Source organism: Salipaludibacillus sp. HK11, assembly GCF_047795645.1.
GTDB lineage: Bacteria > Bacillota > Bacilli > Bacillales > Salisediminibacteriaceae > Salipaludibacillus.
In genome coordinates this window covers 57,672-173,014 of the sequence record NZ_CP181045.1, presented here as the reverse complement: position 1 = coordinate 173,014, position 115,343 = coordinate 57,672, and the positions used below count along the sequence as shown (strand labels likewise).

General features: G+C 37.3%; 123 protein-coding genes, 1 tRNA gene and 1 riboswitch (2 of these 125 cut by a window edge). Of the genes, 28 read left to right on the top strand and 96 right to left on the bottom strand.

Going from position 1 to position 115,343, the window contains the following annotated elements:
* Positions 1-685, top strand: partial view of a glycosyltransferase gene (locus ACM26V_RS01080; RefSeq protein ID WP_416149620.1) — the 3' portion only. 422 nt of this gene lie to the left of the window's left edge; 685 of the gene's 1,107 nt are visible here — the last part of the coding sequence; its start codon lies off the left edge, out of view; its stop codon occupies positions 683-685.
* Positions 682-2,163 (top strand): phytoene desaturase family protein, encoded by a 1,482-nt coding sequence (locus ACM26V_RS01075; RefSeq protein ID WP_416149619.1) that lies wholly within the window; start codon positions 682-684, stop codon positions 2,161-2,163. Before ACM26V_RS01080 ends, ACM26V_RS01075 begins: the two co-directional genes overlap by 4 nt.
* A 186-nt stretch (positions 2,164-2,349) precedes the next feature.
* On the opposite strand, the gene ACM26V_RS01070 is transcribed toward ACM26V_RS01075, so the two are convergent.
* Genes ACM26V_RS01070 through ACM26V_RS01060 form a run of 3 tightly spaced genes read right to left on the bottom strand, consistent with a single transcriptional unit; the run spans position 2,350 to position 6,177 of the window.
* Positions 2,350-3,186 (bottom strand): phytoene/squalene synthase family protein, encoded by an 837-nt coding sequence (locus ACM26V_RS01070; RefSeq protein ID WP_416149618.1) that lies wholly within the window; start codon positions 3,184-3,186, stop codon positions 2,350-2,352.
* A gap of 22 nt (positions 3,187-3,208) precedes the next feature.
* On the bottom strand, positions 3,209-4,672 hold the full coding sequence (locus tag ACM26V_RS01065) for a phytoene desaturase family protein (RefSeq protein ID WP_416149617.1): 1,464 nt from the start codon (positions 4,670-4,672) through the stop codon (positions 3,209-3,211).
* Positions 4,669-6,177, bottom strand: a complete 1,509-nt coding sequence (locus ACM26V_RS01060) for a phytoene desaturase family protein (RefSeq protein ID WP_416149616.1) — start codon at positions 6,175-6,177, stop codon at positions 4,669-4,671. The genes ACM26V_RS01065 and ACM26V_RS01060 overlap by 4 nt, the downstream gene beginning before the upstream one ends.
* Before the next feature lie 218 nt (positions 6,178-6,395).
* On the opposite strand from ACM26V_RS01060, the gene ACM26V_RS01055 reads away from it, so the two are divergent.
* Both ACM26V_RS01055 and ACM26V_RS01050 read left to right on the top strand, forming a co-directional pair.
* Positions 6,396-6,674, top strand: a complete 279-nt coding sequence (locus tag ACM26V_RS01055; RefSeq protein ID WP_416149615.1) for a ubiquitin-like small modifier protein 1 — start codon at positions 6,396-6,398, stop codon at positions 6,672-6,674.
* Positions 6,675-6,682: 8 nt separating this feature from the next.
* Positions 6,683-6,964, top strand: coding sequence for a hypothetical protein (locus ACM26V_RS01050; protein WP_416149614.1), 282 nt, complete (start codon positions 6,683-6,685; stop codon positions 6,962-6,964).
* 187 nt (positions 6,965-7,151) lie between these two features.
* Here the strand turns inward: ACM26V_RS01050 and ACM26V_RS01045 are convergent, their stop codons facing one another.
* From ACM26V_RS01045 to hmpA, 3 genes are all read right to left on the bottom strand, one after another.
* Positions 7,152-8,099 carry an alpha/beta hydrolase gene (locus ACM26V_RS01045; protein WP_416149613.1) on the bottom strand — a complete coding sequence of 316 codons (948 nt, stop codon included), beginning with the start codon at positions 8,097-8,099 and terminating at the stop codon, positions 7,152-7,154.
* 151 nt (positions 8,100-8,250) lie between these two features.
* Positions 8,251-8,451, bottom strand: a complete 201-nt coding sequence (locus ACM26V_RS01040) for a hypothetical protein (RefSeq protein WP_416149612.1) — start codon at positions 8,449-8,451, stop codon at positions 8,251-8,253.
* Between the two features lie 146 nt (positions 8,452-8,597).
* Positions 8,598-9,833 (bottom strand): NO-inducible flavohemoprotein, encoded by a 1,236-nt coding sequence (gene hmpA / locus ACM26V_RS01035; RefSeq protein ID WP_416149611.1) that lies wholly within the window; start codon positions 9,831-9,833, stop codon positions 8,598-8,600.
* Positions 9,834-10,070: 237 nt separating this feature from the next.
* On the opposite strand from hmpA, the gene ACM26V_RS01030 reads away from it, so the two are divergent.
* Positions 10,071-10,508, top strand: a complete 438-nt coding sequence (locus ACM26V_RS01030) for an RrF2 family transcriptional regulator (protein ID WP_416149610.1) — start codon at positions 10,071-10,073, stop codon at positions 10,506-10,508.
* 84 nt (positions 10,509-10,592) lie between these two features.
* Here ACM26V_RS01030 and ACM26V_RS01025 read toward each other — a convergent pair whose 3' ends face one another.
* The 5 genes from ACM26V_RS01025 to ACM26V_RS01005 form a co-directional block, all read right to left on the bottom strand.
* Positions 10,593-10,946 (bottom strand): putative zinc-binding protein, encoded by a 354-nt coding sequence (locus tag ACM26V_RS01025; protein WP_416151759.1) that lies wholly within the window; start codon positions 10,944-10,946, stop codon positions 10,593-10,595.
* Between the two features lie 213 nt (positions 10,947-11,159).
* The gene (locus ACM26V_RS01020) at positions 11,160-11,705 is read right to left on the bottom strand and encodes an NADPH-dependent FMN reductase (RefSeq protein ID WP_416149609.1); all 546 of its coding nucleotides are present in this window, start codon (positions 11,703-11,705) and stop codon (positions 11,160-11,162) included.
* Positions 11,706-12,144: 439 nt separating this feature from the next.
* The gene (locus ACM26V_RS01015; protein ID WP_416149608.1) at positions 12,145-12,870 is read right to left on the bottom strand and encodes a class D sortase; all 726 of its coding nucleotides are present in this window, start codon (positions 12,868-12,870) and stop codon (positions 12,145-12,147) included.
* 24 nt (positions 12,871-12,894) lie between these two features.
* Positions 12,895-14,598: a choice-of-anchor L domain-containing protein gene (locus tag ACM26V_RS01010; RefSeq protein ID WP_416149607.1), complete on the bottom strand. Its 1,704-nt coding sequence runs from the start codon at positions 14,596-14,598 to the stop codon at positions 12,895-12,897.
* Between the two features lie 307 nt (positions 14,599-14,905).
* The gene (locus ACM26V_RS01005) at positions 14,906-15,913 is read right to left on the bottom strand and encodes a DUF3231 family protein (protein ID WP_416149606.1); all 1,008 of its coding nucleotides are present in this window, start codon (positions 15,911-15,913) and stop codon (positions 14,906-14,908) included.
* 338 nt (positions 15,914-16,251) lie between these two features.
* Here ACM26V_RS01005 and ACM26V_RS01000 point away from each other — a divergent pair, with 338 nt between their 5' ends.
* Both ACM26V_RS01000 and ACM26V_RS00995 read left to right on the top strand, forming a co-directional pair.
* On the top strand, positions 16,252-17,088 hold the full coding sequence (locus ACM26V_RS01000; protein WP_416149605.1) for a YihY/virulence factor BrkB family protein: 837 nt from the start codon (positions 16,252-16,254) through the stop codon (positions 17,086-17,088).
* A gap of 34 nt (positions 17,089-17,122) precedes the next feature.
* Entirely contained in the window at positions 17,123-17,845 is a 723-nt protein-coding gene (locus tag ACM26V_RS00995) for a polyphosphate kinase 2 family protein (RefSeq protein ID WP_416149604.1), read from the top strand.
* 223 nt (positions 17,846-18,068) lie between these two features.
* Here ACM26V_RS00995 and ACM26V_RS00990 read toward each other — a convergent pair whose 3' ends face one another.
* The 5 genes from ACM26V_RS00990 to ACM26V_RS00970 form a co-directional block, all read right to left on the bottom strand.
* A complete protein-coding gene (locus tag ACM26V_RS00990) occupies positions 18,069-19,889 on the bottom strand; it encodes an aldehyde ferredoxin oxidoreductase family protein (protein WP_416149603.1) in 1,821 nt (606 codons plus the stop codon).
* Between the two features lie 201 nt (positions 19,890-20,090).
* Entirely contained in the window at positions 20,091-21,941 is a 1,851-nt protein-coding gene (gene asnB / locus ACM26V_RS00985; RefSeq protein WP_416149602.1) for an asparagine synthase (glutamine-hydrolyzing), read from the bottom strand.
* A 274-nt stretch (positions 21,942-22,215) separates the two neighbouring features.
* Positions 22,216-22,686 carry a low molecular weight protein-tyrosine-phosphatase gene (locus ACM26V_RS00980; RefSeq protein ID WP_416149601.1) on the bottom strand — a complete coding sequence of 157 codons (471 nt, stop codon included), beginning with the start codon at positions 22,684-22,686 and terminating at the stop codon, positions 22,216-22,218.
* Between the two features lie 97 nt (positions 22,687-22,783).
* Entirely contained in the window at positions 22,784-23,071 is a 288-nt protein-coding gene (locus ACM26V_RS00975) for a hypothetical protein (RefSeq protein ID WP_416149600.1), read from the bottom strand.
* A gap of 252 nt (positions 23,072-23,323) precedes the next feature.
* Positions 23,324-24,121, bottom strand: a complete 798-nt coding sequence (locus ACM26V_RS00970) for an SDR family NAD(P)-dependent oxidoreductase (protein ID WP_416149599.1) — start codon at positions 24,119-24,121, stop codon at positions 23,324-23,326.
* Between the two features lie 212 nt (positions 24,122-24,333).
* Between ACM26V_RS00970 and proC the strand changes: the two genes are divergently transcribed.
* The 6 genes from proC to cbpB all read left to right on the top strand — a co-directional run bounded on the left by proC (position 24,334) and on the right by cbpB (position 29,976).
* The gene (proC, locus tag ACM26V_RS00965) at positions 24,334-25,185 is read left to right on the top strand and encodes a pyrroline-5-carboxylate reductase (RefSeq protein ID WP_416149598.1); all 852 of its coding nucleotides are present in this window, start codon (positions 24,334-24,336) and stop codon (positions 25,183-25,185) included.
* Between the two features lie 181 nt (positions 25,186-25,366).
* The gene (locus ACM26V_RS00960; protein ID WP_416149597.1) at positions 25,367-26,680 is read left to right on the top strand and encodes a phytoene desaturase family protein; all 1,314 of its coding nucleotides are present in this window, start codon (positions 25,367-25,369) and stop codon (positions 26,678-26,680) included.
* A gap of 131 nt (positions 26,681-26,811) precedes the next feature.
* Positions 26,812-27,627: an ion transporter gene (locus ACM26V_RS00955; RefSeq protein WP_416149596.1), complete on the top strand. Its 816-nt coding sequence runs from the start codon at positions 26,812-26,814 to the stop codon at positions 27,625-27,627.
* 146 nt (positions 27,628-27,773) lie between these two features.
* On the top strand, positions 27,774-28,073 hold the full coding sequence (locus ACM26V_RS00950; RefSeq protein ID WP_416149595.1) for a MerR family transcriptional regulator: 300 nt from the start codon (positions 27,774-27,776) through the stop codon (positions 28,071-28,073).
* A gap of 92 nt (positions 28,074-28,165) precedes the next feature.
* The gene (locus ACM26V_RS00945) at positions 28,166-28,993 is read left to right on the top strand and encodes a divergent polysaccharide deacetylase family protein (protein WP_416149594.1); all 828 of its coding nucleotides are present in this window, start codon (positions 28,166-28,168) and stop codon (positions 28,991-28,993) included.
* A gap of 527 nt (positions 28,994-29,520) precedes the next feature.
* The gene (gene cbpB, locus ACM26V_RS00940) at positions 29,521-29,976 is read left to right on the top strand and encodes a cyclic-di-AMP-binding protein CbpB (protein WP_416149593.1); all 456 of its coding nucleotides are present in this window, start codon (positions 29,521-29,523) and stop codon (positions 29,974-29,976) included.
* Between the two features lie 122 nt (positions 29,977-30,098).
* On the opposite strand, the gene ACM26V_RS00935 is transcribed toward cbpB, so the two are convergent.
* A complete protein-coding gene (locus ACM26V_RS00935) occupies positions 30,099-30,530 on the bottom strand; it encodes an SRPBCC family protein (protein ID WP_416149592.1) in 432 nt (143 codons plus the stop codon).
* A 226-nt stretch (positions 30,531-30,756) separates the two neighbouring features.
* On the opposite strand from ACM26V_RS00935, the gene ACM26V_RS00930 reads away from it, so the two are divergent.
* Positions 30,757-31,014, top strand: a complete 258-nt coding sequence (locus ACM26V_RS00930) for a hypothetical protein (protein WP_416149591.1) — start codon at positions 30,757-30,759, stop codon at positions 31,012-31,014.
* A gap of 448 nt (positions 31,015-31,462) precedes the next feature.
* On the opposite strand, the gene ACM26V_RS00925 is transcribed toward ACM26V_RS00930, so the two are convergent.
* The 6 genes from ACM26V_RS00925 to ACM26V_RS00900 all read right to left on the bottom strand — a co-directional run bounded on the left by ACM26V_RS00925 (position 31,463) and on the right by ACM26V_RS00900 (position 38,551).
* On the bottom strand, positions 31,463-31,903 hold the full coding sequence (locus ACM26V_RS00925; protein ID WP_416149590.1) for a YaaR family protein: 441 nt from the start codon (positions 31,901-31,903) through the stop codon (positions 31,463-31,465).
* A 129-nt stretch (positions 31,904-32,032) separates the two neighbouring features.
* The gene (locus ACM26V_RS00920; protein ID WP_416149589.1) at positions 32,033-33,451 is read right to left on the bottom strand and encodes a flagellin; all 1,419 of its coding nucleotides are present in this window, start codon (positions 33,449-33,451) and stop codon (positions 32,033-32,035) included.
* 17 nt (positions 33,452-33,468) lie between these two features.
* Positions 33,469-33,933, bottom strand: coding sequence for a flagellar export chaperone FliS (gene fliS, locus ACM26V_RS00915; protein ID WP_416149588.1), 465 nt, complete (start codon positions 33,931-33,933; stop codon positions 33,469-33,471).
* Positions 33,934-33,982: 49 nt separating this feature from the next.
* Complete coding sequence (locus tag ACM26V_RS00910) at positions 33,983-34,282, bottom strand: EscU/YscU/HrcU family type III secretion system export apparatus switch protein (RefSeq protein WP_416149587.1); 300 nt, start codon at positions 34,280-34,282, stop codon at positions 33,983-33,985.
* A complete protein-coding gene (locus tag ACM26V_RS00905; RefSeq protein WP_416149586.1) occupies positions 34,279-36,954 on the bottom strand; it encodes a hypothetical protein in 2,676 nt (891 codons plus the stop codon). Before ACM26V_RS00905 ends, ACM26V_RS00910 begins: the two co-directional genes overlap by 4 nt.
* Before the next feature lie 328 nt (positions 36,955-37,282).
* On the bottom strand, positions 37,283-38,551 hold the full coding sequence (locus ACM26V_RS00900; RefSeq protein ID WP_416149585.1) for a DNA polymerase IV: 1,269 nt from the start codon (positions 38,549-38,551) through the stop codon (positions 37,283-37,285).
* Positions 38,552-38,756: 205 nt separating this feature from the next.
* Between ACM26V_RS00900 and ACM26V_RS00895 the strand changes: the two genes are divergently transcribed.
* Positions 38,757-38,960, top strand: a complete 204-nt coding sequence (locus tag ACM26V_RS00895) for a hypothetical protein (protein ID WP_416149584.1) — start codon at positions 38,757-38,759, stop codon at positions 38,958-38,960.
* 202 nt (positions 38,961-39,162) lie between these two features.
* Here ACM26V_RS00895 and ACM26V_RS00890 read toward each other — a convergent pair whose 3' ends face one another.
* From ACM26V_RS00890 to ACM26V_RS00880, 3 genes are all read right to left on the bottom strand, one after another.
* Entirely contained in the window at positions 39,163-40,284 is a 1,122-nt protein-coding gene (locus tag ACM26V_RS00890) for a M20/M25/M40 family metallo-hydrolase (RefSeq protein ID WP_416149583.1), read from the bottom strand.
* Positions 40,285-40,375: 91 nt separating this feature from the next.
* Entirely contained in the window at positions 40,376-40,804 is a 429-nt protein-coding gene (locus ACM26V_RS00885) for a cobalamin B12-binding domain-containing protein (RefSeq protein ID WP_416149582.1), read from the bottom strand.
* A 1-nt stretch (position 40,805) separates the two neighbouring features.
* Positions 40,806-42,464, bottom strand: coding sequence for an acyl-CoA mutase large subunit family protein (locus ACM26V_RS00880; RefSeq protein ID WP_416149581.1), 1,659 nt, complete (start codon positions 42,462-42,464; stop codon positions 40,806-40,808).
* 268 nt (positions 42,465-42,732) lie between these two features.
* Here ACM26V_RS00880 and prli42 point away from each other — a divergent pair, with 268 nt between their 5' ends.
* Positions 42,733-42,819 (top strand): stressosome-associated protein Prli42, encoded by an 87-nt coding sequence (gene prli42, locus ACM26V_RS00875; RefSeq protein ID WP_416151758.1) that lies wholly within the window; start codon positions 42,733-42,735, stop codon positions 42,817-42,819.
* 53 nt (positions 42,820-42,872) lie between these two features.
* Here prli42 and ACM26V_RS00870 read toward each other — a convergent pair whose 3' ends face one another.
* The 14 genes from ACM26V_RS00870 to ACM26V_RS00805 form a co-directional block, all read right to left on the bottom strand.
* Positions 42,873-43,382, bottom strand: coding sequence for a L,D-transpeptidase (locus ACM26V_RS00870; RefSeq protein WP_416149580.1), 510 nt, complete (start codon positions 43,380-43,382; stop codon positions 42,873-42,875).
* A 50-nt stretch (positions 43,383-43,432) separates the two neighbouring features.
* Positions 43,433-44,404: an aromatic acid exporter family protein gene (locus tag ACM26V_RS00865; protein WP_416151757.1), complete on the bottom strand. Its 972-nt coding sequence runs from the start codon at positions 44,402-44,404 to the stop codon at positions 43,433-43,435.
* A 290-nt stretch (positions 44,405-44,694) separates the two neighbouring features.
* Positions 44,695-44,769: transfer RNA gene (locus tag ACM26V_RS00860), tRNA-Arg, on the bottom strand.
* Positions 44,770-44,849: 80 nt separating this feature from the next.
* Positions 44,850-45,209: a hypothetical protein gene (locus ACM26V_RS00855; RefSeq protein WP_416149579.1), complete on the bottom strand. Its 360-nt coding sequence runs from the start codon at positions 45,207-45,209 to the stop codon at positions 44,850-44,852.
* A gap of 120 nt (positions 45,210-45,329) precedes the next feature.
* Positions 45,330-45,743 (bottom strand): BrxA/BrxB family bacilliredoxin, encoded by a 414-nt coding sequence (locus ACM26V_RS00850; protein WP_416151756.1) that lies wholly within the window; start codon positions 45,741-45,743, stop codon positions 45,330-45,332.
* A 128-nt stretch (positions 45,744-45,871) separates the two neighbouring features.
* A complete protein-coding gene (locus tag ACM26V_RS00845; protein ID WP_416149578.1) occupies positions 45,872-47,125 on the bottom strand; it encodes a metal ABC transporter solute-binding protein, Zn/Mn family in 1,254 nt (417 codons plus the stop codon).
* 102 nt (positions 47,126-47,227) lie between these two features.
* Positions 47,228-47,686 (bottom strand): hypothetical protein, encoded by a 459-nt coding sequence (locus ACM26V_RS00840; protein WP_416149577.1) that lies wholly within the window; start codon positions 47,684-47,686, stop codon positions 47,228-47,230.
* Positions 47,687-47,886: 200 nt separating this feature from the next.
* A complete protein-coding gene (locus ACM26V_RS00835; RefSeq protein ID WP_416149576.1) occupies positions 47,887-49,143 on the bottom strand; it encodes a dihydrolipoamide acetyltransferase family protein in 1,257 nt (418 codons plus the stop codon).
* 295 nt (positions 49,144-49,438) lie between these two features.
* Positions 49,439-50,422: an alpha-ketoacid dehydrogenase subunit beta gene (locus tag ACM26V_RS00830; RefSeq protein ID WP_416149575.1), complete on the bottom strand. Its 984-nt coding sequence runs from the start codon at positions 50,420-50,422 to the stop codon at positions 49,439-49,441.
* Positions 50,423-50,426: 4 nt separating this feature from the next.
* Positions 50,427-51,437, bottom strand: a complete 1,011-nt coding sequence (locus ACM26V_RS00825; protein ID WP_416149574.1) for a thiamine pyrophosphate-dependent dehydrogenase E1 component subunit alpha — start codon at positions 51,435-51,437, stop codon at positions 50,427-50,429.
* Positions 51,438-51,502: 65 nt separating this feature from the next.
* Positions 51,503-52,927, bottom strand: a complete 1,425-nt coding sequence (gene lpdA, locus ACM26V_RS00820) for a dihydrolipoyl dehydrogenase (RefSeq protein ID WP_416149573.1) — start codon at positions 52,925-52,927, stop codon at positions 51,503-51,505.
* Positions 52,928-52,978: 51 nt separating this feature from the next.
* A complete protein-coding gene (gene buk / locus ACM26V_RS00815) occupies positions 52,979-54,061 on the bottom strand; it encodes a butyrate kinase (RefSeq protein WP_416149572.1) in 1,083 nt (360 codons plus the stop codon).
* Between the two features lie 112 nt (positions 54,062-54,173).
* Complete coding sequence (locus tag ACM26V_RS00810; RefSeq protein ID WP_416151755.1) at positions 54,174-55,277, bottom strand: Leu/Phe/Val dehydrogenase; 1,104 nt, start codon at positions 55,275-55,277, stop codon at positions 54,174-54,176.
* Between the two features lie 15 nt (positions 55,278-55,292).
* Positions 55,293-56,243, bottom strand: coding sequence for a bifunctional enoyl-CoA hydratase/phosphate acetyltransferase (locus tag ACM26V_RS00805; protein ID WP_416149571.1), 951 nt, complete (start codon positions 56,241-56,243; stop codon positions 55,293-55,295).
* A 409-nt stretch (positions 56,244-56,652) separates the two neighbouring features.
* Between ACM26V_RS00805 and ACM26V_RS00800 the strand changes: the two genes are divergently transcribed.
* The gene (locus tag ACM26V_RS00800) at positions 56,653-56,895 is read left to right on the top strand and encodes a DUF2627 domain-containing protein (protein WP_416149570.1); all 243 of its coding nucleotides are present in this window, start codon (positions 56,653-56,655) and stop codon (positions 56,893-56,895) included.
* A gap of 163 nt (positions 56,896-57,058) precedes the next feature.
* Here ACM26V_RS00800 and spo0A read toward each other — a convergent pair whose 3' ends face one another.
* From spo0A to ACM26V_RS00655, 29 genes are all read right to left on the bottom strand, one after another.
* Complete coding sequence (gene spo0A, locus ACM26V_RS00795) at positions 57,059-57,853, bottom strand: sporulation transcription factor Spo0A (protein ID WP_416149569.1); 795 nt, start codon at positions 57,851-57,853, stop codon at positions 57,059-57,061.
* A gap of 301 nt (positions 57,854-58,154) precedes the next feature.
* Positions 58,155-59,441, bottom strand: coding sequence for a SpoIVB peptidase (spoIVB, locus tag ACM26V_RS00790; protein WP_416149568.1), 1,287 nt, complete (start codon positions 59,439-59,441; stop codon positions 58,155-58,157).
* 131 nt (positions 59,442-59,572) lie between these two features.
* Entirely contained in the window at positions 59,573-61,300 is a 1,728-nt protein-coding gene (recN, locus tag ACM26V_RS00785) for a DNA repair protein RecN (RefSeq protein ID WP_416149567.1), read from the bottom strand.
* Positions 61,301-61,330: 30 nt separating this feature from the next.
* Positions 61,331-61,780: a transcriptional regulator AhrC/ArgR gene (ahrC, locus tag ACM26V_RS00780; protein WP_416149566.1), complete on the bottom strand. Its 450-nt coding sequence runs from the start codon at positions 61,778-61,780 to the stop codon at positions 61,331-61,333.
* 250 nt (positions 61,781-62,030) lie between these two features.
* A complete protein-coding gene (locus tag ACM26V_RS00775) occupies positions 62,031-62,846 on the bottom strand; it encodes a TlyA family RNA methyltransferase (protein WP_416149565.1) in 816 nt (271 codons plus the stop codon).
* A 3-nt stretch (positions 62,847-62,849) separates the two neighbouring features.
* Positions 62,850-64,739, bottom strand: coding sequence for a 1-deoxy-D-xylulose-5-phosphate synthase (gene dxs / locus ACM26V_RS00770; protein ID WP_416149564.1), 1,890 nt, complete (start codon positions 64,737-64,739; stop codon positions 62,850-62,852).
* A gap of 9 nt (positions 64,740-64,748) precedes the next feature.
* Positions 64,749-65,363 (bottom strand): hypothetical protein, encoded by a 615-nt coding sequence (locus ACM26V_RS00765; protein WP_416149563.1) that lies wholly within the window; start codon positions 65,361-65,363, stop codon positions 64,749-64,751.
* A 755-nt stretch (positions 65,364-66,118) separates the two neighbouring features.
* Positions 66,119-67,009, bottom strand: coding sequence for a polyprenyl synthetase family protein (locus ACM26V_RS00760; protein ID WP_416149562.1), 891 nt, complete (start codon positions 67,007-67,009; stop codon positions 66,119-66,121).
* Positions 67,010-67,011: 2 nt separating this feature from the next.
* Entirely contained in the window at positions 67,012-67,254 is a 243-nt protein-coding gene (locus ACM26V_RS00755; RefSeq protein ID WP_416149561.1) for an exodeoxyribonuclease VII small subunit, read from the bottom strand.
* A 10-nt stretch (positions 67,255-67,264) separates the two neighbouring features.
* Positions 67,265-68,614: an exodeoxyribonuclease VII large subunit gene (gene xseA / locus ACM26V_RS00750; protein WP_416149560.1), complete on the bottom strand. Its 1,350-nt coding sequence runs from the start codon at positions 68,612-68,614 to the stop codon at positions 67,265-67,267.
* Between the two features lie 12 nt (positions 68,615-68,626).
* Positions 68,627-69,478, bottom strand: coding sequence for a bifunctional methylenetetrahydrofolate dehydrogenase/methenyltetrahydrofolate cyclohydrolase FolD (gene folD / locus ACM26V_RS00745; RefSeq protein ID WP_416149559.1), 852 nt, complete (start codon positions 69,476-69,478; stop codon positions 68,627-68,629).
* 118 nt (positions 69,479-69,596) lie between these two features.
* Entirely contained in the window at positions 69,597-69,995 is a 399-nt protein-coding gene (nusB, locus tag ACM26V_RS00740; protein WP_416149558.1) for a transcription antitermination factor NusB, read from the bottom strand.
* Positions 69,996-70,332: 337 nt separating this feature from the next.
* Positions 70,333-70,749 carry an Asp23/Gls24 family envelope stress response protein gene (locus tag ACM26V_RS00735; protein WP_416149557.1) on the bottom strand — a complete coding sequence of 139 codons (417 nt, stop codon included), beginning with the start codon at positions 70,747-70,749 and terminating at the stop codon, positions 70,333-70,335.
* Positions 70,750-70,770: 21 nt separating this feature from the next.
* On the bottom strand, positions 70,771-72,129 hold the full coding sequence (gene accC, locus ACM26V_RS00730; protein ID WP_416149556.1) for an acetyl-CoA carboxylase biotin carboxylase subunit: 1,359 nt from the start codon (positions 72,127-72,129) through the stop codon (positions 70,771-70,773).
* Positions 72,130-72,142: 13 nt separating this feature from the next.
* Positions 72,143-72,655, bottom strand: a complete 513-nt coding sequence (gene accB, locus ACM26V_RS00725; protein WP_416149555.1) for an acetyl-CoA carboxylase biotin carboxyl carrier protein — start codon at positions 72,653-72,655, stop codon at positions 72,143-72,145.
* Between the two features lie 260 nt (positions 72,656-72,915).
* Positions 72,916-73,266 carry a hypothetical protein gene (locus ACM26V_RS00720; RefSeq protein ID WP_416149554.1) on the bottom strand — a complete coding sequence of 117 codons (351 nt, stop codon included), beginning with the start codon at positions 73,264-73,266 and terminating at the stop codon, positions 72,916-72,918.
* A 623-nt stretch (positions 73,267-73,889) separates the two neighbouring features.
* On the bottom strand, positions 73,890-74,459 hold the full coding sequence (locus tag ACM26V_RS00715; RefSeq protein ID WP_416151754.1) for a SpoIIIAH-like family protein: 570 nt from the start codon (positions 74,457-74,459) through the stop codon (positions 73,890-73,892).
* Positions 74,460-74,491: 32 nt separating this feature from the next.
* Positions 74,492-75,163, bottom strand: coding sequence for a stage III sporulation protein AG (gene spoIIIAG / locus ACM26V_RS00710; protein ID WP_416149553.1), 672 nt, complete (start codon positions 75,161-75,163; stop codon positions 74,492-74,494).
* The gene (gene spoIIIAF / locus ACM26V_RS00705; RefSeq protein WP_416149552.1) at positions 75,156-75,800 is read right to left on the bottom strand and encodes a stage III sporulation protein AF; all 645 of its coding nucleotides are present in this window, start codon (positions 75,798-75,800) and stop codon (positions 75,156-75,158) included. Before spoIIIAF ends, spoIIIAG begins: the two co-directional genes overlap by 8 nt.
* 23 nt (positions 75,801-75,823) lie before the next feature.
* A complete protein-coding gene (spoIIIAE, locus tag ACM26V_RS00700; RefSeq protein WP_416149551.1) occupies positions 75,824-77,017 on the bottom strand; it encodes a stage III sporulation protein AE in 1,194 nt (397 codons plus the stop codon).
* Positions 77,017-77,421, bottom strand: coding sequence for a stage III sporulation protein AD (gene spoIIIAD, locus ACM26V_RS00695; RefSeq protein WP_416149550.1), 405 nt, complete (start codon positions 77,419-77,421; stop codon positions 77,017-77,019). The genes spoIIIAE and spoIIIAD overlap by 1 nt, the downstream gene beginning before the upstream one ends.
* 15 nt (positions 77,422-77,436) lie before the next feature.
* A complete protein-coding gene (spoIIIAC, locus tag ACM26V_RS00690) occupies positions 77,437-77,643 on the bottom strand; it encodes a stage III sporulation protein AC (protein ID WP_416149549.1) in 207 nt (68 codons plus the stop codon).
* Positions 77,644-77,671: 28 nt separating this feature from the next.
* Positions 77,672-78,184 (bottom strand): stage III sporulation protein SpoIIIAB, encoded by a 513-nt coding sequence (gene spoIIIAB / locus ACM26V_RS00685; protein ID WP_416149548.1) that lies wholly within the window; start codon positions 78,182-78,184, stop codon positions 77,672-77,674.
* Positions 78,181-79,119 (bottom strand): stage III sporulation protein AA, encoded by a 939-nt coding sequence (gene spoIIIAA / locus ACM26V_RS00680; protein WP_416149547.1) that lies wholly within the window; start codon positions 79,117-79,119, stop codon positions 78,181-78,183. Before spoIIIAA ends, spoIIIAB begins: the two co-directional genes overlap by 4 nt.
* A 357-nt stretch (positions 79,120-79,476) precedes the next feature.
* Positions 79,477-79,884: a hypothetical protein gene (locus ACM26V_RS00675; protein WP_416149546.1), complete on the bottom strand. Its 408-nt coding sequence runs from the start codon at positions 79,882-79,884 to the stop codon at positions 79,477-79,479.
* A 167-nt stretch (positions 79,885-80,051) separates the two neighbouring features.
* Complete coding sequence (gene efp, locus ACM26V_RS00670) at positions 80,052-80,609, bottom strand: elongation factor P (RefSeq protein ID WP_416149545.1); 558 nt, start codon at positions 80,607-80,609, stop codon at positions 80,052-80,054.
* 35 nt (positions 80,610-80,644) lie between these two features.
* Positions 80,645-81,712: a M24 family metallopeptidase gene (locus ACM26V_RS00665; protein WP_416149544.1), complete on the bottom strand. Its 1,068-nt coding sequence runs from the start codon at positions 81,710-81,712 to the stop codon at positions 80,645-80,647.
* A gap of 2 nt (positions 81,713-81,714) precedes the next feature.
* A complete protein-coding gene (gene aroQ, locus ACM26V_RS00660) occupies positions 81,715-82,143 on the bottom strand; it encodes a type II 3-dehydroquinate dehydratase (RefSeq protein ID WP_416149543.1) in 429 nt (142 codons plus the stop codon).
* Positions 82,144-82,302: 159 nt separating this feature from the next.
* Entirely contained in the window at positions 82,303-82,809 is a 507-nt protein-coding gene (locus ACM26V_RS00655) for a YqhR family membrane protein (protein ID WP_416151753.1), read from the bottom strand.
* Between the two features lie 331 nt (positions 82,810-83,140).
* Between ACM26V_RS00655 and ACM26V_RS00650 the strand changes: the two genes are divergently transcribed.
* Together ACM26V_RS00650 and ACM26V_RS00645 are read left to right on the top strand one after the other, a co-directional pair.
* A complete protein-coding gene (locus ACM26V_RS00650) occupies positions 83,141-83,524 on the top strand; it encodes an SA1362 family protein (protein ID WP_416149542.1) in 384 nt (127 codons plus the stop codon).
* Between the two features lie 77 nt (positions 83,525-83,601).
* Positions 83,602-84,408 carry a hypothetical protein gene (locus ACM26V_RS00645; RefSeq protein ID WP_416149541.1) on the top strand — a complete coding sequence of 269 codons (807 nt, stop codon included), beginning with the start codon at positions 83,602-83,604 and terminating at the stop codon, positions 84,406-84,408.
* A gap of 266 nt (positions 84,409-84,674) precedes the next feature.
* Here ACM26V_RS00645 and ACM26V_RS00640 read toward each other — a convergent pair whose 3' ends face one another.
* On the bottom strand, positions 84,675-85,565 hold the full coding sequence (locus ACM26V_RS00640) for a patatin-like phospholipase family protein (RefSeq protein WP_416149540.1): 891 nt from the start codon (positions 85,563-85,565) through the stop codon (positions 84,675-84,677).
* A gap of 51 nt (positions 85,566-85,616) precedes the next feature.
* Here ACM26V_RS00640 and ACM26V_RS00635 point away from each other — a divergent pair, with 51 nt between their 5' ends.
* Complete coding sequence (locus ACM26V_RS00635; RefSeq protein ID WP_416149539.1) at positions 85,617-85,799, top strand: hypothetical protein; 183 nt, start codon at positions 85,617-85,619, stop codon at positions 85,797-85,799.
* A gap of 611 nt (positions 85,800-86,410) precedes the next feature.
* Here ACM26V_RS00635 and ACM26V_RS00630 read toward each other — a convergent pair.
* The 4 genes from ACM26V_RS00630 to ACM26V_RS00615 form a co-directional block, all read right to left on the bottom strand.
* Entirely contained in the window at positions 86,411-86,779 is a 369-nt protein-coding gene (locus ACM26V_RS00630) for a hypothetical protein (RefSeq protein WP_416149538.1), read from the bottom strand.
* 717 nt (positions 86,780-87,496) lie between these two features.
* Positions 87,497-87,925 (bottom strand): transcriptional regulator MntR, encoded by a 429-nt coding sequence (gene mntR, locus ACM26V_RS00625; RefSeq protein ID WP_416149537.1) that lies wholly within the window; start codon positions 87,923-87,925, stop codon positions 87,497-87,499.
* Between the two features lie 158 nt (positions 87,926-88,083).
* Positions 88,084-90,639, bottom strand: a complete 2,556-nt coding sequence (locus ACM26V_RS00620) for a vitamin B12-dependent ribonucleotide reductase (protein WP_416151752.1) — start codon at positions 90,637-90,639, stop codon at positions 88,084-88,086.
* Between the two features lie 513 nt (positions 90,640-91,152).
* Positions 91,153-91,932 (bottom strand): biotin/lipoate A/B protein ligase family protein, encoded by a 780-nt coding sequence (locus ACM26V_RS00615; protein ID WP_416151751.1) that lies wholly within the window; start codon positions 91,930-91,932, stop codon positions 91,153-91,155.
* Positions 91,933-92,173: 241 nt separating this feature from the next.
* Between ACM26V_RS00615 and ACM26V_RS00610 the strand changes: the two genes are divergently transcribed.
* Positions 92,174-92,548 carry a rhodanese-like domain-containing protein gene (locus ACM26V_RS00610; RefSeq protein ID WP_416149536.1) on the top strand — a complete coding sequence of 125 codons (375 nt, stop codon included), beginning with the start codon at positions 92,174-92,176 and terminating at the stop codon, positions 92,546-92,548.
* A gap of 198 nt (positions 92,549-92,746) precedes the next feature.
* Here the strand turns inward: ACM26V_RS00610 and gcvPB are convergent, their stop codons facing one another.
* The 3 genes from gcvPB to gcvT are packed head-to-tail and all read right to left on the bottom strand — an operon-like array spanning position 92,747 to position 96,668.
* Positions 92,747-94,213: an aminomethyl-transferring glycine dehydrogenase subunit GcvPB gene (gene gcvPB, locus ACM26V_RS00605; RefSeq protein ID WP_416149535.1), complete on the bottom strand. Its 1,467-nt coding sequence runs from the start codon at positions 94,211-94,213 to the stop codon at positions 92,747-92,749.
* Positions 94,210-95,556, bottom strand: coding sequence for an aminomethyl-transferring glycine dehydrogenase subunit GcvPA (gcvPA, locus tag ACM26V_RS00600; RefSeq protein WP_416151750.1), 1,347 nt, complete (start codon positions 95,554-95,556; stop codon positions 94,210-94,212). The genes gcvPB and gcvPA overlap by 4 nt, the downstream gene beginning before the upstream one ends.
* A gap of 14 nt (positions 95,557-95,570) precedes the next feature.
* Positions 95,571-96,668, bottom strand: a complete 1,098-nt coding sequence (gene gcvT / locus ACM26V_RS00595; RefSeq protein WP_416149534.1) for a glycine cleavage system aminomethyltransferase GcvT — start codon at positions 96,666-96,668, stop codon at positions 95,571-95,573.
* A 260-nt stretch (positions 96,669-96,928) separates the two neighbouring features.
* Positions 96,929-97,036, bottom strand: a riboswitch (glycine riboswitch).
* A 174-nt stretch (positions 97,037-97,210) separates the two neighbouring features.
* On the opposite strand from gcvT, the gene ACM26V_RS00590 reads away from it, so the two are divergent.
* Together ACM26V_RS00590 and ACM26V_RS00585 are read left to right on the top strand one after the other, a co-directional pair.
* The gene (locus ACM26V_RS00590; RefSeq protein WP_416149533.1) at positions 97,211-98,887 is read left to right on the top strand and encodes a DEAD/DEAH box helicase; all 1,677 of its coding nucleotides are present in this window, start codon (positions 97,211-97,213) and stop codon (positions 98,885-98,887) included.
* Positions 98,874-99,677: a YqhG family protein gene (locus ACM26V_RS00585; protein WP_416149532.1), complete on the top strand. Its 804-nt coding sequence runs from the start codon at positions 98,874-98,876 to the stop codon at positions 99,675-99,677. The genes ACM26V_RS00590 and ACM26V_RS00585 overlap by 14 nt, the downstream gene beginning before the upstream one ends.
* A 22-nt stretch (positions 99,678-99,699) precedes the next feature.
* Here ACM26V_RS00585 and ACM26V_RS00580 read toward each other — a convergent pair whose 3' ends face one another.
* From ACM26V_RS00580 to ACM26V_RS00535, 10 genes are all read right to left on the bottom strand, one after another.
* On the bottom strand, positions 99,700-99,885 hold the full coding sequence (locus ACM26V_RS00580) for a YqzE family protein (protein ID WP_416149531.1): 186 nt from the start codon (positions 99,883-99,885) through the stop codon (positions 99,700-99,702).
* Positions 99,886-99,946: 61 nt separating this feature from the next.
* On the bottom strand, positions 99,947-100,453 hold the full coding sequence (locus ACM26V_RS00575; RefSeq protein WP_416149530.1) for a shikimate kinase: 507 nt from the start codon (positions 100,451-100,453) through the stop codon (positions 99,947-99,949).
* On the bottom strand, positions 100,444-100,830 hold the full coding sequence (comGG, locus tag ACM26V_RS00570) for a competence type IV pilus minor pilin ComGG (protein WP_416149529.1): 387 nt from the start codon (positions 100,828-100,830) through the stop codon (positions 100,444-100,446). The genes ACM26V_RS00575 and comGG overlap by 10 nt, the downstream gene beginning before the upstream one ends.
* On the bottom strand, positions 100,827-101,324 hold the full coding sequence (comGF, locus tag ACM26V_RS00565) for a competence type IV pilus minor pilin ComGF (RefSeq protein WP_416149528.1): 498 nt from the start codon (positions 101,322-101,324) through the stop codon (positions 100,827-100,829). Before comGF ends, comGG begins: the two co-directional genes overlap by 4 nt.
* Positions 101,287-101,574 carry a hypothetical protein gene (locus ACM26V_RS00560; RefSeq protein ID WP_416149527.1) on the bottom strand — a complete coding sequence of 96 codons (288 nt, stop codon included), beginning with the start codon at positions 101,572-101,574 and terminating at the stop codon, positions 101,287-101,289. The genes comGF and ACM26V_RS00560 overlap by 38 nt, the downstream gene beginning before the upstream one ends.
* Positions 101,575-101,611: 37 nt before the next feature.
* A complete protein-coding gene (gene comGD, locus ACM26V_RS00555) occupies positions 101,612-102,064 on the bottom strand; it encodes a competence type IV pilus minor pilin ComGD (protein WP_416149526.1) in 453 nt (150 codons plus the stop codon).
* A 2-nt stretch (positions 102,065-102,066) separates the two neighbouring features.
* Entirely contained in the window at positions 102,067-102,330 is a 264-nt protein-coding gene (gene comGC, locus ACM26V_RS00550) for a competence type IV pilus major pilin ComGC (RefSeq protein WP_416149525.1), read from the bottom strand.
* A gap of 165 nt (positions 102,331-102,495) precedes the next feature.
* A complete protein-coding gene (locus ACM26V_RS00545) occupies positions 102,496-102,942 on the bottom strand; it encodes a hypothetical protein (RefSeq protein ID WP_416149524.1) in 447 nt (148 codons plus the stop codon).
* Complete coding sequence (locus ACM26V_RS00540) at positions 102,942-103,151, bottom strand: hypothetical protein (RefSeq protein ID WP_416149523.1); 210 nt, start codon at positions 103,149-103,151, stop codon at positions 102,942-102,944. Before ACM26V_RS00540 ends, ACM26V_RS00545 begins: the two co-directional genes overlap by 1 nt.
* Complete coding sequence (locus ACM26V_RS00535) at positions 103,117-103,968, bottom strand: ParM/StbA family protein (protein ID WP_416149522.1); 852 nt, start codon at positions 103,966-103,968, stop codon at positions 103,117-103,119. Before ACM26V_RS00535 ends, ACM26V_RS00540 begins: the two co-directional genes overlap by 35 nt.
* A gap of 198 nt (positions 103,969-104,166) precedes the next feature.
* Here ACM26V_RS00535 and ACM26V_RS00530 point away from each other — a divergent pair, with 198 nt between their 5' ends.
* The 5 genes from ACM26V_RS00530 to ACM26V_RS00510 all read left to right on the top strand — a co-directional run bounded on the left by ACM26V_RS00530 (position 104,167) and on the right by ACM26V_RS00510 (position 106,049).
* Positions 104,167-104,349 carry a helix-turn-helix transcriptional regulator gene (locus ACM26V_RS00530; RefSeq protein ID WP_416149521.1) on the top strand — a complete coding sequence of 61 codons (183 nt, stop codon included), beginning with the start codon at positions 104,167-104,169 and terminating at the stop codon, positions 104,347-104,349.
* Complete coding sequence (locus ACM26V_RS00525) at positions 104,346-104,546, top strand: hypothetical protein (RefSeq protein WP_416149520.1); 201 nt, start codon at positions 104,346-104,348, stop codon at positions 104,544-104,546. The genes ACM26V_RS00530 and ACM26V_RS00525 overlap by 4 nt, the downstream gene beginning before the upstream one ends.
* A gap of 428 nt (positions 104,547-104,974) precedes the next feature.
* Positions 104,975-105,229: a hypothetical protein gene (locus tag ACM26V_RS00520; protein ID WP_416149519.1), complete on the top strand. Its 255-nt coding sequence runs from the start codon at positions 104,975-104,977 to the stop codon at positions 105,227-105,229.
* 15 nt (positions 105,230-105,244) lie between these two features.
* Positions 105,245-105,466: a hypothetical protein gene (locus ACM26V_RS00515; RefSeq protein WP_416149518.1), complete on the top strand. Its 222-nt coding sequence runs from the start codon at positions 105,245-105,247 to the stop codon at positions 105,464-105,466.
* Positions 105,467-105,845: 379 nt separating this feature from the next.
* The gene (locus tag ACM26V_RS00510; RefSeq protein ID WP_416149517.1) at positions 105,846-106,049 is read left to right on the top strand and encodes a hypothetical protein; all 204 of its coding nucleotides are present in this window, start codon (positions 105,846-105,848) and stop codon (positions 106,047-106,049) included.
* Positions 106,050-106,114: 65 nt separating this feature from the next.
* Here ACM26V_RS00510 and ACM26V_RS00505 read toward each other — a convergent pair whose 3' ends face one another.
* From ACM26V_RS00505 to ACM26V_RS00465, 9 genes are all read right to left on the bottom strand, one after another.
* Complete coding sequence (locus ACM26V_RS00505; protein ID WP_416149516.1) at positions 106,115-107,218, bottom strand: N-acetylmuramoyl-L-alanine amidase; 1,104 nt, start codon at positions 107,216-107,218, stop codon at positions 106,115-106,117.
* A 55-nt stretch (positions 107,219-107,273) separates the two neighbouring features.
* A complete protein-coding gene (locus ACM26V_RS00500) occupies positions 107,274-107,543 on the bottom strand; it encodes a phage holin (RefSeq protein WP_416149515.1) in 270 nt (89 codons plus the stop codon).
* 18 nt (positions 107,544-107,561) lie between these two features.
* Positions 107,562-107,840 carry a hypothetical protein gene (locus ACM26V_RS00495; protein ID WP_416149514.1) on the bottom strand — a complete coding sequence of 93 codons (279 nt, stop codon included), beginning with the start codon at positions 107,838-107,840 and terminating at the stop codon, positions 107,562-107,564.
* Between the two features lie 169 nt (positions 107,841-108,009).
* The gene (gene xerA, locus ACM26V_RS00490; protein WP_416149513.1) at positions 108,010-109,002 is read right to left on the bottom strand and encodes a site-specific tyrosine recombinase/integron integrase; all 993 of its coding nucleotides are present in this window, start codon (positions 109,000-109,002) and stop codon (positions 108,010-108,012) included.
* Positions 109,003-109,244: 242 nt separating this feature from the next.
* Entirely contained in the window at positions 109,245-110,795 is a 1,551-nt protein-coding gene (locus tag ACM26V_RS00485; protein ID WP_416149512.1) for a right-handed parallel beta-helix repeat-containing protein, read from the bottom strand.
* Positions 110,764-110,895 (bottom strand): hypothetical protein, encoded by a 132-nt coding sequence (locus ACM26V_RS00480; protein WP_416149511.1) that lies wholly within the window; start codon positions 110,893-110,895, stop codon positions 110,764-110,766. The genes ACM26V_RS00485 and ACM26V_RS00480 overlap by 32 nt, the downstream gene beginning before the upstream one ends.
* Positions 110,885-112,510 carry a phage tail spike protein gene (locus ACM26V_RS00475; RefSeq protein WP_416149510.1) on the bottom strand — a complete coding sequence of 542 codons (1,626 nt, stop codon included), beginning with the start codon at positions 112,508-112,510 and terminating at the stop codon, positions 110,885-110,887. Before ACM26V_RS00475 ends, ACM26V_RS00480 begins: the two co-directional genes overlap by 11 nt.
* Positions 112,510-113,223: a phage tail protein gene (locus tag ACM26V_RS00470; RefSeq protein WP_416149509.1), complete on the bottom strand. Its 714-nt coding sequence runs from the start codon at positions 113,221-113,223 to the stop codon at positions 112,510-112,512. The genes ACM26V_RS00475 and ACM26V_RS00470 overlap by 1 nt, the downstream gene beginning before the upstream one ends.
* A protein-coding gene (locus ACM26V_RS00465; RefSeq protein ID WP_416149508.1) for a hypothetical protein crosses the window boundary here: on the bottom strand, positions 113,223-115,343 show its 3' portion. It continues 6 nt past the right edge of the window; 2,121 of the gene's 2,127 nt are visible here — the last part of the coding sequence; its start codon lies beyond the right edge, outside the window; it ends in the stop codon at positions 113,223-113,225. Before ACM26V_RS00465 ends, ACM26V_RS00470 begins: the two co-directional genes overlap by 1 nt.

Here is a 115,343-nt window from a genome sequence, read left to right as displayed (position 1 = left end):
ACGAAGCTTACATGCTTTTTCGGATAAAACAGGGCTAGTCACTGGATTTCCACGTTATCCTTTAAAAAGCTTCCTTGGTCATCTACTTGTCCCAATGCAACATTTTGTTGTCTACTTACACTTACCGATTGTTTTAGCCAATTTAACGAAATGGCCTGCTGCAACAGCAGCTCACGGGGCATATATGATGTTTGAGCGTGAAGCTTACTTGAAAATGGGTGGACACGAAACTGTAAAACAGTCATTAGTCGAGGATATTCATATTACGAGAGAAATGAAGAAGAACGGATTTTTCGTCAAGCTCATCAACAATACGAATACAGTTACATGCTACATGTATGAGACAAATAAAGAAGTGTGGCAAGGTTTTTCCAAGAATTTATTCCCAGGAATCGGGCGTAACCCTTTTCTAGTAAGTATTCTAATCATTTTTTACACAATTTTATTTCTCTTTCCGTTACCGCTAGCCATCTATGGAGTAATCATTGCACAATTCTCCTTACTAGTTCCACTTATACTGACGATGACAGTTAAATTCGTCATTGACATGATGACACGACAAAAATGGTGGCTATTTATTGGGACTCCTCTTTCTGTCGCGCTAATGATGATTTTAATGGTTTACTCGATGTATTTAAGTATGACGAAACGTGGATTTACGTGGAAAGGAAGAATATATCAATGAAAAAACAAAAGCAAGCAGTCATAATCGGTGGTGGGTTAGCAGGGTTATCAGCTGCAATCCGCCTTCAATCTGATGGCTTTCAAACAACGATATTAGAAAAAAATGATACTATCGGGGGAAAATTACATGAAGTTACACTTGGAACACACCGATTTGATTTCGGACCGAATACAATTACGATGCCCGAAGTCTTTCAATCAGTCATTAGACATGTCGGCGAAAACCCAGATGACTATTTTCAATTCATTCGATTAGAAAAACATACGAAAAATGTTTTCGCTGATGGATCTCACCTGTTTTTTTCTTCTAATAAAGATAGAATGATCGAAGAATTAAGCCACTTTGACGTTTATGCAGCTGAGAATTATTCAAATTATTTAAAAGAAGTGAAAAAACTATTTGAATTATCCAATCGACATTTTTTTCACCGTACTTTTTCTTCTTGGAAAGACTATTTATCCATTCCACTTGCAAAAGCGATGCTATCTGCTAGACCTTTAGAAACTCTTGATCAGTTTCATCGACGATTTTTCAAAGATGAGCGGGTCATTCGAGCATTTAATCGCTACGCGACTTATATTGGCTCTTCTCCTTACACAGCTCCTGCGACATTTGGGTTAATCGGTCATTTAGAAATGGGGGATGGAGTTTACTTCACAAAAGGTGGCAACGCGCAGATTGCCGATGGGTTCAAACGAGTAGCTGAAAAATTAGGTGTCAATATTCGCTGTAACGAAGAAGTGATCAAAGGTCACACAAAAAACCATAAACTTGTCTCCGTGGAAACAGCTAATGAAGAGCGTTATCATGGTGATGTATTTGTGTTGAACGGAGATTTACTTACGCAATATCCGAGGTTAATTGATGAGCAGGACAGACCTTCATTCTCAAATAAAAAATCTACCAGTTTTGAAGCATCTATTTCTGCTTTTGTTGTCATGGCTGCAACATCTGAGCGGTTTGATCTGCATCATCACCAAGTCTTTTTCGGTGATGATGTTCGTGAGGAATTTGATGATATTTTTCAAAAAGGGATTTATGGGAGTGATCCAACGATTTATCTATGTACATCATCAAAAACGGATGCTTCATTATCACCTGATGGAGACAACCTATTTATTTTAGTCAATGCTCCACCATTAAAACAGGGTACAAATCATGAGTTTGATCGATTCGCAATGGAACAACGGATCTATCAACGACTAGAAGAAAAATGCCTGCCGATTAGGTCGAAATTAATACAGTCAAAGGTAGTCGACCCGCAAATAATGGCAGAACGCTATTATGCTTACCGTGGAGCGCTTTATGGCGTCGCATCAAACAAAAAGAAAGATACATTTCTTAGACCTTTCAACCGCTCACAAGATTTAAGTAATTTATTTTTCGCTGGAGGAAGTACACATCCTGGAGGCGGATCTCCAATGGTCGTTTTAAGTGGTCAAAATGTTGCCAAACGAATAGTTAAGGAGTACAGATAGGTTTATATTGCGGAGGGGTTGTCGGAAAGATTGCACTAGACAGTCTATGAACAAAACTAGAGTTCATTGCTGAATAATAGACTGTCTATGCACAAATTTCATCGTTTTATACTGAGATTAGAATCATTTTAACGGATACGCTGCTCGAAGGATGCCATGACTTTTTCCTACCTGATCTAAATGCCATCAATTTTCAATTGCACTTAGTATTTCTCGCTTCTCTTCGCTTGATACTACTGCTCGTTTATGAAAGACATCATAATGATTTACTCTAACAGAGTTTAATATTCCTTTGTAAAAATGTGCAGCAGCTTTCACTGGCATTCTAGCATTTATAGGGTATAGGTTCACACATTCAAGCGCATCTTCATAATAAGTTTCTGCTTGCGTAGCCAAATCTTCCCAAAGAAGAATAAATGCATCATTTACCTGTCTACTTGAAAGCATCGTTTCCGTGTACCCATGTTTTCTCATCAAGTCATGAGGTAAGTAAATCCGATTTCGATCAAAATCTTCCCCAATATCTCGTAATATATTCGTTAGTTGCATTGCATAACCTAAGGAAATAGCACTCTCTTTTAATTGAGCTTGATTCATTGGCGATAATATCGGTAACAACATTAACCCAACCGTACTAGCTACGTGATACGAATAATCAAGCAATTCTTTGACTGTTTCATAGCGATTTTTCCTCAAATCCATCTCTTGACCCGAGATCATTTCATAAAAAGGGGCAAGATCAAAGTTAAATTGTTTAAATGAGTCATCTAACGCAATCCAAAGAAATGAAGGTTCAGGCAGTTCACCTTGTGCAAATATATCCAACTGATTTTTAAACATTTGTAGTTCATATTGTGGATTCATCCCTTCATCCACAATATCGTCTGCTTGTCGGCAAAAAGCATAAACTGACCAAACTGCTTGTCGCTTCTTCTTTGGTAAATGATGAAATGCTTTAGCAAATGTTTTTGAATGATACTCTATGACATTCCTACATTGGATATAAGCGTCATTAACTAACATTGTCTCCCCCTTTTCTAGTCCACTATATCGTTTCACTTTGTTTATAGTGACTCTGATCTTCCTCATCTAAAAACTGAGATAAGTTTTTTGCACCCTGCATCACAATTGGAATACCTCCGCCTGGATGAATAGAAGCTCCGACAGCATACACATTTTCATAGTTGAATGGCTTGACCTGTGGACGAAACACGCCTGACTGAAACAACGTCGGTGCGATTCCAAAACTGCCTCCTTCAAACAATCCTTCTCGTCTCGATTCATAGGGAGTTCGAATTTGCTTCCAAATTATTTTTGCATCTAAGTCTGGTTCTAAACGTTGCTTTAATTCATTTAGCATTTGTTCCGCTAACGCTATATATTCACTTCTTATGATTTCTTTGGCCGTCGGAACAGGAATCAACATATACGCCACGCTTTTTCCTGCTGGAGCCAAAGTATTATCAATTAAGGAAGGATGAAACAAGTAAAAGGATGGATCTTTCGGCAATTTCTTATCAACCAAAATCTCTTCCATTTGTTGATCTAAACTTTCCCCCATAAAAAACTGATGAACGTGATTCGTATTTAATTTGCCTTCAAGTCCAAGATAGATAAGCAAACATCCAGAAGAAGGAGTATACTTTCGACTTGGTTTTTTAGTAATTAGTTTCTCAGCAATAGGAAAATCACCATTTAAAATAAAGCGATCGAACGAATACTTCTTGCCTTTTACGATAAGAGATGTTGCTCTTGAACTTTCAAGATTGATATCGTCTACATTTGCACCGTAGTTTATCACAATACCTCGATTTTTTAATTCTTCCGTTAAGATATCAACGAGGTGAGCATAACCACCTTTTAAATACCAAATACCATGCTCGTGCTCACTGAATGAGACGAGCGAATAAATTGCTGGTGTTTGTTCTGGAGCACCGCCAATATATAACGTTTGTAAAGAAAAAGCTTCTTGCAACTTCTTTTCACCAAAATATTTTTGCGTTTGTTTTTTCGCTGTTTGATAAGCTTTAAGTTTCACTAATGTTTTAATATTTTTTTGAGTCCAAAACGATCGTTTTTGCACAAATGTTTCGTCTAGAAAGGCCACCTTGCCTTTTTCGAACCTGCTAGCCATATCATTCATATAATTAGAAAAATGTTCACTCTCGCCTGGAAAGTGTGTCTCAATTTCTTGTTTTTGTTTATCCGGATCACTCCATTTAATAAACGAAGTCCCGTCACGATAATGAAGAGGATACATCGGATCTATTTGCACCATATCAATCTTGTCTAGGTCGACATTCACCTCTTGTAATATATCTCGAATCATTTCTGGTAAAAGAATTATTGTAGGTCCTTCATCGATTTTAAAGCCATCTTGTCCGACAAAAGCTAACCGACCACCGAGGCGTTGTTCTCGTTCAAATATCGTCACATTTTCACCTTTTTGATTCAAGTATAGCGCCGTGATCATGCCACCAACCCCGCCGCCGATGATCGCTGTCTTCATATCTTCACTTCCTCTTTACTATACTTTTTTGTTAGAAGGTTAGCTGTTATTCGCGCTGACTCAAAAATGGTTGGTAATCCACTCCCTGGGTGTGTTCCTCCTCCGACGAGCCATAACCGGTCAATTTCCGCTAACTTATTATGGGGTCTGAAATACATCATTTGTCCTAAATTGTGTGCAAGATTAAATGTTGCACCTTTATAGACGTGCTTGTTTTGTTCCCAGTCTAACGGAGTTAGTACTTCTTCAACTTCCATCTTGCTTTTTATATCTTTTATTCCCGTTTTTTTCTCAACTTGACTTAAAATTAAGTCTTTAAAAGGACCTTTTTCCTTTTCCCAATCGATTGCACTAAAGTTATTTGGAACCGGTGCTAAAATATATAAGGCTGATTTTCCCTTTGGAGCTAAAGTCGGGTCTGTTATCGACGCATTTTGCACATAGATTGAAGGATCTTCTGATAACAATTTCGTTTTACTTATTTCCTCAACATTTCGCTTGTAATCATCCGAAAATAATATCGTATGATGATCTAAATCAACTGGTTGATTAATACCCGCGTATATCATAAACGTCGAACAAGAATATTTTTTCTTTGCGAGTTTCACATTCTTAAATTTTCGTCTGTTATCATCATCGATAAGTTGACTCATCCCTTGGGCAAAATCTGCATTCATAATGACATCATCTGCTTCCACTAACTCCCCGTCATCCAACTCCAGACCAGTAACTGCACGATGATCATCAAGAAGTAGTTTCTTAACACCCACTCCTGTATGTATTTCTCCACCATGTTCTTTAACGACTTTAGCCATCGATTTCGTCACCTGATTCAATCCACCAATCGGATGGTACACACCATACTCATGTTCCATAAAGGATAGGATACTAAAAGCACCTGGGCAATCCCATGGTGACATCCCTAGATATTTTGATTGAAACGTAAAAGAAATTTTTAATCTATCATCATCAAAATACTTTGACAAGACGTCGTATAAAGATTTCCCTAGTTCCAACTGAGGCAAGGCTTTTAAACTTCTTAAGCGAAGATAGTCAAATAAAGATGCATGATTATTTTGCAATATTGGCGTTAGCGCATTTAACTTTTTCCGAGTATCATTCATAAATCTATGGTAACTTTCACCATTTCCTGGAAAATGTGTTTCTATTTCCTTTATCATTTTTTCGGGGTCTCTCGAAGCTCTAACTGTCATCTCATCAAAAGATAACGAATACATTGGATCTAATTCTTTCATAGTCATATAATCCGATAATTTTCGTCCAGAAGCTTCAAATACTTCTTCTAAAATATGAGGCATACTCATAAATGTGGGTCCTAAATCAAATGTATATCCATTTTTTGTAAACGAGGACGTTCGTCCACCTACGTATGACTGTTTTTCGAATACTTGAACTTGAAATCCTTTAACAGAAAGCAACATTGCAGCAGCTAAACCACCAGGACCTGCACCGATAATAGCAATTTTTCTCTGTTTTTGAGTCATCTTACTCACTCCTCTTTTTTTCGCATAACTGGTATAAAAGAACTATTCCCCGGCAATGAAGGAAATAAACAAAACTTCTACAATTATTATACAATACTCCTATTATGAATTACTAATATTTGAATTGCATTTAAAATACATCTGTTTCAGATAAATTCATAGTTCAGATTGTCATTTAAAGCGCTTCCGGTCATAATGAAGATATGAGGTGATGACGTATGAAGGAGATTAAAGTTTTTGCTACATTCAGAGAAATATGTGACGGGAAAACAATTCAAGTTCCATATGAAGAAGGTAGATTTATAGGCGAAATATTAGATGACGTTATTAGCCAATTTCCTGAAATGGAAGAGGAACTATTCACTCCCGAAAGACGCGTAAAACAACATGTACATGTTTTCATTAATGGCCGAAATATCATTCATCTCGATGGCTTGGAGTCAGAAGTGAAACCAGAAGATCAACTAGCATTATTTCCTCCCGTGGCAGGAGGTTGAGTTGACCTATGAATAAAATTGAGAAATTAGAAATTCGTGGAATCAAACGAGGAGACCTGATCGCTTACTTAATCGACTTAGGCGGAGAATACTTTTCTGATTGCCGCGACGGAAAGAAAGTGAAAATTGGCAATCAAGATTGGCAGTGTGACTTGTCGGAAGAAGAAACATATACATTTATGCATTCTGAAATCCCTAAAGTTTACCTTACGTTTCAATCGGAAAATCAACCAGTATTAGTTGAAGTGATAAGAAAATTTCGGTTAAAAAGCTTTAGAGCTGGTGGATAACACTATCGACCTTCAAAAAAGTAAAATAAGGCATAGAGGTATTCTCTATGCCTTTGCTTGCGTATATTATCAGAGTCAAACTAGCGAAAAAGCTATCCACGGTTAGTTAATAGCTTTTAATCTAGTCAGGTCAGATCACATCTTGTCTCCCCTACCTTACTAACACTTCACTAATACCACCAAGTTTTTAATCGATAGTCTCATCTATAAAACCTTCTAACCTTTCTTGATATTCCTCCGTTGCTACAGTATAGGCTTTTACATGTCCAACATCTGGAACTAGCCATAATGTTTTTTCCCCACCGGCTGCTTGATAAATTTCATCGGCCATCGACGCAGGAACTAGCTCATCCGCTTCACCATGAATGAGGAGTAATGGTAGGGTATTTTTTGTAACTTGATCTACTGCAGATGCTTCAGAAAAACCAAAACCTGATCGTACTTTTGTAAGTCCACTTGTTATCTCGATAAGAGGAAAGGACGGCAAATTATAAATATGTTGCAATTGATACGTCAAAATTCCCTTCGCTGACGTATACCCACTATCTGCAATGATGCCCATCACTTCAGGTGGAAGTTCTTCACCACTCGTCATCAATACGGATGATGCTCCCATCGAAACGCCATGAAGTAAAAGTTTATTGCTTCTTTTCTCATCAATTAGCATTTGACTCCACTGTATGATGTCAAGACGTTCGTGCCAACCATACCCGATATAATCGCCTTCACTTTCTCCGTGACCGCGAGCATCAGGAATTAAAATATCAAACCCTTGATCATAATAAAACTGAACATATTCTTCCATACCTTCTCTATCACTACGAAAACCATGTGCAAGGATCACCGCTTTACCGGTCTTGTTTTCATTTTCGAGAAAGTATCCTTCCAATAAAAGACCATCATAGGATGTTAACTCTATCGTTTCATACGTTTGCTGAGCATTCCATTCAACAGCAGTATCAATAATTTTAACATTTTCTTCATCTACCATGACTGGGATAGCATCCTCTTCCTTATGTAACTCAACTTCCGTACCCCTTTTTACGGCTTCACCGTAAAAGTAATCTGCTGCGAAAACTAAAGCAACAACGATGAAAATTAGTAAACTACTGATAAAAATAATAAACTTCCTCACAAATTTCTCCCCGATCTATTTAAGGCTATTAATATATATCCTAAATTCTCATTATTACATAGAATCGCCATTAGTGGGAAGTAAGAATGATGGAGTGATAATTAAAAAAGGTATGATGAAGTTCGTATTGAAAGAAATGGGAAGTTTATTATTAAAAGTACACAAAATAAACCACTGTAAAAATTACTGCTGGAACAAAAGTTACAACGTAAATAATTGATAAGTTCTTTAAATGTTTTTTCGTTTTTTTTTCATATTGATCGTCTTTAGGATTGATGCCAACCATTATTGTCGCTATTAATGCAATAATACAAATTACCACCGCAACAATTAAATACGGAGTCATGTTCATTGATTTTACCCGCCTTTCCACAATATGATGCAAGAATATGACACAGAATTTGATTTTTAATATCCCCTGAAAAACTGGAACAAAACAATTACCATTTAGTTCCAGTCGCTGCCAATTCACTCATTGCTCATTAGATTGCAATTTAATTAGTCTAACTGTCCTGCAGGTCCAAAAAATTCAAAATGAAAGTTTTCCTCGGGAATATTCCAATCTATCAATGCCTGTTTAACAGTTCTCATAAATGGTAGTGGACCACAGAAATAAAAAATTGCATCATTATTTTGCAGAATTGATTTTAACCAATTCAGATCGATATATCCTTCTTTATGAAATTGATGATTAGACCTGTCTTCATCAGTTGGTTTTTCATAGCAAACGTAATAATTCACATTCTCATTATTGTTAGCCAGATGTTTGACATGATCGTGCATCGCATGAAATTGACTATTAATTGCCGCATGAATAAACGTAACATTACGTTCAGGTTGCTTATCTACCAAAGTATTTAACATGCTAATCATCGGAGTCAGTCCCACACCACCGCTAAGTAACACAACGGGTTTTGATAGATTCAAATCTAATACAAAATCTCCTGCTGGTGCTGTTATTTCTACAACATCACCTTCATTTACGTGATCATGTAAATAATTCGATACCATTCCATCTGGAATATCACCCCTTGCCGTTTCCCTCTTTGTACTTATTCGATAATAACCTCGTTCAGGTGCATCCGATAAACTATACTGGCGAATTTGAGTATGTTCCTCTCCATTAACAGTGCAACGAATACTAATATATTGACCTGGAATGAAGTTCGCTATTTCTTTTCCATCTTTTGATTTCAAATAGAAGGACGTAATCACATCACTTTCTCTCACTTTGTTTGTGACGATAAACTCTCTAAAACCATCCCAACCACCTTTTTGGGCTGATGCTTCTTCATACATCTCTTTTTCCACTTGAATAAATACAGCTGCTATAACAGCGTAGGCTTTTCCCCATGCGTAAATAATGTCATCCGTTGCAGCATCACCTAGGACTTCTTTAATTGCTAATAATAAGTACTTTCCTACAATTGGATATTGCTCAGGCTTAATTTGCAAACTTCTATGTTTATGAGCTATTTGTTTCACTACAGGGATGATCGCCTCTAAATTATCAATATATTGTGCTGCTGCATAAATGGTATTTGCTAATGCTTTAGGTTGGCTTCCTTGCTTCTGATTTGTCTGGTTAAAAACATTTAATAGTTCAGGATGATCTTCAAACATCTTTTTATAAAAGTTTTTCGTAATCGCTTCACCATGTTCAGCTAATACTGGGACTGTGGATTTCACAATTTTAATTGATTTAGCATCTAATTGCTCCGTAACTGGTCTCATATAAAAACACTCCTTTTTTAATGTAAATACAGTGTTAAACATGTATTTTAAATACATGTTATATTATAGATGCATTCCAGTACTAAAAGCAATATATAAAATACATGTTTATGGAACTTTTTGATAATTTACTAGTAAATTATCAAACGAAATAGTATTTCGCCAGTCTAAACTTATGTTATAGTAAATTTAAATAGTTCTTAGGTTGGTTATAATATTAAGAGAAGGAGAATGGATATGGAATTAACTACTTATACAGACTACACGTTACGTGTCCTTATTTATTTAGGCATTCAACCTGAACACAAACGGTCAAACATAAAAGAGATTTCTAATTTATACAACATATCTTTTAATCATTTAAGTAAAGTTGTATATGAACTTGGCAAGTTAGGAATTATTAAAACAACTCGGGGGCGTAATGGGGGAATTACGCTCGTTAAAAACCCTACAGAAATAAATATTGGTTCATTGGTACGTCATACAGAGAGTCCGATTAATATGGTTGAATGTTTTGATGAAGAAAATAATATGTGTAGAATAAGTTCAGGTTGTCGTTTAAAAGGAGTTCTGAAAGAGGCCCTTGAAGCGTACTTGCAAGTGCTAGATTCGTATACTTTAAATGATGTCATAGGTAACAAAGAAAATTTACAAGATCTTCTTATTAAAAATTAGTAGCACGTTCAGGAGATCGAATGAAAATAAGAAAACGACTACCTTTAGGATAGTCGTTACCTAGTCGACTTTACATAAATTAGTTTAAATCTGTTCTAAAATCTGCTTATATGCAGTCGTGTAATGGTTGGTATTTGGATCTTCCCCAATGATTTTTGGTACGTCAAAATCAGACAGTACAAAATGATGCTCCGGTTCAACTTGATGCCTCGCTAAACAACTTTTGCTACAAGACAAGGCGCAACCATCTATCGCAATAATCTCCCTCCCCGATTTTGCCGTTCTGACAAGTGGTTTGACATCACCTCCGACCCCAGCAATGCAAGACATCTCGGCAATTTTTTCTCGGTCCATTTTTATAGCTATCATATTAGCGGTTTGTGCTGCCGAGGAACAACCAGAACATGAATAGACAAGAGGCAAATCATTTTTCTTAATCATTATGTTCTCCTTCCTACTCGTTTGAATTAAAGTGGTTACCCATATCTTCAAAAACGTTATACTCATTTTAAACGATGGAAACACGAAAAGCTGTGCGATAAATCACCAATCAATAAAATATTTTCTTCCAGTAACGATTTATTAACTTTTAATAGACAGAAAAAGCCATCCAGCTTTTTTACAAGATGGATGGCTTTTCACCATTATTTATTAACTACGAACTGATTTTAATGCAGTAGACCAATTATTAACTTGATCTAACATTCCGTTCACATTTTCAAGATGTAACTCAGCGGGTTTGAAATCAGTACCATTTTCAAAGTCTGTAAACAAAGATAATGTTGGATGAACACGAACATCTGCCACTTGTACTTCACCTAAAATTCCTCTTAGATGCTCAACTGCACGAGCACCACCAGTGGATCCATAGCTTACAAATCCAGCAGCTTTATTGTTCCATTGTGGACCTGCTGTATCAATTGCATTTTTCAATGCTCCGGAAATACTATGGTTGTATTCTTGAACGATAAATACAAATCCGTCTAAGCTATCAAGTTTGTCATGCCATTGTTTAATTCCTGGCTCTTCGCCGCTCGTTGTAAAAACAAATGGTAAATCGAAGTCTGCAATATCCACGATTTCATAGTTTGCATCTCCTCGACCATCAGCAATTCCTTTAACCCATTCTCCTACTTGTGGACTTACTCTTCCTTGTCGTGTACTTCCTAAAATAATCCCAATGTTTAATTTTGTCATTGTTTGTTCCTCCTCCGTTTTTGTGTGACCAAATATTTTCTTTATTAAACTCATCTCTTGACACCTTCTCTTTCTTTTCTATGATGGATTTTCCCCACTAGAAAAGAATATTTTTTTACGCTGTTTCTTGTTTAGAGAATGCAATCAAATAAATAATCTGCTTTTATCTCTAATATAGATATTACCATACAATATATTACGAATTCAAGATATTTAACTTTATTTTTGTAAGTTGTTTATTTTTTTATATAAAACACACATGTTATTTTCCTAAAACTGTTGAATTAGCCTACATAGTAGCTTTTGAATCACCGGATGCATAAATAAGACCATTTGACGTGCATAGATCATACACTCCAAATGGTCTACCCTTTCAAATATTCTTACACTTACTAGCAGGCTGTCCTTCTTCAAGAAACAGTCTACCTTACCCGGTCTCTTAACCGATACTTTCACCATTTGCTTCGATTAATTTCCCTGTTAATATATACCGTTCTGGCGCTGCTCCAATGAAATCAAATGGATAACAAGTAACCAACGTGAGTATTGGCTCATCATAAGGGACAATAACCGTTCGATCATCTTCATCGACAATACGTTCTTCAAAGATTTCATAAACAAAATATCCTGCTTGCGTCTCAATTTCAATTTGATCACCAGCACCCACTTGCCCAAGTGATTGGAAAACAGTATCACGGTGCCCAGCTAGAACTGTGTTGTCATTTTCACCTGGTAAGACACTACCGATAAAATGACCAACACCACGATCTAATTCATCATCATCTGATCCGTGAATGATCGGCAATTCTCTATTTAACTTTGGTATATATATTTTGCCAATAACTTCTCCACGTTCAGGTCGTTTTTCATAGATTGGAAGAAAACCATCTTCTTGAGCAGCTTTACTATTAACTAGATTCTCTTCCTTCTTACTATAACTTTTACGATCTCGTTGACTTTTTTTTTCTTCTACATCTTCTTGAAAAAGATCGTCAATCTCAAGGTTGTCCTGATTGCTTAATTCAATTTTTTCATTCCATTCGTCTAAAGATTCCTCTACATTACTTGCGCCTAAATAAATATGAGAAGCTGATGAAATGATAACGATGAGCGAGACAAAGAAAATGCTTGCTATTATCCAGTTAATTTTTGGATTTTTTGTCACTATTTTCTCCTCACTTTTCTTATTTTAATTAATTTGCAACCTTTTTCTCATTCGATGCACCATGACAATTCCAGAAACAAAAAATGTTAAGGTACTTAGAACTAAAACGTTATACCACGGACTAGACGTCACAGGTAGTTTCCCACCGACAACAGTTTCAGGCTCTCGCTCACCTTTTTCTTCTTTTTTGCCATTCTGTTGCTTTTCAACTACTACTACTTCTTCTATCTTTTCATAACATTCAAGGTCATGTGTAGCACTAGCAAATTTAAAGCTATAAGTATTTTCTCCAGAGTCACCATTTTCTTCATTCTCTACTTCTCCATTTTCCTCGGAATCACCATTCTCTCCGTTATCTTCTTCTCCGTTTTCCTCAGAGTCACCATTCTCTCCGTTATCTTCTTCTCCGTTTCCTACGGAGTCAACAATCTCTTCGTTCTCTTCTTTTCCGTTTTCCTCAGAGTCACCATTCTCTCCGTTATCTTCTTCTCCGTTTCCTACGGAGTCAACAATCTCTTCGTTATCTTCTTCTCCGTTTTCCTCAGAGTCACCATTCTCTCCGTTATCTTCTTCTCCGTATTCACTATCAGCTAAAAGTACAGCTTTTTCATTTTCAGCGTTTTTCTCTTTGCTTACAGGTTTCGCTACAATTTCCGAAAATGGGAACTCAAGATGAATCGTATCTCCCAAATCAGTAGAAGTAGTAATCATCGTTTCGCCTGGTTCAGCGACAGTCATTCCTATCGCATCTTCAGAATTAAGACCCCATTTCACTTCAATATCTTCATCATTAGGGTTGTTAATTACCCATCCATAGACTCCTTTTTCTTCTGTACATACAGGTTCAATGGTCAAATCCTCATCCGCAACTGTACAATCACCTGATAGACATTCTCCAAACGGAAACGTCGGTGGGGCCTTTTGGTCTGTAAAACTTCCCGCTCTAATAAATACATTCGAATCATATTGTCTGTCAACTACATCCGCTATCGCCATTTTAATAGTATTCACCTCTCCTGCAGCAACTTCTGCTTCAACAGTAAGAACTACAGTAAGCCCGTCCATCTCAGTGTTAATTGTTGCTGGACCGGGATCTGATCGCGAGTTATTTCTGAAGTATTCAGGATTTGAAGCATCTGTCCCGTACGGATTACCTCCATTAACATTGTTAATGGAAACAGGAATATCTGTTCCAGGAATCAATGCTTCGTTTTCTCCATTTATATAAAAACCAAAAACATCATTAAAATTAGAGTTAACATATTGATTATATTCATCAGATGCAAATACATATTCAAAGGTTATATAATCAGTCTGAGGTATAAATTCGAATTCAAGAACTGTAGCATCTAAAGTGTTCCCAGGAATTAATTCATCTAGATCAGGATCCCCATCTAAACCTGTTGTATATGAGATTGAATTGGATGTATTCGGCCCGACGACATTATGTACGGAACCAGTGCTCAAAATAACACCCTGATCAAAGCCAATAATGCCATCACCTCCCGTAAAATAACCTGCTGATTCTTCGACATTAATTAGATTGATATCAACAACCTCAACACTACCACCTAGTAAACTCTCAACCAATTGTTCAGCATTAACTTCAGCCATGTCTGTCACAATAAGTCCATTTTCTTCAGAACTTGCTGCCATTGGTATCGCTAGTGTTAACACAAGTAAAAAGATCAAAGCCCCTACAGTTTTCCATTTCTTTTTAAACAACATATACTCTTCCTCCTATTTGGTTTTTTGTACTCTAATTAAGACTAGCACCGTGGTAAAAACTAGAGTACTATACTAACGTATACGTTTTTGGATTTGATTAACAAAATGTCTAAATACATGATAATCCTTTATTTTTCGACAAAACTAGATCAATTTGGACTACTACTTTAATGAATAAAAAATTGCTCGATAAACGAAAAAAGACTAACCAATATTGCTATACATATTGGTTAGTCTTTCACAGTTCTATATTTTCGTACAACGACACTTTAATAATGACATCGAGCAGATCCTCTTCCATTTACTATTACTTTTTTACTAACTCATCCCGATCCAATGAACGTGGTGGTTCTTCCATCCACCCGTGTTTAATCAAAATTCTAGCGCCCTCATCAGCATATTTCATAATTTCCACACTTAGCCTCGTGTACATAAGGCCAATATCCCTTCTTGGACTCATCGCTAGGCTACTTCCATAGTATCCAATACTAACGGCAATTAAGACTGTAGTGTAATACATCATTTTCCTATCAGAAAACGTATAGGACGTTGAATCTGTCACTTCTGCCCCCAGCATCGTTGGACATGGTAGATCATTGTCTTTTAAAAGATCCCCAAAAATTTCACAATGTTTTTCCGCAATTTTTTTGCCTTTCACAATATAATCAACGACATCCTTATTTTCTGCAACCTGACTATATCCAATCATCGTCGCTGCCCCTAAAGCATTTCTTTTAAAATTTGTATATAAGTTTGTAATTTCTGTACTGATTAGAGGTCTTTTATCTGTGAAAAAGCCAGCAAGGAAACTTTTATCCTCCACATAATCAATATTCTCAGGTATTGAAAGATTTGGGGATTTAACATACAGTCCCTTTGCTAATAATAATTCATTCGATTTCTTAATTATTTCATCCGATTCACTTAGACAATTACTAAAAAAAGTATATACATCTTCTCTAAGTGCTGTAGACAAAGCTACACTATATGCATTCAGGCCCATTCTCCCAAATTCATTAACAGAATTTAAAGCATATTCGTCAGAAAACAATCGAGGCGCATCGACATCGACATCTTCGTCTAATTTGAATCCATGCGGGATAGGAAAATTTTCTTTATTGAATATCTCTATTAATTTTTCAATATGTGACTGTGAAATATTCAAAACATCTTGTAACAGGGTTTTAATTTCTTCATCTTCAACAATATTAAGTTCATGGACTAAATGACAAATGCCCCCACTATCATTCATATATGTCGTCCACAAATGACTAATTTCAGCAGATGACAATTTAATAACTTCTTCCGCATTCATAAAATACTCCTTTCTGTATGTACTTAATATATGTTCCTTAATATGTCCAGAATAACCCTGTATTATGAATTCAAATTACATATATGTATAAGAATATATCTTGAACGCATCATCGAAAAGAATATTTCTGATTGTTCTCTAAACGAGTTTCTTGTATTAGTTAAGTTATCGTTTTACTCACAATTTTTTCCTTATTCCTGTTATAATCATTACAACAAAGTGTCGTTATTAGAAGTCACTTTCATTTTTTAGGACTTATCTTACATAAACTACTTCCACTATTACAGTATGTCTAAATAAAATTCATTTAATAATATTAAATTTCTGGGGTGGTTTTAATGAAAAAGTTGGTCTGGTATCTAAAAGAATTAATGAAGGAATTCTCAAAGGATAATGTCCCCCTCCTGGCGGCAGCACAAGCATATTATTATTTGTTGTCTTTAATTCCTTTACTTATTTTACTATTAGCGATTCTTCCTTATTTAAACATTAATACAGACACCGCTATTCAGGCAATTGAAGCGATCATGCCCGGAGAGTTAGGAGAAATTTTCCAAGAACAAATAGTCAGTATACTTACGGTGCCTCAAGGTGGACTTCTGACGGTGGGTATCATAGCCACTATTTGGACAGCATCAAATGGAATGAATGCGTTCATTAAAGCACAAAATGAAGCCTACAATGTAACAGAAATACGATCTTTTTGGAAAGCTCGATTAGTATCAACCGGTTTGACTCTCGGTTTGATTGTTGCGATGATTATCGCATTAATACTTCCAGTATTCGGAAATGCAATTATTGCATTTGTTGATTCTATCGTTACACTCCCAGAAGAAACGGAAATCCTTTTCCAGATTCTTCGCTGGACCGTGAGTATTGTGATCATAGCTACGGTGGTTGCATCGCTTTATTATATTGCACCTAATATAAAAATTCCATTTAAATATGCCTTGCCTGGCGCCGCATTTACTACGATTGCATGGCAACTGATGTCTTTAGGCTTTTCTATATACATTAGTAATTTCGCCAGTTATTCCGAGACATACGGAAGTCTTGGTGGCGTTGTTATCTTAATGGTCTGGTTCTTCCTTATTGGAAACATTCTTGTTATTGGTGCAGAAATCAACGCCATCCATTACCGTGCAAAAAAAGGTTCAACTCCCGGTCAAGATTAAAGAAAATCCAATAATAAACTAAGAGGTGATGCCAGTGAGTAAGCTATTAGAATCCGTTGATTTATCAAAGAGAATTGAGTCAAAATCAGAATATAAGAAGAGGTTGAAGAAAGCGCAGAAGGAGTTATTATATTTACAACAAAACATTTTCGAGAAAGAAATTCCTTGTGTATTTGTGTTTGAAGGGTGGGATGCTGCAGGTAAAGGTGGTGCCATTAAAAGAATAACGAGAAAAATTGATCCACGTGGTTTTCAAGTTCATCCGATCGGTGCTCCGACATCTGAAGAACATGACTATCATTATTTGCACCGTTTTTGGAACCGTCTCCCTGCTAAAGGTCAAATTGCTTTGTTTGATCGTTCTTGGTACGGAAGAGTTTTAGTCGAAAGAGTCGAAGGGTTTGCGTCTAATGAAGAATGGTTGCGAGCCTATGATGAAATAAACCAGTTTGAAAAGCTATTACATGATGATGGGCATATCATTCATAAATTTTGGTTCCACATTAGTAAAGATGAGCAATATGAACGTTTTATTGAACGTCAAGAGCATTATCTAAAGCAATGGAAACTGACAGATGATGATTGGCGAAACCGTGAGAAGTGGGATCAGTATGAAGTTGCAGTGGAAGACATGTTACAAAAAACATCTATCCCCCATGCTCCATGGACGATCATAGAAGGAAATGACAAAAGGTATGCCCGTGTCAAAACACAAAACACAATGATAGACACGATAAAATCTCATTTACAAAAATGATGCATATAATGGCACATAGTGTTTTCAGGTCTTTCTCAAAGATCTTTTATAGCTATTCGCTTTATTTTGAGTCGAAAAGTGAAAAACGAATTTCCCTGTTTTTATCACCTCAATCCCTTACAAAAGTGCCCTCTCTGCAAGTTTCACGAGCAGAGAGGTCTTTTATCCATTGTGTCTAGTTAATATATCTAATCCGAAGCAAAAAGAAAATTCTATCCCTCTCCTACGCACCAACAGTTGAAATATTTAACTCTTTTAATTTCTCTGGTGGAACGACGCCGTCTTCCCAACCACGAACCTGATAGTATTCAATCAGCATTTCTGGTAGATGAGAAACAGATCCTTTTGAGTTTCCACCTGCTTTTTCATTCAAGAAACGCTCGGGTAGGCTATCATCTTTACCAACAAACCCAGCCTTGTTGTTGAAATACCGTTCTATATTGTAGACACGCTCACCAATTTTCATGATGTCATCGGCATTCAGTTCAATGCCTACAACTGCGGTATATTGCTCCGCATATAGATCAGCATTTTCTGAAAACGCGGAGAATTTACAAAGATCTAATGAATCAGAAAAAGCATGAAGGTCTTGGAATGTTTTCAACAATCCTCCTTTGCCTTCTACAGCTAATCGATCGACTGGTTCTGGAAGTCCTGCAATCTCTGCTGATACCGAATAACCTCTTAAATGACAGGCGCCTCGATTACTTGTAGCATATCCTAACCCAATTCCTTGAATTCCACGTGGATCATACGCTGGAATCGATTGGTTTTTAGAAACCATCGCTAATTCACCATTTCCAAAGGCAACAGCAGCACGCCCTGGACCTTCTGCAAGAATATCACCAATTCCTTTTCGGTGAATGATTTTTTCAATCCACTCTATCATCGTATCGACATCGCCCCAGTCCAAACGCTCTGTAATAAGCCCTTTCTCATATGCTTCCATTGCGACAGAGAAGCAATGACCGAGTTCAATCGTATCAATACCATATTCGTTACAGCGATCTATCATAAAGGCGACCGCTTCTTTGTTCCCTGATCCACAGTTTGGCCCTAGTGCCCACGCGGATTCAAACTCAAAGCTTTCCACTTTCACCTTATATTTACCTTCTGTCACTTCTACTTCCTTTTTACAGGCCACAGGACATGCATGGCAAGTCGGTTCACCAACAAGCATTTCCGTTCGAACTGTTTCTCCGCTCACTGCTTCAGCATGTTCAGAGACAGTTGTTTGCGAGTTATTCGTTGGTAGTGCACCTGACTCATTAATAATGTTCATTAGCACGTTTGTACCGTAAACAGATAAACCACCTTTATTAGGTGCAGTCAACGCCCCTTCGTTAAGCGCTTTCAAACCAGCTTTTACAGCAGTTTTATATTTATCAGGAAGTGCGGGTTGTGGCATATTCCCTCGTTGTGTTGCTTTAATGACAATTGCTTTGAGATTTTTTGATCCTGCTACAGCACCAGTTCCACCTCTGCCTGCTGCTCGATCATCTTCATTCATCCAACCAGCATAACGGATCAGATTTTCTCCACCTTGTCCAATCGACATCACACTCGTATCTTTCTCACCATATAGATCTTCCAATGCTTTGATGGTAGGCCGTACGCCTTTTCCCCATAATGAACTAGCATCTTTTAATTCTGCTTTTCCATCTTCAACATACAAATATACAGGCTTGTCACTTTTTCCAGTGAAAATTAAGTTATCAAAGCCTGCCCATTTCAACCTTGCTGCTGTCCAACCACCCATGTGAGAATCAGTAACTGTTCCTGTTAATGGTGACCTGGTAACTGTACATAAACGGCCGCTCATATGAATTCTTGTACCAGTCAAAGGTCCTGTCATTACTGCAAGAATGTTTTCCGGTGAAAAAGGCTCAACATCGTAAACTCCATTGTCTACCATGTACTTGACGCCTAATCCCCTTGCACCAACATAGTTGCGCAAATCTTCTTCATTCAACTGGCGATATTCAACTGTACCTTTTGACAAATCAACCCAGGCTTCGTGGTTCCTATAGCCTCCTAGATTCATGAATATACCTCCCCGTTTCGAATTTTACTACAATATATTACATTCGAGAATGGAGATAGAAATTCCTCTATTTTGAAAGTATTTATATTATATTTTTGTAGTATTTAGCAAAACCAGGGAGGTATCCTACGCGACATAACAAGATACGAATTTTTCATGCATTAATCGCGTAGAACGTTAACACTCCCATGAACATTACTATTAAACTGGTAACCGTACATTGTAATCTGTCATCCACATATCAAGCTGAAGCAAGTAAGCAATTAGTTGCGGTCCCGTCATTAGTTGCCCAAAATAAGGCGTTTTAAATGATTCTCCTTCTGTCTCAACCAAAGTTTTTATTTGGTGATAATCCAGCACATCAAACAGTGGGGAGTCTTTTTTATCGACCCTATCTTTCAACGCTGATGTCACCAATTTTCGATAAGTGGGGTGGTGTGTTTTAGGGTAAGGACTTTTCTTTCGATACAGAATATCATCTGGCAGAAGACCTTCTAATGCTTTCCTTAAGATACCTTTCTCTCGCCCGCCTAACATCTTCATCTCCCAAGGGATGTTCCACACATACTCTACTAATCGATGATCAGCAAATGGTACTCGCACTTCTAAACTTTTCCCCATGCTCATGCGATCTTTTCTATCTAAAAGTGTCGGCATAAACCACACCATGTTTGCATAAAACATGCTTCTCCTTTTGGCATCGATTCCTGTTTCTCCTTCTAATTGTGGTACCTCACGTAAGGTTTCCGCATACCGAAACTTGGCATACTCCTTCAATCCTAGTCGGTTCCTCCATTTAACCTGAAGCAAATTTTCTCTTTCACCAACTGAATTCATCCAAGGAAACAGGTCACTGTTTAGCTTCTTTTCATCATGAAACCATGGATATCCACCAAATATTTCATCTGCGCATTCACCTGAAAGGCCAACTGTCGCTTGATTTCGAACTTCTCCACAAAACCACAGTAACGAGGAATCAATATCGGCCATGCCTGGTAAGTCTCTAGCTTTCATTGCATCTCGCAGTAAAAAGGCCAATTGTTCTTGATCTATCACTGCACGATGGTGGTCAGTACCCAAAGTCTCAGACATTACTTTTACCCAAGGAGCATCTTCATTTGGTTGAAATTTATTTTTCTTAAAATACTTCGAATTATCTTCGTAATCAATTGAAAAGGTTTTTAAAGGACCTTCTCCTTTTTCTTCGAAATAAGCTGCAGCAAATCTTGTTATTGCACTAGAATCAAGCCCACCTGATAAAAACGTACAGATAGGAACATCAGCAACAAGCTGTCGTTGCACGGAATCTTTTAAGAGCTCTCGAACATTGGTTGCTGTCTCTTCAATCGAATCATAGTGTGGGAGGCTTTTCACTTGCCAATATCGACGCATGTCTACTTGGTTCTTGGATATCCGCATCCAATGAGCAGCTTTCAACTCCTCCATCCCTTTAAATATGCCGTGACCAGGTGTGCGAGAAGGACTAAGTGCTAGAAGTTCTTGTAAACCCTCATCCTCCAGTTCTCGCTTAACTGCTGGGTGTGCAAGAATCGCTTTTATTTCTGAACTGAATAACCATCCTTCGTCTAAACGATAGAGAAATAATGGCTTAACTCCTAAACGATCTCTTGCTAAAAATAGTTGGTCACTTTGCCCATCCCAAATAGCAAAGGAAAAAATACCATTAAATTTTTCCACACACCCCTCACGCCAACATATATAGGACATTAACAATACTTCCGTGTCGGAATGGGACTGAAATGTATAACCAAGTGATTGAAGTTCTTTACGCAAATCTTCTGTGTTGTACAACTCGCCATTATAACAAATTGTATACTTATGTTGCCCTACAACACGCGTCATTGGTTGCCCTCCACCTTTTGGATCAACAACAGTCAATCTTGTATGACCAAAAACCACGTGGTCATTGGTCCACGTAGTCTGAGCATCTGGCCCTCTTTTCGCCAAGGTATTTGCCATCTTATTTACTATTTTTTCAGATTTTGGATTCATCATTACTTTATAATCAATCCATCCTGTTATTCCACACACAACTCATCCCTCATTTCCATGATTCAAGCAATGTCGATTTGCTTTTTACCATGTTATTCAACTAGGGATGTCCCATATACAAGTAATTTTAATTTAGTCATTTGATCGGAGTACTATATTTATTGTATTACTGAATAAAGATATTCCTCTCTTGTAGATATATTAATTCTTGATAACAAAACGACTAAATCAATATGATTTAGTCGTTTTGTGGTACTGTTCGAATTTCTATCGCAAGATAAGTGGATGGTTTCTCAACACTCATAGCAATGATTTAGATGTTTTTCTGTTCTCTTATGTAACTTAGTAATTTTTCACACCCTACATCAACTAAATCATATACTTCAACAAAATTTCCTGTAAAGTATGGGTCTGGCACGTCCTCCGTTTTCACATCAGGAACAAAATCTAATAAACGATGAATTTCTCCGGATGGTTTTTCGTTTTTAAGACGATGAAGGTTTCCTAAATTTGATGCATCCATAGCAATTATGTAATCGAAGTTCTCCAAATCGGTCTTCTCTACTTGTCTCGCTGATAATTGTTCGTGATCAACATGATATTTCTCCAAAATTTCTATCGTTCCCTCATGTGGGCGTTTCCCCACGTGCCAATTTCCCGTTCCTGCAGAATCGACTTCGACCTGATCGGTCAAACCTGCTTTCGTTATTCTATCGCGAAAAATCGCCTCTGCCATTGGTGATCGGCATATATTTCCTAAACAAACAAATAAAACGTTAATCAAAACAGTTCTCCCCTTTTTTTAACTCGTTACCGTTATTATAGACTAGAAATCAACAAAGAAAAACCTCTTGATTTAACCAAGAGGTTTTAGTTCTATATTATTGTAGAAGTTCGCTATGGTTTAAGCGGATATCTTTAACTATTGCTTCAATGGTAGGAAATGTTTCGTCTACTAAATAGGTTTTTACATTTTTTAATGACACGGATGATTCTGGATCACCACGCAAAATTTGAACTCGCTCTTCTGGGTCACATTCAATTTCTTCTACGTTTTGACCTTCACAATGACAATCAACATTATCAAAGCGCTCATACACTACAAAAGTACTCTCATTTGTCTCTTCCGTCAACAGTTCTCTTGTCTCTACTAAGTCTTTTACGATCATCGTAAAAACTTCCTCTCTTTTAATGGTATTCTTATTAAAAACAAATGCATAACTAATCTGAATTACAATTATAAGTATACACTAATTCCATCACTTTTCTGTAAATCCTATGTGAACATTCCGTTACATTCCTATAATTTTATTGAAGAATAATCCTGTTATATCAAGGTTTTTACCTAACTTCGTATATGACGATATAATATAGGCCTTACATTCACAAGAAAATTATATTCTAAGTCAAAAATAACTTTATTATTTTTGACTTAGTTGTTTTCCTGCTATTTTTTCGACGATAATTGGAAAGACTTGATACAACGTTGCGCTTATCCCCATCCATAACGGTAAATTCAACTCTCTTTTCGGCTTTCTAATCAACCTTACAATTTTCTTAGCGACGACATCAGCTTCAAGCATCATTTTTGCCATTCTTTTTTCATATTGACCAGTTTCATCTGCAATCGCGAAAAACTCCGTACGAATCGGACCTGGATTAACTACACTAATATGTATCGGGTCATTATGAAACTCCAACCTCAGACCATTTGCAAAACCTAATACCGCATGCTTCGTTGCTGCATATACACTCGCCTTTGCAGTAGCAATTTTTGCCGCTTGGGAAGCAACAAAGATGATGTGACCAGATCGATCTTTTATCATATAAGGAAGCACTTCTTTTGTACAAGCAATCGTACCAAGAACATTCACTTGAAACATCGCTTCAGCCTCTTCCATCGAAGCATCAATCACATAATCAAACACCCCAAATCCTGCATTATTAATCAGTGTCGTAATCTGCCCATACTCTTTGTAAATCGTTTCAAACGTATCTTTCACTTCTTTTAAGTCAGTAACATCCATTCGATAGTATGGTGCCTCTACACCTGTGTTGTTACAAATTTGCTCGGATATCTCTTTTAGTTTTTCTATTGAACGAGCTAACAAAATTGGTGTTGCCCCTTTTTCAGCAACCTCCAAAGCCATTTCTCTCCCAATCCCGCTTGATGCCCCTGTAATAACTACTCGTTCCTTCGTCCATATTGTTCTTGACATAAAGAAACACCCTTTCTTTATCAAAATTATGATATCTTCATTATATATCGTTAGCCATTATATCGTCCAAGGCCCCCTAATTAATACAGTTGACAATTTCCATATCCACGCTCATACTGGTAGAAATTTCAACATCAAATGTAAGATTGGCAGAGTCACTTTATAAGACTCTCTATTTTCTTAGTCATTATCAATGAAAAGGTGGGAAAACAATGAATATGAACGTAACAATGATTGGTGCAGGTTCTATGGCTGAAGCTTTAATCACTGGCTGGTTAAAAAGTAAAAAGCTCCTCCCTGAAAATATTATGGTAACAAACCATAGCAATGACCTTCGGTTGCAAGAGCTTGTTAACACATTTGGTGTTCAAACTTCACGCGACCAACAGACCTTAACTGAACACGCCCACCTGTTTATTCTTGCCTGCAAACCTAAAGACTGGGAAAGTGCACTACATAGATTTAAAGATACGATTGAAAAAAATGTCCCACTAGTTTCAGTGATGGCTGGTGTCACAACAGAAAGCATGGAAAACTATTTCCCATCTATTGATGTCCCTGTTATCCGTACAATTCCAAATACTTCTGCAATTGTTAATGCGTCAATGACCCCTTTCGCAATCGGAAAATGGGTCACCCAAACACAAAGAAACATCATCGAGCAACTTTTTCAATTAGTTGGTGAAACTGCAGAAGTTCCTGAAGAACAAATGGATGCGATGACTGCTTTGACTGGTACAGGACCGGCTTATATTTATTATTTAATGGAATCAATGGAAATCGCTGCAGGCAAAATTGGCATAGAAAAACATTTAGCACGGGATTTAGTTGCGCAAACATTACTCGGAGCAAGCGTCCGAGTGCAAAAGAAAGAATTATCTCCAGCAATGCTTTATCAACAAATCATGAGTCCTGGTGGGACAACAGAAGCAGGTTTTGAAGTACTGCAAGAGCAAGGGCTACAAAAAACGATGATTGAATGTATTCAACGAGCTCACGAACGTTCAAAGGAGTTAGGTGAGAGCACTGGAATTGTCAAAACCAATAGAAACACGAATGCGTAATCTTCGTTTATTCCTCTCTAATATACGAGAAAGAATTAGAGGGAGAGTTCCGCTCTCGCCTCAATCTCCCCCTTTTAAAGCACTCCATTGTAAGATATAATTGATAACATCATAACTACAGTGAATACTAACCGAATGATAAACTTAGAAGAGTGTTTTACATACATAGGAGGTATCATCAATGAAAACGAATCAATACGATGTTGTCGTCGTTGGAGGTGGATTGGCTGGCCTGTCATCCGCGGCGTATTTAGCACATCAGGGCAAGAAAGTTGTACTCCTTGAAAGAGGTAAACTTGGAGGACGTGCGATGACGATACAACTAAAAGGGTATCAATTCAACTTTGGCGCCCATGCCATCTATGCTAGGGACACCTCTTATTTAACAAAAATAGAAGAAGAGCTAAACCTTGATATACAATGGGAAGACTACACCCAACTTAAAGCAAAATATGATATGGGGGAAGATACTTCTGTTATCCCAACCAATGTTGGCGGATTATTACAAACGAAATTACTTAAAGGTATGGATAAATTTAGATTTGCCTATCATATGTTATTTACAACTCTTGGATTTGAAAAAGGTGACCCCAATTTATCTATTCAAGAATGGATTGACCTTCGAAAAATCAGTCCCGCAGTAAGAGAAATGATGTTGAACTTAGCAACATCTAACTTTTTTTCTGGAGACCCTAATAGCATTCCATCTGATGTTTTTTTTAGTTATTACAAAAGATTATTCAGAACAAGCATCCCTGTTAGCTTTATTCAAGGCGGATGGAAAGTATTAATTGACGAATTAAAACGTGTCATCAAAGAAAATGGCGGAGAAATTATTGAAAAGACAAAAGTTTCAGCTATTGTAACAGACAAAAATCTCGTGTCTCAAGTCCAAACGAAAAAGCACTCTTTTTCTGCGAATCAATTTATCTTTGCGATTCCGCCCGAAGAACTGCAAAAGTTATTTCTAGAATCTCCAATCAAAGCTGATTTAGATCGTTATACAGATTACGAACCTACATATGTCATGTTTTATGATATTGGCCTAAAAAAACGGATTGAGTCTGACTACACATATATTTTTGACAGAGATCGACAAATTTTCATAACCGATATTTCCTACTACGACATGGAAGCAGCACCTCCAGGAGGACAATTGCTTCAAGCAGTAGGTTATCTACGTCAAGATGAAATCAATGATCCAGATGCTCATGAAAGAATTATCTTGCGGATGGAACAGTTCTACGATAAACACTTTGACGGTTGGCGAAAACAGTTGAGCATTCCTAGAGCATCGAAGAAACCAGTTTTACAAGCTGTTCGGTGGTCGATGAACCAACGAGGCTTACCAACTCATTTCGCAAAATTACCGAATGCCTATTTTGCAGGTGATTGGTGCCAAGGCACAGGACAATTATCTGAGTTATCATTTTCAAGTGCATATGAGGTATCACAAAAAATCTTATTAAATGATAAAGCAACGAATGGAGCCTGACGAAATTTGAGGCTGTCCTAGCTATAATGAGGGCAGTCTCTTTCATTTGGTAGTCGAAAAGATAGAATCTTGCACAATAAATGATCTGTTTGCAATTAACTCAATCTCAAATATCGTTGGAGGTATTTACTTTGCGAAAACAAAAAAATCTACCAGTTTGGAAACAAAAACTAGGTCAATTAGTCGAGAGTCGTTGGTTTACTAGTTCGATTATTATATTAATCATGATTAATGCCATCATCGTTGGTATGGAGACTTATCCTAATCTTTATTCGGAATACACATCCTTTTTTTGGACAACAGATAAAATCTTACTTTGGATTTTCACTGTTGAAATTGCACTTAGGCTGTTAGCTGCACCAACTATTAGAGATTTTTTCAAAAATTCTTGGAATTGGTTTGATTTCATTATCGTAGCAGCGGGTCATATTTTCATGGGCGCCCATTTCGTCACCGTGTTACGTATTTTAAGAGTACTACGAGTTTTCCGTGCGATATCTGTTATCCCTTCTTTGCGTAAACTTGTTGACGCTTTGGTTATGACAATTCCTGCATTAGGAAACATTATGCTGCTAATGAGTATTATTTTTTATATATTTGCGGTTATTGGAACTATGCTATTCCAACAAGTCTCACCGGAATACTTTGGGAACCTCCAACTTTCGTTATTAACTCTCTTTCAAGTTGTTACACTTGAGTCTTGGGCTAGTGAAGTGATGCGGCCAATATTTCATATCCTTCCATGGTCATGGATATATTTCGTCGCCTTTGTGTTGGTAGGTACGTTTGTTGTATTTAACCTTTTCATCGGTGTTATTGTCAATAATGTCGACAAAGCAGATTCTGCTGAAGATGAAGTGGAAAATACCCATGAAGAAGTAGTTGAACTTCGAAAAGAGGTACAGGAGTTGAAACAATTAATTGAAAAAAAGCTTATTGACAACTAAAACGGCGACATAGAAGTGAATAATCACTATACTAAGCAAACGTAATGAAAACCTCTTTGTGTTAGATAATCTCACAAAAACCCTAACTTTTTTTTCGTTCCATGATATAGTATGGAAAAAGAAGTTGAAGAAGGAAGGGGTTTCGTTTGACAACTACTTACAAAGATAAAAAAGTGATTAGTATCGGTATAGCAAGTGAGTTAACAGGCTTGTCAGAACGTCAAATACGATATTATGAAGAACGTAAATTGATTTATCCTGAAAGAAGCAAAGGTGGTACTAGAAAATATTCGTTTGCTGATGTTGAAAGATTAGTAGATATAGCAAACAAAATGGAAGACGGTATGCAAACTTTTGAGATTCGTAAGGAAGAAATGAAAAAATCAGATGTACGTGATAAAATGCTTCGTGGTCAGTTAAATGCAGCCTTTAAAATGCGAAAATAATGAAACCACCGAATTTTTCGGTGGTTTTTTTCATGGATTTAATTTTTATTCGCATACTAAGGATACATTTGATTAAGAAGGAGGAAAAAAATATGCTCAATCGATCCCAAATTTACAGAAGCACGTTTGTCATGTTTATGACTTTTATTTACTTGGTCGCCTTTGTTTTTGATCCTTCCGTTAAAGCTTCAAACACTCTAGAACCAGAGCGAAACGTAGCGATTATTATTGATGATTTCGGTGGTGTTGGTAAAGGGACAGAGGCGTTTTTAGACAGCAACATTCCAATCACCGTTGCGATAATGCCTTTCTTGGAGCAGTCAACTAATATTGCTAACACAGCAAATGATCGAGGATTTGAAGTGATCATTCACCTTCCTATGGAGCCGAAAAAAGGTAAGAAATCATGGCTTGGTCCAAAACCAATCACAGCTGATTTAAGTCTTGATGAAGTTCGCAATCGCGTAGAAGAAGCGATTGAAAATGTTCCACATGCTAAAGGAATTAATCAGCACATGGGATCTAAAATTGTCGAGAATGAAGAAATAATTACAACAATTCTCGAAGTAGCGAAAGATCATAATCTTTATTTCGTGGATAGTGGGACAAATCCCAATTCCTGTATAACATCAGTGGCAGAAAAGCTCGGGGTCCCATCAGCCAATAGAGATCTATTCCTTGATAATACGCTTTCTTCTAAAGGGCATGTGTATGAAATGGCGATCAAATTAGCCGATTTGGCTGACAAAGATCAAACTGTCATTGGAATTGGTCATGTTGGCATTTATGGATTAGATACTTTTCAAGCTATTAAAAAAGCTCAATCCTATTATATAAAAAATAATATTAAAATCGTACCTTCATCACAGATCATAAAATCAGAAATAGACAAAAACCCTGAAAATTTTTGGTTAGACTAAGTGTAAGTCGAGGCTGTATGAACAGCCTCCTTTCTTATATCACAATACTTTTTTATATGTAGGAATTTTATCTGAAAGGCAACACCTTTGCTGGGTACCTGTTCACTTGGAGTGTATAGCATTTATATCCTTGCTTTTTTCGTAACTGGAAAGTCTGACTTGAAATTGGCCTTTTTCTTCCCCACTGTAGAGAATCCAAGTCATTCCAAGAAGAAGAGGTGATCATTTCTTGTTTAAAAAAATAACAATTTCCTGATAAATACTTTTCACAAAAATACTGTACCGTCTGTTTACTATGCATACGGATCAACTCCTTTTTATCAGTATGTCTATTAGTAAAGTGGATTAAACAATGAAACAAGCACAACACCAAAAAGGGACATAAAATATCTTGAAAGCGATAACAATAATTTGACATTTCTCTGTACTACCGCTAACATTATAAGAGGGAGTATTATATGGTTTGAAACATCATCGTTCGTGAAAATAGGTGAAGGTCAAATCTAATAAAGAAAGTGTGCATAATAATGCCTAATTTACAAGATTCCGATGTATTAAATCGCTCGATTAGCTCTTTTTTAATTCCTGCTGAACGCGTCGCTCATGTTCAGCCAGATAACAACTTAGAGCATACTTTACTCGTATTAGTTAAGTCAGGGTATACGGCTATCCCAGTTCTTGATATGTCGTATAGGTTAAAAGGATTAATAAGTAAAGCTCAGATACTCGATTCCATTCTTGGGCTCGAAAGAATTGAACTAGAAAAACTAGGTGAATGGAAAGTACTAGAACTCATGACTACTGATTTCGCATGCGTAGATGATGAAACACCGTTTGAAAGAGTATTATCTTTATCTATCAACCATCCTTTTGTATGTATTGAAAACAAACAAGGGGCTTTTATGGGTATTATTCCCCGTAGTAAAATTTTAGCTTACCTTAATGGATATTTTCACGATAAACGAAAAAAATCACGTGCTTAATCTAAATTAGAACAACCTGAGTGCATTTTTTGCACTCGTTTTTTTATTTGATTTATTTTAGTAAAATTGAAAAGACAAAACTGCTCAGCACGCTAAATTGGCAACTTAATAAGCCGTACCCTTCATCCCAATTTCTTTTTTAACTGCTTTTTTCGATCCGCAAACATCCCTTTTAAAACAAGGTTTGCTATAAAAGGTGGCACGTACGCTTCGTACTCGACACGATCGATCATACGGGTTTCGTCATTCGTGATTTTTTTGAATGCATGTACATGTTTCCAAGACTTAAATGGAAATGGTAACTGCTCTGCCTCATCCATAAAATAAGCCTCATCTACCACTTTTGTTATCTTGCCCTTCCACTCCAGTTTGATGAAAATGAAATCAAGCTGTAAGTGAACAATTGCCCCTTCGAAAACATTGATGTCTCCCAAAATATTAATCTTCGGAAACGCTGTAATCGCTGCTAAATTCTCGTTCGTTTGAAAAAAAGACCAAACATCCGAAATTGGTTGTTGAATTTCTGTTTTATAATAAAACGTATGGCGAAACATAAGATCATCCTTTCCATCGTATTCTATCTATTTTATGATAGGGATAACTACTACACAACTAATCCCACTTATCTATATAACAACACGAGACCAGAAAGGAGCTTGATTGTTAGCTGTAGTGCCAATCAAACAAGCTAAAGTGATGAAATCTGGAAAGTAGAAAATAGAAGACAAAACGCAACGTGACCATTGGGAACATTATACATTGATGGTAGGTGGTAGCGCATTGTATTTAGCTAGCTTTTTCTTTCATTTCTTGCCTACGCTTCAAGAAGTTATCTTATCTAGGTACAAACAAGTCATAGACCGATCGACTGGACATGAAGAAGACCAATATATTTACAGTTTGAAAATTGATCGCGAAACGCTGTACTCACTAAACACAAAACGGATTCATCCGATTGCTGCCTTTAATCAATTTCAACCGAGACTAAACGCTACGAAAACGTATATATTCAAGGAAATTGAACCATATCAGAATTAGTTAGGATAGCTTCGTCACTTTTGTTATGGTGATTTCTAGGGAAGGGCATGGTATTTCTTTGTTCTTTCCCTTCAGCGTGTGGCTCTCTCGTAAAGGGAACACTGATTCTTTGTTCCTTCCCTTCAGCATGTGGCTCTCTCGTAAAGGGAACGCTGATTCTTTGTTCCTTCCCTTCAGACTGTGGCTCTCTCGTGAAGGGAACGCTGATTCTTTGTTCCTTCCTTTCAGACTGTGGCTCTCTCGAAAAAGGCACGGTAATTTCTCTTTTCTTACCTTCATCCTGTCGACCTCTCGTGAAGGGGACGCTACTCCTTCATTCCTTCCATTTATCCTGAGTCACTCTCGTGAAAGGCACTGTAATCATTTAATTCTTCCATGCTATCGAAACCACAACAAGTCATATTACGAAATAAAAACCTCACCAAGGCAGTTAGCCTAGTAAGGTTTTTTAAGCGTAAATGTTGACTAGTAAACCGCGGATTTCTCCGACCATGTTAAGTATGTCTAGTCCTTTTTTCTGATCTTTGATGACGGCATCTGTTAAATCAAGGAGCTTTCGATCTACCTCACGGACGATCTTGTATACTTTCGTTCGACCTCGGCGGTTGAAGCCTTTTCGTTCCTCTAAGCTAAGGCCTAACTTCACCGCGTCATCCATGAATTCTTTGACTAGCCCTTTATACTTGCGAAGCTCATCAACTGTGCGAGATTCAGACAAGGTTTTCCCTTGGTCGTCTATCTTTTGCATCAGTTGACCTAGACGTTCATATTGCACATTGTCTCTTCCGTGTTTCATAATCTCTTGAAACGATACTTTCGCTTCTGTACCACTAGCATTTTTTTGATTCAGTTTATTCATGCCGGTTCGCCCTACTTTTTGTACATCCATCAGAGGTCCTCCATTTCGTGCAATATTCTCATTTCATTATAGTGAATTCACTAAAAAAATGATAGAGACGATTTCATTCAATTCAAAAGAAAATGAAAGGCCATTGAGCGACCTTTCATCATATTATCATTATTGAAGGAGCTGTAGTACGCCCTGCGGCAATTGGTTCGCTTGTGCGAGCATTGCTGTAGCTGACTGGTTTAAAATGTTGTTACGAGTAAACTCCGTCATTTCAAGCGCCATATCGGCATCACGAATACGAGACTCCGCACTCGTTAAGTTCTCGTGCGTCACTTGTAGGTTATTAATTGTGTGCTCCATACGGTTTTGGACCGCCCCCATTTTTGAACGGGCATCCGAAAGTGTATTAATTGCTTTGTCCAATCTAAAAATTGTGTCGTTAGCACCTGCATTTGTTGTTACATCAATATTATCAATCCCTAAAGTAACGACATCCATACGAGGAATATCAATCATCACATCTTGGTTGGTATTTGGACCAATTTGAAATGCTAATGCATTGTTAGTTACACGGAAGGTTTCTTCACCTTCACTAATGTTTGCATTAAACTGGTATTCAATCCCCCCGTGTTTGAATACGCCATTTGAAGAGGTTAGCGTTTGTGTTGTTCGAATTCTGTCACCATCTGTATCTGAGCCTTTGTAAAGCGTCACATCTGCTTCTGCTTCAAGCTCAACTTTAACTGTACCATTACCACTTATGACTGTAGCATCTATTTGTAATCCTCCAACTAAAAGAGTTTCTTCACCGCCTTCACCAACATCCGCAACATTGGTTCCAACGCTCAAACCATCCGGATCTAGGACTTCAATTCTTGCACTACCCGGTGTTGGTGGTGTTCCTGGTGTTCCTGCCTCATATTCTCTAATTAAAATCGTATATTCCCCAAATTTTATATCACTAGAACCAGGCAAACCAAAATTGGCCAAACTCACGTCATCTTGGTTGTTTCCAATTCCAGCGGCCGTTTGTGTAACATTGATTGATTGAACGACATCCTCTAATTCGACTGTATAGTCTCCTGTTCCAATGTTGGCATCAAGTACTTTCGGAAATCCATTAATTCCAGTTGTTCCCATAGCGTTATCAAAACTTGTCAACACCGCACTGCTACCATCAAGTAACTTCCGTGTGTTAAACTCTGTTTTCTCAGAAATGCTATCAATTTCTAACTTCAGTTGATCAATTTCTTTTTGGATCTGCTCTCGGTCTTCTGTAGTATTTGTATCATTTGCTGCTTGAACAGCTAACTCTCTCATACGTTGAAGCATTGAATGAGTTTCTTGCATCGCACCTTCGGATGTTTGCATTAATGAGATGCCATCCATCGCATTTCTTTCTGCCATTTTCAAACCACGAATTTGTGAGCGCATTTTTTCAGATATGGCTAATCCTGCAGCATCATCTGAAGCACGGTTAATACGTAAGCCTGATGATAGTTTTTCCAAGTTTTTAGCCGTAGCATTCTGATTTTGATTTAGGTTTCGGTACGCGTTTAGTGCTTGAATATTATTATTAATTTTCATAAGTAAAACTCCCCTTTTTATTCAAACATGATATTTTTTTCATATGCATTCGCTTTTTGTTTCATTGCTTTCGGCTGTTTATCACTATTTTTCTTTTGCGCTGTATTCCAAGATGTTGCTATTAGTTCAACATTTTTTATTACTTCGTCAACGATAGTTGGATCCTTTTCGTAATTTGCTTGTACAACACGATCAGCGAGATAATTGTAAAGAGAATCTAGTTGGTCTGCTACGATACCTGCTTCATAATTTATTCCTACACCTAAACGATGAAGAATGTCATTTGCTTTTTGCAGCTTTTGATTTGCAACCATCAGATCTTTTGTTTCCATCGCTTGTTTGGCTAATTCCAAATTGTCTAAACATGCTTCATACAGTAAGGCAGTGATTTCCTGCGGTGTTTTTTTATGTAGTGCTTCGTTTGATATCATTTTGTCTGTCACCTCCACTGAAAACATTGCTACATCCGTGTATGTTTTCAACCGCTCATCCTTGTTTCTAATCGTATTATCGGCTTGCCGGCTCCAAATGTTAATAATTTCTTTCGATTTCTTCTATCAATAATAAGATTTCAGCAATGACAGCATATAGCTGTGGAGGAATGTTCTCTCCAAGATCCATGTCGATCAGGTTCTCAAGTAACATTTGATCTTCTTCCATATGAATGTGATTTTCTTTAGCCAATTCCATGATTCGTTCCGCAATGTAACCTTTACCAGAAGCGATCACTCTTGGCTCTTCCCCTTTTTCTTCATCATACCGAATCACAGCAGCGGAGGGGCCGTTAATTTTTCTACGATTTACTTGGTTAAAATGCTTTGAAATTATCATATTTTATAATCAAACCCTTCCTCCGTCATGATTGGTAAAATCGCTAACTTCTCCTTTTCATCCACTTTTTCAGTTTCATTGTTTGAATCAGAATCTGATTTTGCCACTGTCATTGGTGCAACTTTTAACCTGTTAACGTTATAGCCGACTTCATGTAGCTGATCAATGTATTTTTGACCTAATGGTTCGACAGTTTCAGCGAAACCTTCCGTGTCATTCTTCAGAGTTACATTTAATGAACGCTCGGTTACATTTAGGGTAATTCCAAGTGGCCCAAGACTTTTCGTATCAATATGAAAATAAAGATTACAGTTTTCCCAATCAAGTGATTCTTGTTCATTCTTAGAATTGACGAAAACTTGTAGGTTTTCACTTTCCCCTTTGATCATTAGTGGAATTTGAAATAAATGCATTTGGCTTTGTTGTGTGTCGTTTCTATTTAGCAACTGATTTCCTGTCATGTTTTGTAACGCTTGTTGCGATTGTTGTTGTCCTTTAGCGCCTTCGTCTTCCCCACGAGCCATTTGCATCAAAATAGATTTTAAGTTTCGCTGTTGTGCTTCGGTTGGCATGTCTTTACCAGCTGCAAAAATTTGTGCAAGTTCAGACTCACGATTTAAGCCAATTCCTCTTAATCCTTCAAAAACTTGACGACCAGACCCATCTTGGTGAAGCATCGTTCGTGATGTTTGTTCCATTTGTTGTGATAAACGATGAACAGGTGTTTTAGGTTCACTCCATTGTTTCTCTTCTGAGATAACATGTTGTACTCGTTGATTCGATGGTTGAAAATTCATTTGATTCATCGTTTGTTGAACTTGTCGGACGATTTGTCTTGCCTCTGAATGTTTGCCTTGTACAAGCATTCTCTTTGCATCAGCAAGTTGACTACTTGCTCCAAGTAATTTCCGCTCTGTTTTCATATCAGCAAACAGCATAAAGTCACTCTTCATAATAGCCCGGTCCATTTGCTTGATGACATTATCAAGCATTGGTTTCGTTTGCTTAACTGCATTTTGTTTAAATTGTTGGATCATTATTTCAATCCGATTTAGCTGTTTAGATGAGTCCCTCTGAAACGCTTTAAATTCATCTGTAGCTTGGGCAAGACGTTCCGTCACTTCCGTAATCAAAATATTTTTGGAGGCTAAACCGGTCGCTTGAACGATCTCATTTCGAACATATTCTTGCATCTCTGCCTTAGACTGAGAAATTTGTGGGTTTTCAGACGAGCTAGACACCATTTTTTCCACTTGACTGAGTGCATCCATCACCGTTTGCCGAGCTTTTAACTCTCTTCCTGAATCAACTTGAGACATCGCTTGAGTTAATGCTCTATCTAGTGTTTCTGCAACAGGGCGAGATAGTTGGTGCTGATCCATCTCATTTCGAATCGCTTCAACTGCTGTTGTTAAATTAGGTTGATCTTGAACGGCGGTTGACCAGGCTTGAACGATCGCACTAGTTGCTACTTGGGTTACTTGAGCTTGAGAAGGGGATTGAATTGTATTCCCCCCTTGCTGGGACCCAATTTGAGTTTGGCTAAGTTGTTGCGATAATTGTTGGATTCTTCCAGATGCAGCTTCTCTTCCTGACTGAGCTTGGACTTGAATCATTTCCCTTAAGGATTGGTTTACCATTTGCCGCGCTTCACCGTCTCCGGTTCGTTGAACCACTTGTTGCACGTTCTCAATTGACTGTCGTAAGTTCTGACCTGTTTGAAGTGCACTCCTAACTTGATCTACAGCACGAAGAAGTGGCTCTCGACCTGCTGAGTCTACCCTTACAGGTACTGGTATCGGACGCTCTCCACGGATCGTTGTTTCTCTTCCAGACTCAACTCTCTCTCCACGTTCGGCTGACCTTAACGCTTCCGTCAACTCTCTTCTCACTTCTCTATCTCCCAATCGATTGATTTGCTCTCTTACTTGTAGCACTTGTTCTCTTACGTCTCGACCGCTGCCTGCGTCCGTTCGGATCTGTTCAATCGCCCGGCTTATGTCTGCCCTCGTTGGTACAGCACGCTCCGACGTTCTTATTTGTTCGGCTCGTTCTCCCCGGGGCACAGCTTCTCTTCCGGTTTCTGTACGTGGAACATCTCGAGCAATTTCTTTTACTTGATCGGATAATTTGGTCCCATGTAACGCCTCATGAACAGCGCGAATCTGGTTTCCAGTTGGTTCTAATCGCTTTTGTGCCATGACGTTTACCGTTTGTGTTCGCTGGCTCTCCGTCCCACGGCCTGACTCTAGAAATCTATTTAAATCATTCACTGTTTCTCTCGTAAGTGGTACACCGCGGTCCATCATTCGTTGAGTCGCCTGGCGCAACTCATTACTAGGTTGACGATGACCCAAGTCTCTTAACACTCGCTCTGCTGACTGGCCTTCTCTCCCACTAGCCCCGCCATTCCTCTGCTGTGACTCACCGCGAATTTCGCGAACTCGCACACCTTCAGCAGACCTTTCCTGTACTTGAACGCTAACACGATCGCGATCTGGTACTTTCCCCTCAAATGTTGCTTTTACTTCTTGTCCACGAACTGAAATTATTGCTTCTCGATCGGAAATACGTGATTCTATTCGAGCTCTATATACTTCGCCCTCTTTCATTTGTAGAGGGCGTTCGTTCGTTTTAGATTGAACATTTACTTGTTGCCCTTGAATTTCCATGGGTAAAAATCTCCTCCCATTCATGCTATTATCTACTTTATCGGCTCGAACGAGGTAAATGTTGAGGGTGAAACGATAGTCTAAACGATGGATATGAATTTGTTATTATTGTTGCTATCCGTTCACCTCTGTTTTGCTACTTCCTATTGCCGATTGCGCAATATCCTGTGAAAAATAAACCTATTTTCCATAATATAGATGATGAAATTAACTCACATAACTCCACAAAAAAACATATCCCTATTGAAAAGGACATGGTAAGAAATTTATTCTCATATTTATAAACCAAAACAGTAGTTTTGCTTAAATATATAAAGCCTTTAAGCGACTACTCTTCATCAAACAATCCATCTCGAAGAAAATCTTTTTCGAGACTCGTTCCCCTACTTTTCTTATCCCGCAATTGATCGCTACGATCAGCCTCGCTCAGTTGAGTTCCTTTCAATACGGCGTTTTCCCCATACTTGTTTCGCAACTGATCAACGATGCCACTCAGTCGATATTCTTTATCATCTTTTTCATAAGAGAATAAATCTAATTGCTTGTAAGCATGACCCTTTTCCACTAATTCCATCCCTGTTACCCCTAAAAGTCGAACAGGTTCACCATTCCAATACTTTTCCCAAAGTCGCCAACTTGCCTCAAAAATATCATGATGGGTATTTATTGGTGATTCTAATTTACTTGATCTAGTTATCGTTTTTCGATCATGATAGCGAATTGTCAATTGGATATTCCCTGCATATACATCTTTTTTTCTCAACCTTCGTCCCACTGAATCAGATAAGTTCATAAGTACTTTCCTAACACGTTCCGTCCTTATCGTATCTTCAGGTAAAGTTGTCGAGTTGCCTATGCTTTTAAACTCATTGACTGCATCAGGATCTACTAGACGTAAATCAATCCCGTTGGCCCGTTCATGAATTTTAATACCACTTACTCCTAATTTCCGATGTAAGAGATCACGGGAGGCATTTGCCACATCTCCAATTGTATATATACCAATTTTCTCAAGTTTTTCAGCTGTTTTTCCACCAATCCCGTGCATTTCAACGCATTTCATTGGCCACAATATATTTGAAATCTCCCGCTTTCGTAAAACGGTAATTCCCATTGGTTTTTTCATATCGCTCGCCATTTTTGCCAAAAACTTATTTGGAGCCACACCAATACTGGAAGGTAAGTTCAATTCTTTTTTTATCCTATTTTGAATGTGACTCGCTAATTGAAGAGGTGGAAAATCTATCTTCACATTTGTTACATCCATGTATCCTTCATCAATTGATACAGGTTCAACGAGCGGAGTATACTCATATAATAATTGAAACATTTGCGTAGAAGCTAGTCGATACCGATCAAAATTTGGTTCCCTTACGACTAAATCAGGACAAGCCTTTTTCGCCTCCCAAAGAGGCATCGGCGGTTTCACTCCTCTTGCACGTGCTTCATAACTCGCTGTCACTACAATGCCGCGACGTTCTTTGGCATTACCTGCAATCGCAAGAGGTTTCCCTAAAAGTTTAGGGTCATATGCAGCCTCTACCGACGCATAAAAACTGTTCATATCGACGTGAAAGATTATTCGGGATTTTCCCATGCCAAACACCCTCTAATAAATCCTTTTCTTTTATCATGACTGTTTTTCATCTTAAAATCTATCTTTTGACCAAGATAAAATAAAAAAGTCATTATATATCATATAAGTAGACATTTTTTTCATGATTTAACACAAGTCAAAAAATACATAATATTTGTAAAATATGATATGATAGAAATTAATTAAATGGAAAGGCGGTCAAAAAATGACGCAAATTGTCCGAGAATACGCCACTCCTAACCACCACTTTATTCTATTAATTGTTGTCAAAGTTTTGACTGATTATGCAAAGAACGAATGGCCATCACCAACGATTGAACAACTATCATATAAAACAGGTTATTCAGAAGAAAGTATTCTTGAATCTATGGAATTTGGAACGCCAGCGCGTGCCAGTCTGCTCCAATAGCAGACTGAAGTGACTTACGCTAAACTTTTTTGAAATAACAACACTACTCCATAACTCTGCTAATTCCTAGCAAAAAAGAAAACACCCAGGTGTTTTCTTTTTTGTACTTTAAGAATGTATAACTTCGCTAAAGGATTAAAGTATAAGATAAACTAAGGCTTCGCCATGAAGGACTTGGCGACAAGCTAAGTTTTTCTAATCTCTATGATGACTTAGCTACTCTTCTTACAATGGCAACAACAAGCTCTGCCGTTTTAATCAATTCCTCTACAGGTATTTTTTCATCTGTCGTATGAATTTCTTCATAGCCAACCCCTAAGTTTATACTAGGAATACCGTGCCCTGCAATAATATTAGCGTCACTTCCGCCCCCAGATTGTTTCAACATCGCTGTCCTACCAATTGATGCCATTGCTTCCTTCGCAACTGCAACAAGATGGTCATCCTCTTCATGTTTAAAGCCTGGATAAGCAACTTGAATAGTGACATCCGCTTCTCCTCCCATCGCAGTAGCTGCTGATTCAAAGGCTTCTTTCATTGCTTTTGTCTGTGCTTCCATTTTTTCAGGGACAAGTGAACGAGCTTCCGCTAAAATATCTACACGATCGCAGACAATATTCGTTTGACTGCCTCCTTCAAATCGACCAATATTTGCTGTCGTTTCTTCATCGATTCTGCCAAGCGTCATTTGTGAAATAGCTTTCGAAGCAATAGTAATCGCAGACACACCTTTTTCTGGAGCCACTCCAGCATGGGCGGTTTTACCATAAATAACTGCTTTAACTTTCGATTGATTTGGAGCTCCAACAATGATACTGCCAACCTTACCATCACTATCTAATGCATAACCATATTTTGCTATAATATCTTTAGGATTAAGTGCTTTTGCACCGACAAGTCCAGATTCTTCCCCCGCCGTAATAATAAACTGAACCGTTCCATGCTCAATTTGGTTTTCTTTTAATACTTGAACAGCTTCCAGCATCGCAGCCAATCCAGCTTTATCATCTGCTCCAAGAATTGTTGATCCATCTGTTTTTATGTATCCTTCTTCTATAAATGGCTCAATTCCTTTACCGGGAATAACGGTATCCATGTGAGACGTAAAATAGATCGGATCAACTTTCCCCTTACCTTCTAAAGTGCAAATCAGATTTCCTGCCCCATGTCCGGTTATAGAAGTTGAATCGTCTTCCTTCACAATAAGTCCTAGATCCTTAAATTTTTCGGTTAACACATTTGCGATTCTTCGTTCATAGCGTGTTTCAGAATCAACTTTCACCAATTCAATAAAACTGTCGATTAATCGTTTTTCATTTATCATCAAATATTTCCTCCATTAGCATGTAATCATATTGATCATTGTAGCAAACATTTTCTGTATATCCCAATTAAACGACTGTGCTCTTGAACAATTACATTAGGATGTTTTCGCCTTGTAAAGTACGTCGATGTTCCTCAACAGTTTCCTTAATATAAAGTGCTATCATTTTTGTGGACGAACCTGATGTGAATATTTTTACAATACCGTTTTTTTCAAAAAACTCAATATCCTCGAGAGGAATTACTCCACCAGCAAAAATCAAGATATTACCCCCTTTTTCTCTTGCCGATAGTTCCTTTAGAACTTCTGGAAAAAGAAAATTATGCGCACCCGACAAGCTGGACAACCCGATCACATTTACACCCTCTTGTATCGCTGCTTGGACAATTTGCTTAGGTGTTTGTCTAATTCCCGTATAAACTACTTCCATTCCAGCATCCCTTAATGCTTGACAAATAATCAATGCACCACGATCGTGTCCATCTAATCCTGGTTTTGCAATCAACACGCGAATCAACATACTACTCACCTCCACTATTATTATATTCTCCGAAAACGTCTCTTAAAGCATTACAAATTTCTCCGATCGTTGCGTACTCTTTCACCGCTTCCATGATTGGATACATGATATTATCCATTGCCTTCGCAGAATGCTTGATATTATTAAGACATATGTTCACTTTTTCTTGATCTCTCTGTTTACGAATCTGCTGCAGCCTTTTATTTTGATCTATAACAAATTCCTCATCAACTTTAGGAATACGCGTTTTTTGTTCATCGCCTCCATTGAATTTGTTCACTCCGACAACGATATCTTCTCCATTTTCTAACCGTTGTTGCGTCTCGTATGCTGATCGGTGAATTTCCCGCTGCATATATTGATTCTCAACAGCAGCAACCGCTCCACCCATTTCTTCTATTCGATCCATGTACTTCCGTGTTTCCGTTTCCAAATTATCAGTTAACGCTTCTATGAAATAGGATCCACCTAAGGGATCTACCGTATCCGAAACACCCGTCTCATGTGCAATGATTTGTTGCGTACGTAAAGCCATACTCGCTGAGTCTTCCGTCGGCAAAGAAACTGCTTCATCCTGTGCATTTGTGTGTAAACTTTGCGTTCCACCCAATACTGCTGCTAGCGCCTGTAAGCAAACTCTCACGACATTATTTTCTGGTTGGTTCGCGGTTAACGTAGATCCGGCTACTTGCGTATGTAAACGCATCTGCCAGCTCTTTGGATTTTGAGCAAGAAAAACATTTCTCATGATTTTAGCCCACATTCTCCTAGCAGCTCTCAATTTCGCGATTTCTTCAAATAACTCGTTATGTACATTAAAAAAGAAAGTAATCCTTGGCGCAAATTTGTCAATATCTATTCCAGATTCCAATGCTGTTTCAACATATGCAATCGCATTTGATAAAGTAAAAGCTAGCTCTTGTACTGCTGTCGAACCTGCCTCACGAAAATGATAACCACTTATACTAATCGGGTGGAATGCAGGCACATGATCAGAACAGTATTCAAATATATCTGTTATCAGACGCATCGAAGCTTTAGGTGGATAAATATATGTCCCTCTTGCAACATATTCTTTCAAAATATCGTTTTGAATTGTTCCACGTATCTGGTCTTTCTTTACTCCTTGTTTTTCTGCAACAATGATATACATTGCTAGTAAAACAGTTGCTGGGGCATTAATTGTCATAGAAGTACTTACTTTATCAAGTGAGATATGATCAAACAATATTTCCATATCTTCTAACGAATCGATTGCAACCCCCACTTTCCCTACTTCCCCTAGCGCCATGATATCATCAGAATCATAACCTATTTGCGTCGGCAAATCGAAGGCAACAGAGAGGCCCGTTTGTCCTTGATCTGTTAAAAAACGGAATCGTTCATTTGTCTCTTTGGCAGATCCACTCCCAGCGTATTGGCGCATCGTCCAACGTTTTCCTCGATACATCGTTGCACGAATCCCTCTAGTAAAAGGAAAATCTCCAGGGAACCCTAACCTTCCCATGTAATTTTCATCAATTTTTTCTGGGAAATAAGTGCACTCTAACGGTATTTTTGATGACGTGTAAAAGGCAACTTTCCTTTCTGATTGTTTGAATATTTGCTTTCGAATTTGCTCCTGCCATTTTCGATAAGATTGTTTATATTCATCGATCATAGAGACTCCCCCTTCCAACTGTTCCATCGGTAAAATCACAACAACACTTTTACGAGGACATAAGTAGCCTAAGAAGTACATCTTCCTAACCAGCTGTAGGATGAGATATACAAGAGTTTTTGAAGGCGTATTACAATATATCCTTTTTACTCCTCGAACATTCGTTATATAAATCATTTATTTCCTAACCTCCCCATAGTCTTCCTCTTGAAAATTAGGCAAAGAACCTTTAAAATAGAAGATAGATAAGTAAGAGGAGGGAAATCACATGCCCCGTAAATTTCGTAAAGCCATCGTATATATGATGATTATCGTCATGTTTTTAGGAACTGTGTTTATGGGAATATCCCTATAAACTGGCATAAGAAAGAAAGGACAGCCATAATTTTTGGCTGTCCTTCTTGTTTTTCATTCACTTATAGCCCCATGGTGCTTTCCTAGTTCTTCAAATGAATCGCCCTTAGAAGTTACTAGCACCTTTGTTCCAAGAGGAATTTCTTCAAATAATACTTCTACATCGGAATTAATTAAACGAACACACCCGTTTGATATGCTATAACCTACAGTAGAAGGTCGATTTGTCCCGTGAATCCCATATAAACGCCCATCGGTTTCTTCTGCATCAAAGCCAATCCATCTCGTACCTAAAGGGTTATCCTTATCTCCTCCTTGAATATCCAACTTACGATAATATGGGTTGATCGCTTTTACTACAATATTAAATTCACCTTCAGGAGTCTCGGTTCCCTTTTTTCCAATAGCCACGTCAAATACTTGCTTCACTTCTCCATCATTAATATATGCAAGTTGGTGAGAAGACAAACTAACTATCACATAAGGATCTCCTTCTAATGGATTGACGCCTAAGGGCCAAATAGGTGAAACAATGGAAAGGATTGAAAGCAAGATTGCGAGCATTGCTGATCACTCCATCTCTTTTCCCATATCATCTGCCTTATTTGTTATATCTATTCACGAAACACTTTATACTCTCTTGTCGTCTTGAACTGCCGTTTAATTACTAAATATTGTTCTAGCTCTCTAACAAGATGAGCCAATGCTGACCTAGCCTCGAACTCTTCCCTTGTTTTAGGTAACGGCATATCCTTATATGAATCTTGAAGAGACTCTAATTTATTTATGTATATATGGGCAGTGTTCTCTGGATGAACCCCCTCACTTAACTCTTCCATGAAGTCAGCCAGCATATCTGCTTGTTTCACATGCTGATCAATCGATGTGAGAAGTGGCATCATACGCTCAATGATATCGAGCTGTTTTTCACGCATTTTAAAATAATGGTAATAAACATCCTCGTATCTCATAATATGATTCTCTAAATTTTGTAACGCTCCATTTTTTGCATTTCGCAAAAGAGCTTCCGACTTTGTGATCTCACTTCCATCCCAGTTATTATCGCCATAACGAACATAATAGGCAAATTCATGAAAAATTGTCGCATAATATTCTTCTATTTGCTGCTGGAGTTTTTCCAGGTGGTTTTCTTGACTTGGCATATATGAATTCATAAGCAATGCCACTCCAATTCCAATTGTAATCAATGCTACCTCATTTAGTAACAGAGAAATACTTAAGTCTGCAACAGTATAAATATGAAAAATAATTACTATACTCGTGACAATTCCAGTTTGCAATTTCAAGGCAACTGTTGTTGGAATAAATAGTAGTGTCAAAATCCCTATTGAAAGAGCATGATACCCAAGTGACTCAAAAATAGCTACTGCGAATACGATGCCAATAATCGCGGCTAAAAATCGTGCCCAAGAACTTTGTATGGAACTTCTTCTCGTTTTTTGCACACATAAAACAGTTAGGATCCCCGCTGAAGCAAAAAAATCTAATTGAAGAGCTTGCGCAATTGCAACTGCTAAGGTTGCACCTAATGCTGTTTTTAAAGTTCTGTGTCCTATTTTAAACAATATATTCACCTGTTTCTTTTTATTGAAAGGCGAGCCATCTTCACGTGTGTCCAATGGGCTCCTCTATATATTATGAGGTCTATCATTTCTTTTCAAGTAGTTTTATTCTTATCATCCTATCATATCATGTGACTTTATTATCTATTTATTCTTAAAAATAGCATGACTACGAAATACTACTAGCTTATTTTCCAGAGACGTTTATATTTTCAATTTGATATGCGATAAACTGAGCTTAAAATCAAAAAAAACCTTTGAGCCAATAAGCTAAAGGTTTGTATGTATAAGTATGGTGCGCCCGCCAGGATTCGAACCCGGAACGCGAGAGCCGAAATCTCGTATGATATCCATTTCACTACGGGCGCAAATAAATGCGGAATGCTTTCATCCGCACTATAGGAGTATAACAATATTAAATGAAAAAATCAATCCTAAATTAGAATTTTTATGATTCGTTCACTTCATCTTCAAACATTTTCTCAAACCGTTCATTCATTTGATCTTGATTATATCCCATTTCACCAAGGCGGCTTGCAAAATTCTGAGCCCATAACTTTAATCTGTCTGCCATTTTAGCAAATTTCTTCTTTACTTTAGGTCCCTTTTCAACTTTTGAACGACCTTCCGCATTTGACATCACATTTTCCGAGATAAATAATGCTTTCCATAACGCATCCTCATCAAATTCCTCTGCATCGTCATTGAAATGAGCAATAACTTTTTTATAATATTTTTCGAATTCGTCAAAAGGAATTTCTTCTTCCATTTTTAGATATTCATGAATTTGTTTATACAATTCATTCACTTCGTAACACTCCTCTTCTTCTATGTAAATAATTAAAATAGTGCATTAAAAATTATAGCATAAAAAAGAGGTAGCATCCACTACCCCTTCATTCAATCTTTCTATAAAGACGCCTAAAATTTATTTAAAGTAAGAATCAACGCCTTGTTCAAGCTTCTGAACGACTTCAATTGGTTCGTGTCCTTCAATTTCATGGCGCTCTAGCATCATTTTAATTTCTCCATCTTTAAGTAATGCAAATGACGGAGACGATGGTGCATATCCAGTAAAGTATGAACGCGCTTTTTCTGTTGCTTCTTTGTCTTGTCCTGCAAATACAGTCACGTAATTATCAGCTTGCACTTGATAATTTTTCATGTAGGATGCAGAAGGTCTAGCGATACCTCCAGCACATCCACACACTGAATTAACTAACACCAGTGTTGAACCAGGTTTCTTAAATACTTCCTCCACTTCTTCTGGAGTTGTTAACTGTTGATAACCTGCTTCAACCATATCGTTACGCGCAGCTTCCACCACATCATTCATAAACATTTGAAATTCCACAAACAGACACCCTTTCTTGTTAGACTGTATCTCTATTTTACAACTTATATATCTTGTTTACCAACATTTCGTTTGAAAAAGCACCTACTCATTAGAATAGGTGCTCTGTTAGGCTTCTATTGAAGTGCTTGTTCTAACATTTCAATATTATGTCTCATTAAGCTAAAATAGTCTTCGTCATTCTCTATATCTTCGTCTGTTAATGCTTCCAAATTGTGAATCCACAATTCTTCTGCTCCAGCTTCTTCACGGACGGTTTCAGCATAGTTTGTCGGAATGTTTTGTTCAAACATTACATAATTGAGATCGTTCTCCTCCATCAAAGAGATAACTGATTGAATCTGTTGTATCGAAGGCTCGTTTGTTGGCGATAATCCTGCGATTCCAGCTTGATGGATGTCATAACGGTTCTCCCAATAGCCGTACCCTGCATGTGAAACAATAATTGTATCTTTCACTTTTTCGTCAGCCATTGTTTGGAATTCTTCATCTAACTCTTCAAGTTCTAATTTCAACTCTTCAAAGTTCGCTGTGAATTCTTCTTCTCCCTCTGGACGTAAATCAATTAAAGCATGCTTGATATTGTTTGCATAGTCGATTGCGATAATTGGGTCTAACCAAACATGTGGATCTTGGTCACCATGGTCATGATCGTGATCGTGACCATCATCGTTATGTCCATGGTCATTATTTTCTTCATGTCCATGATTATCATCGTTATGTTCATGGTCGTGATCATGATTGTGTTCATCGTTGTTTTCATGATCATGATTGTGTTCATCGTTGTTTCCATGATCATGATTGTGTTCATCGTTGTTTCCATGATCATTATCGTGATCATCGTTGTTTCCATGATCATGATTGTGTTCATCGTTGTTTCCATGATCATGGTCGTGGTCATCATTTTCTTCATGTCCGTGGTCATCATGATCATAACCAATAAGGTCTAATCCGTCTGTGGCTTCTAGAACCATCACATCGTGATTAGCCACTGCATCTATGATGCTATCAGCAAACCCTTCAAAGTCTGCACCATTGTAGATAAATAAGTCCGCTTCTGCAACTTCTATCATTTGGTTCGCAGTAGGTTCGAACGTGTGCGCATCAGCACCGATTGGCACGATATTTTCGACCTGCACATGATCTCCACCAATACGATTAGTAAAATTTTCAATTGGATAAAGTGTTGTCTTAACTGTCACTGTTTCTAATTCCTCAGTGACTTCTTCGTTTTCTTCTTGATTATTGTTCTCCTCGGTGCTTGTCTCTGTTTCATTTTCGTTTTCGTTTTCATTTTCATTCCCACAAGCAACCATAAATACACTCAATACGAGCATCATGGCAAAGATAATAGATATTTTCTTAAACATACAGCTTCCCCTTTCGTAATCATTACGGTTTAATTAACAATACATTACGGATTATATCGTAAATATTCAGCTTTGTAAATAATAATGATTACGATTGGATAATTAATTTTCTCCTTTTATCACTTCTTTCATTTCTGCATTCCAATTTTTTTTCAATGTTAATATATGCTGTATGTTAATTTTTATTTGCTCTGCTTCGCGTTCTGTTACTGCTGTCAAAAAATGTTCTTGAACTATTGCATGTTTGTCATACCAATCCTCTGATATATTTTCACATAAGTCTTTTTGTTTTTCTTTACTATATTCTTTTAATTTTTTATTAATTGCTTCTCTTTCACTATTAATTTCTCTCCATTCTTCTAATAAGTCAGGTCTATGTTTCTCGACAACTAGTTCAAGATAATAAATTAAATGCGGTTGAAGAGTCTTTACATGGTAATCAACACACTGCGAAGTAACACCTTCTTGAACACTTTCTTCACTATCTTCTACCAATATGTCTGCCGATACCGGTGTGGTAATCATATGTAGACTTAATACAACTAATCCTAAAATTGACATGGCATATGCCTCCTTTTCAGATTAGTCTGCACAGGTTTTCGAAAAACATGAATAAGATAGCTCTTTATTTTGTGGGGCACCCTCTCCTTTTCTTTTTTCCATACATTCAAATAAAATTAAAAAAAGATGAAACCACAGCTCACTAAAGTAAACTTGGTTCCATCGGCTAAAATTAGTCTATTTAAACTTCTCGTACATTACTATATGGTCACTGTTTTTTCATTCATATTCTCTAATGATTGTTTAATATGTGCCATAAACTTACCGCAGATTAGTCCGTCAAGTACACGATGATCTAAAGAGAGACATAAGTTCACCATATGACGAATCGCAATTGCATCGTTATCTAATACAACAGGTCGCTTTACGATAGATTCTACAGTTAGTATCGCCGCTTGTGGCATGTTTATAATTGGTTGTGATTGAATTGATCCAAATGATCCTGTGTTATTAAGTGTAAATGTCCCTCCCTGCACATCCTCTTGTTTCAATGAGTTTGAACGAACTTTCTTTGAAATTGTTGCAAGTTCACGTGCAAGACCTTTGATATTTTTCTCATCCGCATGGCGAATGACTGGAACAAACAGTTCGTCTTCGTTTGCCACGGCCATGGATAAATGAACATCTTTATGACGAATAATTTTATCTCCAGCCCATTTAGCATTCACTTCTGGATATTTCTTTAATGCATCAATCGTTGCCTTCATAAAGAATGGGAGGAAGGTCAACTTCATACCTTCTTTTTCTAAAAACTCCGTCTTAACCTTTTCACGAAAGCGTACGATTTCTGTCACATCTACCTCAATCATCATCCACGCATGTGGAGCTTCCTGCTTTGCCTTCACCATATTTTGCGCTGTTGTTTTTCTCACACTACTCAATGGGATTTCGTCTGTACGTCCCTTTGATATAATTGGCTTAGATGTTGATTCTTTTCGTGATTGTGAAATTTCTTCGGTTATTTCCGCTTTTGGAACCTGACCATTTTCAATGATCGAATACAGATCTTTCCTCGTTATTCTTCCACCTCGACCAGAACCATTTACTTGATTAAGATCGATAGCATGCTCTTGAGATAACCGTAAAACAGCCGGCGAATAACGCTTTTTATTGGACGATTCTTCAACTGGATCTTCATCCTTATTCTTTTCGTTTTCACTTGAAGTTTGAAGACTTTCCTGCTTAATATCTTCTTCAATTATCTCTTTAGAATCGATTTTTTCTACATCTAATATACAAATAATTCCACCAACTTCAATTGTTTCATCTTCTTCTGCGACAAGTTCTTTGATGAATCCTGTATATAACGAAGGAACTTCTGCATTTACTTTATCTGTCATCACTTCAGCAAGTGGATCGTATTTATTCACGTAGTCACCTTTTTTAACGAGCCACTTTGTAAGGGTCCCTTCCGTTACACTTTCGCCTAATTGAGGCATGGTAATTTCGGTTGCCATCCATTTAACCTCCTTATATTAAAGCTACCCTAAAAAACGTGGAAATAGTTTCAGCTTTTTACCCCCTCGTTCCATGGTCGAGTCGGCAATCCCCATCCTACTCTGCAAGACCTAGGTCGTGCCTGTTACTTTCTTAACCAGGAGGTCGTGGCATAGCTTCCAATCTCTTCCGTCCATAAGAAGTAGTCTTTTTTCATCTCCATGGCGCGAACAGTTCTCGCATGAATGGCTCTGTTATCTATTTAAAATTGATCGACGTCTAGCCTCTCTATCTAACAGAACCTTATTTCAAAACTTAATACTCCGCCAAGTCCCGCATTGCTTTTTCAACTTTATCTGGATTTATCATGAAATTTTTCTCCATAGGTTGCGCATATGGCATCGATGGAATATCAGGTCCAGCAAGTCGTTGAATAGGTGCATCTAAATCAAATAAACAATGCTCAGCAATAATTGCTGCCACTTCACCGATAATACTACCTTCTTTATTATCTTCCGTTAGTAGCAAAACTTTCCCTGTTTTCTTTGCTGCTTTAATAATCGCTGCTTGATCTAGCGGATAAACTGTTCGCAAGTCAAGGACATGAGCGTCATAGCCATCTTTTTTTAAATTCTCGGCAGCTTGGAGGGCAAAATGTACGCATAAACCATATGTAATGACAGTGATGTCTTCCCCTTCTCTCTTCACATCAGCCTTGCCGATCGGCAATGTATAATCTTCATCAGGTACTTCCCCTTTAATGAGACGATAGGCTCGTTTATGCTCCAAAAATAAGACTGGATCATTTGATCGGATTGCAGCTTTTAACAATCCTTTTACATCATAAGGAGTTGAAGGCATGACGATCTTCAATCCTGGTACACTTGCAAACATTGCTTCAATTGATTGCGAATGGTATAACGCACCATGAACGCCACCACCATATGGCGCACGAAACGTAATTGGGCACGTCCAATCGTTATTTGACCGATAGCGAATTTTAGCCGCTTCTGAAACAATTTGATTAAAAGCAGGCATAATAAAATCTGCAAACTGCATTTCAGCTATTGGACGCATCCCATACATTGCTGCTCCGATGCCCACTCCTGCAATAGCTGATTCAGCAAGGGGAGAATCTATTACACGGTCTTCACCAAACTGGTCATATAAACCATTAGTCGCTCGAAAAACTCCACCACGTTTTCCAACATCTTCACCTAGAATAAAAACGTTATCGTCTCGTTCCATTTCTTCTTTCATAGCTCGAGTAATCGATTCAATATAAGATATTACCGGCATATGATCACTCCTCTTCGTATACATGATTCATCATCGATTCTGGTTTTGCAAAGGGGGCTTTTTCCGCATATTCAGTCGCTTCGTCAATCTCACGGCGGAGCTTTGCACGGATTTCATTTTCTTTTTCGTCAGATAAAATACCTGTTTCCCTTAAATATGAACCAAATGTTATGATCGAATCAATTTTTTTTGCTGCATCTACTTCTTCTTTCGCTCTATAGGTACTATCATCATCATCACTTGAATGAGGCGTCAATCGATAGGAAACCGTCTCAATAAGAGAAGGTCCTTCACCATTTATACCTCGCTTTCGTGCTTCAGCAATCGCCTCATATACAGCAATTGGATCATTTCCATCAACTGATTTCCCATGAATGCCATAGCCAGCAGCACGATCTGATACTTTCTCAATATTTAATTGCTTATCGAGTGGAACAGAAATCGCATATTTATTGTTTTCACACATAAAAATCACCGGTAAATCATGAACACTAGCAAAGTTAATTCCCTCATGAAAATCTCCTTGATTAGAAGAACCTTCACCGAAACTCGTAAAAGTAACAAAATCTTCTTTTTTCATCTTAGCAGCTAAAGCAAACCCTACTGCATGAGGAACTTGCGTGGTTACTGGAGATGACCCTGTGACGATTCGATTTTTCTTTTGACCAAAGTGTCCAGGCATTTGTCTTCCACCAGAGTTAGGATCTTCCGCTTTCGCAAACGCGGATAACATAATATCCTTTGCTGTCATCCCAAATTGAAGTACGACTCCCATATCACGGTAGTAAGGTAATACATAATCTTTTTCATTATTCAACGCCATCGCTGCCCCGACTTGTGCACCTTCTTGACCTTGGCAAGAGACAACAAAGGGTATTTTACCTGCTCGATTTAATAACCACATTCTCTCATCGATCATACGTGCCATTAACATCACTTCATACATGTTAAGGACATCATCATCTTTCAAACCTATTTTATGATGACGGAATTCCTTTACTTGAAGTTCACTCATCAAAAGACCTCCTTTAATTCAGCTTCATATTTGCATTTCCTACTATTATACCTTATTACACCTTATCATCCATGTATTTCCTTACCATCTACTGCTAACGCCGCCTCTCCAATTGCTTCCGATAAGCTTGGATGAGGATGAATTGTCTCAGCAACTTCCCAGTGAGTAGCATCAAGTACTTTAGCCAACACAGCTTCTGAAATCAGATCTGTCACGTGAGGACCAATCATGTGAACACCTAGAAGATCATCTGTTTTAGCGTCAGAGACAAACTTAACGAAACCTGATGTGTCTCCTTGAACTAGCGCTTTACCGATCGCTTTAAATGGGAATTTCCCTATCTTAACTTGGAAGCCTTTTTCATTAGCAGCATGTTCAGTAAGTCCTACGCTCGCCACCTCTGGTGATGAATACGTACATTTAGCAACCGTTTCAGCATCAACTCTTTGCGGGTCTCCTCCGACAATATGCTCCACTGCAGCAATGCCCTCATGTGCGGCAACATGAGCCAATTGCAACCCACCAATGACATCACCGATCGCATAAATATGAGACTCCTTTGTTTGATAATTATCATTCACAGAAATCACATCATTCTTCACTTCAATATCTGTATTTTCTATTCCAATGTCGGTAACATTAGCTGAACGCCCAACAGAAACTAACACCTTATCTGAAACAATATTTTTTGTTTCTCCATTATGTTCAAACGATACAGTCACTTGATTTTTTTCTACCTTAACTTGATCAGAAAGAACTTTCGCTCCAATGATTATTCCGACTGATTTTTTCTTTAAGGAACGTTGCATCTCTTTTGAAATCTCTTCATCTTCTAACGGTAATATGCGATCCTCATATTCTAGTATAGTAACTTTCACTCCAAAATCAGCAAACATCGACGCCCACTCTATTCCAATCACCCCACCGCCAATAATCATTAAGGATTCAGGTAATTGTTTAAGACGAAGCGCACCATCTGAAGATAAAATCATTTCCTCATCAAGTCTCAAATTGCCTAGCGATTTCGGTTTGCTTCCAGTAGCAATCACGACATTTTTCGGAACCAACATCTCATTCTCTGTTCCATTATTATTCTCTATTGAAATAGTACCAGATGTCGGCGAAAAAATAGATGGTCCAAGAATTCTTCCTACACCTTCATAAACATCTATTTTTCCTTTCTTCATTAAATGTTGAACACCCTTATATAATTGCTCAACAATTTTTGATTTCCTCTCTTGGACTTTCGTGAAATTCAAAACTGGTTCCTCCGTCGTCACACCAAACTCTTCTGCTTCCTTGACGGTCTTAAATACTTCGGCACTTCGTAAAAAAGCTTTACTCGGAATACAACCTTGGTGTAGGCAAGTTCCACCAAGTTTGTCTTTTTCCACAACTGCAACTGTCAATCCTAGCTGAGATGCGCGGATAGCTGCTACATACCCTCCTGTACCAGCACCTACTATGACCAGATCATATTCTTTAGCCAAAAAAAATCCCTCCTTTAAAATTTAGTTGGAATTTGTCAAATTCCTTGTTGATTATACTGTATATTCTTTTGCGTTCTCTTTGCCGCTTAGAACACGCAAAGTCCCTTCTGTGAGAGCTTGCATTTCATTTTCACCAGGCTTAACTATTACATCTGATATCCATTCTACACGAGAGATGATTTTTTGGACAAATTCTTTACCTTGAGCCAAACCACCTGTGATCACGATGGCATCTACTTCACCTGACAAAACGGCGGCACTGCTAGCAATTTCTTTGGCAATTTGGTAAGCCATCGCTTCATAAATCAGTTCAGCTTTTTTATCTCCTATTGATATACGAAATTCCACTTCTAACGCATCATTTGTTCCAAGATAGCCAACTAAACCACCTTGTCCAACAATCTTCTTCATCATTTCAACTTCATTATATTTACCCGAAAAACACATCGAAACAAGGTCTCCAGCTGGAACTGTCCCAGCTCTTTCAGGTGAAAATGGTCCTTCGCCATGAAGACCGTTGTTTACATCAATAACTTTTCCACTTTTGTGAGCTCCAACAGTTATACCACCACCCATGTGAACAACAATAAGGTTTAACTCATCATACGATTTCCCTAATTTGCTCGATACTTGTCTAGCAACTGCTTTTTGATTTAACGCGTGAAAAATACTTTTTCTTTCAAAATCAGCAAATCCTGATACTTTTGCAACTGGTTCCAATTCGTCAACAACTACTGGATCAACGATGTACGCATCGATTTTCCACTCTTCAGCAATTTCATTAGCAATGATACCACCTAAATTTGACGCGTGCTGCCCAAAATATCCTCTCCGCAAATCTAAAATCATTTGTTTATTTACTTTATATGTACCACCTTCAATGGGCCTTAGTAACCCTCCACGTCCTACGACTGCCGAAATTTTTTTAAGATTTACTCCGCATTTGTCCAACACTTTAACAATCGTTTCTTTTCGAAAAAGATATTGATCAATAATGGACTCATAAGAGTTAATTTTTTCTTGACTGTGACGGATCGTTTCCACTAAAACCTCACGTTCATTATCAAAAATAGCGATTTTTGTTGAGGTAGACCCAGGATTAATTGATAATATTCGAAATGTTTTTTCTTCCATAATATCCCCCCACCTAAGAATTTGGAATTTGGATTTTGGATATTCAATATTACTTAGCACTGAATTCCCGTCATTTCTTCATTAAAAATAAGGGGACATTATATTCAAGTAATTAAGATCTTCCACGACTTAATATGTTCATACCATTATTTAAGAATTGCCTTCTCGAATTTCTCATTGTAGCAATTCTTTCTTCTGCCATTCGATTCGCTGCAAGAAAAGAAGGAATTTGGTCGCGTTTGGATATCTCAAAAATTTTAGTAATACTGTCATAAATAGTTTCGACTTTTTTCATTGCTCGATCCCGATTATAACCAATTAATTCATCTGCTACGTTTATAACCCCACCCGAGTTAATCACATAGTCAGGTGCATAAACAATTTCTTTTTCTTGAATCATAACACCGTGTTTTGAATCTTTCAATTGATTGTTTGCTGCTCCTGCAATAACTTTCGCTTTCAATTGTGGAATTGTTTCGTCATTAATTATCGCTCCTAAAGCACAAGGAGAAAAAATATCACATTCAACAGAGTAAATATCTGCAATATCAACCGCTCTCGCACCAAATTCATCGACAGCTTTCCTGACTGCCGTCTGATTAATATCTGTCACGATGAGACTTGCACTTTCTTCATGAAGGTAGCGACACAACTGGTAAGAAACATTCCCTACACCTTGAACAGCTATCGTTTTCCCTTCTAATGAATCGTCACCAAAAGCTTCTTTTGCAGCAGCTTTCATTCCTACATAAACACCATAAGCTGTTACTGGTGATGGATTACCCGAAGAAGACCCAAATGCAGGAGAAATTCCTGTAACATAATCTGTTTCAGAATAAACCAAGTCCATATCCTCAACTGTTGTCCCAACATCCTCAGCAGTTATATAACGTCCATTTAACCCTTGAATAAACCTTCCAAACGCACGAAACATTGCCTCGTTTTTATCTTTATATGGATCACCCATAATGACCGTTTTACCGCCTCCTAAATTCAATCCAGCGGCAGCATTTTTATATGTCATACCTTTAGCTAAACGGAGAGCGTCTTCAAATGCAGCTTCTTCTGACTCATACTTCCACATTCTCGTGCCACCAAGAGCGGGGCCTAACGTTGTATCGTGAATCGCAATAATCGCTTTCAACCCCGATTCTTTATCTTGACACACAACCGCTTGTTCATAATCATACATTTCCATATATTTAAATAACTCCATCATCATCCTCCTAAATTATTCATCACTTGATGCACATAGTGCCATAGCCATTGAAAATAATTTACTTTCTGCTGAGTCTGAACGAGATGGTAAAATAATCGGAGCTTTTGCGCCAATAATCATCCCACCCACAACTCCCTTACCAAAGTAAGTCAGCGATTTATAGAGAATATTTCCTGTCTCAATTGTTGGTACGATAAGAATATCAGCATTTCCAGCGACGCTGGATGTAATCCCTTTTTGTTTCGCAGCCTGTGCCGATATGGCATTATCAAAACCTAAAGGTCCTTCAACCTCACAATTGACTATTTGATTTCTTTGATTCATTAAAGTCAGCGATGCCGCGTCTAATGTTGCTTGCATGGCAGGATTAACTGTTTCCACCGCCGCAATAATAGCTACTTTAGGTTTTAAATTCCCCATCTTACGTAAAACTTTTACCGAATTCTCGATAATTTGCACTTTCTGTTTCAAATTAGGAGAAATATTCATGGCTGCATCTGATATAAATAATAAGCTTGACCGTTGTGGTAAAGAAAAACCAGCTAAATGAGAAAGAATCTTACCAGTTCTAAGCCCATTCTCCTTGTTTAGAACTGTTTTTAAGATAGCAGAAGATGAGATCATTCCTTTCATCAACGCGTCAGCCTTTCCTTCTGCGACTAGTTGCACTGCTTCCCTTGCAGACTCATTGCTATCTAACGTATGAATCCATGTCACTTGGTCTTGATAAAAATTCGTGAATGAAGCTTTTTTTGCAGCATCGTTCATCTCTTTTTCAGGTCCGATAAAAATAAACGAAGACATGTTCATTTCTAATGCTCTTGTAGCTGCCTCAAATAGAGTAGGATCTATAGCATGAGCAATGGCAATTTTTTTTTGTTCAGGGTCTTTTTTAATTGTGTTAAAGAGATGATTCAAATCCATATCACACCAGCACCTTTCACCTTCAAAACTATCATTCATTTTATTTTGTGGTTAACAGCTAAAGCTAATTCCGCCGACTCACCCGATGCATTACCAATAACGTCATTCCGAAGCGACCCCTACTTTCATTTTTCCCCCACGAATAGCCTTTTTAGACTTTAATATTTCATATGTATACTTTCGCCTTCGGAAATATTAGCCGTTACTGGTTTTCCATTGATTTCATCAATTGATAATCATATAATTCTTTTATATGCAGGGTTAATTAATAACTCGCTTCCTTCTTTTCTCTAACGTACTCGTGATATATTTTTCATACTTTAAATAGTACTATACACGTTTTTTATTTAATGCAAAAGCAGTCTGGATACTTGTCTCGCATGTTCTCGACTTCATACCTCATATAGTATAAAATATAGGGGAGATTCATCTAGAAAGGATTGTAATCATGACTTTTCAAAGATTTATTGCACTTACTATTTTGCTTATTCCTATTTTTACAGCCGGATATGGGATTAAGCTCATGAGAGATACTTTGTTCTCCATATTAAACTGGCCTTATGCTTCTCATTATTTACAGTTCATCGCTGGGCTAATTTGCTTTGTTGTTGGTGTATGGTTAATCGGAGGATTTATCCTTCACAGAGATCGAAAAAATAACAAAGTCGGACCTCGATTTCAGAAGAAATAATTTCATTAGAAAAACTAGGCTTGTCGCCAAGTCCTTCATGGCAGAGCCTTTTTTTATCTTATACTTTAATCCTTTAGCGAAGTTAAACATCCTTAAAGAACTATTAAAGGACCTAACTTGAGAATAGTTAGGTCCTTTCTTATTACTATACTTCAGTTCAACACTAGCTTACTTTATGTTCAATCCTAAGTTTATCAGCAACCATCGCAATAAACTCACTATTCGTTGGTTTTGCTTTCGATACATTTACCGTATAACCGAACATTTTCGATATCGATTCGATGTTCCCACGACTCCAAGCTACTTCAATTGCATGACGAATAGCTCTTTCAACTCTACTTGCCGTTGTATTAAACTTCTTTCCTATATCTGGATAAAGCACTTTAGTGATCGATCCTAGTAGCTCAATGTCATTGTAAACCATTGTAATAGCCTCTCTTAAGTACATATATCCTTTTATATGAGCCGGGACTCCAATTTCGTGAATAATACTTGTTATACTCGCATCCAAATTCATTGGTTTGTTTTCTCGTCTCATTTCCGCTGCTGTTTGTGATGATCGATGACCATATAACACTTTCCCTTGTCCTGACACGTCTCTAATTTTGTTCATAAGCGTGTCCATGTCAAATGGCTTTAGTACATAATACGCTGCCCCTAAATCTACTGCTTTCTTCGTGACATCTTCTTGACCAAATGCGGTCAGCATAATGATATTAGGTCGATTTTTCAATTCGACATCATTTAGTTTTTCTAATACAGCTAACCCATCTAAATGAGGCATAATAATATCAAGAATCAATACATCGGGTTGAACCTCTTCAACTAAATTCAAACATTCTTGACCATTATAAGCTTTTCCTACAACATCCATGTCTTCTTGTGACTGGATATAATCTTCTAATAAATTTACCAATTCTCTGTTGTCATCTGCTACACATACTCTTAAGTTCTTCACGCTTTTTCCTCCCTTATGATTTAGACTGTCTCATTTAGTTAGTATTCGACATAGCCTCTCTTATTCCTTTTAATATTTTGATTTTTTCTAATAAACCTTATGTTTTCTCTTGATTATTAACGAATGCTCGTTCATTCGACTGTATTCGATTTTAATCGCATAGACATATAACTCTTTGTCGAATAATCTTTAAGTAAATTATACCATATGATAGGCCGAAATACATAAGATGAGAATTTATCCACATAAATGAAATAAAGCACCTATTTTAAACAATAGGTGCAAGCATCAACTTATTAAATTAACTTGCTTCTTTCCATTCCTTATTATTAATATCTATCCCAGCATCAGATAACATCCATTCAATATGGCAACCATACCCTGAGGAAGGATCATTTATGAATACGTGAGTGACTGCACCAATGATTCGGTCATCTTGAATAATAGGACTTCCACTCATTCCTTGAACAATGCCACCAGTTGTTTCAAGTAATTCTTCATCTGTAACTTTAATTACCATTCCTTTTGTAGCTGGAAACTTCTGTGGTGTACTATTGACAATTTCAATATCAAAGCGCTGCACTTTATCCCCTTCAACGACGGTTAATATTTCAGCTGGCCCTTCCTTTACTTGATCGGCCAAGCCAATTTCAATTGGCTCCATTGATTTTTCTCTATCAATACTTTTACTCATCTTACCAAAAATTCCAAACTCAGTGTTTTTAGTAATATCGCCAATAACTTTTCTATCATTTGAAAACCTCGCTAATTTTTCTCCTGGTTCTCCTGTCAGCCCTTTTTCTATTGAGGTCACGTCAGATTTAACAATTTCTCCGTCACCTATATCTATAGGCTCCTTCGTTTCCATATCAGATATCACGTGACCAAGAGCTCCATATTTTCTTGACTCGGGTTCAAAAAAAGTAAGAGTTCCCACTCCTGCCGCTGAATCCCGTATATATAATCCTAAATGAAAACGAGCATCGCTTTTTCCTTTTACCGGTGTTAATTTTTTTTGTATTACCTTTTCGTCCCTTTTAACTTCCAACTCAATCGGTGTATTATTTTCACCTGCTTCTTGAACTAATGGCTGTATTTCACTCATTTCTCTTATGTCATTTCCGTTCATTTTTAGAATCATATCCCCAACTTGTATATCTGATACTTCTCCTGGGGATACTTTTCCTGCGTCTGTATCCATTAAGTGATGACCTACTACCAAAACACCTTCAGTTTTAACTCGAACACCTATTGACTGACCACTTGGTATGACTTTCAATTCTGGATGAACCGTCACATCCATTGATTGAATTGGAAAACCATTTAACCCCATGACAATGGAACTATGTGATGAACTCATTGCCTCCATTGTTTGATCAGAATCAGAAGTAAACCCAACAGATGATTCATCATAATTTAAAACTGTGATTGCATTTGGGAGCTCAAATGTATGTCCTTCGAAAAGTGCTATTTCATTTGGCAGTTGGACAAACTTTTGTATAGGCGGATAAAATGCAGCTGAGAACAGAATAACAAGGAGCAGTATTCCTGTAGCTTTGCGGACCCATCCATGATTCAACCTTTTCACTCTCCTCGTCTTTAACCTTTACCTCCACCATGGCTGTAGTACTAATTTTGCCTTTAAACAGATCATTTATAACCTAACCAAAAGAAAAAAACTAACCTCATTTGGTTAGTTTTTTCATAAAATCGTGTGTATCATTTCATTTGTTGTGCTTGTTCAATCAATTCAGTTGCATGCTGCCTTGTTAAATCAGTAATTTCAACACCAGAAATCATCCGACTAATTTCTTCCGTTTTTTCATCCACTGATAAAGGTCGCGCCTTGGTTCTTGTCCTACCTTTTTTTTCATCTTTAGATATTAACAAATGTGTATCCGCCATCGCTGCCACTTGCGGCAAGTGTGTAATGCACAACACTTGTGAACCTAAAGAAATATGATGAATTTTTTCTGCAATAGCCTGTGCAACCCTTCCACTGACACCAGTATCGACTTCATCAAAAATTAATGATGTCACGCCTTCATGACGAGCCAAAATTGATTTCAGTGCCAATATCATTCGGGATATCTCTCCACCTGAAGCTACTTTTGCCAGAGGCTTCAATGGCTCCCCTTTATTTGTTGCTACCATAAAAGATATATAATCGATACCAGTTTTTTTAAATGGGGAAGATTTTATGATTTGATTTACTGTTAAATCAGTTTGTTTTTTTTCATCAAAGTCCACATCAAAAATCGTATCTTTCATATAAAGATCGTCTAACTGTTTCTGAATTGCACTAATTAATTTTTTGGCCTGTAACTTTCGTAACTTGGTTAAATGCGAAGCCTCCACATATAAATCTTTTGCAAGTGCTTCTAGTTCTTGCTCCCACTGCATAAACCGTTGCTCCCGATTTGTCAATGTATCAATTTCCTCTTCAATCGTTGTTGCATATTCTAAAATCTCATTAACTGATTCCCCATACTTTCGTTTTAACTGACTCATTTCACTTAAACGTGCTTCAATTGTATTCAATCGCTCGGGATCAAATTCAATCTGCTCATAATAATCCCTTAACGAAAAAGATGATTCTTCAAGTAAAAAATAGGAATTGGCAATCGTTTCATGTAGTTTATGTAAACTAGGGTCCATCGTTGCAGCCTCTTCTATTTGATTCATTGCCGCCATTACCCATTCAAGCCCTTTATTATCTCCATACAACGATTCGTATGCTCCATGTACTGTCTTGTGAAGGTCTTCACTATTAGCCAGCTTTTTACGTTCTTCCGATAACTCCTCGTCTTCATTCGGTTTTAGTTCTGCTTCTACAATTTCTTGAAATTGATATTGAATTAAATCGAGACGCTGAGCCATTTGCTGGTCGCTATCAGTTAATTGAACGAGTTGTTCTCTTTTTTTTATGAATTGTTGATAAAGTTTTTCGTACTCAGCTTTTGTCTTTTGTAATGTCGATTCTGCAAAACGGTCTAAAAACAATAGGTGCTTATCTGTTTGCAATAATTTTTGATGTTCATGCTGACCGTGTATGTCAACGAGCAACTGCCCTACTTCACGCAAAACAGCTAACGTCGACAATTTATCGTTAATCCGACAAATACTTTTGCCTTGTGTCGTAATTTCTCTTCTTAATACAACTGTTTCTTCTTCGTCTATAGAGATGCCGAGATCTCTTAATAGCTTTGATAGTTCCTTTGACATGCCATTACCTTCAACCGAAAATAACCCTTCGATTTCAGCTCGTTTACTGCCATGACGGACATAATCGACCGATCCCCTACCTCCAATCAGCAAACCAATCGCATCAATAATAATTGATTTACCAGCACCTGTCTCTCCTGTCAAAACTGTTAAACCTTCTTCAAATGGAACGGTGATCTCATCAATGATTGCAAAATTGCGAATAGAAAGTTCCATTAACACATTTTTCACCCCCCATATTTCTCGAGATCATTAAAGCATATTTAAAAATCTTTCGCTAATTAAACTTGTATCATTTTCATTTCGACAGATAATTAAAATCGTATCATCTCCACAAATAGTTCCCATAATTTCATTCCAATCCAAATTATCTATTAGTGCACCAACTGCATTTGCGTTTCCAGGAAGTGTTTTCATAACAATCATATTGTGAGTATGATCGATTGAAACGAAACTATCCATCAATGCTCTTTTTAGTTTTTGTAGAGGATTAAACCGTTGATCAGATGGTAAACTATACTTATATCTACCATCCATCATAGGAACCTTCACTAAATGAAGTTCCTTAATATCTCGACTAACCGTTGCCTGCGTAACATTAAATGTTGCTTGTCTTAATTGTTCTACTAAGTCATCTTGTGTTTCTATTTCTTGATTAGCAATTATGTCGCGGATTTTAATATGCCTTTGGCCCTTATTCATCTAAATTCCTCCGTTATAATGAACTAAAACTTCGTTATTATCATTATAAACGAAACCTCATATTTATACAATAAATGAATAAATTAAGCACATTTGTTTGATCATGATTGTTTTTAAATCGATACTGTTGTTTTCTTTCTTTAAAATTCCATCGATTTCTTCCAAACTTTCGTTGTTCAGAATACCTTATTTAAACAAAACAATCACTTTAAAAGTAAGAAAAAAGAGACATCTGAATTTCATCTGTCTCTTACACTTGTGATTGATGTGCTTCATCAACCACATTTTTTATTTTGTCTTCTGGATAGACTTCATCTTCATCTTCATTTGCATCAAGACGAAGATGGATGAGAAATTCGATGTTTCCTTCTCCACCACGTATCGGTGAGGGTGCTAATCCTTGTACAGAAAATCCTATTTCTTCACAAAAATCAACAATTTTCTTCACTACATTGTAATGAATCTTTCTATCCCTAATGATTCCTTTTTTACCGACTTCTTCCCTACCAGCTTCAAATTGTGGTTTGATTAGGGCAGAGACATTGCTATTTTCTACAATAATTTCTTTTAAAACAGGCAAGATCAACTGCAAGGAAATAAATGACACATCGATCGTAGCAAATTCTGGGCGCCCCTTTGTAAAATCGTCAACAGAGGAATACCTGAAATTCGTTCGCTCCATCACAACTACCCGCTCGTCCTGTCTTAACTTCCAAGCTAACTGATTGTAGCCAACATCCAAGGCATAAACGAGTTTCGCACCTTTTTGAAGAGAACAATCAGTAAAACCACCTGTCGAAGATCCAATATCCAGTACAATTTTATTGTTTAAATCAAAATTAAATACTTCAATGGCACGTTCTAATTTCAGTCCACCTCTACTAACGTAAGGCATTACCTTACCTTTTAAAGTGAGTATCGAATCGACATTAACTTTCGCACCGGGCTTGTCTATTCTTTCGCCATCAGCGAGAACTAAACCAGCCATAATCGTACGTTTAGCTTTTTCCCTTGTTTCAATGATACCTTTTTCTACTAACAAAACATCTATACGATCTTTTTTCATTTGCTACGCTCGTTGCCTCTTCCTTGGGATTATTTGCTCCACTTGACTCGCTACATGGTCAGAAGTTAACCCAATTTCCTCTAGTAATTCAGGGACACTTCCATGTTCAATATAGCGATCCGGAATCCCCATTCTTTCAACAATCATTGAGTGATGATGATTCTCATGGAAAAACTCGAGAACTGCACTACCAAATCCACCAAGAAGTGCCGTTTCTTCTAATGTTAAAATTGGACGTTGTTTCTTTGCAAGATCCGTTAATTTTCCATCGTCTAGTGGTTTAATCGAACGGGCGTTAACGACCTCTACATGGATACCAATTTTCTCCAATTTTTCAGCTGCTTCCATAGCGACAGGAATCATCGTTCCAAATGCTAAGATCGAAAGGTCAGCACCTTCTTTTACTACATCCCAATCTCCAAGAGGAATTTCCTTCAATTCATCATCCATCTTAATTCCGAACCCGCCACCTCTAGGGTACCTAACAGCAATTGGTCCATCATCATGACATGTCGCGGTATATATCATATGTTGTAACTCATTCTCATCTTTCGGACTTAAGATCTTCATGTTTGGCAGGTGCCTTAAGAAAGAGATGTCAAACACACCTTGGTGGGTTTCACCATCTGCACCAACTAGACCTGCACGGTCAATCGCAAAAAATACATTTAAGTTCTGGCGACATACATCATGGACTAATTGGTCGTATGCACGTTGTAAGAAGGTAGAATACACAGCAAAAACTGGTTTCATCCCTTGTGCGGCTAATCCACCTGACATAGTCGTTGCATGTTGTTCCGCTATGCCGACGTCGTACATTCTTTTCGGAAATTCTTTTGCAAACTTATCAAGACCCGTTCCACCAGGCATCGCAGCAGTAATAGCAACAATTCGTTCATCTTGACGTGCAATCTTCATGAGAGTATCAGTAAATACGCCACTGTAACTTGGTGGCCCAGGCTTCTTCACTACTTCACCCGACTCAATCTTATACGGTCCAAGACCATGCCACGTTCCTTTTGCATCATTTTCAGCAGGAGCATAGCCTTTACCTTTTTTAGTTATCACATGGACGAGTACTGGACCCTTCGTTTTTTTCGCATACCTCATATTCGCCTTTAAGTCATCTAAATCATGACCATCAACAGGACCAAGATACGTGAATCCCATTTCTTCAAAAAACATTCCCGAAACAAGCAAGTATTTCAAGCTATCTTTGACTCGTTCCGCAGTAGCAGCGAGTCTTCCCCCAAATGCAGGGATTTTCTTGATGAGCATCTCAAGTTCTTCTTTCGCTTTTTGATACTTTCCTGCAGTTCTCATTCGCCCTAACATAGAATGAAGTGCACCAACATTTGGGGCAATTGACATTTCATTGTCGTTAAGGACCACGATCATATCAGTTTGCTCATGACCAATATGATTAAGCGCTTCCAAGGCCATTCCTCCCGTTAATGCACCGTCTCCGATCACAGGAATGATTGATTCATCGGATTCTTTTAAGTCACGAGCTAAAGCCATCCCCATTGCAGCCGATAAAGAAGTAGAGCTGTGGCCCGTCTCCCATACATCATGTTTACTTTCAGATCTTTTTGGAAATCCGCATAATCCCTTATATTTGCGAAGTGACTCAAATTGATCTGCTCTTCCTGTCAAGATTTTATGAACATAGGCTTGATGTCCTACATCCCATATGAATTTATCTTTTGGACTTTCAAATAAATGATGAAGAACAAGAGTTAGTTCGACAACACCTAAATTCGGACCTAAATGCCCTCCTGTAACAGAAAGATTCTCAATTAAAAATTTCCGGACATCTTTAGCAAGGTCTTCTAGATCTTTGTTGCTGCATTCTTTCACAAATGTAGGTTCTTTTATGCTTAGCAAATCCAAGAAAAACCCTCACTTTCTTTGATTATTCTTATTAGCCTTCTTTTTACGTTTGTTATCTTTAAATATGGTTATCTTTAATTTTACCTCTAAAAAGTAAAATAATCTACCCACATGGTATATGATCTCAGTTGAAAATTGAATTGCTATTGTTTTTCCTATTGATTTTCCACCAACAGTTAGGGCTGCAACAACACTTGTAAACAAAACAGAAGTGGCGAATTGTACAGTTGATCCTTCCGTATAACCCATATCCAATGCTAACTGAATAACAACATAGGCAGATGCCGTTCCACTTATAACCCCTGCAATATCACCAATTACATCATTCGTAAAATTTGAAAATCGATCAGCATTCCTAGTTATCAAAACTGCATGCTTTGCACCTGGTACTTTTTCAGCAGCCATAGCGTGAAATGGCTTTTCTCTTGCTGCAGTTGCTGCTACTCCAATCGTATCAGAAATAACACCAATTAGCACAATTATAAACACAATAACCATGCCCACACCCCATGCAACTCCACTAAGAACCGCTGTAGATACAATGGAAAAAATAGCCGCCAACACCAAGGTGATAACGGCTATGATCAAACTCCAATTAATTGATTTTTTCATTGACTTTTTCATATAATATATACTTCCTCACTAAATTAATAGACATGAGGTTATCCTATTAACAACTATTAAGACTCAATTGAAATTTACCATATGTAATGGCGAGTGGTCATTCAAAGAGTAAAAACTGCGCCTTAGGTCCAGTAGGTTTTCCCAAGCGAGTATCTCAGCGTCGCCGCTGTGACGGTTTCCCATTAAACTCACCTTGACGTTGTCACCAAACGTCAGACTGGATTACCACTTAGAAACGCACTATAATCCTCTTTAAATGTCCAGTGGAACAGTCTAGGAGTTTTCCCCGACAGTTCTTAACGATAATCTTATCCTCTTTTGCAGAGATGATTTCATATAGATAAGTACATCTACAACCTAGTATCTATAATCCCCTCGATCTCCACTCAAGGCAGGCTACGCTGCTCACGAATCCCAATTCGCATAGCAGGTTCATACCCTTACACGTACATATCGCATATTACGAATCCACATGCAAGGGCCTCCACGGTTAAGGGTCATCGCCCACATGCCATTGTGGATCGCCCTAAAACCTTTACTCCCAGTCATGACCCAAAGCTGGGCGCCTCAAGCCAAACCTAGAAACTTCATCGATATGCCCTTTAGCGGATTTTTAGACCCGCCTTCGAAAATGTAGAACCGACTAGAATACTGCACCACTCACCTGATCTATTATAGCATGCTTAGAATACGTCAGACAACATACAAGCACTTGTAAATACACCAAGATATTCTATTTTATTATCATATACCAATTAGTTTGATCTTGAACCAATATAATCTGCTAACTCTAGCAATAAACGCGTATCTTTATCTACGTTATTCAAGTGGTCTTTGGCACTTTTTATATGATAAATTAATTTTTCTCTTGCTTGATCCATTCCGAGTACTTTCGGATACGTTGTTTTATTGTTCGATTCATCACTTCCAACTGGCTTACCAAGTTGTTTTTCATCACCTTCTACATCAAGAAGGTCGTCTTTAATTTGAAAAGCAATTCCTATATGTTTGCCAAAAGACTTCAGTTCACTCATTTCTTCTTCCGTTGCCGATGATAGAATAGCTCCACATTCCAATGCAACAGATAGGAGATCTCCTGTTTTACGGTGATGGATGTGCTGTAATTGATCGACGTCTAGATCTTCGTCCTCGCCTTCCATATCTTCCACTTGGCCCGCAACCATCCCCATAGGTCCAGCCGCTTCAGCTATCTTCTCAATTAACCTTACTTTTACTTCAGCTGTTAAATAATCTAAACTAGTAATTAGTTGAAAACTATGAGTTAGCAATCCATCGCCAGCTAAAATGGCTAAAGCTTCGCCAAAAACTTTATGATTCGTAGGTTTTCCCCGTCGCAGGTCATCATCATCCATTGCTGGTAAGTCATCATGGACTAAAGAATAAGTATGAATCATTTCCAAAGCACAAGATACATCATAGCCTAGATTGAGAGGTTTGTTAAATCCTTTTAATGTTGCTAATAATAAAATCGGCCGGATTCTCTTTCCTCCAGCTTCTAGAGAATAATTCATTGATTCTTTCAGTGAAGGTGGTGCTTTTAATTGATTAATATGGTTCTTAAGTCGTTGATCTATTTGCTGTTTTTCCTTTTCTATAAACTGTTTCAACGTCTGCTGATCATTCACAATTATAACTCCTCTTCCGCATCAAAACTGCTAATTTCTCCATCTTCTGAAAGAACTTCAGTCATCTGTTTTTCTACTTTTTGCAAACGATCTTGGCAATCTTTTGATCGCTTCATACCTTCTTGAAACATCGAGATTGCTTCTTCTAATGGAACATCGCCTTTTTCTAATTTTTCAACTAACTCTTCTAAACTTTTCATTGAATCTTCAAAAGTTAACGAGTCTTCTGCTTTAGTCATATCCATTCCTCCGTCACTAATTTTTTGATTGATCGACTTGCTCTTTCACTTCACACTGAAGTTTTCCATTTTGTAATTGAACAGAAATCATCGAGTCAACTGGAGCTTGATCGATATTCTTCACAAGTTTATTGTCGTCATTATATACAAGGCTATAGCCGCGATTCATCAATTTCAAAGGACTTAATAAATCTAGTTTTGATATTTGCATTGATAACCGATGGTGTTTCTCCCGTAACAAATGACTTATTGCTTTTTTTATTGCTTGATCATTTTGATTTAACCGGTGTGTTTCTTGCTTTATTTTTTCTTGAGGATGTAAAGCATGTAATCTCTGAGTAAATGATTGGATCTGGTCTTTTTTCTTTTCTAAAATACGACCTGATGTGCGGATAAGCATTTCATGAAGTCTATCTAATTCCTGTTCTTTCTGTTCAACTAACTGTTTAGGGTATCGAAAAGCATATGATTTCGTTAAGAATGCTAATCGTTCTTTTTCTTGTGATAATCTTGTTTCTGTCGCCCTTGTTAAACGTGCTTTCCGTTCATACACTGCCGTTAGTAAATCATGAATGTTAGGGACAGCCAACTCTGCTGCTGCTGTTGGTGTTGGTGCTCGAAGATCTGCAATAAAGTCACTGATTGTTACATCTGTTTCATGACCAACAGCCGAAATCAATGGTAGGTCAGATCGATATATCGCTTCTGCTACGATTTCCTCGTTGAATGCCCATAATTCCTCAAGTGACCCACCACCTCTTCCTGAAATTATTACATCAAAGCGATTAGCTTCATTCGCCTGTTTAATTGCCCTAGCAATCGATAATGGTGCATCTGGTCCTTGAACCAAAACTGGCAGCAGCGTTACTTTCGCTAATGGATAACGCCGATTAATCGTCGTTATAATATCGCGCACTGCTGCTCCAGTTGGGGAGGTAATGACAGCAATTGATTTCGGCATTGATGGTATTGGCTTTTTCCTTTCTTCAGAAAAATAGCCAGCAATTTGCAATTTTTTCTTTAAATTTTCAAATGCTAAGTATAAGTTTCCAATCCCGTCTGGTTGCATTTCCTTCACATAAAGTTGATACTGCCCGTAAGGTTCGTATACAGAAATATCCCCTCTAATGAGAACTTGCATGCCATCTTCAGGCAAAAATTTAAGAGAACGGTTATTCCCTGCGAACATGACGGATTGTACTTTTGATTTTTGATCTTTTAATGTAAAGTACATATGACCACGACTATGACGTTTAAAATTAGATATCTCAGCTCGTAACCAAATATTTTGTAAACGTGGATCTCGATCCATCAATTGCTTAATTTGAAGGGTCAGGTCACTAACGGTAAGAAATTCTTGGTTCATCTGAATAACTCCTTATTTTAACCTTCTATTTGCTGAAACAACAGTATTATGTAAGAGCATTGTAATTGTCATTGGTCCAACTCCACCTGGTACAGGAGAGATATAGGAAGCGACCTCTTTTACGTTATCAAATAAGACATCTCCAATTAATTTCCCTTCCTCATTACGGTGGATACCAACATCGATGACAATTGCACCATCTTTCACATCGTCCGCATCAATAAAATGAGGTTTTCCAACGGCTACGACAAGAATATCGGCAGATTTTGTGTACTCTTGCATATTCTTTGTGCGTGAATGACAGTAAGTTACAGTCGCATTTTCATTTAGTAACAACTGTCCTACTGGTTTACCAACGATGTTGCTTCGACCAACGATAACAGCGTGTTTCCCTTGAATTTCAATACCCTTTGACTTAATCATTTCTACAATCCCAAACGGGGTACATGGCAAAAATCCTTCTTGTCCCGTCATCATCCGGCCAATATTAATCGGGTGAAAGCCATCGACATCTTTATCAGGGTGAATTGTTTCGATGACTTTCTTCTCAGAAATGTGCTCTGGTAACGGCAGTTGAACAAGAATACCATGAATATGCTTTGCATCGTTTAACACATTAATTTTTTCAAGTAGTTCTGCTTCGGTAATAGATGGTGAGACTTCATCTATTTCTGAATGTATTCCTGTTTGTTCGCAAGCACGTTGCTTAGCTCGAACATAAGTTTGTGAAGCTGGGTCTTCTCCCACGAGAATCACAGCTAAACCAGGTGTTATTCCCTTTTGTTTAAGCGTATCGACTTGTTGTTTCATTTCAATCCTTTTCTCTTGTGCTAGCTCTTTTCCAGAAATTATGATTCCTGACATGAAAATTCCCCCTTGTTATCACTTCATCCTACACATAGCGACTGAATTTTAGATTTTTTAACTATTTTAGAATGTTAATCTTAAATGGATTGTGAACACTCGATTTCACTACACAAGCCTAGTTCTCTAGGTGATCGGCTAACTTGGAAAGGACACCATTCACAAATTTCCCTGACTCTTCATCACCAGTAAATCCTTTAGCTAAATCAATCGCTTCGTTAATACTGACACTAATAGGAATTTCTGACACGTATTTCATTTCATAAACAGCCATCCTTAAAATCGCACGATCAACTCTAGCAATACGTGTTAGCGACCAATTTTCCAGAACACTTTCAATAAGATTATCAATTTCTTCTAGGTGTTTCCCCGTTCCATAAACGAGTGATTCAAAAAATGAACTGATTACCTCTCCGTCTTCCAATACTGATTGCATTGCCTCATGTGGATCTACATCTGTCATTTCAATTTGATAAAGTGCTTGTACCGTTTTAATTCTTGCTATTCTGCGATTCATGATTATATCTCCTTATTTTACCGATCACGACATGGGTCATCAAACCAATGGCGCATATTTTATTCGTTCCTTTATTGAATGGTTATTAACTCTCTCTTTAGATGATAGCACAACTTTATCAACGAATACAGAACGTAGAAAAAGTTTAAAAAAACATGGTATTGTCAATTATCAAAAAGACGAAAAATCTAAGTTCTTCTTATACTTGATCGTTAAACAAAGGTCCATTCTCCTTCAGGTTTAAATTAGAAAAACTTAGTTTATCTTATACTTTAACCCTTTAGCTAAGTTAAACATTCTTAAAGTACAAAAAGAAAAGCCAAAGATATTCTTTGGCTTAGACTCCTTGATCTTTTTTTGTAGTTTCCTGATCGATTTTTTCTTCGAAATGAACTCCTACAACATGAACATCAACAGACAACACTCCAATTGATGTCATATTCTTCAAGGTTTGTACAATATTTTCTTGGATCTTCTTACATACTTCTGGAATCGAAACCCCATAATTTGTAATAACGTACACTTCAATTTTAAGCCCATCTTCACTCAAATCAACTTTTACACCTTTACCATGAGAACTTTTACGTCCTAAACGTTCGGCCACACCTGATGCAAAATTACCCCTTAACATCCCTACACCATCTATTTCAGATGCAGCAATACCAGCGATTACTTCAATGACCTCGGGGGAAATCTCAACCTTCCCCAAATTATTCGAGTCTTCGGCCATTTGAATCAAATGATTTTCTGTCATAATGATCCTCCTTTCATCTGTTTATTCCTCTTTTGGATTCAATGAATATGTCTCCAAAAATTTCGTGTTGAAATCTCCTCCGACAAATACTTCATGATTAAACAGTCGTAAGTGGAAAGGAATCGTCGTATGAACACCTTCAATAACAAATTCGTCAAGAGCACGCTTCATTTTTGCGATCGCTTCATCACGGTCTCTCCCATACGTAATAACTTTGGCAATCATTGAATCATAGTACGGAGTGATTGTATATCCTGGAAATGCAGCGCTGTCTATCCTTACACCCAAACCTCCAGGTGGCAAGTACATCCCGATTTTTCCTGGCGATGGCATAAAATTTTTGTCAGGGTTTTCAGCATTGATACGACACTCAATTGCCCAACCATTAAATGTGACTTCCTCTTGAGTATAGGAAAGCTTTTCTCCAGACGCAACTAAAAGTTGTTCTTTAATTAAATCTATACCCGTAACCATTTCAGTAACAGGGTGTTCTACCTGAATACGAGTATTCATTTCCATGAAGTAGAATTTCTTTTCATTTGGAACATAAATAAATTCGATCGTCCCTGCACCTGTGTATTCAACCGCTTCCGCTGCTTTGACGGCTGCCTGTCCCATTTCTTCACGGATCATTTGATCAAGTGCAGGTGAGGGAGTTTCTTCTACCAACTTTTGCAGACGTCGTTGGATCGAGCAGTCTCTCTCACCTAAATGAATCACATTCCCATAAGTGTCAGCAAGTACTTGAATTTCAACATGACGAAAATCTTCAATAAATTTTTCTAAATAAACACCAGGATTACCGAAATTTGCTTGTGCTTCTTTCTGGGTAATTGATATCCCTTTCCTAAGCTCAGCTTCGTCAGTTGCTACGCGGATCCCTTTACCGCCACCTCCTGCTGTCGCCTTGATAATTACCGGGTAACCAATACCTTTGGCAACTTCCACACCATCTTCAATCGTTTCAATGATCCCCTTTGATCCTGGAACTACAGGAACACCTGCTTTTTCCATCGTCATTCGGGCAACGTCTTTTGTACCCATTTGACTGATTGCCCACGGACTCGGACCAATGAACGAAATATTACAGGCATTACATATTTCAGCAAAGTCAGCATTCTCAGACAAAAAACCATATCCAGGATGAATGCCATCAACCTCTGTTAACGTTGCTACGCTCATAATATTTGTGAAATTCAAATAACTATCTCTTGATGACACAGGTCCGATACAATAAGCTTCATCAGCTAATCGAACATGTAGCGAATCGGCATCCGCTTCAGAATAAACAGCTACCGTTTCAATGTTCAACTCTTTACATGCTCGAATGATTCGAACAGCTATTTCTCCTCTATTTGCAACAAGAACCTTTTTTAACATTAGACGTCATCTCCTACTCTGGCTTCACTAAGAAAAGTTCTTGGCCATATTCTACTAGCTGTCCATTCTCTACTAGGATCTCAACAATTTCACCATTTACTTCAGATTCAATTTCATTCATAAGCTTCATTGCTTCAACGATACAAACAACACTATCCTGTTTTACTCGATCTCCCGTTTTCACATACGCTGAAGAATCAGGAGATGGCGATTCATAAAACGTACCTACCATCGGTGACGTGATGGTGTGTAAGCCATCCGCAATTCCTTTGCTTTCTTCAACAGTTTCAGTTTCTTTTTCTGTTGCTTGTGTTGTCTGAAGTGCTTCTTGCTTCGGTTGAACCTGGTAAGAATCTGTATTTGTGTGTTGATTACCAGTGTCCAATGTAGACGTACTTAGGTGGGTTGGTTGTCCCGTTTGTTTTTTCATTGTTACCTTTGATCCATTTTGTTCAAACTTAAATTCATCAATACTAGACTCATCAATTAATTTAATCAATTCACGAATTTCTTGAATCTCCAACATATTCGTCACTCCCATTCTGATATCAACACAGATATAATAACTGTGCACTTGGTTTATGCTAATTCGATTGTTTCTAAATAATTTAAGCACATCTTATGACGTAGTCCTAAAAATATGCTACCTTAAATCTGTTCAAATAGAAACCTTTTTTCGTATCATGAATAAATTTTTTTATTCTTTTTAATTTTAAAACACTTCTTTTTGGTTATAATAAAAAGCCTTCCAGTGAGTTTTGCTCGTCTAAGGAAGGCTATAAATATTTATTCTGATTTTTCTGGTTTTTCTGGTTTTTCTGCTTTATTTTTATATTCACGAAAAATAGGAAAGTCAGAAAGGTTGTCAGGAATTTTACCTTTTTCAATCAAAATAACCTTCACCATATTTTTATTCCTCGCCATGTGATAGGTTTCACCATAGTCATTTTCTTTGGTGAATTTCTTTAAACTTTGATAATCTTCTTCTTGAATGGAAACAGGCTCTCCGTCGCCAGCTTCTTCAACTGTTTGTTCAAAGCCAACTTCAAAATCAACAATTTGGATTTTATCATTCTTTACATTTCTCGTTTGCTCTAAAACTGCTTTTGCACCTTCAGTTAATTCTGACCATTCCATCAACTATCTCTCCCTTAACAAACAAATATTGCTTCTAATATGAAAGAAGCTATTCCAATTTGATATTATACCATCTAGCAACACAAAAATCATGTTTGCAAAATACCCTCGCAATTCACAAAGATTTTAAAGATTATATTCTTCAATCTTATCTTTGATACTGACTGATGTCCAATTATTTCCTAGTTTCTTTTATTTTAATCTCAGCTAACGAAGCTGAACTGAGATAGTTCGTCTGTAGAGAATTCGATGTCCATATTTTTCTGTAAGTTAATTTAAATACAAATTGGAAGGTTGATATGTAGGCATAATATAGCTATTGTTATTCCGCAATTTATTATCCATACTAAAGCTCAAATCAAATTAAAACCTTCTAAAACATTTAGATAAACTTGGGTTGTCATCAAGTCCTTCATGGCGAAAGCCTTACACTTTAACCCTTTAGTGAAGTAAAACATTCTTAAAAATATAAAAAATGCCTAACAAATTAACGGACAATTTGATAGACATTTTAAGATATAACTCAACCCCTTATTAACCCTTTCTTCCTTTTGAAAAATATACGTTTAGATTTTTTTACGTGCGATACTTATTCAATTTTATTAATTAACGACAAAAACTCTTTAGCTTCCTGGTTGGTAACCAACTCTTATATCTTCACTACCTATGTGTTCATAACCTAATTGATAAAGTTCAACAGCTTGTTCTTTTGTTAATTCATCTGATTTCACGTAAATATTTACTTGACCATTATCTGACATGACTAACGCATCTTCATACCCTTTAGATCGAATAATAGTCTCAACCATTTCTTCTTGTTGCGACATAACTTGTAGCGTTTCTATTTTCTCAAGCGCATCAACTTGTATCTCTGGTTCCGTTTCTGTAGAGGTGATTACACTTTTGTATTCTTCATTTAATCTGCCTCTGGAATCTTGTCTCTGAAGACGAATGGTATCAAACATTTCATCTGCATTTATTTGCGGAGACACGCTACCAATAACTTCTTCGGCATCTTCAAGTTCAATAAAGGTAATCTCTTCATCCCCCTCTTCGAACCATTCAAATTCAAGGTCATCCTCTAGCTCCTCTTCAGATTCTAATTCATCAGCTTCTGAATTAATTGCTTGATGATCTTGTACCTGATCCATTGAAATATAATATACTGAAAGAACAATAATCAAACTTAGCATTGTTAATAACCACACGGTTTGTCTTTTTAATATCATGATGCATCCTCCTTTAATTTTCTTGGCATAACTGAGACACGATGAGATGGAATATCTAACACACGACTTATTGCTTCTACAACCCACGTTTTAACCTGTATATTATCAACTCCATTCGCAACCACTAGTACCCCACTTATTTCTGGTTTTTGCGAATGGACGATTAGTGGTTCTTCATTTTCTCCACTCCTGACGATTACCACTTGTTCATCCTTGGTTGAATCTGTGACGTTACGAGTTCCTCCTTCACGATCCGTTTCTTCTGTATTCTGTTCTTTTGCTTGAGTATTTTTTTCATATATTTTTTTCTCCGACCCTGCTACATTTACCATTACCGAGACGTTCGAAACACCAACAATTTCTTCTAACGCTTGTTTTAATTGTGTTTCATAATCGTACTCATAATCATCTTTTGAAACCTCTTTCTCTTCTTCTTTTTCATTGTCTGAACGAAATACCGCTGGCCCTACATCTCCCTCATTCCCTTCCTCCGAGTTCAATATCATCGCAGGCTCGTCGCCTTCATCACTTTGGAGGAAACTTCCTATAATCATTAAAAAGACCCCCACTACGATTACTATAAGGAAATATCCTAATCTTACTTTTTTACCTTTATTTTTTAATGTGAAGGAGTGAAACAATGGTTCAGTCTTTTTTTCTTTAGTCATTCGCGTCCCCTCCTTCATCCCTTATAACAATGACGTCCTCAGAAACTTCCCATACTTCTGCTAGCCGGGTTTCCATATGATTTATCCCCTCCGTATCCCCTTCTTTACTCGTTGTGGTTGTTTCACTTTCAACGACAATTGTATCGATTTTGATATCGGTACTAACGTGTTGATTTTCTTCTGTCTCATCACTCACATCTTTCACCGTGACATCAATTTTTTCTAAATTTTCGATATCACCTTGACCATGAAGCGAGAGAAAAGTCACATTTACCTCGATTATTTCTTTCTGAAATTCATTTATTAGTGGCGTTTGAGCTTTTCCTTTTAGTTGGACAGCCACTTGTTCAGAAATATATGCAAGTGAATCAGATTCTATATCTGATTTTTCTAGTTCTATTAAATTCTTGTCCTCTTCATATGATTCTTCCCCCCAGGTATCTATTTGTGTAAGGATTGTTTCAGGATCCTCTTGAAAAATAGATAACACAGGTTGAAGCATTGCAACTAACAACATCAAGCCAACGACGAGTTTCACATAACGGTGTGTGGAGGAATTTGGTAACAGCAGTTCAAGAATGGTTGCAAATAAAATTAGCAAGATAATGTTTGTAATCCAACTGCTGATAATTGCCATTCCATCACCCCTTTAAATTCATTTCACCTAAGCATGATCGATAAGTTTCCTGAAATAATAATAATCGTTATTGATAAGAAAAACATTAGGGAAACTGCAGCTAACGCCGCAAAAACAAACAGGATATTTTTTCCAACAATCGACAAACATTCAATGATTGGTCCACCTCCTAATGGTTGAAGAACAGCGGCTGTAAAAGAATATATGATTGATATAGCTAAGACTTTCAATGCTGGAAACGTACATATAAGGAGTAGTACAAATAGCCCTAATACACCAATTGTATTTTTCAAAAGGAGAGAAGCACCCATCACTGTATCTGCCGCATCTGTAAACATTCTTCCAACGACTGGAATGAAATTTCCCGTCACAAATTTAGCTGTTCGAATTGCAATTCCATCGGCAACTGCTGCCGTCGCTCCTTGTACAGACAAAACGCCTAAAAATACTGTTAAAAATATTCCGAGACTCCCAACAGCAATGTTTCTTAAGAACAAAGCTAGCTTGGACACTTTATAATGATCCGTCATCGTACTCACGATGGAAAGAATCGTCGATAATAGTAAAAGAGGAAGAATAAAATATTGAACAAACAATCCGCTAGAATGAACGATAAACATCACCATAGGGTGAAAGAGAGCGACTGAAGTGACACTACCTACTGTAGCCATAAGTACAAGTAGCATTGGAACAAGTGCAACCATGAAGCTATTCATCACTTGCAACGTTGAGTCCGCTAATTGCATTGCAATATGAAAACTGTTTAAAGCAATAATTATTAATACCATGTACGTAACCGCATAAGCTACCTTGCTTATTTGAAATTTTTCAAATGCTTGCTGGAGATGAACTAATAACATACTGAAAACCGTTAACAATATTAATGTTCCAAGCAATTGACCTTGAGCAACAATTTCATGAAAGAAAAATTTTAGAAACGCTAACCCCCATGCTTTAACCGAAAAACTATCATCGTTTTTATTTGACAATAAATCCATAAAACTATCTCTTTGGAGTTCTGGTAGGAAGCCCCCGTATTCGTTACGAATACTATTCCAAAATTCGCCTATTTCATCCATATTCAATTGATCTAGCTGTTTCTCCATCAGTTCTTCTTCACTTAATGGTAGCGTTTCTTCTTCAGCAGAAACGATGCTCGTCCCTATTACTCCTAAAAAAATGAAAAGTACTATACTAACTATGATTCGACTAGTCATCACAGATCCCCCGTAGCTGCTGGTATCAACGTTAATATCGTTTCAATTATTACTGATATGATTGGGATCGCCATGATCATGATCAACACTTTCCCCGTCAATTCTATTTTGGAAGCGATAGTTCCTTGACCTGCATCGCGGGCAATTTGAGCACCAAACTCAGCAATATAAGCAATGCCTATAATTTTAAAAATCGTTTGTACATAAATTAAATTCACATTTGCACTTACCGCTAATTCTTCAATCATTTCGATCATTATCGCTATTTTATCTATTAGGAATAAAAAAATAATGATACCCGTAAACACTGTTAGTAAAAGAGCAAAAATTGGTTTTTGCTCTTTTACAATTAAGGCTAAGAAGGTGGCAATCATTCCTAAACCGACTATTTGAATGATCTCCATTCAGATCCCTCCCCCCTAGCTTTGAAACAAAAAGACGCTTCGTATTTTTGTAAATAAATCATCAATTACTGTAGCAACCATATATAAAACAACGACAAAGGCAATCAGTGTAACCCAGTTACCTATATCTTCTTTTCCCATTTGTTTTAGAACGGTATGGATCATTGCTACGACAATGCCCACCCCTGCTACTTGAAAAATCAAACCGACATCGTAATTCAAACGAACTCCCCCTTACAAACTGCATTCATCAAAGCAGCATGATCACAAGCAACAAGCCTCCTAACAGCCCTAAACTCCGGTACATTGACCGATATTTTTTTTGCGCATCTACCGCCGTATCCTCCATGTGTTTCAAATACGATTGAGTCAATTGAATCTGTTTTCGCTGTCCGTGAATATCTTGTTTCCCTAATGTCTGGCCAAATTGTCTTAGAATTTCTATATCTTTTTTTTCTAAATCGACATTCGTTTTCCATGAATCTAGTACTTCTTCCCAAACCTCGAATGCTGTTGCCTCATCCTCGGTTAACTTCACAGCAACTTTGGAAAAAAATTCTTTAACTGGGCTAGGGAGCTGTTTTGAGACTTGACCAAATGCTTGAGACAGGGGCATCATCGCAAATGCTACTTCCGTATCAAATGTTTCCAAGGCTACTTTCACATGTCTCAATAAATTCGTTCTTCTATCTAACCGGTTAGCTAGCTCCATTCCAACAAGAGCAGATGCAAAAACGATCATAGATGCACCTAACCAAATCATGTTCTCACCACGTTATTCAATGTTTCTGCTGGACGAACGACTCGCTTACAATTAGCTCTTCTCCCGACTGCCGTTAATTCAATCACTGTCTCAAATGCCCCTTGGTCAAACAGCTTCTTTATCGTTGGTCGCTGTTTGACTTCCATAAGTGAAGAACCGTGAACCGTTGAAATGACTGAAACTCCTGCATAAACAGCTTCCATTAGGGCCTTGGCGTCATCCTCTCTTCCAATTTCATCGACAATGAGAACATCCGGACTCATGGAACGAATCATCATCATCATTCCTTCCGCTTTCGGACAAGCATCCAACACATCAACTTTCATGCCGAATTGATGCTGTGGTATTCCATTTACACAACCTGCAATTTCTGAACGTTCATCGATGATCGCAACATTTCGAGCAGGGATATTTTTTCTGGGGATGCCTTGACTGATTTGTCTTGCCAAATCACGTAATAAGGTCGTTTTCCCTGTTTTAGGAGGACCAACAATTAAAGTATTCATCCAAATCCCATTCTTACAAACATCCATCAAGTACGGGTCACTTACTCCTTTTTTTTCTTTAGCTATCCGAATGTTAAATGAGCCTATTTCTCGCAGCCCTTTTACTTCACCTTTTTCAACGACTACTCTTCCGGCTATCCCAACTCGATGTCCACCAGCAATCGTAATATATCCTCTCCTTAACTCCTCCTCCAATCGATACATGGAATGTTGACTGATTGAAGCCATCATCATTGAAGCTTCTTTATCTGTAAAAATAGGAGGTTTGGTCGTTTTTATTTGCCTATCAATGTCCGATTTCGTTCGAACGATTTCCACAGGTTTTCCTACTCGTAATCTTATTTCTTCAATATTTACAGTTTGTTGCTTCACATCAATCTCTAAATATTCTCGAATCGATTTCGGAATAATACGAAGCACTTCATCCATATTTCCCAACCTCTTTTCATATTTACGACTTTATTTACAGATTTGCTATCTGTCACAAATGGTTCTTTTCTTTATTAGAAATTATTACTATTTAGTTAACGATTCTGATTAATAATGCTTGTCTAACAAAAATATATGTACTCCTGTCTCATTTATGACAAAAGCACAGTGACAATCTTTAACGGCAGTATATAAAAACGGAGAAGCAATTAGAATAACTTGGCTTGTCGCCAAGTCCTTCATAGCGAAAGCCCTAGTTTGTCTTATACTTTAATCCTTTAGCGAAGTTAAACATTCTTAAAGTACAAAAAAAGGGCAATCAAATCAATTATAAGATCTGATTGCCCTTTTTATTTTTTATCGATTAAGTTGAGATTTTATTACTTCGGTAAGCAGTTCTTCATCTTCCATCCACTCTTCAAAGGAAGACCGATCTGCACAAAATGATCCAACTTCTTTTCCTTGATCAATGACATCTACGCAATAAAAATTATCCCAATGTTTATGATATTTAATTTCCAAACCATTTTCCAAGTTTTGAGCGTTCTCATTCTTATAGTCATGCTCATTTTCCACTTGGAGAATGTGGTTCTTAACTAATTCGACAACCTCATCTTCATCCCATTCTTCAAACTGGCTAAGATCTGAACAAAAAGATCCTAACGACTTTTCTTTTTTCATTACTTCTACACAAACGACATATTCAGAAAAATGGTAGTAACTAGCTGTCACATCTTGAGCAATGGTTAGTTGTTTTTTTTCCAATCAGACCACCCTTTCGATTGTTGTTATACATTACTTTACATGAATTCCGAAAATTCCGAAAGTTTTCCGCTTTATTTTAAACTACTTAAAAACAGGGGAGAAGATGATACAAATCTGTCATTAAATGAAAAAAACACACTTATAGAAATATAAGTGTGTCTACTCTTTTATCCTCTTGAAACATATTTTCCTTCGCGAGTATCAATAATTAGTACGTCACCTTCATTAACGAAGAATGGGACTTGCACAGTCAATCCTGTCTCTACCGTTGCTGGCTTTGTTCCCCCAGAAGCAGTGTCACCTTTAATGCCTGGTTCCGTTTCTGTTACAGTAAGTTTCACTGATTGTGGAACCTCTACACCAAGTATCTCACTTCCATACTGAAGAACTTGCACTTCCATGTTTTCGACTAAATACTTTAGTTGATGACTGATTCGTTCCGTTGGTAGTTCAAGTTGTTCGTAAGAAGATGTGTCCATAAAAGAATGAACACCACCGCTTGAAAATAGATACTGCATCTTACTATTTTCTATGTGAGCTTTTTCAATTTTTTCACCTGCACGAAATGTTTTTTCTTGAATATTACCATTTCTCATATTTCGAAGTTTTGAACGAACAAACGCTGCGCCTTTTCCTGGTTTTACGTGTTGGAATTCGATCACCTGATAAATATCGTTATCTACTTCTACTGTTAAACCTGTTTTGAAATCATTGACTGAAATCATATATTTTCCTCCTCATTTTTCAATCCTAGTTATTTTTACTCTCCTAAGATTAGCAATTCTTTTGTCGATTTTGATAAGACTGTATTTCCATTTTTCGTAATCACAATATCATCTTCTATTCTTGTACCACCTACACCAGCAACATAAATTCCTGGTTCAACAGTTACTACCATCCCCGGTTCTAGCTTTTGATCTGATTTATGAGATAACCCTGGTCCCTCATGAACTTCTAAGCCCATTCCATGACCTGTTGAATGACCGAAGTATTGCCCATAACCTTGCTCTGTAATGTAATCTCGCGTTAGTGCATCTGCTTGTTTCCCATTCATTCCGGGCTTAATTTCTTGTACACCTTTTAGTTGAGCTTCCAAAACGGTCTGATAAATCTTTTTCAATTCCTCATTAGGTTCACCAACGGCAACGGTTCGAGTTATGTCAGAACAATAACCTTTATAATACGCACCGAAGTCCAGTGTCACTAATTCGCCTTTTTCGATAACTTTGTCAGATGCTACACCGTGAGGAAGTGCAGATCTATAGCCAGAAGCAACGATAATATCAAATGACGAGGATGTCGCACCTTTTTTCCTCATGTAAAACTCCAGTTCATTTGAAACATCAACTTCTTTAACGCCTGGACGTATAAATGATTGGATATGAGTAAATGCTGCATCAGCAATATCAACCGCTTCTTGAATGATTGCAAGTTCTTCTGGTGACTTAATTAGTCTGATTTTCTCAACAAGACCACTAACTGGAACAAGACTTGATTCTAGTGCTTTTTTATATGTATCATATTGCCCGAACGTAAGATGATCTTTTTCAAAACCAAGTAGATCAATCCCCATTTGTTTTGCTTGTTTCGCTACTTCTTCGTGTATCGGTGCTTTATGCTGAACAATTTCAAAACCTTTCGTTTCTGATTCAGCCTGTTCAACATAACGGAAATCAGTAACAAACTTTGCTTCTTGTTTTGAAATAAGGACAACTCCTGCTGTTCCTGTAAAACCAGTTAAATAACGGCGATTATAATTGCTTGTAATTAATATTCCATCAATCTCATTTTTTTCAAATTGATCTCGTAAACTAGTCAGCTGATTCACGATTATTGCCTCCTTAAAAAATAATCAATAGCCATTTGGTAACCAAGAAAGCCAAAACCACTTATTTGACCAACACAAACAGGAGCTACAACAGATATTTTACGAAATTCTTCTCTTGCATGAACATGAGAGATATGAACTTCAATCACTGACGTATCTATACTAGCGATCGCATCTCTAATGGCATAACTATAGTGAGTCCACGCTGCTGGATTTAATACAATCCCATCGACTTGATCATTTGCCTCGTGTAACCAATCGACAAGCTGTCCTTCCCAATTTGTTTGCTTTAAATTGACAGTGAAACCATTTTTTTGACCGTAGTTTTTTAACTGTTCTTCTAAGTCTTCAAGGGATTCAGATCCATAGATATTTGGTTCTCTTTGACCTAGTCGGTTCAAGTTTGGTCCGTTTAATACAAGAATGTTCAATCTTATTCCCCCTTTCTTTTCTAACATCCCCCTAATCTTAGACGAGTCGTGGAAACTATCCTAATCGGTTGGCTTGGAGCTTGACATCATTTTTAAAACTCTATACTTTCTTCTTTATATTAAAAGAGAATGTTCCAAGGAACATTCTACCACACGACCTTAAGGTTGAATAGCTTCAGTCTCATTTCTAGTGCTCTCATGGTACTCATATGACACAGAATAACCGATAAATAAACCATATACACTATAAAGTGATAATGTGGTTACGAAAGTGTTTATGTCTAAAGATAATAAAGGATCTAGATCATCAAAAAGCGGGTTTAATAAGCCAAATACAACGAACCATATTCCCATACCAAAAAGAATACCAGGCCAAAATTTGTTGACTTTTGCTAATATCAATCGATATGTAAATGCCACACCAATAGATAAAATTCCGATAACAACAATTCCGATCCAATGACCTAGGTAACCATGTTTCCACTCACCTAATGCCCATGGCATAAGGACCATTGAGGGTCCTACCTTTGTAAAGTTAAAATAATGAGCAAAGTAACCAACTAAACTCCACAAAACCCCTCCAACAAAACCAATAATCACAACTGCAGATAGTAAAGATGGACTTTCTCCTGTTTGGTTTTTCTCTTGTTTTGTCAATCTAATCACCTCACTATTTATCTTTTCCCCAAATCTCATTTTTATCATAAAGCGCCATGTTTAAAATGATATGTGTAAACTTTTTTCAAACAGGGAATAATAAACATATAAATGATCTAATTAAATGGAGGGTTTGCCACTTTTCGTGTAGAATAGTATATGGAATACATGAAATCTAAAAGTAGCTAATACATCTATATAAAAAGGACAATAAAATTTAGAATCCAACTTTCAAAGGTCGAATAGTATAAAGAAAAGACCAATTTTAATGCTGAAGTAGTAATCTAAGCAATTTTAGGCGGAAACAAACGAGCATAATTATAAATGGAGGTGTGTGAATATGTTTCGTCATTCTTATCATCCGATCGTAATAACCCTTCTTAGTCTCGCAGCCCTCGGAATCCTCGTTCAGTTATTTACGAGCCCTGGCGCTTTTATTACTCAAATCCTTGTAACAATAGGGATTGTTGCCGTGATTCTCCTGCTGATGAAAAAATTTATTTTACCAAGGCTTATGCGAAGTCAATCATCCTTCCCTCAAAGACAAGCTAGTTTCCAGCAAAATCAGTCACAAAAAAAGAAGAAACCTATTTCTTTTTCCAGTAAACAGAAAGAGAAGAAGAAAAAAAATGTCTCCAGACCTCTTATCAAACGTCAGTCAGATGTAAAATTAACTGTTATTGAAGGAAAAAAGAACAAGAAAAAGAGCCGAGCATTATTTTAAAACGCTTGGTTTTTTCTTTATAAGGTGATTCGCCATCTTCCTTATACATTTCAGTATCAAGAAAGAGGTGAGAAAGGATGAATAACTTCTATCATTCTTCTTTTACACATAGCATCTGGTCTGATTGGTTATTATTAAGCTTTTTAATTTTAGCAGGGATCGTTTATTGGACCATTAGTAAACGAATTGGATTTCAAATGCTTTACTTAACTATACTCTCACTTACTTTAGGGTTTGTCATTACCAGGTATTTCCCATTTTTAAGTAGAGAGGATCAACTGTTACCTTTAACGCATCCTCATATACAGGCATCTATGACTTTATTTTCATTCTTCATTCCACTTGTTCGAAGAAGAATTGAAGTGATCCTTTGTTTATTTCCCCCATTAGTGATTAGCATAAGTTATTTGTTCCTCCAAGGCATCTCTGTTTTTTCGATTGTCGGTGGAATATTAATTGGTGGATTTATTAGCTATATGTTTTATCGGAGCCTTGATTGGATGGGTGCTATGCCTGAACCTTATTTATTCACCTTTGCAATCATTTTTCCTGTTTTTATCGGCGGCTTAATTTATCCTTATACAACGTACTTCTTTTTACCCGGAATTTTACTAGGTGCAGGTATTGGGGTATCTTCGGAACAATTTAAAATACGGATTAATTTAGAATCTAGTAATAATATCTCGAAGCTCCTATCCTTATTGTTAGGTATTTTCGGGCTAATTATGGGATATTTACTGTTTATACTTAGTCCGATATCCTTCCCCTTCTTATTTCTTTTCACAGGAATATTTGTAGGTCTTTGGATAACATTCTTTGTCCCCTTTATCCTCGTCGTGACAAAAATTTACGATCGTCAAGGAAAAAGTCGAGAACTATTTTAACTATTTATCCTGTCTACTCTTGAAATTATATGAACCTGAGAGATTTCAGCGGAAAAAGCTCTAAGAGAAACGAGCGATATTTCATTTTATGAGTAAGCATCCTGTTCTTCGCAGGAAGACAGGATGGTCGCTCCAAATCACGGTAACTTTGGCGAATAGTGACTTGGAGCATAGCATATAGGTTCTTTCCCTTAGAAGGGCTGAACCACCATGGAGAGCCATCGTGAGCGTGAATAACTTCTCGACATAGTTTGGAGCAGGGGTCGTTAATACGGCCATTTCGCCAAAAATTCTTTCGCAGTTTTATTTCCAAGCTGAATGAGCTTTGCTTTTTCGATATCTGACATATGAAAATTTGTTGTTTTAACTTCTTTAACCGGAATAAATATGATATTTTTCGCTTCAATTTTAGTCACATATCGTTGGTCATGTGCTTTTATCATTGTTTCAAACATAGAATGAAGGAATGATAATCCATTTTTTATTTTCCGTGGAGGAATATGGTCAAATTCATTTGAAAGACGTAAACCTAAAACAGGCCTTTCTAGCTTCTCGTCCTCTTTTCTCATAAATAACCAAATAGGAAAATTACTCAACACTCCGCCGTCTACAATCATAGATTCTACTCCGTGTTCGTCTTTAATTTTCACTGGTTCAAAAAAATATGGTAAACTCGAACTCATGCGCACAGCCTTTGCAACCGAAAATGTTTCCTTTTCGATTCCATACCTTGGTAGGTCATCGGGTAAGACGATAAATCGCCCATTCGTAATATCAGACGCAACCATTTTTAAACTTCCTTTAGGGAGATCACCAAAACTTCTTACACCTTTCTTTAACAATGTTTGTTCAAGCCACTTTTCAAATACATCCCCTTTAAAAAGTCCCATTCTCCGATACAGCGTCAACCATCTCAGAAATGGAAAGACATCCCCAATAACTCTCGGATCAAGAAATTCTTTTAAATCAAGATCATTAAATAATTCATTCATTTCCTCTGCTTCGTATCCTGCTTTTATAAGTGCCGCCGTCAATGCTCCAGCACTTGTACCTGCAACCCTTTCTAATGAAATATTTTTATCTTTTAACGCTTGTAAAGCACCGGAAAAAGCAAGTGCTTTCACTCCACCACCAGCAAATACTGCATCTACTTTCATAAGACCCCCCCTTCTTGTCATATTTAATAATATTTAAATTCAATATAATCTATGCTAAACAATGACACCGGTGTGTTACTCATGTGGAGTTTTTTAACAGTTAATAATTTGTTAACTACCTTTCCTCGGTGGGTTTATACTCATGACATAGGCCGAACAGATGAAGATGGAAATTCGATATATGATAAAGTACCTCTTACCGTTGATACAGATGATCCACTTGAGGAACAATAACGACACACTTACACACAACTAGACATTATGCTAAAAGAGATACGACACGAATATGATTTTATATGATTCAAGGTAATGTCGATTATTTTATTATTCATGACCAAAATGACAAAGAAAAGTTTAGGATCTCATTTTCATCTGAAGTATTTACTTTTCACAAGGAGTTAGAAGAAAGTTTTCGGAAGGGGTATTAGAACCGGCTGAACGTGCTGCCATGATTGGGAATGATTTAAACAAGAAAGGTGAGAGATAAACTGACTATAAATGATTTAGAATCATCAAAGGAGATACAATTGAGCATAAAGACTTCTATATTTCGTTAGATAAAACCAATAAAGGTGCTGTAACTATATACTTTACATTAGAAGGTCATCGTAAATATGATGAGAGGATTTTCAATTTGTGCCATCGAATTGAAGCAAAAAAAGATCGTTGAGAAGTGTTAGAGATAGATGATACTCTTCCGTCATCTTCAAAGGTTATTGATTTACCAAAGTCAAGTACCTCTAGAGAGTTCGATAAATTACTATTCGGACTATCAAAAGCAGTTACAAACATTATTAGAATAATAGATTAAACGGTAAGTAAATTTAGATAAGACTCAAACCAAGCTATTCATCTGAAAGTAATATATTCTGGATTTGATATTCTTGCCTAATATTAAAAGGTCTTCTTTTATTAGATAAAATAATATGATATTCATCTTTTTCTATATGATCCCAAATATGTTCGATACTAACTTCCTTATTTTCATATCCTGTATCTTGTATTAGGGTATCACCTTTGCTAAATTTGACTCGTATTTCCATTATTTCCATGTCAGGATCTAACTGACCAATTATAATATATTTATCATCCTGGATTTGTTTTTCTAAAACTGTCATATAACCTATATATCCACCTTGATTAGGATAAGTGTTTGCTAAAAATAGGATTAGAAATATACACAAAACTGCTATAATAAGAAAGATCTTTTTCATAGTAACTCCTTCCGCGTATCGTTAAAATAAAACTCCCAATTAAAGCAATTATTTATAATAATTATAAAATATGGAAAATTAATCCCTGTAAAACATACTATATCTTACTAGAATATAATTTTCAATAGTTTTTAAGTTCCAAGACCCTATCGAACGGGTAGGATACGTAACGCTCACTACTAAATATAAACGTAGATTCATATAATATGATCCTTTTTTCATCTCCTAAACCTCTCATATCATCACTCTTCATCATCTTCCATATACGGTTTATGGTATGTTTCTTGCCTAGCAGCTTCTTCTATCGTCGGATACTCGCCTAAATAATATTGTTTCCCCTTAATCTTTAAAGAGGCTCGGTATTTTCCGTTCTTTTTGTTGAGCGTTACACCTTTGAAGTTACAGAATAATTTGTGTCTTGCGGTTGTCTTCTCAAGATTTTATTTGCCTTTTGATATAATGCTACACGGTGACTTGTGAGCTGGCTTTCTAGTTCGGATTCACTTAGGACTCAAGTTGCTTCCTCTTGTTACCCTTCTTTCCTTATTCCTGCTCTCATAGGGCTCAAGCCGCTTCCTCTTCTACCCCACTCTCCCTTATTCCTCCTTGCTTACGGCACAATCCTCTCCCTAGATAGAATATTTTCGTTTCTTTCAACCGAACAACTCAACATCAAAAAACGGATAGACTGGATGCAAACATCCAACCTATCCGTTTCTATTTATTTAACTCATCATTTTTTTTCTGAACTTGTCTTAATTCTTTGATGCGATCTGCATTCTCTTCAAAATACTCGACAAGATCACCGATCCGATCTATCGCATCCCAACTAAGGTGATGTTCTATTCCTTCAACATCATGATAAATGCCATCTTCATTTACACCGATGATCCTCATGAATCCTTCTAAGAGATCGTGCCGATATACTAATCTTTTGCCTATTTTTTTACCTTTGGCTGTTAAAATTAGCCCTCGGTATTTTTCATAAACTAAATATTCTTGTGTATCTAATTTTTGAACCATTTTTGTAACTGAAGAAGGATGAACCTCAAGGGCACCAGCAATATCGGAAACCCTAGCATACCCCTTTTCTTCAATCAATATATATATGCGTTCTAAATAGTCTTCCATACTTGGTGTCGGCATGACCGTCCCCTCCAAAATTCGTTTCAATGAGTTACTACGTTGGTATTTCTTAATGTAGTTAAAATTATACTACAAAACTTAAGGTCGCACTACCAATTGAGGGAAAATGGACTAAAAACCTTAAGCTGCAATAGCTTAAGGTTTTCTAATTCAAACGATTATAAACCACATTTTAATTGTGCATTACAATTCGTACATGTATTACAACCACCAAGGTCTTCTACAGTCCCTTTTCGGCAAACAGGACATGTATCCCCGATTTCACTTCCATAAGTCATTGAAGTGGACCGTAGATCAGCAATTGTGTCGACGAGAACGACTTGATTCTTTTGTTCACCTTTCTCTTCGCCACCAGTGAGGTCAACAGCATAATCGTCGTTATCTTCCGCCTTCAATGTTAATACTTGTGCATCCCGACTTCCATCTACATAGACAGTTCCACCTTTAGCTCCACCGCGATATAGACGTTCATAGACACTTTTGACCTGATCAACAGTGTAACCTTTTGGAGCATTTACTGTCTTACTAAGGGAACTATCTACCCATCTCTGAATGACACATTGTACGTCAGCATGAGCTTCTGGTGTTAATTCCATGCTCGAAATAAACCATGCTGGTAAATTGTTTTCATCCACTTCAGGGTGACGTTCTAAATATTGTTGTAGTATTTCGGCTTTCACTTCAATAAATTTCCCTAATCGGCCGCTTCGGAAATAAGAGAATGAGAAATACGGCTCTAACCCTGTTGACACCCCAACCATTGTCCCTGTTGAACCTGTTGGCGCAACAGTTAGCAAGTGTGAGTTTCTAATACCATGCTCTTTGATTCCCGTCAAAATATCTTCAGGCATTTTCTTCATATAACCAGTTTCCGTGAATTTTTGCCGTAAATAAGAAGTTTCACCATCATTGGCTCCCTCGAGAAATGGAAAACTTCCTTTCTCTCTGGCCAAATCAACGCTTGTCCGATAAGCAGTCGTAGCAATTGTCTCGAAAACTTTATCGACTAAGTCTTCACCTTCTTCAGAACCATAAACAGTTTCTGTATATATCAGTAGATCATGAAGTCCCATCACACCCAAGCCGACACGGCGCTCTCCTTTTGCTTGCTTTGTATTATCGTCTAAGAAATAAGGCGTTGCATCGATAACATTATCCTGCATACGCACGCCGGTAGCCACCGTCTGTTCTAGCTTTTTGAAATCAACCACTTTGTTGTCTTTATCAGCCATTTCCGCTAAATTTACGGCAGCTAAATTACACACACTATATGGAGCAAGTGGTTGCTCTCCACAAGGGTTTGTAGCTACTACTTTTTGTCCATAAGCAGATGCGTTTGTCATTTCGTTTGCATTATCAATAAAGAAAATTCCTGGCTCAGCAGAATACGTAGCGCAAATATTAATTAAATTCCAAAGCTCTTGAGCCTTGATTGTGCGGTACGTTCGTACACCAAAACCTAAAGCTTCCCAATCGCGCACATCACCGTACTCTTGCCATTCACGGTTGTATGCTTCCATTTCTTCCTTCGTGTAATTCTCTACGTCTGGAAAACGAAGCTGGTAATCTGCATCATTCTCGACAGCCTCCATAAATTCTTTCGTAATACAGACAGAAATATTTGCACCAGTTAAAAATTCAGGGTTATTAACAGAATATGTCCCTCCTGTTCGGAGCTTTTCCTCTGCTTGTGCAATAATCTTTGAATTGAATCCACCTTGGCCTTCAATATTTTTATAGTTTACGATGCTTTGATACATCGCTTCTTCTACTTCTGATAAAGGAGTAAATTTTAATTTTTCTTTTATTAACCGCTTGATTTGTTTATCTTCTGTCTTTTCAGAAAGGTACCTTAATATACGTGGATTTTGCATTTTTGAAACAATAAATTCTAATATATCCGGGTGCCAATCGGCTAACATGATCATTTGTGCCCCACGTCTTGAACCACCTTGTTCAACGAGGTGCGTTAATTTAGCAATATCGTCAAGCCAGGAAACTGAACCTGATGATTTCCCATTCACGCCTCTTGCTAAAGTATTTCTAGGTCTAAGCGTGGACCCGTTCGTACCTACTCCGCCTCCGCGACTCATTATTTCCATGACTTGTTTACGATGTTCAGAGATTCCTTCTCTTGAATCATCAATATATGGCATGACATAACAATTAAAGTATGTAACATCCGTTTTTGCGCCTGCTCCATAAAGAACTCTTCCAGCAGGAACGAAATTCATATTAACTAATTCATAATAAAATTTCTCGAACGATTCTTCTCGTTTTTCAATGTCTGTTTCTACTTCAGCGAGACCGCGAGCATTTCGTTTAGCTATTTGTTCATAATATACTTCAAGTGGTTTATCTATCGAATCCAACGTTCTCTCAACAATTCCAGTTTCTTTCTCTTCTGGGTCATCCAAAACTCCGAGAAATTCTTCTTCTACAGCAATTTTTGCACGTCCCTCTTTCCAATTAAGTTCCGCTACAAATCCATAACCTCTAGCGGGAAATGTTGGATCTGGTTTTACCGTAAGAACAACAAAATCTCCTACTTTCAACGTTTTTTTCTCCGTGTCTTTAAAAGTGTACCGATCTAACATAACTAGACGGGAAACACCACTTTGTTTAAGTTTCATGTCGGGGGTAATGGGAAATACTTGAGGAAATTGATTAATATCAGCATTAAGTTGCTCAACATCAATCCCCTTTTTTGACATATAGGTTGTCACAGGCTTCCGCTCCTTTTTTTCATTTCTTAGAAAGAACGATATTTTCGTCACAATCTGCTCAAAGAACGAAGCTTTACAATGTGCTGCAAAGCTTCGTTCTGTATCTTCTGTAAATATATCATAGCACTTCCTATTAATCAATATATAGTGTTGCAATTAACTTCTAAAGTACTATATATAGATTTTTGGTCAAAACAATGTATTTTGTCAACTTTCTAAAATGCTGAAAATTAAAGAAATCAAGAGTAAGTGGCATATATTTCTCTAATAAAAGAAGATAATAACTTAATTTGTCACTTGCAGTACAAAAAAGAATAAAACTGTTGCTGCTATAAGGTTTTTACTATTTAAATAATTATCGACAAAAATCGCCAACTATTCTTAATGGATCTTTTATAAGGATATGACATCACTTATTGTTATAATTGCCAAGGAATTAGCATATCACAACTTCTAGTTTTGCAATATAAAATAGGTACTAAATATTTATTTAATTATAATCTACCATTTGTAATTCCAAGTATCTTGACTATATTTCTTTTCCATTAACTGATAAACTTCCCTCTCTTGTTCGTCTGTGAGGGTATAATCCTGTAAATGAATGTCTAACCCCAATTCAAACCCTTTCCTAAATGCCTCTTTGACTTTTTCTATCGGTACCGGTTCTGCTAACAGGTCATTAATCGCGACCGCTTTTTTACCAAAACCTTGCTGCAATCTTCTTCTAATTTTTTCATTTGGGAAAATAAAAAGATTAAATAGTTTTTCCTCGTCAATTGATAGAATAATTGATCCATGTTGTAAAATAACGCCTTTTTGCCTTGTCTGAGCACTACCAGCTACTTTTCTTCCCTCAACAACCATCTCATACCATGATGGTGCATCGAAGCAGACCGATGATCTAGGATTCTTCAACTTTTCTTTCTCTTCTATTGTTCTTGGGATCGAGAATTCCGCCTGTAAATTTAATTGACGAAACCCTTCTAATAGCCCTTCTGAAATCACACGATACGCTTCTGTAACTGTATCTGGCATAGCCGGATGATCTTCAGAAACGATAACACTATATGTAAGTTCATCATCATGTAAGACTCCACGTCCTCCTGTAGGTCGTCTGACAAAGCCAAGTTGGTACTCTTTTAATGCTTCAAGATCTATTTCTTTTTCTACATGTTGGAAGTACCCTACAGATAGTGTAGCTGGATCCCAACCATAAAATCGAATTAATGGAGGAATATCTTTGTTACGGTGCCATTGCATTAATTTTTCATCTAAAGCCATGTTATAGGCTGGAGAATTATTTTTCGAGTCAATAAAATACCATGTTTCCAATTACGTTTCCCCCTTGCAATATCATTTCACTCGTCTATCATAACGAAATCATTATAGAAATACAAAACGATTGGTTTCAAACGTTGCCAATTTAAGTTTTAACGTTTATTATTTATAGAAGATAGACAAGATTTGGTCTTAAGCCAAATTGCATCTGATAAAATTGTAGAGAAATAAAAGGAGTGGCCTTATGAACTTTTGGATTTTACTTACTTTAACTGTTGTACTTATCGTAATTCTTGCTTTACGTATGAAAAAACCGAAATACTTAAAAACATTAGAACAAGAAGAATTCAAGAAAAATTACCGAAAAGCACAATTAATTGATGTGAGAGAAGAAAAAGAATTTAAAACTGGATCGATTTTAGGAGCAAGAAATATTCCTTTATCACAATTAAAACAACGCAGTTCAGAAATTCGTCCTGATCTACCTATTTACCTTTTTTGCCAAAATGGATCACGAACGGTTCAGGCTGCTCGTATCTTGCGCAAAAAAAGAGGTGCTGAGGATTTAAATCACCTCAAAGGCGGCTTTCGAAAATGGACAGGAAAAATTAAGAAATAAACCTCATTTTGGGGAAAATTGGATTTTCACCAATTCCTTCATGGCGAAAGCCTTATACTTTAATCCTTTATCGAAGTACAATCAGAAATAAACGTCCCATGACTCTTTATCGAGTTACTGGGACGTTTTTGCTAATCTCTGTCACGAGTATCTTTCAGGTTATCCACTTGAAAACTATACTTAGGTAATACAACCTTACTACTCAACTTCCTTCTCGTAACGTAATATTGGCTTTCGTGCTGCTGTTGTCTCGTCTAGACGATCAATCACGGTATTATGTGGAGCCTCTTGCACAACTTCAGGCGTTTCTTCTGCTTCTATTGCTATTTGAATCATCGCATCACAAAACTCATCCAACGTTTCTTTTGACTCGGTCTCTGTAGGTTCGACCATCAAACACTCTTCTACATTAATTGGAAAATATATTGTTGGAGGGTGATACCCAAAATCCAATAGTCTTTTCGCCATATCTAACGTCCTTACTCCCAGCTTTTTCTGGCGTTTTCCAGACAGGACAAATTCGTGTTTACAATGCTTCGTATAAGGAGTATCGAAATATGGTTGCAATCTCCGGAGCATATAATTGGCATTTAACACGGCGTATTCTGACACTTTTCTTAAGCCCTCTGGCCCCATCGTTCTAATGTAAGTATACGCTCGAACATTGATGCCGAAATTTCCATAATAAGGTTTCACTCGTCCAATCGTTTCAGGTAAATCATATTCCAAGCGGTACGTTGATTCCTCTTTTACGACTAATGGTACCGGCAAATAAGGCACTAAATCATGTTTCACACCTACTGGGCCAGAACCAGGTCCACCACCTCCATGAGGTGTCGTGAACGTTTTGTGAAGGTTTAAATGTACGACGTCAAAGCCCATATCGCCAGGTCTCGTAATACCTAATATCGCATTCGAATTGGCTCCATCGTAATACAGTTTCCCACCAGCATCATGGATGATTTCAGCCATTTCAACAATTTGTTCTTCAAACAAACCAAGTGTGTTAGGATTTGTCAGCATTAGTGCAGCAGTATCATCGCCAGCCAATTCACGAAGGTGATCTAAGTCGACCAAACCTTGTTCATTTGATTTCACAGTTACCGCATCAAATCCAGCTACGACCGCTGACGCGGGGTTCGTTCCATGGGCAGAGTCCGGTACAATTACCTTCGTCCGCTGATGATCACCATTTGCTTCATGATAAGCGCTAATGAGCATAAGACCCGTCCACTCCCCATGTGCTCCCGCTGCAGGCTGAAGAGTAACTTGATCCATTCCTGTAATCTCCTCTAAAGACCTTTGAAGTTTATACATGAGTTCAAGAGCACCTTGAATTGTTGACTCATCTTGATATGGATGCAAATGTGCAAAACCCGGAAACCTTGCCACATCTTCATTAATCTTTGGATTGTATTTCATTGTACACGAACCTAGTGGATAAAATCCTGAATCCACACCATGGTTTCGGTTAGAAAGCGCCGTGTAATGACGAACGATTTGTAGCTCTGAAACTTCCGGAAGTTCCGGACTTTTTTTTCTGGTAAATTTACTTGGAATCAATTCTTCCATATTCATTTCTTCTATATCCATTTCTGGTAAGCTATGACCAATTCGACCTTCTTTGCTTAATTCAAAAATTAACGGTTGGTTTTTCTCACTCATTGAACTTCCCCCAATACTGAAGCAAATTGATCGATTTCTTCTTTTGTACGTAGTTCTGTTACTGCAACAAGCATAAGATTCTTTTTATCATCATAAAACCTTGAAAGATCTAGCCCACCAATAATGTTGTTATTTAGTAACTGTTGATTTATTTCATCAACAGGTTTCGGTAAACGAATCACAAATTCATTAAACGATGGTTGATCGAATAAGACTTCCACTCCATTTTTTTTCAATTGTTGCTTCGCATAATGAGCTTTTTGAACATTTTGACTTGCCATCTCATGTAATCCTTGCTTTCCAATTGCACTCATCGCAATTGACGCACCTAACGCATTTAAGGCTTGGTTCGAACAAATATTACTGGTCGCTTTCGCGCGTCGAATGTGCTGCTCTCTCGCTTGAAGAGTGAGAACAAACCCTCGTTGTCCATGATCGTCTATCGTTTGTCCTACGAGCCTTCCTGGCACTTTGCGCATCAATTTCTTTGTCACTGCGAAATACCCACAATGAGGCCCACCAAGCTGAGTAGGAATACCAAAAGGTTGCGCATCACCAACAACTACATCTGCACCATATTCCCCTGGTGGTTGCAACACGCCAAGACTTAACGGATTAGAAGATACGACAAACAGTGACTTTCCTTGATGAGCAATTTTCTCAATCGCTTCTAAGTCCTCGATCTGTCCAAAGAAATTTGGGTATTGAACGATGACACAAGACGTATCATCAGTATATTCGGATTGCAAATGAACTAAATCGGTGAGACCATTTTTATCATTAATTTCAATAACAGTAAGGTTCTGACCTTTCGCATTCGTCTTCAATACTTGACGAGCTTCAGGGTGTACTGTTTTTGAAACTAGAATCGTCTTCTTTTTCGTTTGTCCTGCACTCATCATTGCTGCTTCTGCAAGCGCTGTTGGTCCGTCATACATCGATGAGTTTGCCAATTCCATGCCTGTGAGCTCAGCAATCATCGTTTGAAATTCAAAGATACCTTGAAGTTCCCCTTGGGAAATTTCTGGCTGATAAGGCGTATACGCTGTATAAAATTCAGAGCGAAGTAACATATGATTCACCACTGAAGGAATATAATGCTCATAAACCCCAGCACCTAAAAAGCTAGGATAATCTTTTATATTGTGGTTTCTATTTGCCAATCTTGTCATTTCTTTAATCAGCTTTGGTTCATCTAATGCTTTTTCAACATTTAAGTCACCATGAAAGCGAACTTCTTTAGGTATATCTTCAAACAACTCTTCCAAATGACTGACGCCAATTTTCTCAAGCATGTCTAGTTCGTCTTGTTCAGTCGTCGGTAAATAGCGAAACTTTCCCATCATTCTTCCCCCTGTTATTTTCTTTTATAAAAAGGCGTCTTAATAACCTCTGCCTTCAAGCGTTTTTTTCTAACTTGTATTTCTACTTGCGTTCCTAACTCTTTATATGACGAATCTACAAGAGCCAATCCGACATTTTTTTTAAGCGTAGGTGATTGGGTACCAGTTGTCACAAAACCAACCTTCTCATCATCTTTATAAACCTCATACCCTGGCCGTGGGATTCCTTTATCGATCATTTCTAGACCGACTAACCTTCTAGGTGAGCCATTTTCTTTTTGTTGCTTCAAAACTGATTTTCCGATAAAGTCTGCTTCTTTATCTGTTTTAACTACAAAGCCAATTCCCGCTTCAATTGGAGTAATTTCTTTCGTCAATTCTTGCCCATATAGTGCTAATTTCGCTTCAAAACGAAGCGTATCACGAGCGCCAAGGCCACACGGCTTCAATCCATCTTGTTCTCCTTCTACTAATAATCTTCTCCATAAATCTACAGCGTCCTCTGGTTTACAATATATTTCAAACCCATCTTCTCCTGTGTAGCCCGTTCTTGAAATTAAAACTGATTTCCCGGCAAAATCTATATCTTCTTTAAATTTAAAGAAGGTTATTTCCTGTAAATTGACCTTCGTCAACCGTTGTGCAATCTTCTCAGCTAATGGTCCTTGAATGGCCAATTGTGCATAGGAGTCTGACGCATTCACCACCTCTACACCTTCAGTTGCGTGGCGTTTCAACCACTTGTAATCTTTCTCTATATTCGATGCATTGACGACGAGTAAAACATCTTCATCCGAACGTTTATAAAGAACCAGATCATCTACTGTTCCACCATCCTCATAGCACATAGCAGTATATTGACAGCTACCTGGTTTAGGTTTAGAAACATCATTTGTCATAACCTTTTGTAAAAAAGCGAGTGTCCCGCTTCCTTTTACTTCAATTTCCCCCATATGAGAAACATCAAATAAACCTGCTTTTGTTCTAACAATATCGTGTTCTTCCATTATTCCGGAAAAACGAACAGGAAGATCCCACCCTCCAAAATCAATCGTTTTTCCATTGGATTCTTTATACACTGGAAATAACGGCGTTTTATTATTCTCTGACAAAACTTCCACCTCCGTTTAATTTGAACTTTCTAATCCTCAAAGAACATTTTTTAGGACTACGTCTCACAAACAACAAACATATGTAATACTTCCTCTTTTACAATTCACCGGTTCAGCCAAATACGCACTCTGTATGAAACTAAAAAAGACAGAGACATGCCTATGTGCTAGGCATGTCTCTGTCTTTTTTACCTGAGAGTTTCCCTTTAAATAGGTGTCCCCATGGGTGTTCTGCTAAGTGCAGATGCTTTCCAGAGCTGCGTCCAATAAGAGTCTTGTTTGCCTGAGAGATTCACGAAATTATCGTTTGCTCCTTCGGCGACGCCATTTTCGTATACAATATTGGCGTTCTCTCCCCTTACTGTCATTCGCAATCTATTAAATTCTATAATGAAAACCTTGATTTTTGCTCATACTACTTTGACAAACATTTTTCATTACTCTTATGGTACCACTTTTCTTTTTTTGAAAGCAATATTAAGTTTTCATTCTAATCACATTACTAATGTTTTTATCATCGATCTATAGGAAGGAAGATCAATTTGCAACCTAAAATACTGCTAGATGAACAGTGGGAAGAAGATTTCTTAGAAGTACTCCATCGACCAGCTTCATGCTCAACTTGGAAGCAATACAATATGGCTGTTGACATTGCCAAAGAAAATATCATTCCTGAATTCCATGGCCTTCAGGCACCAAAACATCTTCCAGACCTGACTTTCCATGATTACCAGTACGACGCAGCTAAGAAAACGATCGAAGAAATGAATGGGAAGGCTATCTTAGCTGATGAAGTTGGATTAGGGAAAACAATTGAAGCTGGTTTAATATTAAAAGAATATATGATTCGTGGTTTAGTAAAAAAAGTTTTAATCTTAGCCCCAGCCTCTCTCGTTACACAATGGTGTATGGAATTAAATAATAAATTTTATATACCTGCTATTGAACAACGCAAAAATCCGCAATGGGAAGCGGTCGATGTGATGGTGACTTCTTTAGACACCGCTAAACGAGACCGTCACTCGTCCACCATTAAGAAAATCAATTATGACATGGTCATTATCGATGAAGCTCACAAATTAAAAAATAAAAATACAAAAAATTATTTATTTATCAAAGAAGTAAAAAGAAAATTTTGCCTTCTACTAACAGCTACACCTGTTCAAAATAAATTATCTGAACTATTTCACCTCATTTCATTGCTAAAACCTGGTTACTTAGGCGATGAAGATAGTTTTTTACAAACATTTCAAAAAGGTGAACATCATGAAGAACTTCGTGAACTCACTAAGAAAGTAATGATTCGTAATCGCCGAGAAGAAACTAATTTAGATTGGCCAAAACGTTACGTTGAAACCGTCCCAGTTCATTTCAATAATCAACAAAAAGTCGTCTATGACAAAATCAGTTCTTTAAAAAACCAGATAAAACACCAGGCTTTACCAATGCACGCTGGTTTACTTGTACTCACTCTGCAACGTGAACTTTGTTCAAGTCGGGAAGCAGTGTTTATGACGTTAAAAAATACGATTGAAAAAGGTGGAGTGTCGCAGTCTATTATCGATAAAGAAATTACACCTTTAATTACGTCACTAAATGATCTTTCTAATCATCCAAAAGCAGAGAAGGTCATTGAATTAATTCAACAATGGGAAGAAAATGAGAAAGTGATCATTTTCACTGAATATCGCGCAACTCAACTATATTTACAGTGGTTTCTTGCTCAAAATGGGATTCGTTCTGTTCCTTTTCGAGGTGGTTTTAAGCGGAGTAAGAAGGATTGGATGAAACAACTTTTTCAAAACCAAGCTCAAGTTTTGATAGCAACGGAAGCAGGTGGTGAAGGGATTAATTTGCAATTTTGCCACCGTATTATCAACTACGATTTGCCTTGGAATCCGATGAGAATTGAACAAAGAATTGGCAGAATTCATCGACTTGGTCAACAACACGATGTGTATATTTATCATTTAGCTGTAGAAGACACGATTGAAGACCATATTATTGAACTGCTCTATAAAAAAATCGGGCTCTTCAAAGGTGTAATTGGAGAACTCGATGATATTTTAGAAAAATTTGCAGACCAAAGTGTCCAAGAACACCTATCATCTATTTTCTCTAAATCAGATTCCAAAGGAGAAATGAAAGTAAAAATTGATCACCTAACATCAATCATGTTAGCTAAAGAAGAGGAAGGTGAATCACATGCAACAAGCTGATATCCATGGTTTTTTAAAAGGCTTTTTTACAGAGCATGACTGTTCAGTAGCCAACTTGACAAATTCCTCCTTTGACGTTCAATTAACAAATGAAATGGACAAAGCATTAATGAATCGTCCCTTTTACTGGCATTATATAGAGAAAATGAATGGAACGCCTACACCAATGAAGTTGACGATTGAAACTGATTCAACTGCTTTCAAAAAATCAAAGGGCACGGAATTAATTCACTATGGATCTCCTCGTCTTCATCAACTTTTTTCCTTTGCAATGGCAAAAGGAAAGTATGGTCATTACTATGAAAACGTTAAACCAAAAACAACTACGAGTTCGTTAAAACCTTGGATCGCACTTAATGGAAAGATTGTTTATCAATGCCACAGAAAAAAAGAGCAGTACTTTTCTATTGGACTCAACCTAATTAATGGAGAAATGTTAAATGACTTTCATTCGCTTATCGCTGATTGGCAGATGAATGAAACAATATCAAACCTTTGCTTTCCACTCTCACCATTAATTAAACCTGCCACTGGCATCCAACGCATCCGAAATCAATTACTTATGGCAATAAACCAAGAAAATCATCAATGGGCGGAAGAAGCGAACCAAAAAATGGCGGACGACTTATTACTACTCGATCGTTTCTATGATGGGATTTCACCTAAACCTGACTCGTATGACGGTGAGAGAAAGGCAATCATTACACAATACGATCCAGTCATAAGTCTAAAGATCATCAATGGTGCACTGTTTTATTTGAATAGTCATCCAATGAAAAGAACAGTATAGTTAACAACAAAACGCCATGAGCTTAGTCATGGCGTCTGTTCTTCATAAAAAGTCTTATCGAAAAGGGAATCATTCCGAAAAGTCGATAGGAAATATCTGGTTTCAGTTTCTTTTTCTGCTCTCTGTTAGCTTTTCTGATTTCTTTTGGTTGATCAGCATAAGAAACGATTTGCTGTGTCATATACTTAAGGTAATCATTTGATTTCATATCTATCATCCTAACTAATTGTATTACTCATTAGCATAGACAAAATGCTTGTCTTTTATCCCTACGATGATAGAAGCTGATGAATCTCCAGAACAATTTTTTCGATACCTTTGCCCTCTGTTTCAATCCGATAATCAGCACCATCATAAAGAGGGATTCTTTTCTCGTATCGAGCAACAAGTGCTTCCCTTCCTTGACCTGAAAGCGGACGATTTATATCACCTTGAATTCTTTCATAAAGAACCTGAAATGGAGCGTGCAAATATACTGATACACCATTTTTATTCATCCACGATAACGTTCCGCTTGTTTCAACAATACCTCCACCAGTTGCTATTATAGAACGCTGGTCAGCCAATTCCATTAAAGTAGCTTTTTCTTTTTTTCGAAATCCATGTTCCCCTTGTTGCGCAAAAATTTCCGGAATTGACATACCTGACTTCTTGACAATTTCTTCATCCAAATCTAAAAAGTGATAATTTAGTTTGCTTGCAAGATCTAGGCCTACCGTTGATTTCCCAGACCCCATAAATCCAATTAAATAAACATTTTCCGTTTTCAATTCCATAAAAAACCTTCTCTCCACTGATTCAATGTTTTTGTATCTCTATTATATGTGAATGAAGCTTGTTTTGCATGGCTATGATCTGTTTTTCCTATCATCGAAATCAAAAATATATTTTCTTCTGTACGAACTTCATATATAATCACGCCTTCAGGATAACTTAATTTCCCGCTAAATCCGATTTCTGTTGTAGCATCATCAACCATATGAATAATTTCTATTTTTCCATTTAACAACAATTGATCTAATCGTAGTTGCTCTTTTTCTAACCCAAGAAATTGTTTTTCTTGCTGATAAAGGGCAGCTATATGAATCGTGAACATCGATATAAACATTATCATAATTAGCACAAGTAACAAAATGACACCTTTCTCATTCAACGTTCCCCCTCCTCAAGTCTAATAATATTTTCGTGAAAGGAACCAGGATGAACGATCGATTTTTGCAATACTCCATTATCTGTAATCACGTTAATGTCAATCCCATACTCGCGTTCAATAACTTTAAAATTACTAACATTCTGCATGAACACATCATGTCCGAGACCTCTAACTTGCCGTCTTATTTTATCTTGATATTGTTCAAAATGAACAACGTAACCATCTTCTGGTCGCTCAAAAAAGATTTTATTATTACGTTCACTTATCCAATACATGTCACTTTTTTTGAATTCCATCTGAAATTGATTTGTAAATAAAACATATTCTTCATATGAGAACTCATTTACGTTAGGAGAAGAATTTATGAAATTGAGGAAAATTGAAGGGAATAGTGACACAATCATTAACAGGGTAAACAAACCAATCATTGTCTCAAGAAGAGAAACACCACCTTGATTATGGATCATAACTCGACAAACACCATGTTTGCTCACGCCCATTTCTCCCTTCCCATAACAAACAGTATTGAACCTGATAGGCATTTAATTGACTTATTTGTAAATCATACGTTGGAGACTTTCCTTGAACCTCAACTGGAAGAGAGACACTGAAATCTTGATATTGATTTAACAGAACACTTTGCAATATAGATATCGCTTCTCTTTCTTCTCTAATCGACACACGTTCATACTGCAACTGTAAGAGGACAGGAAACAAGCTTATAATGATGATTGTTAATAACAACAGCGCTATTATCGCTTCATAAAAAACAAACCCTCTATTACACTTCAGTAAAATAAAATCGCCCCCTTAACAAATGAAAGACTAGGTGTACTTTCTCCCCGCCAAGATTAATTTCGATTCTACCTGCCTTTAGTATTCCACCATTTGCCGTGAACCTTAATTCATTCAATTCGAGAGAGCGAGGAATAAATTTCAAGCCAACGGGACCCTGCTTTTCATGAATCAATCTCGCCCCATCTAAAACATAATAATTTGGACTGTTTGAATAAAAAACAAAACGTACAGATCTTCCATTAGTCATTGCAACCATTTGATAATAATATAAATCTTGCTCCAATTCTTTTAAGAAATATGACATTTCCAAACTATTTTTTTGTTGTTGAAACGATGGGACAATCACTAAAAGGATTACAGACAAAATGAATAATACGACAAGCATTTCCACTAATGAAAACCCTTTTTCCAATTTAACAAATTTGATATTTTTCATAGCTAATCAACCTTTTTCACTTTATCCCCTTCTAGTATAAGCTCGGAGCCATCTGGACACTTAGTCGACTGTACATATCCATCACTAACTAACTTAGAAAGTGAACTAGGTAACTCGTTTTGCTCGACTTGATAAGCTATCACTTGTGTCTTAATAAGTTCAATTGTTGCTTCACACCCTTTGTTACTAGCCAATTCTTGATTTTTTGTTAAATTCGGTACAACAATAAGCAATAAAATTGAAATGATTACAAGAACAATCATCATTTCAATGAACGGGGGTTAAAACATATGTATTGCAAATTTATTTAATTTTAAGTGAGTACAGCCAACAAAAATATAAACGCTACAAAAATGATTATATCCTTCCCTTCACTCGTCAAAATGTTTTTTCTTTCATATATATGAGGCTTATCTTTTCTTGGTAAAAACTCAACCGATGTTAATTTTGATGCCTCTGTTTTTTTCGGAGGTTCCTGGTTTAAGGATTTTGTGCTGATGAATTGTCCGTTCGGTCCTCTTAGCGCTTTCGTTTTTTCCCCTGACGTCTGCTGCTGATCGCTTAACTTGGTGACTAGATTTTTGATCAGTTCTTGTTCCTCTTTGGTGAGGTTCATTCTTGACGTCACCTTCCCTCTCTTTGTTATTCCAAGTGCTATTCCGCCATGGACCGCCGTCAGTTATCCCTTTCCAGATGGGGGAGGGGAGGCTGACGTCAACCTGTTTCCTACTGTTGATTTGCTGTTTAAATACATCCGAAAAAGGTGCTGCATAAATCGCTAAACGAATAATTTGGTTACGGTCTAATCCAGTGACGTCTTTGACTTGATCAATCCAATCCCGAAAACAATCATCCATTCTCACTGTTGGTCGGTACATCAAATCAACCCTCCAAAATCATTTTCTTCTTCCTCCTGCTTTTCCACACTTGGAGCTTCCACCTGAGAATCATTCTTCACCCTGTCCTGAGCGATCAAGCGCTTGACGTAAGCGGAAAAATTGGTCCTCTTTTCTGCATGTAGTAAATCCGCTTCTTGATCAGGATCTTCAAGATTAAACGCTACGCTTTTGTTTTTTATTGATGTCATATAGTCCCCTTCCTATGGCGTAGAATCCAGCAGCATTCGCGAATATTGGTTCGACTTCATTAATGGTTCCGTTCTCTTTTACAGTGGATTTCATAACTTCGACATTTGGATAATAAGCCCTCATAGGCTCAACTAATGACTTGGCTACCCCTCCAATCAAAAGGACCGCATCTTCTTTTTTCCATCGTTTTGAGGTGTTCGAATAGATACCTCTTGCTAGGTCATTGAGATCATTTGTCTGAATGGTTTCCATGCCGAAAGGAAGAGTAAATGAATCTTTGTTGAGGTACTTCTTGTTAATGAGAGAAGCACAATTAATCGTAGCGCTCCCTACATCGATGATCCTTACAGTTCCACTTACTGGCGCACTCCAAAACGAAGCCCCGCCCTCTGCAGCAATTTCGCAGTCTGTTATCGTAAATGTTCTTGTGAAATCATTGACTGTGATAGTGTGCTTGCCGATGATCATGTCCTTAATTGCCTTTTTTTCCGCAGGTGTGTGCATGCTGATTGGCTGACCTACGACGACTTGATAGCTAGTAGAGTTACCGCAATGGAATAAACCTAACAACAGTCTTATCAATGCATCTTGATGACTTTTGGATTCACCCATGATCGATCCTCCGAAATCAGACTCAAGCGCTAATGTTCCGGCAAAGCCTTTTCTTCCCTTGTGTTCGAATGACATGTCGTAATCTCCATGCTTACTTTCCAGATTTCTTTCAGAGTACTCGCCAATTTGCGAAGGGAATTTGATCAACCCTATCGGACAGACAATCTTTGTCTCGTTGTTGCCCCAATCAAAACCTACAATCATAAAAACACCTCCAAAAGTATTAAGTGCTTAATAACCTGACCGCTTTGAATAGCGATTTATATTATGTGGTTATTAACCTCTTGTCTGATTTATACGTTCGAAGGCTTGTCAAGTTGCATAATATTTTATTTATTTATGTTATATTTCGTAAGAGGATATTTACCAATTGTTGTTGAAAGATTAATTGAGGTGTAAATTATGGAGTTTAAAATTAAAGAAATTAGATTGAGTAAAGGCATCACTCAAAAATATGTAGCTAAAAAGGTCGGAATATCACAATCCTATTTGAGTAATTTAGAGAAAAATAAATTTAATCCTAGTGCGGAGATAATGTTTAAGATTGCCGATGTACTTAAATGTAAGGTGGATGATTTTAGATGAACGACATTGAAAGAAAGGTTTACCGGATCGTCTGGAATATTGATCATATGAAATCAAGAAACACGACATACAAAGAGTTACTTATAAAATCAGGAAGGAGTGAAAATAGATTGAATGAGGTTTTGAAATGTTTGGTTGATCAAAAGTTAATATGGTGGGATGAAGGGAAAACTAAAGAGGTTAAAATTAGAAAATAAGCATCCAATATTCATCAAAATCACAAACTTTTTCGGTGCCAAAAATGAATAAAAAACAGCAAAAATTTTCGAGGTAATTCTATGTTAAGTTCGGGTTCCAGCACCCCCCTAAAATGGCTTAGTGGCGCACCCTCATCTATATGAATCCCAATCATATAAGCATTTCATATAGCTAAAGTATATGAATCGCTTTTGAGTTTGTGAAATTTTTTTGCTATATATAACAAAAATTAGGCACAATACTTTATTTTGAGATCGTTATATAATGTCCATATAAGTAAACGGTTGTCCAAATCTGAAAACGTGTGAATAAGTCGACTTGAGGTAGTTTTTTTGTAGGGAAAATTCCCCTTTTAACTTGTCAACATATGTTAAAATGGTAAAAACAAATACAAGGGGGGTAAATCATTATGGGACTATGGGACAAAATGAAAGAAGGCGCTAAAAACTCCATTAAGGAAGAACAAGAAAAACAAGCTGCGGCCAAAGAAAGAATTAAAAAGATGGATGCTGAGGGTATTCCTTATTGCCCGAAGTGTAAATCAGAATCATTATCCGCTGAAAAAAGAGGGTTTAAATTAGGACGAGCGCTAGTGTTTGCGCCTGCTGGTTTTATTGGTAGGAAGAAGATCGAATTACATTGTTTAAATTGTGGAAATAAATTTAAAGCTTCATTAAAGTAATAAGAGTTGATAAAAATGAATTTAGGAAATAACTTTTTAACCGACATTGAAAGAAAGGTTTACCGGATCGTCTGGAATATTGATCATATGAAATCAAGAAACACAACTTACAAAGAGTTGCTAATTAAAACAGGAAGAGCAGAAAAGGAATTGAATGAAGTTTTGAAAAGTCTCGTTGAACAGAAGGTAATTTGGTGGGATGAAGGGAAAACTAAAGAGGTTAAAATTAAAAAATAAGCACCCAAATATTCATCAAATTCACAATCTTTTTCAGGCTGAAAATAGCAAATAAAACGATACGAAAAAACCTCATCGGCTCTGTATATAGTTCGAGTTACAGACCCCCTAAAAACCCCTTATAAACCCCTACATGACGGACTTTCAGCTATATGAACCAGAGTCACATAATCAATTCATATACCTCTGCTATATGAACAGGGTATGAGTTTGTGAAAATTTTTCGTCTGAAAAAAATTCAAAAATTAGACGAATTCTCTTTAGTGGAAATGTTATATAATTTAGTTGTACGGGCTCCTTGCTCGTGCACACATAGAACAAGAGGAAGCCGACTATAAAGATGTAGTTGGCTTTTTCTATAAAATTGGAGGGTGAATATATGTACTATGAAGATCAATTTAATATGATTAGAGAACTATGTGAGAGTGAAGAACAATTAAAAATGGTAAACCAACTAGAAGAAATAGTAGAGAGGGTTGGAGAAAACGATGCAAAACAATACGTGTTATTAGGCAAAATTTTAACCACTTCGAATGAATACCACATTAAAAAAATGATTAATGACTTCTTGGCTAAAAAGTGAGCAGAGGCAAACAACCCCTGCTCTTTTTTGTTGAAATCCTTAAGAATCCTAAATTGTTTTTGTCTTTAGAAAGAACCATTATTTAACTGTCGTTGCATTTCCTTAACCATCATACTCGATGGACGGCTGATTACACCATCTTGTGGAGTAACTAGATACTTTTGCAACGCTCGAATTGTGTTAGGCCCTAACAACCCATCAGCAGTCGATCCGACTTTCTTTTGTAGCGCACGAACAACCATACTACCACCACTGCCAAACGTAACACCTCCATACAAAGATTCGGTGACATTATTTCGTGGTTGGTTGCTAATTTCACCGTCTTGTACCGTGCCTAGGGATTTTTGCAGTGCTTTTGTCGTTGCACTGGCCCACTTTCCGTCTAAAGTTAAACTCGCTTTTCTTTTTGGTTTACCAGGTCTAGATTGGGATGTTTTTTCAGTTTTAAAATTATCTAGTACACTGGAAGACTGAGGACCAAACAAACCATCTACAGTAATCTTAGCAGCTCGTTGGAAATCGATTAAGGCCTTTTCTGTTTCATCTCCGAATTGTCCGTCTGCACCAAATCGCGGTAAATCAAATCCTGCAGCAATCAATCGCTCTTGCAATTTAACAACGTGGTCACCACTATCACCATGTTGGATTAGATCCTCATTTCCTGTTGGCATGCTGACGTGTTCAGCTTTTGGCTTTTGGATTTCTGTTTCAGAATTCCATGCCTTAACGTACTTATCAACGTCATCGAGAAACTTGTTCCATGAAACACCATTAGGCCCTAACCAAGATTGAGGATCAGAACGACGTGTAGGATCTTCAAAAGAATGGGCTGTAATCTTCTTTTTCGGATCCCAACCATAATCGACGCAAGCCTTAGCCCATGCCCAAACGTAACGATCATAAGCCTCTGCAAAATTACCTGTGCGACAAATGGAGATAGCAAGTGCTCTGTCGTTAGCTCGTCCAAGTCCTAACGTCTGACGGTCCATATCTCGTCTGACATGCCCTGCTTGCTCGTTAGTTGGTACAATCTCAATTATTTTATCAGAGTCTGCCAACTGGTGATAAGACGCTCTTACATCGTAGTTTTGGAAATATCTAACGTGTGCCTCCGCATCTGCTGAGTTATTTGCTGTTTCGTGAGCAACACCGAATGTCGGCTTGTCCATTTCGTTTCTGCTCCTGTTCACATTATTGGTGATGTGATCCTTCTCAATTTCGTATTTATTCTTTAAGGTCATCTTCTTTCAGCTCCTTCACTGTTTCTAAATATAAATCTGCTTCTTTCGCTTCCTCGCTATAGCTGTTGTTTCTCCAGTGGTTCCACATTTCCGAAACAACTAACGCAGACGCTGAAACTCCTGCTATAATTTGATCGTCGTTGAATGGCAACAGCTCAACCCCAAACATCATTGCGATAGCGTTACCAGCTACTAAAATCATCACGACTAAACGTACCCATTTGTTATCAATTTGTTTGACTTTTTCTTTCATGATTAAATTCCTCCTAATTTAAATTTGAGTCAATAAAACAACTAATGTAACTAAACCAAATAGCCAACCGCCCCAACTTTTTATACCTTCCAAAACTGACTGCGCGCCTTTCTTATTCGACTCCATCGACTCAACTCTTGTTTTCACTTCTCCGATTTCTTCTCGCAAACCATTATATTTTTTGATGACTTTTCTAGTTTCTGTCAACTCTGTTCTCAGATCCCTAAAATCACCCTGCACACTGTTGATCTGCTCAAATAAATCTTTATTTGTGTACCACTGGTCTTTATCTGGCATCGTCGACCCCCTCCACATATAATTAAATAATTGTTGATAGAACAAAAATAATCAGCACCCATAAAGGAATGCTGATTGAAAACCCATATAATAATCCTTTAAACACATTTCCCTCATCCATAGATTCAACTCCTTTAATATAATAAAAAGAGCCCCCAAAAGGGACTCTTTATTGCATATGGTATTTTTTATGCGCTTGTTTCTTACGGTTTTCTGAAACATGGGCATAGACAAGGGTAGTACTAGGGTCTTCGTGGCCCATGAGTTGCTGCACGTCCGCTAAGTCGGCGCCATTTTCCATTGCAAGCGTGCCAAAAGTGTGACGGAATGTGTGCGGAGTAAGTTTTTTGGATAATTTTGTTCTTTGCTCAATTTGATCCACACTTCTTTCGATGGCCCTATTTGTCATAGCTCGTATTGGTCTGCGCTCTGTCACAAATAATTGTTCGCAATCGTCTTTTCGTATGTTTAAATAGCCCTTTACATGGTGCAAGCACTTGAAAGATATATAAACAATTCTTTCTTTGTCGCCTTTCCCAATCACTCTCATGTTCATTTCTTGCATATTAATATCATCTATTTTCATTCTTTGAACCTCTGAAAGCCTGCATCCTGTCGAGTACATAACCTCCATCATTGCGCGTTCACGCCTTGATATACAGGATTCTCTCACGACTTCTAGCTCTTCTACACTCAATCCTTTTGGCAATCTTTTAGGCTTTTTAGGTGGTTTAATTTTCGTCGACGGATCCCTTAGAAGCAATTCCTCCGTTACTAGCCAAGAGAAAAATGTTTTGATTGCTGACAACTTTCGATCAACCGTGGATGCCATGTTATTTTCGTTACTTGCAAGGTATTTTCTAATATCCGATGTTGTGATTTGTACAACTGGCTTATTTATAAATTTAGCAAAACGGTTCAATTCTCCTGTATATCCTCTGATGGTTTCTTTTGCTAGACCTTCCACTTTTCGAGCAGATAAATATAGTTCGATTTTATCTTGAATATCGTTTTCAATATCTTTTTCAGATTTTCGATGTATTTCGTAGTTGCTCATAATCTCTTCCAGTCGCACTTCAAGCTTTTGCATGTCAACTTCAGGCGACAACGTACTAGTTACAACTTGCAGGTCATTCATAATGCGAGCCATATCATTAATCATATTCAATTCCCCCTGGAAAGGTTAATTCGCTTTAGAATACGCCTGCCAATAAAAAAGAAGCAGGTACGCATTCCAGGTGCGTTGACGAGAGGGTGATCAAGCCCTCTCTACCTACTTCTAAGTTAACATAACATTCCCAAGGGGTTCAAGTAAATAGCAAACATTTGTTTGGGTACATTTTACATAATTTATTAATCAATATTCAAATTTCATTTAGTGCAGAGTTTCCTCCTAATATAAAGTTAGATTAAAATTGTTTCAATGACATCATTTCCTGTGCTCGGCTCAGGTATGGCAATATCAGTAATTGCATTTACAACTTTTAATCCTGTCGTATTAGAAGGGAATCTTATAGGTTGTACATTGTTATTATTTGTAAAAACACATTTAATAATTTTAGTATTTATATTTTCAGAGTTTCGGGGCGTTATTATTGCTAGAGGTTCTGATATGCCACAGTCTAATATGTCACAATTTATTAGTGTCATATTACGTGCATTCCTTACAGCTTCTTCTATTGAGTTTTTAAATAAACAATTATCTAGCGTAATACTGAAATCTCCTGTGTTTGTACAATTAAATACAACTGTTCTATTATTTTTTCCATCTAATGTACAAGTATAAAAGTTTATTTGTCTGTAAGAATGTGCGGTGTCTGTGTCACCTGTGAATAAAACGGATTCAATTTTTGACCTTATAAAATCAAACTCATGGAGTTGTGATATTGAAACCGTATCAAATACCGCGTTAATTATTTGTCCTTTTTCTATAATAAAATTAGTAGAAAATGATAAATCACCATAATTGCCACCATCAATTTTAAAACCTCTCAGTATAGTGTTATTTCCTCCTGTGACACGTATGTCATCACTCCCATTATCAATGGACTCACAATTAATTAATACAATATTGTTATAAGTCTGTTCTTTTCTCACATCCATAACAAAACCTCGCCCATTGTTATGCTTAAATTTACAATCAATAAACTCAATATTATTTAAAATGGAATCAGCATGATTAGGTTCTAAATCAACACCGGCTTCAGGCGATTTACCATTAGTGTTTAAAAAAGAACATCGATGAAAATGACCATTTTCTAGGTTTGTTATACTCATACCTTGCCTCATATTATTATCAAAAACACAATCATAAGCGAACACGCCTTTGGATGGTTTATCTACTGAAACCTCACCTAAATACAACCCGTCGCTACCACAGTTTACAACAACTACATTGTGTAGCCATAACCCGCTAACTGATGTTAGTGATAAACCATGATTACCCCCATCCTGTGCACCTGTATTCGTACTGTTAGATGTTCTGTTACCGTCTAATATAACATTTTTTAAAGTGATGTTTTTACCTTCTATTTTTTTGAGTATAGAAACCATTTCTTCTTGATTATCTAACAGTCTTAATGTACTTCCTTGAAAATCAATTTCAATATTGTCCTTTAATAATATTTCTTCCACGTCGTATGTTGATGGTTCAAAAAAAACTTTAGAAGCCTTATTAATAACTTCCTGTATTTCATTTTTTGTCATGTCAGAAAAAACTTTGTAGGTTGCTATTTGTGCCAACTGTTCATTAGTGGTAGTTACTCTTTGATCATTTTTATCCAGTCTTTCATTCAAATTTTCATTATCTCCCCGAGCCAAAGAGACTTCCATATTTGCATTGCCTTCTTTGGCAGCATCATCATACGTACCCTTGATTGCATCGTGGATAGCTTGCCGAACGTCTTTCCCGTATATCGCGTTTTTAATTTCGGTTAGATAGTTTGTTATCGACACCACGAGCGCCCCCTCTCAGTTTATCTACTAATCTCTCTGTTTTAATCTTCACTTCTTCGGCACGATCGGCAATGCTTTGTCCTCTACTTTTATACTCCATTTTCTAACGCCTCGATTCTTACTAACATATCGTCAAGATCAACAGCATTAACTACCGTCACTTTGTTTAATTTCGTTTTATCCTCTTTGGCCATCAACCCGTCTTCTGTTTCCGTTACTTTATCGTATGGTACAAAACCATCTAGTTTTGTTTTATCATCAGAACTCATAAGGCCATCTTCTAATTCAGTCGCTAAATCATACGATTCAAGACTATCTAACTTAGTTTTATCCGTTGCACTCATAAGACCGTCTTCTGTTTGTGTAGATGGATCATAAACAGGAATAGCATCGATGGCATCATTCAAGTTATCAATTGCTTCGTTCAAACTATCTATTGCTGCTTCAAGCGCTGGAAGATCCCCTTCTTCAAGTTCGATCTGTACTTGCTGGACGGCATTTTCTACACTATTTAATTCAGTTTTAAGTACTCCAATACTTTGTGACTGACGTTCTTGAATATTTTCCAACTCAACAACTTTTTCAGCTGATTTATTAGCGTCGCTCTGGTACTCATTCAGCGTCTTAAACTTATCCCCAATGACAAGAGAGGCATCTTGTGGACTGTTTATATCTAGGGTTTTGCCAATCACTCTCAGTCTTTCATCGATACCCATAACCACATTTTTCACAGGATAAGAGTTTCCCTTTTCAAAAGAATCGATGTCTAATCCAATTAAAAACAGATCAAGAGCACTGATTTTATACTGAGTTTGAGCGACCTTTTGATTAGCTAACCAATTGACACCGTTTGACTTCAAGTTCGTTTCTTGAGTGACATCGTCCCACGTAATAGATCCACCCTGAACCCCAAACTCAGCAATCAGTGCTTCATCGTCTAGGTAAGGTAAGCCCTCATTTACTGATTCAATCGTCAATCTCGCTTGTGAAGCGTCCGTTGCTTCTTCATCTTCACTTTCAATCCTCGTGCCAAGTGGCGTTAATCTAGTGACAATATCAGTTGGATCTACGTCTCTGCTCATGCTGATTAAATTCTTCGCTATTCGTATTTCTGTGTTTTTATCCTCACCTACACGCTCTAATAAATCTAAAAAACGAACCCCGTCAGACTTTCTTATCTGGAGCTCGCCACCTATTGAATCTATTAACTTGTCTTTGATTGTTTCAAATGAATTGTCTTGTGCTGAAAGATAAAGATACAAATTATCAGTTGAGTTCGTAACGTTCATTTCACCGACTTCAAATCGTTTGTATTCTTCAACTTGTGAATTGTGATAAATTAATATTTCTGATAATAACTCTAAGGGGGTTCCTCTAAATTCCATGTGCCGCTGCATTGAGTCGTGTAAGTAGCCTAATTCGCCCTCACACTCGTATGAATTATTGAATAAACCACTACTATTCATGCTGTCACTTGGTCCTAGAACTCTTCCTTCAAACTCATATACGTCTGTTTTCATATTCCTGACTTTGATTAAAGTAGTAAAAGGCTTTGTTTTTCCGAAGCCTGGATTGTTTGGAAAAAAGCTGAAAGTGAAAGAATCAATTTTGTTTATCTCCGTTTTAATAGATCCACTTTCTAGTTTTATATCATTAACCTGTGAATCATGAATGATAGATTCTTCACCATCATTATTAATTGTGATTTTGTACATTAAATCAACTCCTTGTAAAACAAAAAGGAAATTGTACCGTTCCCAGTTATAGTCATCTCATTTTCACCTGACTTCAGAAAGAATTCACTGCTTTTAGATTCTCCAGAAGGAACAATATAGCTTATACCATCCATTAAAATACTGAATTCGCTTGATGCCGATATCTTAGGTATCAGATCAGGGACACCTACATTCAATAAGGTGACTGTTAATGATCCGTCAACAGTAAATTCAACAGGCTGCAATACGTCCAAATCGAAATTGATGTCATCCCATATGTCGTGTCCCTCTTCGCGTTCTGCAATCATAAACGGATACGCCTTGAATGTAACGTTCAATATTCCTAGTTCACGATCTTCATTGAACGAAGAATTCCCCTCGACTTCCGCTAAAAAATAATAGCCTGGGAACACATCGTCATACAATTTTTGTTTCCCTTTACTGTTCAACAACCAATTTATAATCATTGTCTTTTGTGTATTCATGGCCACTTTGGTTGCTTTAGCCATATTGACAATATTAAATGGGTAACTTAGACTCCTGGAGCTATAAACTTGAGATCCGTAGATATCACTAAAATCATATTCTTCATTTGAAAAAGGTACTTTCACCAGTATTTTTTCTTTATCAGGAAATCCTATGTCTTTGCCAGGGGGCATTGTAACTTTGAAATCCTTAAATGAATGTTTTCCGTTATACGAAATTCCGTTCATTACGCAAGCCCCCTTTCTGTTCTCCTGATTCTCACTCCACCCTCTTCAGCAGAATAATCACCAGTTACTTTAGCGAATGTTTTTCCGTCAATTTGCATATTCTTTTCTTCTCGTACAGCTTCAATTAACTTCATGAGCAACGTTTCTACATTCCCACCGCCACCTAAAATAGCATTTGTTTCAGGATTAGAAAACACATTCGAACCTTTTGCTAGATTAACTAATTCAGGTCCTTGTTCCCCGACAATCGCCGCGCCCCCAGCAAAGTTTCTAACCCCTTTTGCGAACATTGGTATATTTGGTGTGCCAAGCTCTATGGAAGGTATGCTAAAAGACTGTCCAAAAGGTAAAGATACTTCTTGTCCGCCTATCTTTAACTTGAAATTATTCCACTTACCAATAATCCAGTTAATAGCGCTTTTAAATGAGTTTTTTATTCCGTCCCACATTCCACTTGCTCTCGATGCGAATTTACCTTTCAATCCTCCGAAGAAACCAAGAAGATCGTTTACTTTTCCCTTTATCCAATCTACAGTTGTTCTCCATATCTCTGACAGTTTATTTCCTAACCATTTTGTAGCACCTACTATAGTGTCCCAATTAGCAATAATGATAGCGACTAATCCTATGATGGTAGCTATCACCCATCCGACTGGCCCCATAGCTAACAACCATGCAGCTGCCATCCTTGCAGCTTGCGCCATAGCTTGTGCTCCCATGAACACCCACTTAGCAACCATTATTGCGACACTGGCTACCTGAGTGGCGACTCCTGCAATTGCTGCTCCCTGAGTCATTACCCATGCGGCTACTTGCTTCCCCGCTGATAAGAGAGCTTGAACTCCTGCTAACGTCCACTGAACAATTAATCTTGTCGCAATAAGAGCTGCATAAGCAATGATGATAGGTTGTACAATTCCCCAGTGTTCTTCAATTTTTTCCGCGAGCCATCCGACAACTTCAATCGCTTTATTTATTGACTCTTCTATCAGTTGAAATGCATCATAAAACGCTTCTTCAATCATGGGTAGATGAGGCTCTATCCATTCCCACAGTTCAATAAGAGCAGGAATCACTTTTTCATTTAAAATTACAGATAATGTATCTGTTACTTCAATAATTTTATTAAAGGCTTCTTCAAAAAATTCTTGAATTTGTGGAATATGAGGTTCTATCCACTCCCACAAATCAGCTAGTACACCCTTAGCGGTTTGAAACGCATCCAAAAATAATTCTTTTATTAAAGGTAACTGTTCCTGGACCCATCCATACAAATTTTTAAAAACCGGCAATATATGGTCAGTTACAAAATCACTAACTTTACCCATAGCTAATTCAATTAAATTAAAAGCATTTTCTCCGAACGCTTGAATCTTTGGCATTTGTGATTCAAACCACTCGAATAGAACGGTTAAAATTGGTAGTACTTTTATAGCTATTTCTGTCACGAAAAAACTCAATCTTTCTTTCATATTTTCAACTTTTATTCGGAAGTCATTTGCTTTTTTCAAGTCATTCTCAGATATAATATTTGCTTTCCCTTTGGCATTATCCATCGCTTCAGCGCCTAAATCGACAACTGGTGCTAGTTCCTTCCAACTTCCGCCAAACAAATCAGCGCCTATTCTAGCTCTTTCTGTCTTGTCTTCCACACCAGATAAAGCTTCAGTTAGTACGTTCATCCGTTCGTCAGCACTCATACTTTCTATTTCGCTTAACGATAGTCCTAAAGCTGATAAAGCTTCTTGTCCTTTGTGTCCTTCTACGCTCATCGTATCTAGGTTTTTTGTTAGTTTAAAAGAGGCATCTGCAACCGCATCGGTCGAAACACCAGCTTCTTCTGTCACTTTTCGCCATGCTTGAATAGCATCTGTTGACATGCCTGTTGTGGAATTTAAATCAAGTATTTCATCCGCGGTATTGCCTATCTTTACTCCTAACCCCACCATTGCTCCAACAGCAACGGCAGCACCTGCTGCTAACGCAGCACCAAACTTTGCAGCCGTCTTAATTCCGCCGCGTAATCTATCGCCCATTGTTTTTGTGTTTTTATCAGTTCTTGATAAACTAGCGTTTGCTTCTTTGTCATCGATGAGGATTCGGCCGAACATTTTAAATAA

Bases quoted from the DNA above. Each gene is read 5' to 3' on its own strand.
- ACM26V_RS01075 (WP_416149619.1), top strand. From the start codon at position 682: ATGAAAAAACAAAAGCAAGCAGTCATAATCGGTGGTGGGTTAGCAGGG.
- ACM26V_RS01070 (WP_416149618.1), bottom strand. From the start codon at position 3,186: ATGTTAGTTAATGACGCTTATATCCAATGTAGGAATGTCATAGAGTAT.
- ACM26V_RS01065 (WP_416149617.1), bottom strand. From the start codon at position 4,672: ATGAAGACAGCGATCATCGGCGGCGGGGTTGGTGGCATGATCACGGCG.
- ACM26V_RS01060 (WP_416149616.1), bottom strand. From the start codon at position 6,177: ATGACTCAAAAACAGAGAAAAATTGCTATTATCGGTGCAGGTCCTGGT.
- ACM26V_RS01055 (WP_416149615.1), top strand. From the start codon at position 6,396: ATGAAGGAGATTAAAGTTTTTGCTACATTCAGAGAAATATGTGACGGG.
- ACM26V_RS01050 (WP_416149614.1), top strand. From the start codon at position 6,683: ATGAATAAAATTGAGAAATTAGAAATTCGTGGAATCAAACGAGGAGAC.
- ACM26V_RS01040 (WP_416149612.1), bottom strand. From the start codon at position 8,451: ATGAACATGACTCCGTATTTAATTGTTGCGGTGGTAATTTGTATTATT.
- hmpA (WP_416149611.1), bottom strand. From the start codon at position 9,833: ATGAGACCAGTTACGGAGCAATTAGATGCTAAATCAATTAAAATTGTG.
- ACM26V_RS01030 (WP_416149610.1), top strand. From the start codon at position 10,071: ATGGAATTAACTACTTATACAGACTACACGTTACGTGTCCTTATTTAT.
- ACM26V_RS01020 (WP_416149609.1), bottom strand. From the start codon at position 11,705: ATGACAAAATTAAACATTGGGATTATTTTAGGAAGTACACGACAAGGA.
- ACM26V_RS01010 (WP_416149607.1), bottom strand. From the start codon at position 14,598: ATGTTGTTTAAAAAGAAATGGAAAACTGTAGGGGCTTTGATCTTTTTA.
- ACM26V_RS01005 (WP_416149606.1), bottom strand. From the start codon at position 15,913: ATGAATGCGGAAGAAGTTATTAAATTGTCATCTGCTGAAATTAGTCAT.
- ACM26V_RS01000 (WP_416149605.1), top strand. From the start codon at position 16,252: ATGAAAAAGTTGGTCTGGTATCTAAAAGAATTAATGAAGGAATTCTCA.
- ACM26V_RS00990 (WP_416149603.1), bottom strand. From the start codon at position 19,889: ATGAATCTAGGAGGCTATAGGAACCACGAAGCCTGGGTTGATTTGTCA.
- ACM26V_RS00975 (WP_416149600.1), bottom strand. From the start codon at position 23,071: ATGATCGTAAAAGACTTAGTAGAGACAAGAGAACTGTTGACGGAAGAG.
- ACM26V_RS00970 (WP_416149599.1), bottom strand. From the start codon at position 24,121: ATGTCAAGAACAATATGGACGAAGGAACGAGTAGTTATTACAGGGGCA.
- proC (WP_416149598.1), top strand. From the start codon at position 24,334: ATGAATATGAACGTAACAATGATTGGTGCAGGTTCTATGGCTGAAGCT.
- ACM26V_RS00960 (WP_416149597.1), top strand. From the start codon at position 25,367: ATGAAAACGAATCAATACGATGTTGTCGTCGTTGGAGGTGGATTGGCT.
- ACM26V_RS00945 (WP_416149594.1), top strand. From the start codon at position 28,166: ATGCTCAATCGATCCCAAATTTACAGAAGCACGTTTGTCATGTTTATG.
- cbpB (WP_416149593.1), top strand. From the start codon at position 29,521: ATGCCTAATTTACAAGATTCCGATGTATTAAATCGCTCGATTAGCTCT.
- ACM26V_RS00935 (WP_416149592.1), bottom strand. From the start codon at position 30,530: ATGTTTCGCCATACGTTTTATTATAAAACAGAAATTCAACAACCAATT.
- ACM26V_RS00925 (WP_416149590.1), bottom strand. From the start codon at position 31,903: ATGGATGTACAAAAAGTAGGGCGAACCGGCATGAATAAACTGAATCAA.
- ACM26V_RS00920 (WP_416149589.1), bottom strand. From the start codon at position 33,451: ATGAAAATTAATAATAATATTCAAGCACTAAACGCGTACCGAAACCTA.
- ACM26V_RS00910 (WP_416149587.1), bottom strand. From the start codon at position 34,282: ATGATAATTTCAAAGCATTTTAACCAAGTAAATCGTAGAAAAATTAAC.
- ACM26V_RS00905 (WP_416149586.1), bottom strand. From the start codon at position 36,954: ATGGAAATTCAAGGGCAACAAGTAAATGTTCAATCTAAAACGAACGAA.
- ACM26V_RS00900 (WP_416149585.1), bottom strand. From the start codon at position 38,551: ATGGGAAAATCCCGAATAATCTTTCACGTCGATATGAACAGTTTTTAT.
- ACM26V_RS00895 (WP_416149584.1), top strand. From the start codon at position 38,757: ATGACGCAAATTGTCCGAGAATACGCCACTCCTAACCACCACTTTATT.
- ACM26V_RS00890 (WP_416149583.1), bottom strand. From the start codon at position 40,284: ATGATAAATGAAAAACGATTAATCGACAGTTTTATTGAATTGGTGAAA.
- ACM26V_RS00885 (WP_416149582.1), bottom strand. From the start codon at position 40,804: ATGTTGATTCGCGTGTTGATTGCAAAACCAGGATTAGATGGACACGAT.
- ACM26V_RS00880 (WP_416149581.1), bottom strand. From the start codon at position 42,464: ATGATCGATGAATATAAACAATCTTATCGAAAATGGCAGGAGCAAATT.
- prli42 (WP_416151758.1), top strand. From the start codon at position 42,733: ATGCCCCGTAAATTTCGTAAAGCCATCGTATATATGATGATTATCGTC.
- ACM26V_RS00870 (WP_416149580.1), bottom strand. From the start codon at position 43,382: ATGCTCGCAATCTTGCTTTCAATCCTTTCCATTGTTTCACCTATTTGG.
- ACM26V_RS00850 (WP_416151756.1), bottom strand. From the start codon at position 45,743: ATGTTTATGAATGATGTGGTGGAAGCTGCGCGTAACGATATGGTTGAA.
- ACM26V_RS00845 (WP_416149578.1), bottom strand. From the start codon at position 47,125: ATGTTTAAGAAAATATCTATTATCTTTGCCATGATGCTCGTATTGAGT.
- ACM26V_RS00840 (WP_416149577.1), bottom strand. From the start codon at position 47,686: ATGTCAATTTTAGGATTAGTTGTATTAAGTCTACATATGATTACCACA.
- ACM26V_RS00835 (WP_416149576.1), bottom strand. From the start codon at position 49,143: ATGGCAACCGAAATTACCATGCCTCAATTAGGCGAAAGTGTAACGGAA.
- ACM26V_RS00830 (WP_416149575.1), bottom strand. From the start codon at position 50,422: ATGCCGGTAATATCTTATATTGAATCGATTACTCGAGCTATGAAAGAA.
- ACM26V_RS00825 (WP_416149574.1), bottom strand. From the start codon at position 51,437: ATGAGTGAACTTCAAGTAAAGGAATTCCGTCATCATAAAATAGGTTTG.
- buk (WP_416149572.1), bottom strand. From the start codon at position 54,061: ATGGAAGAAAAAACATTTCGAATATTATCAATTAATCCTGGGTCTACC.
- ACM26V_RS00810 (WP_416151755.1), bottom strand. From the start codon at position 55,277: ATGGAGTTATTTAAATATATGGAAATGTATGATTATGAACAAGCGGTT.
- ACM26V_RS00805 (WP_416149571.1), bottom strand. From the start codon at position 56,243: ATGAATGATAGTTTTGAAGGTGAAAGGTGCTGGTGTGATATGGATTTG.
- ACM26V_RS00800 (WP_416149570.1), top strand. From the start codon at position 56,653: ATGACTTTTCAAAGATTTATTGCACTTACTATTTTGCTTATTCCTATT.
- ahrC (WP_416149566.1), bottom strand. From the start codon at position 61,780: ATGAATAAGGGCCAAAGGCATATTAAAATCCGCGACATAATTGCTAAT.
- ACM26V_RS00775 (WP_416149565.1), bottom strand. From the start codon at position 62,846: ATGAAAAAAGATCGTATAGATGTTTTGTTAGTAGAAAAAGGTATCATT.
- ACM26V_RS00765 (WP_416149563.1), bottom strand. From the start codon at position 65,363: ATGAAAAAGTCAATGAAAAAATCAATTAATTGGAGTTTGATCATAGCC.
- ACM26V_RS00755 (WP_416149561.1), bottom strand. From the start codon at position 67,254: ATGGATATGACTAAAGCAGAAGACTCGTTAACTTTTGAAGATTCAATG.
- xseA (WP_416149560.1), bottom strand. From the start codon at position 68,614: ATGAACCAAGAATTTCTTACCGTTAGTGACCTGACCCTTCAAATTAAG.
- folD (WP_416149559.1), bottom strand. From the start codon at position 69,478: ATGTCAGGAATCATAATTTCTGGAAAAGAGCTAGCACAAGAGAAAAGG.
- nusB (WP_416149558.1), bottom strand. From the start codon at position 69,995: ATGAATCGCAGAATAGCAAGAATTAAAACGGTACAAGCACTTTATCAA.
- ACM26V_RS00735 (WP_416149557.1), bottom strand. From the start codon at position 70,749: ATGACAGAAAATCATTTGATTCAAATGGCCGAAGACTCGAATAATTTG.
- accC (WP_416149556.1), bottom strand. From the start codon at position 72,129: ATGTTAAAAAAGGTTCTTGTTGCAAATAGAGGAGAAATAGCTGTTCGA.
- accB (WP_416149555.1), bottom strand. From the start codon at position 72,655: ATGTTGGAGATTCAAGAAATTCGTGAATTGATTAAATTAATTGATGAG.
- ACM26V_RS00720 (WP_416149554.1), bottom strand. From the start codon at position 73,266: ATGGAATGGTCAGAATTAACTGAAGGTGCAAAAGCAGTTTTAGAGCAA.
- ACM26V_RS00715 (WP_416151754.1), bottom strand. From the start codon at position 74,459: ATGCTAAGTTTGATTATTGTTCTTTCAGTATATTATATTTCAATGGAT.
- spoIIIAG (WP_416149553.1), bottom strand. From the start codon at position 75,163: ATGACTAAAGAAAAAAAGACTGAACCATTGTTTCACTCCTTCACATTA.
- spoIIIAF (WP_416149552.1), bottom strand. From the start codon at position 75,800: ATGGCAATTATCAGCAGTTGGATTACAAACATTATCTTGCTAATTTTA.
- spoIIIAE (WP_416149551.1), bottom strand. From the start codon at position 77,017: ATGACTAGTCGAATCATAGTTAGTATAGTACTTTTCATTTTTTTAGGA.
- spoIIIAD (WP_416149550.1), bottom strand. From the start codon at position 77,421: ATGGAGATCATTCAAATAGTCGGTTTAGGAATGATTGCCACCTTCTTA.
- spoIIIAB (WP_416149548.1), bottom strand. From the start codon at position 78,184: ATGATTTGGTTAGGTGCATCTATGATCGTTTTTGCATCTGCTCTTGTT.
- spoIIIAA (WP_416149547.1), bottom strand. From the start codon at position 79,119: ATGGATGAAGTGCTTCGTATTATTCCGAAATCGATTCGAGAATATTTA.
- efp (WP_416149545.1), bottom strand. From the start codon at position 80,609: ATGATTTCAGTCAATGATTTCAAAACAGGTTTAACAGTAGAAGTAGAT.
- ACM26V_RS00650 (WP_416149542.1), top strand. From the start codon at position 83,141: ATGTTTCGTCATTCTTATCATCCGATCGTAATAACCCTTCTTAGTCTC.
- ACM26V_RS00645 (WP_416149541.1), top strand. From the start codon at position 83,602: ATGAATAACTTCTATCATTCTTCTTTTACACATAGCATCTGGTCTGAT.
- ACM26V_RS00640 (WP_416149540.1), bottom strand. From the start codon at position 85,565: ATGAAAGTAGATGCAGTATTTGCTGGTGGTGGAGTGAAAGCACTTGCT.
- ACM26V_RS00635 (WP_416149539.1), top strand. From the start codon at position 85,617: ATGCTAAACAATGACACCGGTGTGTTACTCATGTGGAGTTTTTTAACA.
- ACM26V_RS00630 (WP_416149538.1), bottom strand. From the start codon at position 86,779: ATGAAAAAGATCTTTCTTATTATAGCAGTTTTGTGTATATTTCTAATC.
- mntR (WP_416149537.1), bottom strand. From the start codon at position 87,925: ATGCCGACACCAAGTATGGAAGACTATTTAGAACGCATATATATATTG.
- ACM26V_RS00620 (WP_416151752.1), bottom strand. From the start codon at position 90,639: ATGTCAAAAAAGGGGATTGATGTTGAGCAACTTAATGCTGATATTAAT.
- ACM26V_RS00615 (WP_416151751.1), bottom strand. From the start codon at position 91,932: ATGGCTTTAGATGAAAAATTAATGCAATGGCACCGTAACAAAGATATT.
- ACM26V_RS00610 (WP_416149536.1), top strand. From the start codon at position 92,174: ATGAACTTTTGGATTTTACTTACTTTAACTGTTGTACTTATCGTAATT.
- gcvPB (WP_416149535.1), bottom strand. From the start codon at position 94,213: ATGAGTGAGAAAAACCAACCGTTAATTTTTGAATTAAGCAAAGAAGGT.
- gcvPA (WP_416151750.1), bottom strand. From the start codon at position 95,556: ATGGGAAAGTTTCGCTATTTACCGACGACTGAACAAGACGAACTAGAC.
- ACM26V_RS00585 (WP_416149532.1), top strand. From the start codon at position 98,874: ATGCAACAAGCTGATATCCATGGTTTTTTAAAAGGCTTTTTTACAGAG.
- ACM26V_RS00580 (WP_416149531.1), bottom strand. From the start codon at position 99,885: ATGAAATCAAATGATTACCTTAAGTATATGACACAGCAAATCGTTTCT.
- ACM26V_RS00575 (WP_416149530.1), bottom strand. From the start codon at position 100,453: ATGGAATTGAAAACGGAAAATGTTTATTTAATTGGATTTATGGGGTCT.
- comGD (WP_416149526.1), bottom strand. From the start codon at position 102,064: ATGAAAAATATCAAATTTGTTAAATTGGAAAAAGGGTTTTCATTAGTG.
- comGC (WP_416149525.1), bottom strand. From the start codon at position 102,330: ATGATGATTGTTCTTGTAATCATTTCAATTTTATTGCTTATTGTTGTA.
- ACM26V_RS00545 (WP_416149524.1), bottom strand. From the start codon at position 102,942: ATGTACCGACCAACAGTGAGAATGGATGATTGTTTTCGGGATTGGATT.
- ACM26V_RS00540 (WP_416149523.1), bottom strand. From the start codon at position 103,151: ATGACATCAATAAAAAACAAAAGCGTAGCGTTTAATCTTGAAGATCCT.
- ACM26V_RS00535 (WP_416149522.1), bottom strand. From the start codon at position 103,968: ATGATTGTAGGTTTTGATTGGGGCAACAACGAGACAAAGATTGTCTGT.
- ACM26V_RS00530 (WP_416149521.1), top strand. From the start codon at position 104,167: ATGGAGTTTAAAATTAAAGAAATTAGATTGAGTAAAGGCATCACTCAA.
- ACM26V_RS00525 (WP_416149520.1), top strand. From the start codon at position 104,346: ATGAACGACATTGAAAGAAAGGTTTACCGGATCGTCTGGAATATTGAT.
- ACM26V_RS00520 (WP_416149519.1), top strand. From the start codon at position 104,975: ATGAAAGAAGGCGCTAAAAACTCCATTAAGGAAGAACAAGAAAAACAA.
- ACM26V_RS00515 (WP_416149518.1), top strand. From the start codon at position 105,245: ATGAATTTAGGAAATAACTTTTTAACCGACATTGAAAGAAAGGTTTAC.
- ACM26V_RS00510 (WP_416149517.1), top strand. From the start codon at position 105,846: ATGTACTATGAAGATCAATTTAATATGATTAGAGAACTATGTGAGAGT.
- ACM26V_RS00505 (WP_416149516.1), bottom strand. From the start codon at position 107,218: ATGGACAAGCCGACATTCGGTGTTGCTCACGAAACAGCAAATAACTCA.
- ACM26V_RS00500 (WP_416149515.1), bottom strand. From the start codon at position 107,543: ATGAAAGAAAAAGTCAAACAAATTGATAACAAATGGGTACGTTTAGTC.
- ACM26V_RS00495 (WP_416149514.1), bottom strand. From the start codon at position 107,840: ATGCCAGATAAAGACCAGTGGTACACAAATAAAGATTTATTTGAGCAG.
- xerA (WP_416149513.1), bottom strand. From the start codon at position 109,002: ATGATTAATGATATGGCTCGCATTATGAATGACCTGCAAGTTGTAACT.
- ACM26V_RS00480 (WP_416149511.1), bottom strand. From the start codon at position 110,895: ATGGAGTATAAAAGTAGAGGACAAAGCATTGCCGATCGTGCCGAAGAA.
- ACM26V_RS00475 (WP_416149510.1), bottom strand. From the start codon at position 112,510: ATGTACAAAATCACAATTAATAATGATGGTGAAGAATCTATCATTCAT.
- ACM26V_RS00470 (WP_416149509.1), bottom strand. From the start codon at position 113,223: ATGAACGGAATTTCGTATAACGGAAAACATTCATTTAAGGATTTCAAA.